The 115,343-nt window shown below is 44.7% G+C and carries 107 protein-coding genes and 1 tRNA gene (2 of these 108 running past the window's edge); 71 read left to right on the top strand and 37 right to left on the bottom strand.

Going from position 1 to position 115,343, the window contains the following annotated elements; all coding sequences use genetic code 11:
- From A3CY_RS0101495 to A3CY_RS23410, 9 genes are all read left to right on the top strand, one after another.
- Positions 1-3,133, top strand: partial view of a SusC/RagA family TonB-linked outer membrane protein gene (locus A3CY_RS0101495; RefSeq protein ID WP_018336114.1) — the 3' portion only. 383 nt of this gene lie to the left of the window's left edge; 3,133 of the gene's 3,516 nt are visible here — the last part of the coding sequence; the start codon falls outside the window, past its left edge; the stop codon is at positions 3,131-3,133.
- Between the two features lie 6 nt (positions 3,134-3,139).
- On the top strand, positions 3,140-4,687 hold the full coding sequence (locus tag A3CY_RS0101500) for a RagB/SusD family nutrient uptake outer membrane protein (RefSeq protein ID WP_018336115.1): 1,548 nt from the start codon (positions 3,140-3,142) through the stop codon (positions 4,685-4,687).
- Between the two features lie 15 nt (positions 4,688-4,702).
- Entirely contained in the window at positions 4,703-5,317 is a 615-nt protein-coding gene (locus tag A3CY_RS0101505) for a hypothetical protein (RefSeq protein WP_018336116.1), read from the top strand.
- A 29-nt stretch (positions 5,318-5,346) separates the two neighbouring features.
- Positions 5,347-5,904, top strand: coding sequence for a hypothetical protein (locus A3CY_RS0101510; RefSeq protein ID WP_018336117.1), 558 nt, complete (start codon positions 5,347-5,349; stop codon positions 5,902-5,904).
- A gap of 193 nt (positions 5,905-6,097) precedes the next feature.
- Positions 6,098-6,352, top strand: coding sequence for a hypothetical protein (locus A3CY_RS0101515; protein ID WP_240388110.1), 255 nt, complete (start codon positions 6,098-6,100; stop codon positions 6,350-6,352).
- Between the two features lie 304 nt (positions 6,353-6,656).
- Complete coding sequence (locus A3CY_RS0101525) at positions 6,657-7,517, top strand: nitroreductase family protein (protein ID WP_018336120.1); 861 nt, start codon at positions 6,657-6,659, stop codon at positions 7,515-7,517.
- 56 nt (positions 7,518-7,573) lie between these two features.
- Positions 7,574-7,876, top strand: a complete 303-nt coding sequence (gene trxA, locus A3CY_RS0101530) for a thioredoxin (RefSeq protein ID WP_018336121.1) — start codon at positions 7,574-7,576, stop codon at positions 7,874-7,876.
- 18 nt (positions 7,877-7,894) lie between these two features.
- Entirely contained in the window at positions 7,895-9,595 is a 1,701-nt protein-coding gene (locus tag A3CY_RS0101535; RefSeq protein ID WP_018336122.1) for an FAD-dependent oxidoreductase, read from the top strand.
- Between the two features lie 67 nt (positions 9,596-9,662).
- Positions 9,663-9,797: a hypothetical protein gene (locus tag A3CY_RS23410; protein WP_018336123.1), complete on the top strand. Its 135-nt coding sequence runs from the start codon at positions 9,663-9,665 to the stop codon at positions 9,795-9,797.
- 84 nt (positions 9,798-9,881) lie between these two features.
- Here the strand turns inward: A3CY_RS23410 and A3CY_RS0101540 are convergent, their stop codons facing one another.
- Positions 9,882-10,397: an NlpC/P60 family protein gene (locus A3CY_RS0101540; protein ID WP_040371234.1), complete on the bottom strand. Its 516-nt coding sequence runs from the start codon at positions 10,395-10,397 to the stop codon at positions 9,882-9,884.
- 65 nt (positions 10,398-10,462) lie between these two features.
- On the opposite strand from A3CY_RS0101540, the gene A3CY_RS0101545 reads away from it, so the two are divergent.
- From A3CY_RS0101545 to A3CY_RS0101555, 3 genes are all read left to right on the top strand, one after another.
- Positions 10,463-11,059 carry an acyl carrier protein phosphodiesterase gene (locus A3CY_RS0101545; protein WP_040371381.1) on the top strand — a complete coding sequence of 199 codons (597 nt, stop codon included), beginning with the start codon at positions 10,463-10,465 and terminating at the stop codon, positions 11,057-11,059.
- A gap of 16 nt (positions 11,060-11,075) precedes the next feature.
- Positions 11,076-11,915 (top strand): mechanosensitive ion channel family protein, encoded by an 840-nt coding sequence (locus A3CY_RS0101550; protein WP_018336126.1) that lies wholly within the window; start codon positions 11,076-11,078, stop codon positions 11,913-11,915.
- Between the two features lie 208 nt (positions 11,916-12,123).
- A complete protein-coding gene (locus A3CY_RS0101555; protein ID WP_018336127.1) occupies positions 12,124-13,761 on the top strand; it encodes a B12-binding domain-containing radical SAM protein in 1,638 nt (545 codons plus the stop codon).
- Here A3CY_RS0101555 and A3CY_RS0101560 read toward each other — a convergent pair whose 3' ends face one another.
- Positions 13,762-14,334, bottom strand: coding sequence for an anthranilate synthase component II (locus A3CY_RS0101560; protein ID WP_026207193.1), 573 nt, complete (start codon positions 14,332-14,334; stop codon positions 13,762-13,764).
- Positions 14,335-14,496: 162 nt separating this feature from the next.
- Here A3CY_RS0101560 and A3CY_RS0101565 point away from each other — a divergent pair, with 162 nt between their 5' ends.
- The 4 genes from A3CY_RS0101565 (at position 14,497) to A3CY_RS0101580 (ending at position 18,151) form a co-directional block, all read left to right on the top strand.
- Positions 14,497-15,744 (top strand): MFS transporter, encoded by a 1,248-nt coding sequence (locus tag A3CY_RS0101565; RefSeq protein ID WP_026207194.1) that lies wholly within the window; start codon positions 14,497-14,499, stop codon positions 15,742-15,744.
- Complete coding sequence (locus A3CY_RS0101570; protein ID WP_018336130.1) at positions 15,728-16,474, top strand: lysophospholipid acyltransferase family protein; 747 nt, start codon at positions 15,728-15,730, stop codon at positions 16,472-16,474. The genes A3CY_RS0101565 and A3CY_RS0101570 overlap by 17 nt, the downstream gene beginning before the upstream one ends.
- Positions 16,475-16,560: 86 nt before the next feature.
- Entirely contained in the window at positions 16,561-17,532 is a 972-nt protein-coding gene (locus A3CY_RS0101575; protein WP_018336131.1) for an aminodeoxychorismate synthase component I, read from the top strand.
- 19 nt (positions 17,533-17,551) lie between these two features.
- A complete protein-coding gene (locus A3CY_RS0101580; RefSeq protein ID WP_018336132.1) occupies positions 17,552-18,151 on the top strand; it encodes an aminotransferase class IV in 600 nt (199 codons plus the stop codon).
- A gap of 4 nt (positions 18,152-18,155) precedes the next feature.
- Here A3CY_RS0101580 and A3CY_RS0101585 read toward each other — a convergent pair whose 3' ends face one another.
- The 7 genes from A3CY_RS0101585 to truA all read right to left on the bottom strand — a co-directional run bounded on the left by A3CY_RS0101585 (position 18,156) and on the right by truA (position 28,153).
- The gene (locus A3CY_RS0101585; RefSeq protein ID WP_018336133.1) at positions 18,156-18,857 is read right to left on the bottom strand and encodes a hypothetical protein; all 702 of its coding nucleotides are present in this window, start codon (positions 18,855-18,857) and stop codon (positions 18,156-18,158) included.
- Positions 18,858-18,913: 56 nt separating this feature from the next.
- Entirely contained in the window at positions 18,914-20,698 is a 1,785-nt protein-coding gene (locus A3CY_RS0101590) for a MutS-related protein (RefSeq protein ID WP_018336134.1), read from the bottom strand.
- A gap of 377 nt (positions 20,699-21,075) precedes the next feature.
- Positions 21,076-22,725 carry a hypothetical protein gene (locus A3CY_RS0101595; RefSeq protein ID WP_026207196.1) on the bottom strand — a complete coding sequence of 550 codons (1,650 nt, stop codon included), beginning with the start codon at positions 22,723-22,725 and terminating at the stop codon, positions 21,076-21,078.
- An 8-nt stretch (positions 22,726-22,733) separates the two neighbouring features.
- Positions 22,734-25,688: a FimB/Mfa2 family fimbrial subunit gene (locus tag A3CY_RS19995; RefSeq protein ID WP_018336136.1), complete on the bottom strand. Its 2,955-nt coding sequence runs from the start codon at positions 25,686-25,688 to the stop codon at positions 22,734-22,736.
- 397 nt (positions 25,689-26,085) lie between these two features.
- Positions 26,086-26,158, bottom strand: a tRNA-Phe gene (locus A3CY_RS0101605).
- An 89-nt stretch (positions 26,159-26,247) separates the two neighbouring features.
- On the bottom strand, positions 26,248-27,390 hold the full coding sequence (locus A3CY_RS0101610) for an Lnb N-terminal periplasmic domain-containing protein (RefSeq protein ID WP_018336137.1): 1,143 nt from the start codon (positions 27,388-27,390) through the stop codon (positions 26,248-26,250).
- A gap of 16 nt (positions 27,391-27,406) precedes the next feature.
- Positions 27,407-28,153 carry a tRNA pseudouridine(38-40) synthase TruA gene (gene truA, locus A3CY_RS0101615; protein WP_018336138.1) on the bottom strand — a complete coding sequence of 249 codons (747 nt, stop codon included), beginning with the start codon at positions 28,151-28,153 and terminating at the stop codon, positions 27,407-27,409.
- A gap of 111 nt (positions 28,154-28,264) precedes the next feature.
- Between truA and A3CY_RS0101620 the strand changes: the two genes are divergently transcribed.
- From A3CY_RS0101620 to A3CY_RS0101630, 3 genes are read left to right on the top strand one after another with little or no spacing between them, the layout of a single operon-like run.
- Entirely contained in the window at positions 28,265-28,966 is a 702-nt protein-coding gene (locus tag A3CY_RS0101620; RefSeq protein WP_018336139.1) for a YggS family pyridoxal phosphate-dependent enzyme, read from the top strand.
- Positions 28,967-28,972: 6 nt separating this feature from the next.
- A complete protein-coding gene (locus A3CY_RS0101625) occupies positions 28,973-29,968 on the top strand; it encodes a dihydroorotate dehydrogenase-like protein (protein WP_018336140.1) in 996 nt (331 codons plus the stop codon).
- A gap of 3 nt (positions 29,969-29,971) precedes the next feature.
- Positions 29,972-31,153 carry a transglutaminase-like domain-containing protein gene (locus A3CY_RS0101630; RefSeq protein WP_018336141.1) on the top strand — a complete coding sequence of 394 codons (1,182 nt, stop codon included), beginning with the start codon at positions 29,972-29,974 and terminating at the stop codon, positions 31,151-31,153.
- A 458-nt stretch (positions 31,154-31,611) separates the two neighbouring features.
- Here the strand turns inward: A3CY_RS0101630 and A3CY_RS0101635 are convergent, their stop codons facing one another.
- The 4 genes from A3CY_RS0101635 to A3CY_RS0101655 form a co-directional block, all read right to left on the bottom strand.
- Positions 31,612-32,457: a PepSY-like domain-containing protein gene (locus A3CY_RS0101635; protein ID WP_018336142.1), complete on the bottom strand. Its 846-nt coding sequence runs from the start codon at positions 32,455-32,457 to the stop codon at positions 31,612-31,614.
- A 43-nt stretch (positions 32,458-32,500) separates the two neighbouring features.
- On the bottom strand, positions 32,501-33,346 hold the full coding sequence (locus A3CY_RS0101640) for a PepSY-like domain-containing protein (RefSeq protein WP_018336143.1): 846 nt from the start codon (positions 33,344-33,346) through the stop codon (positions 32,501-32,503).
- Positions 33,347-33,491: 145 nt separating this feature from the next.
- Complete coding sequence (locus A3CY_RS0101650) at positions 33,492-34,772, bottom strand: sensor histidine kinase (protein ID WP_026207197.1); 1,281 nt, start codon at positions 34,770-34,772, stop codon at positions 33,492-33,494.
- A complete protein-coding gene (locus A3CY_RS0101655) occupies positions 34,769-35,455 on the bottom strand; it encodes a response regulator transcription factor (protein WP_018336146.1) in 687 nt (228 codons plus the stop codon). The genes A3CY_RS0101650 and A3CY_RS0101655 overlap by 4 nt, the downstream gene beginning before the upstream one ends.
- 170 nt (positions 35,456-35,625) lie before the next feature.
- Between A3CY_RS0101655 and A3CY_RS0101660 the strand changes: the two genes are divergently transcribed.
- The 5 genes from A3CY_RS0101660 to A3CY_RS0101680 all read left to right on the top strand — a co-directional run bounded on the left by A3CY_RS0101660 (position 35,626) and on the right by A3CY_RS0101680 (position 40,827).
- Entirely contained in the window at positions 35,626-36,135 is a 510-nt protein-coding gene (locus A3CY_RS0101660) for a hypothetical protein (protein WP_018336147.1), read from the top strand.
- Between the two features lie 284 nt (positions 36,136-36,419).
- Positions 36,420-36,956, top strand: a complete 537-nt coding sequence (locus tag A3CY_RS0101665) for a methylated-DNA--[protein]-cysteine S-methyltransferase (RefSeq protein WP_018336148.1) — start codon at positions 36,420-36,422, stop codon at positions 36,954-36,956.
- Positions 36,953-37,804 carry a methylated-DNA--[protein]-cysteine S-methyltransferase gene (locus A3CY_RS0101670; protein WP_018336149.1) on the top strand — a complete coding sequence of 284 codons (852 nt, stop codon included), beginning with the start codon at positions 36,953-36,955 and terminating at the stop codon, positions 37,802-37,804. The genes A3CY_RS0101665 and A3CY_RS0101670 overlap by 4 nt, the downstream gene beginning before the upstream one ends.
- A gap of 90 nt (positions 37,805-37,894) precedes the next feature.
- Positions 37,895-39,370 (top strand): putative Ig domain-containing protein, encoded by a 1,476-nt coding sequence (locus A3CY_RS0101675; protein WP_018336150.1) that lies wholly within the window; start codon positions 37,895-37,897, stop codon positions 39,368-39,370.
- 92 nt (positions 39,371-39,462) lie between these two features.
- Positions 39,463-40,827: an MATE family efflux transporter gene (locus A3CY_RS0101680; protein ID WP_018336151.1), complete on the top strand. Its 1,365-nt coding sequence runs from the start codon at positions 39,463-39,465 to the stop codon at positions 40,825-40,827.
- 97 nt (positions 40,828-40,924) lie between these two features.
- On the opposite strand, the gene A3CY_RS0101685 is transcribed toward A3CY_RS0101680, so the two are convergent.
- From A3CY_RS0101685 to glyA, 3 genes are all read right to left on the bottom strand, one after another.
- On the bottom strand, positions 40,925-41,233 hold the full coding sequence (locus A3CY_RS0101685) for a hypothetical protein (protein WP_018336152.1): 309 nt from the start codon (positions 41,231-41,233) through the stop codon (positions 40,925-40,927).
- Between the two features lie 127 nt (positions 41,234-41,360).
- Positions 41,361-41,735 (bottom strand): hypothetical protein, encoded by a 375-nt coding sequence (locus A3CY_RS0101690; protein ID WP_018336153.1) that lies wholly within the window; start codon positions 41,733-41,735, stop codon positions 41,361-41,363.
- A 621-nt stretch (positions 41,736-42,356) separates the two neighbouring features.
- A complete protein-coding gene (gene glyA, locus A3CY_RS0101700; protein WP_018336155.1) occupies positions 42,357-43,637 on the bottom strand; it encodes a serine hydroxymethyltransferase in 1,281 nt (426 codons plus the stop codon).
- A 159-nt stretch (positions 43,638-43,796) separates the two neighbouring features.
- Between glyA and A3CY_RS0101705 the strand changes: the two genes are divergently transcribed.
- On the top strand, positions 43,797-44,291 hold the full coding sequence (locus A3CY_RS0101705; RefSeq protein ID WP_018336156.1) for a hypothetical protein: 495 nt from the start codon (positions 43,797-43,799) through the stop codon (positions 44,289-44,291).
- Between the two features lie 108 nt (positions 44,292-44,399).
- Here A3CY_RS0101705 and A3CY_RS0101710 read toward each other — a convergent pair whose 3' ends face one another.
- From A3CY_RS0101710 to A3CY_RS0101760, 11 genes are all read right to left on the bottom strand, one after another.
- Positions 44,400-45,308, bottom strand: a complete 909-nt coding sequence (locus A3CY_RS0101710) for a hypothetical protein (RefSeq protein WP_026207198.1) — start codon at positions 45,306-45,308, stop codon at positions 44,400-44,402.
- 33 nt (positions 45,309-45,341) lie between these two features.
- On the bottom strand, positions 45,342-46,820 hold the full coding sequence (locus A3CY_RS0101715; protein WP_026207199.1) for a RagB/SusD family nutrient uptake outer membrane protein: 1,479 nt from the start codon (positions 46,818-46,820) through the stop codon (positions 45,342-45,344).
- A gap of 18 nt (positions 46,821-46,838) precedes the next feature.
- Positions 46,839-50,423 carry a SusC/RagA family TonB-linked outer membrane protein gene (locus tag A3CY_RS0101720; protein ID WP_240388111.1) on the bottom strand — a complete coding sequence of 1,195 codons (3,585 nt, stop codon included), beginning with the start codon at positions 50,421-50,423 and terminating at the stop codon, positions 46,839-46,841.
- Positions 50,424-50,496: 73 nt separating this feature from the next.
- Positions 50,497-51,645, bottom strand: a complete 1,149-nt coding sequence (locus tag A3CY_RS0101725) for a FecR family protein (protein WP_018336161.1) — start codon at positions 51,643-51,645, stop codon at positions 50,497-50,499.
- 79 nt (positions 51,646-51,724) lie between these two features.
- Positions 51,725-52,276, bottom strand: coding sequence for an RNA polymerase sigma factor (locus A3CY_RS0101730; protein WP_018336162.1), 552 nt, complete (start codon positions 52,274-52,276; stop codon positions 51,725-51,727).
- 320 nt (positions 52,277-52,596) lie between these two features.
- Complete coding sequence (gene nqrF / locus A3CY_RS0101735) at positions 52,597-53,865, bottom strand: NADH:ubiquinone reductase (Na(+)-transporting) subunit F (RefSeq protein WP_018336163.1); 1,269 nt, start codon at positions 53,863-53,865, stop codon at positions 52,597-52,599.
- 93 nt (positions 53,866-53,958) lie between these two features.
- The gene (nqrE, locus tag A3CY_RS0101740; protein ID WP_018336164.1) at positions 53,959-54,579 is read right to left on the bottom strand and encodes an NADH:ubiquinone reductase (Na(+)-transporting) subunit E; all 621 of its coding nucleotides are present in this window, start codon (positions 54,577-54,579) and stop codon (positions 53,959-53,961) included.
- A gap of 24 nt (positions 54,580-54,603) precedes the next feature.
- Entirely contained in the window at positions 54,604-55,248 is a 645-nt protein-coding gene (locus tag A3CY_RS0101745; RefSeq protein ID WP_018336165.1) for an NADH:ubiquinone reductase (Na(+)-transporting) subunit D, read from the bottom strand.
- Positions 55,248-56,024, bottom strand: coding sequence for an NADH:ubiquinone reductase (Na(+)-transporting) subunit C (gene nqrC, locus A3CY_RS0101750; RefSeq protein WP_018336166.1), 777 nt, complete (start codon positions 56,022-56,024; stop codon positions 55,248-55,250). The genes A3CY_RS0101745 and nqrC overlap by 1 nt, the downstream gene beginning before the upstream one ends.
- A gap of 68 nt (positions 56,025-56,092) precedes the next feature.
- The gene (locus tag A3CY_RS0101755; protein ID WP_018336167.1) at positions 56,093-57,247 is read right to left on the bottom strand and encodes an NADH:ubiquinone reductase (Na(+)-transporting) subunit B; all 1,155 of its coding nucleotides are present in this window, start codon (positions 57,245-57,247) and stop codon (positions 56,093-56,095) included.
- Positions 57,248-57,263: 16 nt separating this feature from the next.
- The gene (locus A3CY_RS0101760) at positions 57,264-58,619 is read right to left on the bottom strand and encodes a Na(+)-translocating NADH-quinone reductase subunit A (RefSeq protein WP_018336168.1); all 1,356 of its coding nucleotides are present in this window, start codon (positions 58,617-58,619) and stop codon (positions 57,264-57,266) included.
- Between the two features lie 247 nt (positions 58,620-58,866).
- Between A3CY_RS0101760 and A3CY_RS0101765 the strand changes: the two genes are divergently transcribed.
- On the top strand, positions 58,867-59,295 hold the full coding sequence (locus tag A3CY_RS0101765; RefSeq protein WP_026207200.1) for an META domain-containing protein: 429 nt from the start codon (positions 58,867-58,869) through the stop codon (positions 59,293-59,295).
- A gap of 67 nt (positions 59,296-59,362) precedes the next feature.
- Here the strand turns inward: A3CY_RS0101765 and A3CY_RS0101770 are convergent, their stop codons facing one another.
- Positions 59,363-60,637 (bottom strand): bifunctional folylpolyglutamate synthase/dihydrofolate synthase, encoded by a 1,275-nt coding sequence (locus tag A3CY_RS0101770; RefSeq protein ID WP_026207201.1) that lies wholly within the window; start codon positions 60,635-60,637, stop codon positions 59,363-59,365.
- A 371-nt stretch (positions 60,638-61,008) separates the two neighbouring features.
- Here A3CY_RS0101770 and A3CY_RS20000 point away from each other — a divergent pair, with 371 nt between their 5' ends.
- From A3CY_RS20000 to A3CY_RS0101820, 10 genes are all read left to right on the top strand, one after another.
- Entirely contained in the window at positions 61,009-61,383 is a 375-nt protein-coding gene (locus A3CY_RS20000) for a bactofilin family protein (RefSeq protein WP_018336172.1), read from the top strand.
- Between the two features lie 64 nt (positions 61,384-61,447).
- Complete coding sequence (locus tag A3CY_RS0101780; protein ID WP_018336173.1) at positions 61,448-62,083, top strand: redox-sensing transcriptional repressor Rex; 636 nt, start codon at positions 61,448-61,450, stop codon at positions 62,081-62,083.
- A gap of 503 nt (positions 62,084-62,586) precedes the next feature.
- Positions 62,587-64,545: a threonine--tRNA ligase gene (thrS, locus tag A3CY_RS0101785; RefSeq protein WP_018336174.1), complete on the top strand. Its 1,959-nt coding sequence runs from the start codon at positions 62,587-62,589 to the stop codon at positions 64,543-64,545.
- A 29-nt stretch (positions 64,546-64,574) separates the two neighbouring features.
- Entirely contained in the window at positions 64,575-65,108 is a 534-nt protein-coding gene (gene infC / locus A3CY_RS0101790; protein ID WP_018336175.1) for a translation initiation factor IF-3, read from the top strand.
- Between the two features lie 67 nt (positions 65,109-65,175).
- Complete coding sequence (rpmI, locus tag A3CY_RS0101795) at positions 65,176-65,370, top strand: 50S ribosomal protein L35 (RefSeq protein ID WP_018336176.1); 195 nt, start codon at positions 65,176-65,178, stop codon at positions 65,368-65,370.
- 84 nt (positions 65,371-65,454) lie between these two features.
- Positions 65,455-65,808 carry a 50S ribosomal protein L20 gene (gene rplT, locus A3CY_RS0101800; RefSeq protein ID WP_018336177.1) on the top strand — a complete coding sequence of 118 codons (354 nt, stop codon included), beginning with the start codon at positions 65,455-65,457 and terminating at the stop codon, positions 65,806-65,808.
- Between the two features lie 97 nt (positions 65,809-65,905).
- The gene (dapB, locus tag A3CY_RS0101805; RefSeq protein ID WP_026207202.1) at positions 65,906-66,637 is read left to right on the top strand and encodes a 4-hydroxy-tetrahydrodipicolinate reductase; all 732 of its coding nucleotides are present in this window, start codon (positions 65,906-65,908) and stop codon (positions 66,635-66,637) included.
- A 31-nt stretch (positions 66,638-66,668) separates the two neighbouring features.
- A complete protein-coding gene (lepB, locus tag A3CY_RS0101810; protein ID WP_018336179.1) occupies positions 66,669-68,042 on the top strand; it encodes a signal peptidase I in 1,374 nt (457 codons plus the stop codon).
- A gap of 72 nt (positions 68,043-68,114) precedes the next feature.
- Positions 68,115-69,455, top strand: a complete 1,341-nt coding sequence (locus A3CY_RS0101815) for a PhoH family protein (protein ID WP_018336180.1) — start codon at positions 68,115-68,117, stop codon at positions 69,453-69,455.
- 103 nt (positions 69,456-69,558) lie between these two features.
- A complete protein-coding gene (locus tag A3CY_RS0101820) occupies positions 69,559-70,194 on the top strand; it encodes a LysE family translocator (RefSeq protein ID WP_018336181.1) in 636 nt (211 codons plus the stop codon).
- On the opposite strand, the gene A3CY_RS0101825 is transcribed toward A3CY_RS0101820, so the two are convergent.
- Both A3CY_RS0101825 and A3CY_RS0101830 read right to left on the bottom strand, forming a co-directional pair.
- Positions 70,174-71,127: a GNAT family N-acetyltransferase gene (locus A3CY_RS0101825; protein ID WP_018336182.1), complete on the bottom strand. Its 954-nt coding sequence runs from the start codon at positions 71,125-71,127 to the stop codon at positions 70,174-70,176. The genes A3CY_RS0101820 and A3CY_RS0101825 overlap by 21 nt on opposite strands.
- 45 nt (positions 71,128-71,172) lie before the next feature.
- A complete protein-coding gene (locus A3CY_RS0101830; protein WP_018336183.1) occupies positions 71,173-71,988 on the bottom strand; it encodes a hypothetical protein in 816 nt (271 codons plus the stop codon).
- Positions 71,989-72,134: 146 nt separating this feature from the next.
- On the opposite strand from A3CY_RS0101830, the gene A3CY_RS0101835 reads away from it, so the two are divergent.
- Positions 72,135-73,823 carry a tetratricopeptide repeat protein gene (locus A3CY_RS0101835; RefSeq protein ID WP_026207204.1) on the top strand — a complete coding sequence of 563 codons (1,689 nt, stop codon included), beginning with the start codon at positions 72,135-72,137 and terminating at the stop codon, positions 73,821-73,823.
- A gap of 94 nt (positions 73,824-73,917) precedes the next feature.
- Here A3CY_RS0101835 and ruvC read toward each other — a convergent pair whose 3' ends face one another.
- From ruvC to rplU, 5 genes are all read right to left on the bottom strand, one after another.
- Entirely contained in the window at positions 73,918-74,472 is a 555-nt protein-coding gene (gene ruvC / locus A3CY_RS0101840) for a crossover junction endodeoxyribonuclease RuvC (protein ID WP_018336185.1), read from the bottom strand.
- A gap of 57 nt (positions 74,473-74,529) precedes the next feature.
- The gene (locus A3CY_RS0101845) at positions 74,530-74,832 is read right to left on the bottom strand and encodes a DUF4286 family protein (protein ID WP_018336186.1); all 303 of its coding nucleotides are present in this window, start codon (positions 74,830-74,832) and stop codon (positions 74,530-74,532) included.
- Between the two features lie 130 nt (positions 74,833-74,962).
- Positions 74,963-76,237, bottom strand: coding sequence for a serine--tRNA ligase (serS, locus tag A3CY_RS0101850; protein WP_018336187.1), 1,275 nt, complete (start codon positions 76,235-76,237; stop codon positions 74,963-74,965).
- 147 nt (positions 76,238-76,384) lie between these two features.
- Positions 76,385-76,645, bottom strand: coding sequence for a 50S ribosomal protein L27 (rpmA, locus tag A3CY_RS0101855; RefSeq protein ID WP_018336188.1), 261 nt, complete (start codon positions 76,643-76,645; stop codon positions 76,385-76,387).
- Between the two features lie 33 nt (positions 76,646-76,678).
- On the bottom strand, positions 76,679-76,990 hold the full coding sequence (gene rplU, locus A3CY_RS0101860; RefSeq protein WP_018336189.1) for a 50S ribosomal protein L21: 312 nt from the start codon (positions 76,988-76,990) through the stop codon (positions 76,679-76,681).
- Positions 76,991-77,187: 197 nt separating this feature from the next.
- On the opposite strand from rplU, the gene A3CY_RS0101865 reads away from it, so the two are divergent.
- The 3 genes from A3CY_RS0101865 to A3CY_RS0101875 are packed head-to-tail and all read left to right on the top strand — an operon-like array spanning position 77,188 to position 80,702.
- Positions 77,188-77,736: a 1-acyl-sn-glycerol-3-phosphate acyltransferase gene (locus A3CY_RS0101865; protein WP_018336190.1), complete on the top strand. Its 549-nt coding sequence runs from the start codon at positions 77,188-77,190 to the stop codon at positions 77,734-77,736.
- 47 nt (positions 77,737-77,783) lie between these two features.
- Positions 77,784-78,551, top strand: coding sequence for an amidohydrolase (locus tag A3CY_RS0101870; RefSeq protein ID WP_018336191.1), 768 nt, complete (start codon positions 77,784-77,786; stop codon positions 78,549-78,551).
- Between the two features lie 27 nt (positions 78,552-78,578).
- Positions 78,579-80,702: a S9 family peptidase gene (locus A3CY_RS0101875; protein WP_018336192.1), complete on the top strand. Its 2,124-nt coding sequence runs from the start codon at positions 78,579-78,581 to the stop codon at positions 80,700-80,702.
- A 102-nt stretch (positions 80,703-80,804) separates the two neighbouring features.
- Here A3CY_RS0101875 and A3CY_RS0101880 read toward each other — a convergent pair whose 3' ends face one another.
- Positions 80,805-81,695 carry an Rpn family recombination-promoting nuclease/putative transposase gene (locus tag A3CY_RS0101880; protein ID WP_018336193.1) on the bottom strand — a complete coding sequence of 297 codons (891 nt, stop codon included), beginning with the start codon at positions 81,693-81,695 and terminating at the stop codon, positions 80,805-80,807.
- Positions 81,696-81,831: 136 nt separating this feature from the next.
- On the opposite strand from A3CY_RS0101880, the gene trmD reads away from it, so the two are divergent.
- The 24 genes from trmD to A3CY_RS20010 all read left to right on the top strand — a co-directional run bounded on the left by trmD (position 81,832) and on the right by A3CY_RS20010 (position 103,923).
- Positions 81,832-82,509, top strand: a complete 678-nt coding sequence (gene trmD, locus A3CY_RS0101885; RefSeq protein ID WP_018336194.1) for a tRNA (guanosine(37)-N1)-methyltransferase TrmD — start codon at positions 81,832-81,834, stop codon at positions 82,507-82,509.
- Between the two features lie 531 nt (positions 82,510-83,040).
- Positions 83,041-83,562 (top strand): UpxY family transcription antiterminator, encoded by a 522-nt coding sequence (locus A3CY_RS0101890; protein ID WP_018336195.1) that lies wholly within the window; start codon positions 83,041-83,043, stop codon positions 83,560-83,562.
- A 62-nt stretch (positions 83,563-83,624) separates the two neighbouring features.
- Positions 83,625-84,380: a hypothetical protein gene (locus tag A3CY_RS0101895; protein ID WP_018336196.1), complete on the top strand. Its 756-nt coding sequence runs from the start codon at positions 83,625-83,627 to the stop codon at positions 84,378-84,380.
- 3 nt (positions 84,381-84,383) lie between these two features.
- Positions 84,384-85,619, top strand: a complete 1,236-nt coding sequence (locus tag A3CY_RS0101900; RefSeq protein ID WP_018336197.1) for a nucleotide sugar dehydrogenase — start codon at positions 84,384-84,386, stop codon at positions 85,617-85,619.
- Positions 85,620-85,623: 4 nt separating this feature from the next.
- Complete coding sequence (locus tag A3CY_RS0101905; protein ID WP_018336198.1) at positions 85,624-86,682, top strand: NAD-dependent epimerase/dehydratase family protein; 1,059 nt, start codon at positions 85,624-85,626, stop codon at positions 86,680-86,682.
- 29 nt (positions 86,683-86,711) lie between these two features.
- On the top strand, positions 86,712-87,734 hold the full coding sequence (gene pseB / locus A3CY_RS0101910; RefSeq protein ID WP_018336199.1) for a UDP-N-acetylglucosamine 4,6-dehydratase (inverting): 1,023 nt from the start codon (positions 86,712-86,714) through the stop codon (positions 87,732-87,734).
- The gene (gene pseC, locus A3CY_RS0101915; RefSeq protein ID WP_018336200.1) at positions 87,734-88,891 is read left to right on the top strand and encodes a UDP-4-amino-4,6-dideoxy-N-acetyl-beta-L-altrosamine transaminase; all 1,158 of its coding nucleotides are present in this window, start codon (positions 87,734-87,736) and stop codon (positions 88,889-88,891) included. Before pseB ends, pseC begins: the two co-directional genes overlap by 1 nt.
- 5 nt (positions 88,892-88,896) lie before the next feature.
- Positions 88,897-89,586: a pseudaminic acid cytidylyltransferase gene (gene pseF / locus A3CY_RS0101920; RefSeq protein WP_018336201.1), complete on the top strand. Its 690-nt coding sequence runs from the start codon at positions 88,897-88,899 to the stop codon at positions 89,584-89,586.
- A complete protein-coding gene (locus A3CY_RS0101925) occupies positions 89,583-90,530 on the top strand; it encodes a hypothetical protein (RefSeq protein ID WP_018336202.1) in 948 nt (315 codons plus the stop codon). Before pseF ends, A3CY_RS0101925 begins: the two co-directional genes overlap by 4 nt.
- A gap of 7 nt (positions 90,531-90,537) precedes the next feature.
- Positions 90,538-91,122, top strand: coding sequence for a GNAT family N-acetyltransferase (locus A3CY_RS0101930; RefSeq protein WP_018336203.1), 585 nt, complete (start codon positions 90,538-90,540; stop codon positions 91,120-91,122).
- Positions 91,115-92,125, top strand: a complete 1,011-nt coding sequence (gene pseI, locus A3CY_RS0101935; protein ID WP_018336204.1) for a pseudaminic acid synthase — start codon at positions 91,115-91,117, stop codon at positions 92,123-92,125. Before A3CY_RS0101930 ends, pseI begins: the two co-directional genes overlap by 8 nt.
- A 19-nt stretch (positions 92,126-92,144) precedes the next feature.
- The gene (locus A3CY_RS0101940; protein WP_018336205.1) at positions 92,145-93,404 is read left to right on the top strand and encodes an oligosaccharide flippase family protein; all 1,260 of its coding nucleotides are present in this window, start codon (positions 92,145-92,147) and stop codon (positions 93,402-93,404) included.
- Between the two features lies 1 nt (position 93,405).
- On the top strand, positions 93,406-94,644 hold the full coding sequence (locus A3CY_RS0101945) for a glycosyltransferase family 4 protein (RefSeq protein WP_018336206.1): 1,239 nt from the start codon (positions 93,406-93,408) through the stop codon (positions 94,642-94,644).
- Between the two features lie 6 nt (positions 94,645-94,650).
- Positions 94,651-95,583 carry an ATP-grasp fold amidoligase family protein gene (locus A3CY_RS0101950; protein ID WP_018336207.1) on the top strand — a complete coding sequence of 311 codons (933 nt, stop codon included), beginning with the start codon at positions 94,651-94,653 and terminating at the stop codon, positions 95,581-95,583.
- A gap of 105 nt (positions 95,584-95,688) precedes the next feature.
- Positions 95,689-96,693: an EpsG family protein gene (locus tag A3CY_RS0101955; protein ID WP_018336208.1), complete on the top strand. Its 1,005-nt coding sequence runs from the start codon at positions 95,689-95,691 to the stop codon at positions 96,691-96,693.
- 3 nt (positions 96,694-96,696) lie between these two features.
- A complete protein-coding gene (locus A3CY_RS0101960; protein ID WP_018336209.1) occupies positions 96,697-98,061 on the top strand; it encodes a hypothetical protein in 1,365 nt (454 codons plus the stop codon).
- Between the two features lie 2 nt (positions 98,062-98,063).
- Positions 98,064-98,693 carry an acetyltransferase gene (locus tag A3CY_RS0101965; protein ID WP_018336210.1) on the top strand — a complete coding sequence of 210 codons (630 nt, stop codon included), beginning with the start codon at positions 98,064-98,066 and terminating at the stop codon, positions 98,691-98,693.
- Between the two features lie 6 nt (positions 98,694-98,699).
- Positions 98,700-99,458 carry an SDR family NAD(P)-dependent oxidoreductase gene (locus A3CY_RS0101970; RefSeq protein ID WP_018336211.1) on the top strand — a complete coding sequence of 253 codons (759 nt, stop codon included), beginning with the start codon at positions 98,700-98,702 and terminating at the stop codon, positions 99,456-99,458.
- Positions 99,459-99,471: 13 nt separating this feature from the next.
- A complete protein-coding gene (locus A3CY_RS0101975) occupies positions 99,472-100,863 on the top strand; it encodes an AMP-binding protein (RefSeq protein WP_018336212.1) in 1,392 nt (463 codons plus the stop codon).
- 3 nt (positions 100,864-100,866) lie between these two features.
- The gene (locus A3CY_RS0101980; RefSeq protein ID WP_018336213.1) at positions 100,867-101,106 is read left to right on the top strand and encodes a hypothetical protein; all 240 of its coding nucleotides are present in this window, start codon (positions 100,867-100,869) and stop codon (positions 101,104-101,106) included.
- Between the two features lie 189 nt (positions 101,107-101,295).
- A complete protein-coding gene (locus tag A3CY_RS23215; protein WP_240388137.1) occupies positions 101,296-101,427 on the top strand; it encodes a DapH/DapD/GlmU-related protein in 132 nt (43 codons plus the stop codon).
- 103 nt (positions 101,428-101,530) lie between these two features.
- Positions 101,531-102,139 (top strand): sugar transferase, encoded by a 609-nt coding sequence (locus tag A3CY_RS0101990; protein ID WP_018336214.1) that lies wholly within the window; start codon positions 101,531-101,533, stop codon positions 102,137-102,139.
- Positions 102,140-102,195: 56 nt separating this feature from the next.
- Positions 102,196-103,437, top strand: coding sequence for a DegT/DnrJ/EryC1/StrS family aminotransferase (locus tag A3CY_RS0101995; RefSeq protein WP_051082665.1), 1,242 nt, complete (start codon positions 102,196-102,198; stop codon positions 103,435-103,437).
- Positions 103,438-103,617: 180 nt separating this feature from the next.
- Positions 103,618-103,923 carry a LytR/AlgR family response regulator transcription factor gene (locus tag A3CY_RS20010; protein WP_449374806.1) on the top strand — a complete coding sequence of 102 codons (306 nt, stop codon included), beginning with the start codon at positions 103,618-103,620 and terminating at the stop codon, positions 103,921-103,923.
- 31 nt (positions 103,924-103,954) lie between these two features.
- On the opposite strand, the gene A3CY_RS0102005 is transcribed toward A3CY_RS20010, so the two are convergent.
- Entirely contained in the window at positions 103,955-105,145 is a 1,191-nt protein-coding gene (locus A3CY_RS0102005; protein ID WP_018336217.1) for an ATP-binding protein, read from the bottom strand.
- Positions 105,146-105,481: 336 nt separating this feature from the next.
- Here A3CY_RS0102005 and rpsA point away from each other — a divergent pair, with 336 nt between their 5' ends.
- The 7 genes from rpsA to A3CY_RS0102040 all read left to right on the top strand — a co-directional run.
- The gene (rpsA, locus tag A3CY_RS0102010) at positions 105,482-107,332 is read left to right on the top strand and encodes a 30S ribosomal protein S1 (RefSeq protein ID WP_026207208.1); all 1,851 of its coding nucleotides are present in this window, start codon (positions 105,482-105,484) and stop codon (positions 107,330-107,332) included.
- Positions 107,333-107,338: 6 nt separating this feature from the next.
- Positions 107,339-108,271 carry a ribonuclease Z gene (locus A3CY_RS0102015; protein ID WP_018336220.1) on the top strand — a complete coding sequence of 311 codons (933 nt, stop codon included), beginning with the start codon at positions 107,339-107,341 and terminating at the stop codon, positions 108,269-108,271.
- 220 nt (positions 108,272-108,491) lie between these two features.
- Positions 108,492-109,424, top strand: a complete 933-nt coding sequence (locus tag A3CY_RS0102020; protein WP_018336221.1) for an ABC transporter ATP-binding protein — start codon at positions 108,492-108,494, stop codon at positions 109,422-109,424.
- Positions 109,425-109,436: 12 nt separating this feature from the next.
- Positions 109,437-111,725: a Gldg family protein gene (locus A3CY_RS0102025; RefSeq protein ID WP_018336222.1), complete on the top strand. Its 2,289-nt coding sequence runs from the start codon at positions 109,437-109,439 to the stop codon at positions 111,723-111,725.
- Positions 111,726-111,755: 30 nt separating this feature from the next.
- On the top strand, positions 111,756-114,041 hold the full coding sequence (locus A3CY_RS0102030; RefSeq protein WP_018336223.1) for a Gldg family protein: 2,286 nt from the start codon (positions 111,756-111,758) through the stop codon (positions 114,039-114,041).
- A gap of 5 nt (positions 114,042-114,046) precedes the next feature.
- A complete protein-coding gene (locus tag A3CY_RS0102035; RefSeq protein WP_026207209.1) occupies positions 114,047-114,979 on the top strand; it encodes an ABC transporter ATP-binding protein in 933 nt (310 codons plus the stop codon).
- A 12-nt stretch (positions 114,980-114,991) separates the two neighbouring features.
- Positions 114,992-115,343, top strand: partial view of a Gldg family protein gene (locus tag A3CY_RS0102040; RefSeq protein ID WP_018336225.1) — the start only. It continues 1,937 nt past the right edge of the window; the window shows 352 of its 2,289 coding nt (coding positions 1-352); the start codon lies at positions 114,992-114,994; the stop codon falls past the right edge of the window.

Genomic DNA, 115,343 nt, shown 5'->3' on the forward strand with positions numbered 1-115,343 from the left:
GAAATCCGTACGGCTGAAAGGTTACGTGTATGATACTCAAAAGTTGCCGTTGCCGGGTGTGACCGTGAAAGTTGTCGGATTGGCTGTTGGTACGGCAACGAATGAAAAAGGATGGTTTACTATCGAGTTACCCTTGCAAAAAGGAACGTTGGAATTTTCGTTTGTTGGTTTCAAGAAAAAGATTGTGGCGTTTAGTGAAATAACGGTTAAAGATACGCTTCGTGTTTATTTGGAAGAAGACGTTCAGGCATTGGACGAGACCGTTGTGGTAGCTTATGGAAAGACGACGAAAAGAGAGACTACGGGGTCTATTTCGGTTGTGAAAGCCGAGGAGTTGGAAGGGATCCCTTCCCCGAGTATTGCTAATTTGTTGCAGGGGCGTGTCGCCGGAATGGATATTACAAATATGGCTGGTTCTCCCGGGGGAGGAGGCACGGCTATCGTTATTCGTGGATATAATTCGCTTGATCAAGATTTGTATAGGCGTTTTTCTAATCCGTTATGGGTAGTGGATGGGGTGCCGATGAATTCATTCACATCTCCGGTAACCGGGACGAATATGTTGGCAGATTTAAATCCGGATATGATTGAGTCGGTGCAAGTGTTGAAAGATGCTTCTTCTGCGGCTATTTATGGTTCTCGGGCTGCTAACGGGGTGATTATTGTTACAACCAAGCAGGGAAAGAAGGGACAAGACGCCACATTTTCTGCAAATTTCTCTCAATCTTGGTCTATTTTGCCGGAGTTGCCGACGATAACAATTGGACGAGAAGAACGTTTACATCGGTTATATGCTTATAAATATCGTAATTTGAAAGCATACTTGGACCAAGAAACGAAAACTTACCGCTACCCAACATCACATAAAGAGGTGTGGGACCATATTTATAACTGTACTTTGGATTCTTACTGGATACCGCGACCTGATAATCAAAATAACGGTGGTGGTATTTTACATGATAGTTTAAATGTTTTTTACAACAATGCTACAAATTTCTTTCCCGTTTATTATCACCACGGGAAGGTTACGAATGCTAATATCCAGACTTATGCTGGGTCGGAGCGAATGAATTATAGTATCGGTTTGGGATATTACGATGAAACGGGGATTTTGCGGGGTACGAGTTATTCTCGAATCGACTTGAATTCATCCATGACCGTTCGCCCCGTTAGCAGATTGTCGGTAGATATGCGTTTCAACGCTTCTTTGGCCAATCGGCGGCGGGGAAATAGTTCCGGTGATATTGAAACTGTACCCGGTGATCCATATGAATTGAGTAGTTTGAATCCGGGGGAAGGTTCTGCCGTTTGGGATTACGTGTTGAAAAATTTGAGAGGAACAAAAGAGAAAAATCGTTCCATACGTTTGCGTTCCAATTTTCGTTTGGCTTATGATATTTGGAAAGGACTGAATTTTTCAACTTCGTTGTCTGCCGATTATGCGATTAATCGTCGTAACACGTTTACCCCTTCGTATTTGAATTCTAGTGGTTATTCAAACAGCACGGGGGAACAAGGGATCAATTTAATGGTGTTGAATGAAAATTTGTTAACTTACAAGCAGACGTTCAATGAAGATCATAACGTGAATTGTGTCGCGGGATTCTCGTATCAGTATGATCAAACGGATTATAATATGGGATATGCGCAAAATTCACCCAGTGATAAAATTTATTATGCGCCAGCGTCACTCCCGGCTTTGGGTACGGAGGGATATGGAGATTATATGAAGTATATAGCGTTCAAGCACTACCAGTCGGATATGCAGGAAAAGGTATTAATCTCTTATTTTGCGCGTTTGGAATATAATTATCAAAGAAAGTATTTGTTATCAGCCAGTTTTCGTCGGGATGGCAGTTCTACTTTCGGGAAGAATAACAAGTGGGGAACATTCCCTTCTGTTGCGGCGGGATGGGCATTCTCGGAAGAATCTTTCGTGAAGGATAACTTGGGATGGCTTTCATACGGAAAATTTCGAGCTAGTTGGGGGCGCTCCGGTATGGATTTCGATAATTGTTATTTAGCTTTAGGAACAATGGAGGTAGGGCAACCGACGGAAGGAAATTCCACCTTAACTCCGGATTATGATCAAGGTTTATGGAATGAAGATTTATCATGGGAAGAAACGGATCAGTACGATTTCGGTTTGGATCTTGATTTTTTCAATTACCGTTTGGGGGTCGTGGTGGATTATTATTACCGCTACACGGATAAATTGTTAGGAAGGGTAAGTTTACCCGGTTTGGGGACAGTTTCCGGTTATTATCAGCAATGGAGGAATCGTGCGGCAGTTTCAAATGAGGGGTTGGAGTTGTTGATAAAATATGAAATCTTTCGTAAGCAAGATTTGTATTGGAAATTATCCGTGAACGGGGCAAGAAATTGGAATCGCGTGGAGAAAACCTCAGATGGCAGGGATATGGTCGGAGGGGTGATTGGTAGGAGTTTGAACGAGATTTCGGTGATGAAAACAGATGGTTTTATCGATTACCAAGATGATATTCCGTTTTATTGGGATGCGTTAGGCAATAAATGTTACCAGACTATAGAGGGAAGTAAAAGTACGTATTTGAGACCGGGACAATTTAAATATATTGATGTGAATGGTGACGGAATGATTAGTAGTGCAGATATGGTCAAGATTGGTAGTCCTCTTCCGCTTTTCAGTGGTGGTTTGGTCAGTGAATTTACCTGGAAAAATTTGGATATCAATATTTCAATGAGTTATCAAGTCGGACGTTACACGGTGAACCAAATGACGTTGAATAGCATCGGCAATACGCCGGGACCATTCCTTGCAGATATAAACAAGATTACTTTCTGGTCACAACCAGGAGATAAGCCTGATTATCAATACGGGGGAGAAGATAGTTGGATTACAGACAGAGACGTGGAAAAGGTGAATTGGTTGAAATTGAAAACGATGACCATCGGCTACTCTCTGCCGAAGGCATGGAGTTCTAAGGTCGGTTTAAAACAAATCCGGGTATTTGCTAGCGGTGAAAATTTATTGACCTTCACTAATTATTCGGGATTGGATCCTGAAACTATTGATATTAGAACGGGAATGGACGGGGGAAAGAATTATCCCTTGGCTAGAAAATTCACAATAGGTTTAACGGTTAAATTCTAAAGTAGTATGATACGAAAAATCGGATTAATAATATTATGCGTGATAACCATTCTGTCCTGTGAGGACGAATTGGATATGGTTCCCGAGAATGCGATTACTTTCCGAAACGGATTGGAAACAGAATTAGATGTGGAGAGCGCTTTAAATTCGACGCAGTCTATGGTGCGGGGAGATTTATCGAATCAAACGATTTGTTACACGTGGATAAAAGGTGTGTTTTGTGATACGACGATTTATTATCGTACTCGTAATATAGAATTTACAGAAATGCCAACGTCATCATGGGAATCCTATTATTTGGTGATCGCTAGTGCTAATGTCGTGCTTCATTTTATTGATCGGCTCTCTATCCCGGAACATAGAAAGGATTATTACAAGGGATCGGCTTATTTCTACAAGGCTTTGGCTTATTTGGATTTGGTGCGTTTGTGGGGGGATTGCGTGTTGGTGGAGGAAGATGTTCCCTTGGAAACTAGGGCGAAATCTTATTGGACCGAAATAGCTGATCATGCTATAGATTTGGCAAGAAAAGCCGTGGCGTTATTGCCGGATTTCGACAAGGTCTTGGATTCCAACGGGAACGCAGTCCGGTTTAAATCTGCTCCTTGTAAGGGAGCCGCAAATGCCGTGTTGGCTAATTTGTGCGCATGGAAGGCTGGTGGAAAATATTTCGCTCAACCTTCTCAACGGAATTACGACGAAAATAAATTGTGGGAAGAGGCGGAAAAGGCTTGTACGGCGATCATTGGTTCGGAAACGGGTGTTCCTGGTGGAATTTATCGATTGGCTAATACTCCGGAAGATGTGTGTACGAAAGTGTTAGCTGGAGGTGATGCGGAGAGTATATATGAAAGCGTGTTCGTTAATTTTTGGGATGAGCTGGGAAATTTTACGTCCACCAACGATTTTTGGGCCATAGCTCTTCAAGCTTACCCGATGCCGGAGGCAACTTTTGACGATATTAAAAGTAGGTATATACAAATTTATAATGAAACAGTTCGAAAATTGTATCCGGAGGGAGATTTAAGACGTGACGCTTATTTTTATAAATTCGACGAGATGGAACAGAGGGGGGATTCTGCGACCGGAGGTTTTGCTTATCCTTACAAATACCGGAAGGTTGCAGTAAAGACATCTGGAGACGAGGTCGGGCGATTTGACCATATCGACCAGAACCGGATCTGGTGGCGTTTGGCAGATATTTATTTGTTGAGAGCGGAATGTCGTGTTCATTTACAGAAAAACGATTTGGCTATAGCCGATTTGAATATAATTCGTTTACGTGCAAAAGCGAAACTCTATAATGCAGACGAGTATGACGGTGATTTGCGTATGGCCATTTTTAAGGAACGGGAAAAAGAATTGTTATTCGAGGGAACGCGTTATTTCGATATCATTCGTAATCAATACGTGAAAACGATGTTGGGAACCGGTTACCGTCAAGCCACTGATCAAGACTATGTGGATGGCATATTGTTTTGGGCGATCAATGAAACGGCTTTCCGCCGTAATCCGAAATTACGTCAAAATACGTATTGGCAAAAATATAAATAATTAATACAAAGTGAGATGAAAAGATTTTTTATTGTTTTCAGCATATTGATTGCTTCTATGGGGTGCACGAAGCAAACTATTATTGATACTGGGATTTGTAGTCCTTATCACGATTGTTCGATTATGGATTATTTGCGGAAGGACGATTATTTATGGGGATACACGGTGAAGATGATCGAGTATGCAGGTTTGACTGATTTGTTCGAGGGGAAAGTGGATACATTACCGGAGATTACTTTTTTGGGTATTCCCAGTATGTCTGTTGAACGTTTGGTGTACGAGTATGAGGTGGATAGCGTGAGCGATCTTTCTCGGAATAAATGTCGTAGAATCTTGTTGCAACATGTGGCTAAAGGAAAAATCCTGAAGGATGATGTCAATTTTCGGAATATGGATTATTATATTAATGATTCGCAGCAAGATGGAGGAACAGACGTGACGATGTTGTATGGGAATGTCGTGCGCTTTTACCGGGAGAGATCAGAGTATCAGGGCGTGCCGGATGCTGGTCCCGTGACATTGAATTTTTGGTCATTGGATGAAGATCATCGTATTCCTATTTCTTCTGCGGATATTCAACCATTGAATGGAGTTGTGCATGCGCTCAATTACAATTATATTTTAGAGTAAAAGTCATAAATTAATAATCTGAATTGAAGATGAGAAAGATATTACTTTGTTTAGCGGGTATTTGCTTGTTTTTTGCTTGTCAGGATATTCCGGAAGGATTTCTTTACGTGGGTGATGCCGGGTATGATCCAGATAGTTTAGTCGTGAAAATCAAGTTGGATACGGCTTCCGTGATGGTTCCCAATCCTGAATGGGATCGTTATTATAATGATTGGGTAAATTTCAAAGATTATGGATACCCTACTATTGAATCTTGGGTAGAATTTTTGCACGGTGCCGGTATTTATGAAGAAATTGAGAGCAAGGGACCTGACACGGATAGAGGCCGGTATGATATCCCTTGGGTGAGTACCCAGATTCAAGGAGTGGAGGGGACTAATCCGATATATGTTACCATTACGAGGGTAACGACGGACACGGGAAACGTGGATAAGTTATTGGAATATATTACAGTGAGAAGCGATGGAACGTTTACTGTCCCTTGCCGTCACGATATTCCTATCGGACGCTATAAAATTTCATTGAATTTCAGAGGTCCCGGTCATGAGGTCGATTTTGAAGATATTTTTACAGTAATAGTGAAATAGTCCGCGTGTCTGAATAATTATTTGTAAGAAAAACATTTGAGGGTATTGTTTTAAGAATAAAAGATTACTTATTCCTAATTTTCACCGGGGGGAATCTTTTTAGTGCGTGCAAGAGAGGTTTCCCGTTTTTTCGTGAAATATTTAAAGATTCCTGCTGGGAGGCCTGTTTCTCGGGACATAATATCACAATATTATGGAACAGAAACAAAATGATAAAGAAATGGAAAACAGCCTCCTGACAGGTAATGTCGTCGTGGTAAATGATCGTTACCGTAACGATCGATTTTTCGTTTGGTACAATGATGCGTACCGGATGGTCTTGTGCTCGAGAATCGCCTGGTCGGGAACACGATCTATATGGCAAGCAGGATTTCCTTGTGAATCCCGCTTACAGGGAAGACGTTTACTCCCGTTTTCGTTTTTTAGGAAAGGTGAAAGGTTTGTATAAATATAAGTTTTTGAAAAATAACAGGTAAACATGTATAACCCGTCCCGGGAAACACTTGACGTGCACCTGTACAACACCGGTGACGACGGGTGTTGTACAGGTGATGTACTCGAAAAGGGGAAGTGAGACCTGACCTCTTCTTCTTTATGACGTGTAAATGGCGAAAATTGGAGATTTTTTCTTAAGTTTGTATTGTATTAAATTTCCGAATGAAGAGGTGAAGTATGGGTTATGAGTTTTTTGTTACTTTTTTATAGTTCGGTTCCGGATGAAGATAAAGTTTTTTAATAGGTAAGTAAATTATATGACGTTAAGTATAGATCAAAATAGTTGCGTAAAATGTGGAAAATGCGTGAAGGTTTGCCCGGCGGCGATTTTTACGCAGGTGAAGGTGGGGGAAGTAGTAGGTATCGAGCACGAGGAGATGTGCATCGGGTGCGGGCATTGCGCAGCGGCTTGTCCGACGGGAGCGGTGAGGCATAGTGATTTCCCGGCGGAGAAGGTGCACCCGATTGATTACACGCTGTTGCCAACGCCGGAGCAGATGATGCTTTTGTGCAAGGTACGGCGGTCAAACCGGACGATGACGAAGACTCCCGTGCCGGCAGAGATGCTGGATATGATCGTGGAGGCGGCGCATCGGGCTCCCACGGCGACGAATGCGCAGAGCGTGGCGTTCACGCTGGTAACCGACCCGAAGCGGGTGAGGGAGGTAAGCGAGTACACGCTCGGGATCTTTAACGGGGTATTGAAGAAATTGAAGAACCCGGTGTTAAAATCTTTATTGAAGCCTTTGCTGAAAGGGGTTTACAGGTACGTACCCGTTTTTGAACGGTTGGTTCGGGAAGACCAAGCGGGTAATGATCCGATATTGCGCCATGCCACGGCATTGTTGCTGATTCACTCGCCGAAGTCGAACCGTTTCGGGTGTGAGGATTGCAATCTTGCCTACCAGAATGCCTCGTTAGTGGCGGAGAGCCTGGGGGTGAGCCAAGTGTACATGGGATTCGTGATGTCCGCTATCAAGCAGGATAAAAAAAGGGGACTGGCGAAGTCTTTCGGTATCGACGGGCATATCCATGCGATTATGGCTCTGGGGATGCCGGCTTTCCGCTACCCGAATTATATCGACCGGAAGGATATAAAAGTGGCTCGATTGGAATAACTTGTCTTTACCGGTAGACGTATATCGGTTATAAATTAACGAAAATAATGAAAGCTATGGACAAGTTCAATGAATTGATTAATGGCAACAAGCCGGTGCTGGTAGATTTTTTCGCTACCTGGTGTGGACCTTGCAAGATGATGCACCTGATACTCGAGGAGGTAAAGAAACGGTTGGGAGATAAGGTGATTATTCTGAAAGTGGACGTGGATGTCCCGGCTAATCGCCAGCCGGTGTACTTGTATCAGGTTCAGTCGGTGCCGACGCTGATGTTGTTTAAGGAGGGGCGGATGTTGTGGAATAATAGCGGGGTGGTGCAGGCGGCGCAGTTGCAGCAGATTATAGAACAGTATGTCTGACATTTAAAATCGTTGTGTATGAAATATGTGATAGTCGGTGGTGTGGCGGGAGGAGCCTCTACGGCAGCCCGTTTGCGTAGGCTGGATGAAAATGCTGAAATAATCCTTTTCGAGAGAGGTGAGTATATCTCTTATGCGAATTGTGGATTACCTTACTATATTGGAGATGTGATTTACGAGCGACAAAAGCTGTTCGTGCAGACGCCGGAGAGTTTTGCCGCTCGTTTTAATATCGAAGCCCGGGTATGTTCGGAAGTTGAGGGAATTGAACCGAGAAGAAAAGTGGTTCGGGTGCATGATTTGCGTTCCGGGAAGCGTTATGAAGAAACGTACGATAAGTTGGTACTGTCGCCGGGAGCGGAACCTGTGCGTCCGCCTTTGCCGGGGATTGATACGGAAGGGATATTCACGCTTCGCAACGTGAGCGATACCGACCGGGTGAAAGGGTACGTGGACGAGCGTGACGTGAAGCGGGCAGTCATTGTCGGAGCCGGGTTTATCGGTTTGGAGATGGCGGAAAACTTGTACGAGTACGGTATAGAGGTTACGATCGTGGAGATGGCAGATCAAGTGATGACTCCCGTGGATTTCGAGATTGCGGCAGTGGTACACCAACACCTGAGAGCGAAAGGCGTGGGACTTTATTTGCAGGAGGCGGTGACGGCTTTCCGGCAGACGGAGGACGGTATCGAGGTGGAACTGCGAAGCGGGTTGGTGATGCAGACAGATATGGTGTTGCTCTCTATCGGTGTGCGCCCGGATGCCCGTTTGGCAAAAGCGGCAGGGTTGGAGATCGGGGAAACGGGTGGTATCCGGGTGAACGAGTATTTGCAGACTTCCGATGCGGATATATATGCTGTGGGGGATGCTATCGAGTTCCTGAATCCCGTGAGCGGTCGCCCGGCGTTGGCATTTCTGGCTGGTCCCGCTAATAAGCAGGGGCGGATATGTGCCGATAATATCGTTTACGGTAATCAACGAAAATATAAAGGTTCGATCAATACGGCTATTGCCAAGGTGTTTGATTTGACGGTCGGCTCCGCGGGATTGTCGGCGAAGATGCTCGACCGATTGCGGATGCCTTACCGGGAAGCCATTATTCATGGGGCTTCACATGCGGGGTATTATCCGGGAGCGATTATGATGGATATTAAGATCAACTTTTCCCCGGGGGATGGAAAATTGCTGGGAGCGCAGGCGGTAGCCTCGGATGGGGCGGACAAACGCTTGGAGATGATGTCCGCGGTGATCCGGGAAGGTGGTTCGGTGTATGACTTGATGGAATTGGAACAGGCATATGCGCCTCCTTATTCTTCGGCGAAAGACCCGGTGAATATGGCGGGTTTCGTGGCTGATAATATGTTGAGCGGCAAGGTGAAGATGATCGGCTGGCGGGAATTGCAGGCAATGGATAGCGGGAAAGTCATGCTGGTAGATGTCCGGATGCCGGCAGAATTTGCAGAAGGAACGATACCGGGAGCGGTGAATATTCCGTTGGATGGTTCCCGAGGTGAATACAAGAATCTACCGAAGGATAAGACTATCGTGGTCTTTTGCGCCATTGGTTTGCGGGGATACATTGTTGCACGGGTATTGATGCAACTCGGTTACGAAGTGATGAACCTGAACGGGGGATACCGGACGTATGCCACGGTCACTGCGAGTGCTCCCGTGAATCCTCACGAGGTGCCTTGTTCGGGTCCGGTAGGTAAAAAGTAAAACAGATTGTGAAACAATTAGATGCCTTCATTCGCTATAAAAGAAAACTAAACTAACGAATGAAGGCATGAAGCGATTTGCAATTTTGATTTTGACCGTCATCATGGGAATAGCGTATAGCTGTTGTAGCGATGATGATGATAAGGAAACAGTTATTCCGGCAGGGAATAAAAGTATTGATCTGACCCTTACCAGTCGGTAGGGACGGTAATTAACGATGAGCTTACCGATTACGTGCAATCTTTGAATTTATTGACTTTACCGGGTGTTGGGAATGAAACGGGAATTACCACACTCTTCCGGATTTTCTCCATCCTTTTTTGTAGTAGTTCTCGCTCAAGTGACTGACGATAACGCCTTTGGATGTGCTGGCATGGACGAAGTACCCGTTCTTGAGGAATATGCCCACGTGGGTTAATCCTCTTCTTTTTTTCTTGGAGAAATTGAAAAACACGAGGTCTCCGGATTTTACCCGGCGTTTCCCGATACGTTGGCAGTCTTTACTGTATATGTTCGCTACTGTCCGTTGCAATGATTTGTGATACACGTTCTTGTACACGGAACCCACGAACCCCGAGCAGTCGGCACCCGTGCGGTTGGTTCCCCCGTAACGATAGGGCGCCCCGAGCCAGAGGCTAACTTCTTCGAATAAGGGGAGATTGTCCCGTTTGTTCACTGTGAAGCCTAATTTGCGGGATAATTGTTCGGTTTTACTTTTCTGGACGGCAAGCCGTTGTGTCGAACTACAAGAAGATAATACCAATGCCAGTAAAAGAATGCTCCAGTATAGTATGTTTCTCATGTGATTTATGTGCTTATTTGGCAAAGATAATTAATTTGTTTGAGGTTTTTCTTATTTTTGCACGGATGAATTATTTGGCACATATATTTCTTTCAGGAGATAACCGGAAGGTACAAATAGGAAACTTCGTGGGGGATGCAGTGAAAGGGCGAGCCTACGAGAAGTATCCGATTGATTTCCGGAGAGGGATATTATTGCACCGGGCGATCGACGATTACACGGATCACCATCCGTTGGTGCGTGAGGCGATCGAGTTGTTGCGAGGGGAGTTCGGGCGATATGCGGGAGTGATGACGGATATTTACTTCGACTACTTTTTGGCGATGGGGTTCAAGCGCTACACGGGAAAGTCCTTATGGCGGTTTACCTTGGGATTCTACGTGGCTTTAGTGAGAAACTACCGTTATTTGCCGGAGCGTTTTAAGGGGTTCCTGTGGCATTTTATTCTCACGAACCGTTTGGTGAAGTATGCTTCATTGTCGGGCATCCGGCGTTCGTTGGAAATTATGGTGGAGTATAAACATTTGGGCGTGGAGCCGGATAGGGCGATCGAGTTTCTGGTAGCGAACCGGATGCAGTTGCAGGGTATATTCGAGCGGTTCTTGCCGGATGTGTGGGAGATGTGTCATGCGAAGTTGAATGAAGACTTGATTATTAACTAAATATAAAAAGAGGAGTATGGAAGAATTATTTACTAGTCCGTCCAATGTTTCTATGGACGTATTTTTGAGCAAGATGGTTGATTTGGGGATTGCCGTCGGCTCTAAAATCTTGTTTGCATTACTTGTTTTGATCGTGGGACGTTGGATTGTTCGACGCTTGAACAAGTTGTTGAACCGGATTTTGATAAAACGGGAGGTCGAGGCTTCTTTGACTACTTTTGTGAGGAGTTTGGTGAGCATCACGTTGAACCTGTTGTTGATTATCGTGATTATCGGGATACTGGGGATTGAAACCAGTTCGTTTATCGCTCTCTTTGCATCTGCCGGTGTTGCCGTCGGTATGGCATTGAGCGGTACGCTTCAGAATTTTGCCGGGGGAGTGATGATTTTGTTGTTCAAGCCTTTCCGGGTAGGTGATTTTATTGAGGCGCAGGGACAAAGCGGTACGGTAAGAGAGATTCAGATATTCAATACGATCCTTACAACGGCTGATAATAAGGTGATTATCATCCCTAATGGAGGTTTGTCCACGGGGTTGATGAAGAACTATTCCAAGGAAGCTACCCGCCGGGTGGATTGGGAATTCGGCATCGCTTACGGGGATGATTACACGAAGGCAAAAGAGGTGCTTAGCCGTTTGCTGGATGCGGAAACCCGTGTGCTGAAAGATCCGGCTTATTTTATTGCTTTGACATCTTTGGGTGAGAGTTCCGTCAATATCGTAGTTCGTGCTTGGGTGAACGCTCCCGATTATTGGGGTGTTTATTTTGACATGAACGAGAAGGTGTACAAGACTTTCGCAGAGGAAAAGCTGAATATTCCTTTCCCGCAGCTGGACGTACACTTGCACCAATAAGAATTGAAAATGGAGAATTGAAAATGAACTTTTCATTCCCGAACTACCCCTTCCGGCTCCCCCCTTACACAGGGGGAGTTAGAGGGGGTAGTTCTTTAAGGAAATCCATTTTCAATTTCTTTGATCTGGAACAGATATTGATTACCTTGCGACTCGAAAAGAATTTAGTAAACCTTATAAATTTTATAAACTTTACGAACTCATTGTCATGCAATTAGTCTGGTTAGATTTGAATTCATCGTACGCTCATTCCTCTTTGGCTCTCCCGGCTATCCATGCCCAAGCGGAAGAAGATGAGGGGCGTGTAACATGGGGAAAGGTGTCGGTGACGATTAATTCGAACGTGGGAAGTGTGGTGGCGGAGATCGTGGAGAGAAAGCCGGATGTGTTGGCTGCCACGGCGTGGTTGTTCACTCACGAGGTGTTGTTGAAGATTACTTCCCGTGTAAAAGCGTTATTGCCGGAATGCACGATTATATTCGGGGGACCGGAAATGCTGGGCGATAATGAGGCGTATTTGCGGCGCCATCGTTTTGTGAGTTGCGTTTTCCGTGGAGAAGGGGAGATTGGTTTTCACGAGTGGTTGCGGGTATATGATAGCCCGGAGGCTTGGCATTCTATCACCGGGCTTTGTTGGTTGGACGAACGGGAGGAATATCATGACGGGGGGCTGGCAAGGGTTATGGAGTTCGACCGTTTGCGGATACCGGAAGCGAGTTGTTTTTTCGATTGGTCGAAGCCTTTCGTGCAGTTGGAAACCACACGAGGATGTTTCAATACTTGTGCGTTTTGCGTGAGCGGTGCGGAGAAACCCGTGCGGGTACTTTCCGTGGAGCGGATTCGGGAACGGTTAATTACGATTCGGGAACATGGTATTCGGGATATTCGTTTGCTAGACCGTACTTTTAACGGGAGTTCGGAGCGAGCTATCCGTTTGCTGCAATTGTTCCGGGAGTTTGCTCATGATATGCGTTTCCATTTGGAGATACACCCCGCTTTGCTTTCCGGGGAAGTGAAAGCGTTGTTGCGGGAATTACCTGCCGGATTGTTGCATCTGGAAGCGGGGATTCAGAGTTTGCGGGAGGATGTGTTACAGGCTTGTCGGCGGATAGGCAGCTTGCAGGCGGCATTGGACGGATTGCGTTATTTGGCGGGATTGCCGAACTTGATCGTGCACGCTGATCTGATAGCGGGATTGCCCCTCTACACGTTGGAGCAGATGATCGCCGATGTGCGGGTGCTGGCTTCTTTCGGCACGGGGGAAATTCAGTTGGAATTGTTGAAACTATTGCCCGGAACGGTGATGCGGGAACGGGCAGGACAGTTGGGGATCGTGTATTCTCCGGACGTGCCTTACGAGGTATTGTGTACCCGGGAGATGAGTGTGGAGGATTTGCGGCAGGCTCGCTTGTTGTCCCGCTTGATTGACGGCTTTTATAACGCCAGCGCATGGCAGCAAGTCGTGCGGTGTCTGATCGTGCATGACGAGCGTTTCTTGCCGGATTTCTTGGCATGGTTGGAGGAATTGGAGGTGTTGGAACAGCCTCTGAGTCTGGAAAAGCGGGGGACTTTGCTATATGAGTTTTGCGAGAGCCGCTATTCGGCATATCTGACGGATATTTCCGTGGCGTGGATCGTGGCGGGCATTCCTTTTGCCAAAGAACCCAGTCGGCGGCTGAAACCCTGGAACGACGGCGTTCCGACGGGAATCACCGTGTTGGCGGGTGAGTACACGGATATTATGCGGATGTATTATCTACCGGATGGCGTGAAGGAATACTGGTTCGGTTTTGACCGGGGACGGTCTGCTTCGAAACCTTTGTTCGTTTGTTGCAAAGAAGTTTAGTTATTGAATAATCCAATTATTTATGATTTCCTTGCCATGAGTCGTGATGATCGACTCGGGGTGGTATTGTACCCCGTGGAGGGGGAGGCTTTCGTGATAGAAGGACATGATATTGCCGTCTTCGTCGAGTGCGCTTACTTTCAGGAAGGGAGGTAAGGTATGCGGGGCGATAACCCACGAGTGGTAACGTCCTACCTTTACGGGGGAGGTAATACCTTGATAGAGAATATCCGAGGGGTCGACAATCGTTAGAGAGCTCGGGTGCCCGTGTTTCGGGTAGTTCAATTGTTGCAGGCGTGCACCGATACATTCGGCTATTGCTTGATGCCCGAGGCATACGCCGAGAATAGAGTGTGTGGTCTTGCATCGGTCGATGAGGGCGAGCAGGGCGCCGGCTTCCGACGGGATGCCCGGACCGGGGGAGAGCAGCAACTTTTCGTATTGTCCTAGAACAGAAAAGTCTATGCGGTCATTATAAACAATATCGAATTGACAATGCTCGTTTTCACGCAGAATCTGAACCAGATTGTAGACAAACGAATCGTGATTGTCGATGACTAAAATACGTTTCATTAGGATAATCTTATAAACTTTATGAACTCTTTCCGGGTGCGAAAGTAGGAATTCGGGGTGAAATAAACTACCTTTGGCAGGACAGTTTTTCGGGAGAAGTGCGTAATTCCCGGGGGTACACATGTTTGTAACTTGTAAGCTGTCATTTGTAACTGTGTAATTATGGTAAAAAGAAAAAATTGGTTCTCCTTGTTCTTCACGAACTATTTGGGAGTATTGAATGATAATTTTCTGAAGACCTTAGCGTGTTTTATTTGCATCGCTTGGGTTGGCAAGGAGAATGAGTCTATGGTCGTTACGCTGGCATCGGCAGCATTGGTGATTCCTTATTTGTTATTTTCCCCGTTGGCGGGGCGTTTGGCGAAGGTCTACCCGAAGCGGAAGATCGTGGTCTGGGCGAAGTTCGCCGAGATGTTGATTATGCTCGTGGCGGCGGCTGGTTTCCTGACTCATTCGACGTCGCTCGTGTTGGGCTCAATTCTGCTCATGGGATTGCAGAGCGCATTGTTTTCGCCCTCCAAGTACGGTTTGATACGGGATATCGGGGGAGAGGAAGGTATATCTTTCGGTTCGGGAGCGATGGAAATGTTTGCTTTCGTGGGTATCCTCACGGGTACTTTGATGGCGGCTTTCTTGTCGGAGAGCGTGGATATTCCGGTTCTGTGCGTGATTCTTTTCGGGGTTGCCCTTTTCGGGTGGCTGGCGAGTCTGACGATTCGGGCGAACGAGAGCGAGCCGATGAAAGAGAGTCACGAAACTTTGAATCCCGTGAAGTTCGTGAAGGATATGTTCCTGCGGGCGAAGGCTTTCAAGGGACTGAACCTTATCGTGGTGGGGCTTGCCACGTTTTGGTTTATCGGTGCCATGATACAGATGGTGCTTATCGTGTATTGTCGTTCCGACTTGGGAATGAGCGATTCGGAAACGGGTATCGTGATGTCATTGGCGGCTATCGGCATCGGTTCGGGTTGTTATCTTGCGGGAGTGTTGTCCCGGCATGACGTGGAGTTGGGGTTGGTGCCGTGTGGAGGTATCACCACGGGATTGGTGCTCTTGACAATTTTTATTTTTGATGCCGGCGGGGTATTCTTTGCCATACTGGTATTCCTTGCAGCCTTTTTCAGTGGTATGTTCAAGGTGCCGTTGGATGCGTGGATTCAAGCAAACGTGAAGGGACGGGAGTTGGGAGATATGTTGGCTTACTCGAACTTGATCACGTTCCTGTTTATGCTTTTTGCCTCGGGATGTTTCGGGGTGATCGGGATGTTTTTTGATTCCAGAATTGTATTTATATTTCTTGCGGTGCTCACGTTCGCGATTACTGCTATCCTGTTTACCCGGGTGGCAGAGGTGCGGGAGCGGTTCCGCAATTTAAGGATAGTAAGATTTTTCTATGGTAGCAAGGTATAAAAGAGTATTAGCGGCTTTTTACCGGGGAGTGTTGAGTGTTCGTTATCGGGTTCATCTGAAAGGCGAGGAATTGCTGAAAGAACCGCGGACTACGCTGTTTTTGCCGAACCATCAGGCTTCGGTAGACCCGCAGATCGTGTGTTCCCAATTGTTGCGATACACGGATGTATCCCCGCTGGTGACGGAAGGGTATTTTAAGATTCCTATCGTGGCACAGATACTCCATTTGATGGGTGCCGTGCGGGTTCCTGATCTTGAAAAGAGCCGCCGGGGCGTGGAAGTTGTCGCGGGATTGAGTAAGGTCGTGGTGGATGCCTTAGCGTCGGGGAGGAATGTGTTGATTTACCCGGCAGGACAATTGACTAACGGGGGACTCGAACGTGTCGGCAATAAACAGGGTACTTGGCAAGTGTGCCGCCAGTTGCCGGACGGGGTACGTGTCGTGGGGGTGCGGATTCAAGGTTTGTGGGGTAGTATGTGGTCTAGGGCGAAGACGGGGAAATCACCTGATTTCCTGTGGACTTACCTGAAGGGTATCTTTTACGTGTTAGCGAATTTGATTTTTTTTGTGCCTCGCCGGGACGTAACTATTACTTTTGAAGATATCACGGAAGAGGCTATACGTTACACGGCAGAGGGACGGCAACCTTTTAACCGTTTCTTGGAGAGTTTTTACAATGTCGAGGGTGAAGAAAAAAAGTGTTGCCTTAAGCACTTCTTTTACAATTGAAAGTGGCTCCTCCTGTGTAAGGAGGAGTTAGAGGGGATCGTAGAAGCGTTGACAAGTGGGGAGAAATCATAAATCATAAATTAGGAATGACGGCGAACGAGGTAAGAGAACGAATGAACCAATGGGGAGGTCGACGGGAACCTTTCTTGTTTGGAGTGGATTTTGAGTTGACTGGGGGCTTTTTTATACCTTCTCCTTTGCAACAGCAGGACGTCCTTTTTGAGGTAGGGGGTGTGACGAATGCGCCCCGAATAGATTTTCCGGCAGGAAAGGTGTTTATACCGCATCCCGTTTCCGGTAAAGAGTATGAGGGTAAATTCAATACAGTAAGGCGGGGACTGATGAGGGGCGATTCGTTCTTGCTAAACCTGACTGTGGCTACCGCCCTTGAAACGGATTGGACGCTGGAGGGGATATTCCACCGGGCACGTTCGCTTTATCGTTTACTGTTGCCGGGGAAATTTGTCTGTTTCTCTCCCGAGATATTCGTGCGGATAGACAAAGGGGTGATTTCATCGTACCCGATGAAAGGCACTATCGATGCCCGGGTGCCGGATGCCGAACGGGTGATCTTGGAGGATTACAAGGAACGTGCCGAGCATTACACGATAGTCGATCTGATCCGGAACGATTTGAACCGGGTAGCCGAGAACGTGCGGGTTCCCCGTTTCCGTTATATCGATCGCTTGCATACAAGCAATGGCGAGGTGTTGCAAGTGAGTTCCGAGGTGGCGGGGGACTTGAAGGGGGATTATTTTTCCCGGTTGGGGGATATTGTCTTCGAGTTATTGCCTGCCGGTTCTATTTCCGGTGCGCCGAAACCCTCTACACTGGATATTATAGCCCGTGCGGAAGGGGAAACGAGAGGTTATTACACAGGGGTATTCGGTTATTTTGATGGCGAGAAATTCGATTCGGCAGTGATGATCCGATTTGTCGAACGGCGTGACGGTCAGTTCTATTTTCGTAGTGGCGGGGGGATCACGATTAATAGCGATTGCCGGGCAGAGTACGAGGAAGTATTGAAAAAGGTGTATTTACCGTTTACAGGATGTTAGAATTGAAATACGAGATAAAATGGAGCGTCGTTTTGTAGAAACAATCAAGGTATATGACGGTCAGTTTTGCCATCCGGCTTATCACGAACGGAGGGCACGGGCAACGGCGCTTGCCGTTTTCGGTTGTTCTTTGGATTGGGATTTGTCCGGGTGGGCAATACCGGACGAGTTACTCCGAGGATTGGTCAAATGCCGGGTGGTGTACGATACGATGGTGAGGGAAGTGACTTTCACCCCGTATGTATTCCGACAGATCGCTTCCCTGCGGTTAGTCGAGGGGGAGGGGATAGATTATGCTTTTAAATCCACTGATCGTTCTGGGCTCGAACGTTTGCTTGCGCTGCGGGAGGGATGTGACGACGTGCTTATCGTGCGGCGGGGGATGATTACCGATACTTCCTTCTCGAATGTCGTGCTGGAAGATGCCACGGGTTTGTACACGCCCGACACCTTCTTGCTTGACGGAACTTGTCGCCGCCGCCTGATTGACGAGGGGGACGTGCAGGTGCGCTCTATTCCGGTTACAGAACTTTCCCGCTACGATCGGTTGTATTTGGTCAACGCGATGATCGGACTAGAGGATAACGTGTCGCTCCCGACGGATGCCGTGAGATATTGATCATTTATTCCGGATTTTCCTGGTAATATACTCGTTTACTGTTTTTGAACGTCAATTCCATCTTGTCGTAATTGACGAATACTTCACTGCGGAAATTCGTGAGCGGGTTGCTGGCGAATTGAATATAATCTTCTTTTAGCAGATACCAAGTCCCGTTGGCTTCTCTCGACGTGTTAGCTGCGATGTCAAGAATACTGAACTTGTAGGTATAATCGGGGTAAAGCGTGAACGTGAACCGTTCGGACGGTTTGATATTATTGGGTATGTAAGTGAAGTAACTTCCCGTCAGCAGGCGTGAGGGCAGACACGTGGCTTCCGGGTTGAGGCTGACCATGCGGGTGATTACCAGCTTGGGCGACGGGGTTTGTTCCGCCTCGTCACCGGGCACGAGGTAACCGTAGAACCGGGCGTAAACGGGAGTCCCCTCCGGCAAGTGTAACGCCGTGTATTCTTTCTCTACCTTGTAGGAGGTTTCCCCGAAGGCGATGACGAGCGATTCGCCCGTGGCACAATCTTTTAGTGTGGCTTTTTTGCCCTCGAGCACGTATTCTCCCGCGAAGTAATAGTCGGAGGTGGGGATAGGCATAGCACTCAACACGGTGTCCGCGAACGTCGAGGGTTGGCGTGATTCTTTGGTTTTCGTGTTATTTTTGCATCCGCAGAGGATGAAGATAATAGATACTAATAATAGAGTGTGTACTTTCATGGCATTTCCTTGTTTAAAGAATGAAACGGAAAAAAAGCCTGAAAGGTTTGTTGCGCTTAAACTAATTTCATTTTTTCCAGTAGTATCGAGGCATTCATGTTTTGGCTGATGCCGGGTTTAAGTTTATAGTCATACACGATGTCGTCGTCCGTGTGGGTGATCTCGAAACAACGGTTAAAATAATGATCCGGTTGTACGTCGGCAAGGGCTCCGAGTTCGAGGTCATGGGTGGCAACGAGCCCGGCGATGGGAAGCGTGAGCAATTTTTGAAGGAAGCGGCGGGAACCGTTGAGCTTGTCGCGGGAGTTTGTTCCTTTCAATATCTCGTCGAGGATGATAAATGTCTTTTCTTCCCCTTCAGCCATCGTGACAAGTTGTTGCAGGCGGAGCAATTCGGCGTGGAAATAGGACGTCCCCTTGGCGAGGTTATCCACCGTCCGCATACTCGTGAATATGCCCATGGGTTGGAACTCGAACGTGGCGGCACGCACCACTGCACCGCAACAGGCGAGAACGAGGTTTACCCCGACGGCACGCAGGAAGGTACTCTTGCCCGCCATATTCGCTCCCGTGATGATGTAAAATTCGTGAAGGTGATCGATGCCAAAGTCGTTTGTCACGCAGCCGTCGGCGGGGAGTAGGGGATGCCCGATACCGGTGCCTTGCAGAATCACTTCGGTGTTCAGCTTGGGCGTGACAAAATCGGGGTGGTTGTACTTGTAGTTGGCAAGGCTGACGAGGGCGTCGAGCTCTCCCGTGGCATTTACCCACGCGGGGATAGCCTCGGCATATTCCTGTTTCCATGCCACGAGGCGTTTCAGCAGGTGTAACTCCCGCAGGAATAGCCCGTTTAGCAGTATTGCCACCAGTACATTCGTGCGTTGGTCAAAGCCTTCCTGTATCTTGCGCAGGGAGCGTAGGGCTGTGTCTGCGTTTGACGAGGACGAGAATAATTGCTGCCGGATGGCTTGGAGTTGCTCCGATTGGCTTGGGAATGAGGCGAAATGGTGGATTAACTCGTGCAAGTTACTGAATGAACGGGTAAATTCGTCTAATCGCAAATGTGCCCGGAATGTCCGTTTTGCCGGAATGTAGCAAAACAGAAGCGAGAGACAGGAGAGAGTGAGCGGGATGTTCGAGGGAATGACGGAGAAAATATTCAATAACCACGTGGAAATGGTGATTACCGGAAAGATATAAAGGAAAGGCGTCATCCAGCGAGGCAATGATTCTTGCTCCCGTTGCCACATTTCGATTTGCTCCATGGCAAGACTGGACACGGCTTGACTGTTCCCCGTGGCTCGGAACGCGTGGCACCAGTCCGGGGAGTTGCTTAGTTCGGTCACGGCTTGTTGGCGGGAGGTGATTTCTTCACCGGACTTTAGCGGGTGGAGCAACCAACGGTGTATTTTTTCCCTCCCGTGTGGGGTGATGGTCCGGTTCACTGCTTGAAAGAGCGAGTTGTCGCCGAATAGGTCGAGGTCATGGGCGTAGGGATGTGCTTGGTCTTTATACTCGTTGCCCGGGAAAAGGTGTTGCAATTCTCCCGACAAGTATTCTAGTTCCACCTCCGAACACTTCTTCAATTCGTTCAGAAAGGTTATTTTCTTTAGTAATTTTGTTTCAAATATATTTATTGAGATAAAGATCGCAATGGCGGCGAAAAAAGCACATAGGTAAGCGACTGTACCCGTGGTTGAAAATAGATAGATAAAGAAAGCGGCGGCGAGGAATAGAAGTATTTTTACTAGCGTGATAGCATTGCGTTTCTGTTTGTGATTCTTCAGCAGTGCGGTTACTTCTTCCAGCTTGCCGTAATAATATTGTTCGGGTTGTTGCATGACACTTGTGTTCTGTTTCCCGCGAATATACCTTTAAACGTGGAATTATTAAAATGATGGGAAAATATTTCAATAGAAATCAAGTGATTTCCTGATCTAAATGAGAACCCGGGGTGGTTAGGGTGATGATACATGGTATAGCCGTTGATCATCCAAGTTAATTTCGGTACAACTTCGGAACAACTTCGGTGCAAAGACCTTCGTGAGCGTCTTTGAAACGTCTTTGAATCGAAGGTGAAACGTCTTTGATCCCTATCTTCATCGAAACTACACCGGGATTACTACGTGACTTCCCGCTGTTCAAGAAGATTGAGGTTTAGAATTCAATTCTTTTTCCTTGGAATTAGTTCCGTTTGTGAATGTCGTGGATTCTGACCCTATACTTGTCTTATGGCTTGGGTGATATAAACTTTTATCCTTTTTGTTTCTGTTCCTTCCCTTGCCGAAACGTATACTGTCCCGTTCCTCACGACTCCTATACCTCTTGCGATCTTCAAGGTAATCAATCCGTCGTCCACGTATATGTAATCCGGATCGTTACGAACGATACCATCTCCGGGAGCCAGTTGTAACCAGGTATGATTGCTATAATCCTCCACGCGGGCGGAAATATAATACCCGTTCTCCATAAACGTGGTGATCGTTGCAGTTCCGGAAGCAACCCGGTCTTTTCGGGTAACAGTTACAATCTTTCTCAGATTTCCAAGGTATATTTCAATCTGCCCTGTCGTGAATCCCGCCGCTACTTTTATTTTCACATCATAAGGAGTTGTGGTTCCAACCGGAATCTTACCGTCCGCCGGGGAAACGATTTCCAAACCACTTGTCAGTGAAGTAATCGTCCGTCTCACGGGGAACGTGCGTCCGCAATCCGTTATAAGAGTAAATGCCGTGTACTCATCTGCCGTGCCCCCGGTGGTATATAGTTCAAAATGAGAGTTTGTTACCCCCAAATAGTAATCATTATTGCTCATAATCTCGTAACCCGAATCATTTTGAACCAAAGTGGTAAATTTCAAGTTGGAATTGGATGCCAGCGATACTTTTGCATCTTCTATCGACGTGAAACCTTGTCCCCCGACGGAGGTAATCGTGAACTCGTATTCTGTGTTCCGCAATATATTCAACACGTTTTGATTGTTGTTGATAAATGCCATTTTATAGAAATAACTCGCTCCCTTGTAAATACCCCGGATGATTAGATAAGAATCATTCGTTTGCGTATTCGATTCGTAAAGATAAAGCGGGGATGATTCCGTACTTTGCTCCGTGGCTGTGATGATTTCTGCGTTCACGATATCCGTACTATACGAGGCATGGCCTCTGTACTCCACTAAATTATTTATCAGTAACGTTCCGGTTAGGTTATGAAATTGTCCCTGTTTGGGAATATTTGTCACCGTTGTAATTCCTTGCAGTATAAAGTCGGGAGCCGTATTTTTCACGATTACTTTTCCGACCACGCGTTTCAGGTTTATCTGTGGAATTGTTATACTGGCATCAATCTTGGAAACACTGACCAGATCACTCATCGGCAATTTCTGTCCGACATACGGTACGGTGTACTGCGGGTTCGTTAAGGGTTCCGAGAGTAAGTTCTTGCAAGCGTAATCCAGATTACGACTACCCAAGGTATTCGCGAAATTGTCAGAAGTATAGGAATACCCGGTGCCTCCCACGTAAAACTGACTCGGCGGATTTGCCAATATCAATAACTGGCATGCACTTGTTTGTACATCCAGGTAAACATAGGTCTTGTTATTCAGAATTTCGGCTTGAACTGCTTCGACAAAACTAGCCGTTCCTCCCGTTCCCGAGAAAACGAGTACCCAGGGTTGTCTGTCCAGGGCGTCTTCGTCCGCCCCGACACGAGAAACAGGAAGCCCGTAACTCCCGGCTCTCGTGAAAAGTTCAAACCGTACTTTCGTATCCTCTGTATAGGTAGTTTCATTTACCTTCTCGCTACAAGCCGAGAGCAAAGCCAGTAAGGCAAACAGATATGTAATATGTCTTTTTATGTATCTCATTTCAATGTTTAATTATCTCGAAAACAACGGATTAAATTACCTGTTGAAGCCGAAGTGGACACGCTACCCACGAAACTTCCGCGACTTTCCTGTGCCCATGCGTTACGGAAGGAATTCGGGAATAGTGGTGATGCTGAAGAAGTCCAGTAATAACCAGTTTCTCCCGCGTACATCAATCCTCCTCCAGCGGATTCCTTGCGCCCGCCTGCTGGAAAGAACACGGAGGCTCCTGTCGTTGGGTTATAGAATATGCACCCCCGGTAAGCCACCTGCGACGTATTGATACTCACCCCGTAACGATCGGTGCCGTCCGCGATCCGCTGTTTCTTGATCGGGCGACGATCGAAATAGCCGTCCGCGTAGAAGCCATCTTTGGCTTTTATATTTTTTTCCTGTGATTCATCCTCGTTAAATGCCGGCGACGTGGGGTAACGATAAATCTTCCACCCTTCTCGTTCTCCGTATTGAATATCAAGCGTTGCCTCGAACCCGAACAATAATTCCCCCGCGACGGGATTGAGTGCCAACGACTGTCGCCATTCCGAATTCGAGATCTGCGCCGTGTATGTCAGGTCGTTGCTGCCGTTTGCGGCTGTGCCGGAATGATCGGTACGTTCTATTACCGGTGTCGGCCAGAAACGCTTGAAGTTCGGGTAAGGTCCGTTATATGAAATTTGATTCGTGTACCCGTCATTCGGGCGATGATACCCCGGGGGACAAACTTCGGATATTGCCTTATGATTCCATATATACCCGGTTCCCGTGCCATCGTCCCATATCGGTTGAGCCTCCATAGCGTCATCCCAGTCATCCGTGGAAGAATAACCGTTAACGGGTTTAGTGGGATGATATGCCCTGCGCGGGTGCCCTGTCGATGTCCACTGGAAGAATGCCCCGACTTGGGTCGGGTATTCCACGAATACGGCACTCTTTGTCTGTGCCAGGTCATAATAATTATTCTCGCCCTTGTTCTTGTAGGCAGGAGCGGTCAGATTGAAAGGAGATATTTTACCCGCTTTCGTCCGGGTGTTGCCCGCCAGGGGACCAAGCGCAATAATATCCCCGTTGGTCATTAGATAATCGGCAGCTTCGCCCTGTCGTATATAAATACGCGTGGTCGGTTCCCAATAGGCAGCCCACCTGTGGGATAAATGCAGTATCGCGTATCTTGGCTTTCTTAGCCCGTTGTCAACCACGGGATTGGGATTAGCGTTTTTCCATGCGACCCGGAAATAAATCCGACCTCTTCCCGTGATGTAACTTCCGTTTTCATGTGGTTTGAATTGGTTAGGGCGAACCGGATAATTCTCGGCATCACCGGGCGTATCTGTTCCGACGGACGGATCGAAACTGGGGGTTGTACTCAAAACAATATCTCCGTCTCCTTGCTCTATCCACACCTGCCACTCGCCAAGGTCTGTCGTGTTTTCAACCCTCGGTTTTTGTCCCGTGATAATACGTTCCCCTTTTTCTGTATCCTTGAAAAAAGCTCCGACGTAATACCCTGCCCAATGGATACCATCAAAACGATACCCTTCCTGCCGGGTATTCACTTTAATTTCCCGCTGTAATTTTCCTCCTTCATCAGCTTCACCGGACAAGATAATCCGGAATGTTTTATTATGTATTTCGTTATATTCATCCAGCAGGATATCCATGTACCCCGATCCCGTTTTTAATTCGGTATCATATATATAGCTAAAGCGGGAGGTTTCATATTTCACGAATTTTCCGTCGTACACCGGATTACCATATTGTGCAAACCAGGGATTGTTCATCACGGGCATGAATACCAAGTCATTGAATACCTTTTCGGTAAGCATGATGGTATTGCCGCTCACCCCTACATACAAGTCCGGCAAAACATGAACCTTCGGCATATTGGACGAAAAAGTTATTCTCGCACCATTGAAATCGGTAATGCTTACGTTGACCTCGGAAACGTTCAAGTAGTAATTTTCCATCTGCCAATTATGATCCTCTTCCCCCCAGGGTGTTAATGTTACATTAAGTTCCAGGGGAATCTTGATGATCCCTTTTAGAAGAAGGGCAGAATTGAAAGGTAACGTGTAGTTATCTTTTGTCGCACCATTTACGCCGTTTGTTGCGATCTTCAACTTGCAGGAAGGGCTATACCGGTCTTTCATATCCACGGTTAAGTCAAAGGCTTTATCTACATTGTCTACCGGCGTGAAATTGTTGAAAGGCAGAATAAAACGGGTGATATGTCGTACCCATACAATTCCCCGGGCCTGTTGTTCAACACTCGGTGTCGCACTTGAAAAATGATCGGCATCATCTGCTAAAGTATATTTACGAGTTTTAGTTCTACCGAAAGCCCCATTGTCGTCAGACATTAATTTGATATCGTCAGGAACGTTGCTGATAGTAATTCCGGTGAAGTAATTCGTCAAGTCTTCCTCCGCTTCCAACATGATATCCACCCGTGATGCGAGCCTGTCGAGTTTTAATCGAAGTGGATTTTGTACCAATCCTCCGTTTACCTTTGCTCCCCCTTTGCCGGGAAGAACTTCAACATTCTTTATCTCTTGGAACATGGGGATCGGTGTGTCCGCACGGAAAGCCGACTCGGGATACGTGACTCCTTCAAGGTCTGAATATTGACCTATGGTGTTCAGCACGTTTTGGATATTCAACGATGTCGGCTCGTTAGCCAAGAACACGAAATCATAAATACCTTCATTTATAGGATGTTCTATGATTTCGTTCAACATTGCGTTGTATAATACGTTGCTCACGCATTTCCCGTTTGCGCGAAATGCAAATATTCTAAGTGTTTTGATCTCGTTATCCAGCAGATCGGTCGATCCTAACGAGTTAGCTCTCTGCACAAGTATATATGCCGCCTCCTCGTCGGTTTCTTCCGACGTCAAGCGTTCCTCTATACAAGAAACAAGCAAGCATAACATACCAGTGAAAAGAATATATATGTATTTAATCATTTCCCCAAATAAGCGTTTCTACATCTCAAATAAATCACTTTATAGCCTGATTTTTAATAATGTAAAAATATAATTTGTCCTACAAGTATTGGTGCTCTTTGGGGAGTATTTATAGTTCGGTGTATTTCTAATAGAGTAAATATGAATAAATATGTGTTCGAATTTCGATGTTTTGTAGATAAATTTTTTTTAATATGCGAAATTCGAAACAAATTTGCAACCAGACACTGGTTTTAGAAAACCCGATTATGCTTTTTATAGGGATGATTTTGACGCATAAAATAGTGTATAGCCGGGAATCTGTCGGTTTAATTTTCGGTTTAAACATCTTGTCAAAAAAGCCGGTTCTTGTTTGTAAAAACGAAGAGAGTTACTTTCGTAACTCTCTCATTTCCTGTGGTGCCACCAGGAATCGAACCGGGGACACAAGGATTTTCAGTCCTTTGCTCTACCAACTGAGCTATGGCACCATAGCTGAATTGCGAGTGCAAATATAGAGGTTTTATTTGAACTTGCAAGGCGTCGGGCACAAAAAGTGGAAAAAATATTATTTGTGTTTTTACCTTAGGCGAATACACAGGTACATCATCCACACGAAAATGACCATCGAGGCGTAGGGTACTGCCGGAATGAATAGGAACCAAAGCAGGAAGCCGATGATGAGGATATAGAGGTACACGGAGATGTATTTGTTGATGATCCACGGCAATTCCCTTTTGCCGAGGAAAAAGGCGGCAATAAGGTTAAGAGGGTTCGCCCAAAGGGCGTTGAAGTTGGGGAACATCGTGGGGTGTTTCGTGAAGAAGCAGAGGAAGACGATGAGGCAGCCGATGATACCCGTGGCAATGAAAAACGGGATGGCGACGGCTTTCAGCAATCGTCTGCTCTTGTACTTTTGCAGGAGCAGGATAAATGCTAATGTGCAAACGGCAAAGACGAAGAACGGGGAGAGATACCACGGGGTACTTAAGTCTTGTTCCGGGGCTTGGTAGATGACCTCTATCGGTTCGACCAACCGATTACCGTTATATGCGGCGGAATCCAGGCGGTACATGAGGTAGTCAGGCAGGAACATCTGTTCCCGTGTCGTGGCGGTCGAGGTTGCCGGGGAGCCGAGTATGGTGTGGATACCCCATTGCGTCCACGGGGAACGGCGCAGGTATTCGTCCAGTAGGTTCCAGAAACTTTTGGTGGAAGGTTCAGCCGTCCACGTGATATGGTTATCCGTGCTTTTCTCGATAATATCCCTTACACGGGTAGAGCAATTGTCATACAGGAAATTATAGAGATAGGAACGGTTTTGAGGCTGGTAGTTCTCTACCAGTAAATCCATCAGGTATTGTTTCTGGATAGAATCAAGGTTTAGGGTTTGTGAATAGACACTGCGTTTTTCCCTGTGGTAAGATCTCACGAAATAGTCAAAGTCCGTGCAGGATAGCTGGTAAGGGAGTAGCCCTTGCGCGAACTTGAAGTAGAAACCTTGGGTTTCAAAATCGAACGTACCGTAATTGAACACGATATCCAGACGGTTCGCCTCGTCGGTGATGCGGATTCCCGTGTGCCCGAAGAGGGAGTAAAGTTCGTTACCCGGTGCGCACGTGAGGATACTGATGGTGGCATCCTTCGACAGTTTGATTGCCGATGCGTTGAGGCTGAAAATGCACAATACGAATGCGAATAGTGTAGATATTTTCGTTTTCATGATATCTCGTGTTGAGTTATATTTTACATGGCGGGTACTTGATATCACAGAGGAACAGTGCGTTCCCGGGGACGGAGGTGCCCGCTTTACAACGGTCTTTGCTTTCGATGACCTGTTGGAATTCTTCCAGCGTGATTCGTTTCTGCCCCACGTCGAGCAAAGTTCCCACGATAGCTCGCACCATGTTGCGTAGGAAACGGTCAGCCTTGATCGTGAAGACGAGTTGCTCGTCGGTTTCTTCCCACCCGGCTTCCATGATCCGGCAGATATTGGTCTTTACGTCCGTGTGCAACTTCGAGAAGCTGGTGAAGTCCTCGTAATGCCCCAGCAGTTCGCATGCCCGGTTCATTAGTCGGATGTCGGGTAACGGGTGGGGTGTGTAGGCGAACGGGTAGGTGAATGGGTTCTTGGTCTTGTTGATGTAATACTTGTAGGTACGCGAGAGAGCCGAGAACCGGGCGTGCGCTTCCGGGAGAACGGGATAGATCTCTTTTATGGAGATATGTTTTCCGAGAAAGCGGTTTAGCTTGTCGGTCAGTGCTTGCGTGTCCGTTACGGGGGCGTTGCTGTCGAAGTGGGCGACGAAAAAGGAGGCATTCACGCCCGTGTCGGTACGTCCGGCACCGGTGACGTTGATGTCTTGCTTCAGCAGCAGCGACAAGGCTTTGTTTATATCTTCCTGTACGGAAGGGGCATTGGGCTGGATTTGCCAACCGTTGTATCCGTTCCCGTTGTAAGCTAGTTCTATAAAATACCTGTGCATATCTTTCCTTTTCAAGGTTCAAAATTAACACAAATCGGGGAGAAATTATAGATTTTACGTTATATTTGTGTGTCCATAGTTTTCACGGACGTTGATAAACGTTGAAAAGAGATGAGTAGTATAGCTGAAAATTTGAAACGGATAGCCGATAGCTTGCCGGAAAGGGTTAGGCTGGTGGCTGTATCGAAAACGAAGCCGGTAGAGGCGATCGAGGAGGCGTATAACGCTGGACAACGGGTGTTCGGGGAGAATCGGGCACAGGAAATGGCGGAGAAGTACGAGGTACTCCCGAAAGATATAGAGTGGCACTTGATCGGGCATTTGCAAACCAACAAGGTGAAGTACGTGGCAGGATTTGTGGCGATGATTCACGGTGTGGAAAGTTTGAAATTGCTGGAAACGATAAATAAAGAAGCGAAGAAGCATGACCGGGTGATTCCTTGCCTGCTACAATTCCACGTGGCACAGGAGGAAACGAAATTCGGTCTGAACATGGAGGAAGCGGCAGCATTACTGGAAAGCGAGAGCTACGCGAACATGAAGAACGTGCGGATCGAGGGGGTGATGGGAATGGCGACGAACACGGATAACCTGGCGCAGGTGCGGGAAGAGTTCCGGCATTTGCACAAGATATTCGAGGAATTGAAACAACGCTATTTCGCTGACAAGCCCGGGTTCAAGGAATTGTCAATGGGTATGTCCGGGGATTACGGGATTGCCGTGGAGGAAGGAAGCACGATGGTGAGGGTGGGGAGCTCGATATTTGGGGCGAGACAATATTTATGCAATCTAAAACCTAAAATCATAAATTAATTTATTATGGCAGAATTGAAGACAAAATACATGGGCTTGGAGTTACGGAGTCCGATCATCGCAGCTAGTTGCGGATTGACGTCCGAGGTAAACAAGATGGTAGAGATGGAGAAAGCGGGAGTGGGAGCGGTCGTGTTGAAATCTATTTTCGAGGAACAAATCAATCAGGAAACGAGCGGTGTGTTTAATGCTGGGTACGGGATGAGCGATGCTTACCCGGAGGCTGAGGACTATATCAAGGCGTATATCCGTTCTAACACGATACAGAAGTACGTGGAGCTGGTGCGCGAAGCCAAGAGCCGTTTGTCTATCCCTGTCATTGCCAGCGTAAACTGCTTTAGTGGTGGCGAATGGATCAGCTTTGCCCGCCAATTGCAGGATGCCGGGGCGGATGCCTTGGAACTGAACGTTTTCATTCTGCCCGTGAACGAGTTCACGGAGAGTGTGGAAGTGGAAAACGTGTATTTCGAGATCATGAAGTCGATCAAGGAACAGGTGAAAATTCCCGTGGCGGTGAAGATCAGCCACTATTTTACGAACCTTTCGGCATTCGTGGACAAGATGAAGGCTTACGGGGCGAATGCCACGACGATATTCAACCGTTTTTACGAGCCGGACATCAACATCAACACCTTGACGATGGGGGCTGCCTCCGTATTCAGTACAGCCTCGGAATTGCGCTCTACGTTACGGTGGACGGGCATCCTTGCCGGCAAGGACAAAAAACTGGAGATTTCTGCTTCTACCGGTGTGCATAGTGGCGAGGCGGTCGTGAAGTTGTTGTTGGCGGGGGCTACCACCGTGCAATTGTGTTCTGTGCTTTACGAGAAAGGCATTCCGGTGATTGAAGAAATGAATAGTTTTATCAAAACATGGATGGAGAACAAGGCTTTTGAGCGTATTGAAGATTTTCGGGGGATGTTGTCCTACTCGTCGATCGAGAATCCCGACTTGTACGAACGTGCACAATTTATGAAATACTTTAGTAACAAATCCTTATAATTCATGAAAAAACTATTTGTCTTGTTGTTGTGTTGCGTGTGCGTGTCATGCGCGAAATATCCGGGTGTACCGGAGAAATATCATGTGTTACTGGACACCGCTTTACTGAAAGTTGGTACCAATCAGGCTGAGTTGGAAAAGGCGTTGAAGGATGCCGCTCCCGAGATGAAGGAGGGGGTTGCGTTTCTGATCGCTTATATGCCGGAGCGGGATCTGATTTCCATGAAAGGCGACGATTTATTATCGAATGTCCGGTTAGCTTACGAGGCTCGTAACCGCTTTGCCTGGGCGAAGAGCGTGCCCGATTCTATTTTCTTGAACGACGTGTTGCCCTATGCGTCCATGAACGAAACCCGTGAGAACTGGCGTGCCGATTTTTACAAGCGTTTTGCTCCTTACGTGGAGAATTGCAAAACACTGGAAGAAGCCATTGCTGCCGTGAACCGGAATATCCGTGACGAGGTGAAAGTGGATTACAATACGGCACGCGAGAAACCCGACCAGAGTCCTTTCGAATCTATGCGCCAGCATATGGCTTCTTGCAGCGGTTTGTCCATCCTGCTGACGGATGCCTTCCGTGCTGTCGGTATCCCGTCGCGTATTGCCGGGACAGCCAACTGGCACGACAACCGGGGAAACCATAACTGGTGCGAGGTATGGTTGGACGGAAAATGGTACTTCACCGAGTACTACCCTAACGAGTTAGACCGTTCTTGGTTCCTTGCCGATGCTGGGAAAGCCGACCCGAATGACCGTATGCACGCTATTTGGGCTACTTCCTTCAAACCGACAGGAGAAAGTTTCCCGCTCGTGTGGGACTTTAATATCAAGTACGTGCCCGCTCTGAACGTGACGCAACGTTACCTGGATATTTACAAGCAAGTATATAACGAACAGTTGGAAGGTGGAAACCATGTGAAGATGAAAGTTTCGATGTATAAGAATAAACGCAATATGCGTAAGTCTGATGATCGGGTGGCTGCCAACGTGGATATTTTCTGTGGGAAAGACCAGATCGGTGGCGGACGTACCGCCGGACCCCATCAGGATATGAACGACGTGTTGGAATTTGTTGTGGAGAAGAACAAAGAGTACACGCTGTATTATTTCGATAAAAACGGGAAGTGGGTAGGCGAGAACGTGAAAGTGAAAGAGAAACCGGTAGAGGTAAAATTGCATCTGTAAAGAATCAGATATTCTGAATAGAAAATCCCGGAAGTTAGTGCTTCTGGGATTTATTTTGCGCACGAGGAAAGAAGCTATGGACGTGAATCGATAAAAATTTGCATTCATATTGCCCACGATGGAAGTCTGCAACTCGATCAGGTTATTTTGTGATTGTTTGTCTGTTGCCCTGTTCTTTCTGCGGGTTTCCCAACGATATAGACAGTAAATATTGTGTTATAAAACAATTCTTAAACGATTTATATCGTTTATCAATCGAATAACAATCGAATAACAATCGTTTAGTTTGTAGGGAAGAAGGTGAGGCGAACGGGGGAAAGTGGCGTAATTTTGCGACAAACATCTGACACTTTTTTTGTCTGATAGTAAACAGCTTGTCAGAACAAGTCTTGGCTATTACATGTAAAAAAGGTTGTGTCAGTGTTTTGCACGACACAACCTCTCTTCTAGTTTAGAGTTTAGTTTTTTGGAGCCGAGGATATGATTTCCAGGTTGTTGGCGTTTATCGTGATGTAAACTTCTTTGTTGCCTTGTTCCATCTCGAAAATGTAGACGTTCGTGCCGTCGGCTCTTTCCTCGTAATCGATATCGTCGATACGGTAGTTGGCGTATGCCGAGGTTTTTAGGACGTTCATCACGTTGGCGGGAACTTCATTCTGGCGTACTTCCCAGGTGGTGACTACCCACACATTCTGGTGGTTGAACACCACGTCTTTTTTGATACGACCATCAATGATCTCAATTTTCAGTAATCCTTTCTCCTGGTCGATTTCAATGACGTTAGCTTGCGGGTATTTTTGCTTGATGAATTGTTGGGCGCTCTCGGGCATTGTTTCTGGCAGATAGCCCCTGTTTTCCTTGTCCATCACGGTTTTCACGAGGGTCCCGTTTTCCAGGTAATGCAGGTCTACTTCCTGTTCACCGAGTTCTACTTCAATGATATAGACGGTTTCCATGCCGGCTCTTTCCAGCTTGTCGATGTCCTCCACTTTCCATCTGGCGTATTCCCCGGTCTCGAAACTGTTGCGAATCACGGCGGGGAGTGAGCGGAAGGACACGTCGCTCTCGGTCATCATCCAGTTGCCGTTGTTGTCAAACCATGCCTCGGCTTCCGTGAATCCCAGGCGGAATTCGGCGACTTGGTACGTGTTCTTCACTTCCCATTCCACTTGTTTCGCTTTCGGGTACTTGGCATTAAAAGCGTTCACGATGTTTTTCGCCGGGATGTAACCGTCGCTTTTGCAGCTGCTGAAGGCGAACGTGGCGCTAAGAATGATTATTGCCGTAATAAATGTTGTTTTCATAGTTTAGTGTTTGATGTGTTTTACAATATAGCTTTTCACGGAGTTATACGGTTGGGGGTGTCACGATGTTTCCTTCCGTGTCCACGATCACGAGAGTATCCTTGTCATTCTTTTCCAGCTCGAAGACGTACACGTCGCCGTTAGGTCTTTCCTCGTACTCGATGTCGTCAATCTTGTAGCTGTTGTCATAGTTATCTTTTATCGTTTTCATCACGTTTGCCGGAACTTCCGCTTCTCTCACATCCCAGGAGGTGTACAACCACTCGTTTTGTGAGTTGAAGTGTACTTCTTTCGATTTGTTGTTGTGGCGGATGTCGATTTCGGTGATGCCTTTCTCGATGTCCATGTCGAGGATCACGGCGCCGGGATAACGGGTGTCGATGATGGTTTTCAATACCTCGGGAACGCTTGCCGGGCGGTGTTCGTCATCGTTGTCTGTGTCTTCAACGGCTTTGACCAGTGTGCCGTCCGCCGCGTAGTACAAGTCGAATTCCTGCTTGCCTTGTTCTACCTCGATCACGTACACGGGCTCCATTTCCACTCGTTCCAGCATATCCACGTCGTCGATCTTCCACGCCTTGTACTCGCTTGCTTCGAATGCGGTTTGCACTTCCGCCGGGAGATCGTTGAAGCGGATGTCGCTTTCGGTCATCACCCATTCGCCTTGGGCGTTGATCCATGCTTCCCGCTCGATACCGTCGAGGTAGAAGTCCGCCACGTAATGGTCATACTTCTTTTCCCATTCCACACGTTCGGCGTTCGGGTACTTGGTGATGAATGCTTCCTGAATCTTTCCGTCCGGGGTGTAATCGTCGTCGTCATCGTTGCAGCTCGTGAAAGCCAGTCCTGATATTAAAATTGCGGTTAAAAGTAAATTTCTTGTTTTCATAGCGTTTTATTTTTAATGTTCACTCTTTATTTCAATTTCCGAGAACAAAGTAAAGGGGCAATTTTGGAAAGATTTGGGAAAAAGGAAAAAGAAATTATTAATTTTGGATTTTTCTCCTCTCGAAAGGAGTGGGTTAAATCTAAAATTATAACTTATTGATTTTTAAGCTGAACTTGTGTTTCCCGTTAGCGTGTGTGTATGTGATGCGTAGGCCGTAGAGATTGGCGATGCTTTGGACGATGGCAAGACCTAAACCCGTGGAGTCGGGTTTCTTGTTGTCGGCTTGATAGAAGCGGGTGAAAAGGCGGGTGGAGTCCAAGGGGGTGCCGTCGCCGGAGTTGGTGAAGGTGATTTCATTGGCGAGTACACGGATGGTTATTTCTCCCTCGGGCGGGGTGTGTACCATGGCATTTTTGAGCAGGTTGGTGACGAGAGTGTTCGCTAGCGATTCGTTCATACGGACTTTGCATGCCGCAGATTCTTCCAGCTGGATTTGAAGTTCTTTGTGCTCGTATATTTCCCGGAAATCATCCAAGAGTTCCCGGATGATCGGGTTGAGTTCGACTTCTTTCACTTCGTGGAATTGCCCGTTCTCGATACGGGAGAGAAGCAGGAGAGATTTGTTGAGCTTGACGATGCGCCCCATGGTGCGGTGGATGTCGGCGATCTCTTGCAATTGTTCCCCGGTGCAGTCCGGTCGTTCGGCAAGGAGTTCAAGTTTGTTGCGGCATATCGCCAGCGGGGTTTGTAGTTCGTGAGAGGCGTTCTCGATGAATTGCTTTTGCTGGGAGTACATTTCTTCGCTTCGCCGGGTCATTTGGGCAATCGTTTCGTTTAGTCGTCGGAACTCCTTGATTTTGGTAGGGTTGTCTAACGGGGGATTCTTTTCACCGAGGGTGAAAGTGTTCAGCCAGTTGAGCAGCTTGTAAAAAGGCGCAAGGCTCCGGCGGAAGACGATCTCCGTCACCACGAGGATGCAGACAAGCAGGGTGAGGTAGAGGATGATGATCCATTGTAGGATGGCTTCGATCATGTCGTCCTGCTCGAGGGTGGAGATCATGACCGTCAGTTCGTAGAATTTTTTGTCTTGTCCTCGGAAAGCGGTTTTCAGTACCCGCACGGGATCAAATTCCAGTTCGGTTTCGTAGAAACGAGTGGAATCGAAATAACGCTCCCGGTAGTGGATCGCTTCCCGTTCCGATATTTCCTTTATCATGTACTGGCTCATCAGGTCGTTGTGGTGGTCAATAGCGGATGTGTCCGTGAGTACCTGGCGGATAATGAGGTTCTTGTAGTTCTCGAGGCTGTCGTCGGTTTCGTCGAGTATTTCGTCGAGTATGTTGAAGTAGAAAAGGCAAGCCCACGCCGAGAGGATGGCGATGAGCACGACGGAGAGTTTGCTTATGGTGTAGTGGATGAGTTTCATGCTTCCGGGATAGTTACGAGTTTGTAGCCGAAGCCGTATACTGCTTTGATTTCCGGGATGGCGCCTGCCTGTTTCATTTTCTTGCGCAGGTTTTTGACTTGCGAGTAGATAAAATCGAGACTGTCTGCTTGGTCGATGTTGTCGCCCCAAACGGATTCGGCGAGGGTGGTCTTGTTTATCAAACGGTCGGGGTTGGCGACGAAATAGTACAGGAGGTCGAATTCCTTACGATTGAGTTTCAGTTCGTTGTTGTCGATGAAAACGGTGTGGTTGTCGGGATAGACGGTCAAGTTGCCGATGTCGATGCGGATGTCTCCGTCGTTTTGTTTGCGCCGGATGACGGATTTTACTCGGGCGTGAAGTTCTGCCAAGTGAAAGGGTTTTGCTAAATAGTCGTCGGCACCGAGGTCTAGCCCCGTGACCTTGTCCTCGATGGAGTCTTTGGCGGAAACGATAATCACGCTTTCCCGCTTGCGTAGTTTCTTCAGTTCCTCGAGGATGGAAAGCCCGTTGCCGCCGGGAAGCATGATGTCAAGCAGGACGCAGTCGTAGTCGTAATCATTGATTTTTTGTATCGCCGTTGGGTAGTCCGAGGCGGTTTCCACGACAAAACGCTCTTTCTCGAGTGATTGGGTCATCACTTCTCGTAGTCCTTTTTCGTCTTCAATGATTAGTATTTTCATGGCTTTTCGATTTTATAGTTGCAAAAGTAGGAAAATATTCTGGAAAGAATTTGGAATGATAGAAAGGAACTAATCTTACTATATTAAAATCAGTAAATCTAAAATGGATCAGGGGATTGCTTTGCATGGGTTTTGTTTCTATATTTGTTAAATGTATTAATAGAAATAGTATGAAAAAAAGAAGGGGATTGAGGAAGTATTACAGGAAGTTGGCGGCGCTTGATGAGTTTGCTTCCGGCGAGAATTGGCTCACGTTTATCCACGATGCGGAGGATTGGTTTAATCACGCGCACCTTCATTTCGACTGGGAGGGATACGGTGATTTGCACTGGAAGGAGCGCAAGGCACATCTGGATGCTATGTTCCGGCATTACGAGAGATTGGCGGACGAGGTGGTGAAGGTAGGACGGGCTTTGCAGGTATTCGCTATCATACATGAGTTTGACAGCGGTTCGGATGCGTTGTACTTGCATTCCCCGAACCCGATGGCGGATAATTATCCCTTGCGGTCGGACAATATGGAAACGTGTACTTTCAAGAACTGGAATTTGGCGGACTACCTGGAAGGGCTGAAGGCGAAGGGGTATACCATGCTGTACGCGCCGGAGGGAAGCCGCTTCTCGGATTGTGTGGTGTACAGGGAATCGGTAGGTGATAATAATTTAATAAGAAAGATATGAGTCTGGAAGATTTAAAAAATGGTTTGGGAGAATCGGTGTTGGCATCGATGTATGATTAGCGGGAAGATATTTGTGCTTATATTATTGCTGCCGTGAACGCCGCGGGGCTGAATACGGAGGATGACGTGACGGTGGAATGGCGGGAGTGGTAAGTATAGCATCTTTCGGGTTGTTTTGTTCTTGGGGAATCGGTTACTTTGCATGAATGTCAACCTTTACCCGCGGACGGTGACGGGTGGGGGCTATTGAAGAAATGAAAGATCATGAACCTAAAAAAATGTCCAATGGAAAGCGAGGGAAAAGCTAAAGTAATTCAAATTCAAAGTTATTCATCCCCTTGTGGGGGAATTCTACTCGGCTCGTTCGAGGGCAGGCTTTGTCTGTGTGACTGGCAGATCGAGGAACGGAGGAAGGCGATCGACAAGCGGATACAGAAGGTGTTGCAAGCCCGCTATGAAGTGGGAGAATCGGAGGTGATTGCGCATGCTGTCGCCCAGTTGGACGAGTATTTCGATCGCCGGCGGATGGAGTTTGACGTGCCCCTGCTCTTCGTGGGGACAGATTTCCAGAAGACGGTTTGGGAGGAATTGAGGCGAATCCCTTACGGTGCAACTGAGTCTTACGCGGGGCTCTCGCGGCGGTTGGGGAATCCGAAGGCGATTCGGGCGGTGGCGGCTGCCAACGGGGCAAACCCAATCTCGATATTTGTTCCCTGTCACCGGGTGATCGGCAGCGATCATAAATTGATAGGGTATGGCGGCGGGTTACCTGCCAAAAGGTTGTTACTTGAACTGGAATCTTTGTCAAATTCATTGTTTTGAGCGGGCAAAAAACTCTCGATAGTGCCCGGATCGCACGGGCAATCGAGTACATCAGGACGAATTTCAAACGGCAACCCGATTTGGATGAGGTGGCAAGTGAGGTGGCGTTGAGCCCGGCGCATTTCCAGCGTATGTTCACAGAATGGACGGGGGTGAGCCCGAAGAAGTTTTTGCAATATACCAGTATCGAGTATGCGAAGAGGGTGCTGGACGAAACGCACGCTTCTTTGTTCCATGTGGCGGAGATGACCGGGTTGTCGGGGACGGGGCGGTTGCACGACTTGTTCGTTAATATCGAGGGGATGACGCCCGGTGAGTACAAGAACGGGGGTGAGAGTCTTTCTATAAATTACAGTTTTGCGGGAAGTCCGTTCGGGGAAATTCTGGTGGCTTCTACCGGAAAGGGCATTTGCTGGATGGTGTTTGTTGAAGATCGGGAGGTGTCTTTCGGGGCTTTGGTGAAGAAATTCCCGAACGCGAGATTCGTGCAGACTGCGGACGAGATGCAACAGAATGCTTTATCTATTTTCACGCGGGACTGGAATGACCTGTCCGGGATTAAGCTGCATCTGAAGGGAACGGATTTTCAGTTAAAGGTGTGGAAGGCTTTGCTGGAAGTGCCGATGGGTGGATTGGTGACCTATGGCGATATTGCCTCGAGGGTAGAGAACCCGGGAGCTTGCCGTGCCGTGGGGACTGCCGTGGGGGAAAATCCCGTGGCGTTCCTTATTCCCTGTCACCGGGTGATTCGTGCCACGGGAGAGTTGGGACATTATCACTGGGGTGATATTCGCAAGGCTGTGATGATAGGTTGGGAGGCGGCAAAACGGGAAGATTCGGTAGAGTAAGCGTTTTACCGGGAATTGGAAATAAACAAGAATAATTGATCTCAAAGGGAGATTTGTTATATTTGTACGATTATCGTTAAATAATAGGCTATGAAAAAAGTATTGTGGTTCGTGTTGGCATTTGTCGTGCTAGGTTGTACCGGAAAGAAGGGTAAGTTTGAAGGAGTATTTGAGGGGGTACCCCGTGTGAATCCGCCTTACGTGGTGGGAAGTTATCCGGGAACAGAATTTATTTTTGCTATACCGACTTCGGGGGAACGTCCGATGACTTGGGTGGCGGAAGGCTTACCGGAGGGGTTGGCTTTGGATGCCAAAACTGGAATCATACGGGGAGTCGTGAAGGATGCCGGGGAGTACAAGATAAAGATCATAGCCGAGAATAAGCAGGGAAGCTGGGTGAGCGAGTTGAAAATAAAGGTAGGCAAAGAACTGGCGTTGACCCCGGTGATGGGATGGAACAGTTGGAATACTTTCGGTGAGAACTTGACGGAGGCTTTGATTATCGAAACGGCGGAAGCGATGATCGCGAACGGGATGCGGGATTTGGGTTATAATTATATTAATATCGATGACCTGTGGCAATTGAAAGAGAGAGGGGCGGACGGGCATATCGTGATTGATTCCACTAAGTTCCCGAGAGGGATTAAATACGTTGCTAATTATTTGCATGACCGGGGATTTCGTTTAGGTATATACTCGGATGCGTCACGGTACACTTGCGCCGGAGTATGCGGAAGTTACGGGTTCGAGGAGATCGATGCCCGGGATTTTGCCGAGTGGGGAGTGGATTTGTTGAAGTATGACTATTGTGGGGCTCCGGCATCGAGAGATACTGCGATCGCACGTTACCGGAGAATGGGAGAGGCTTTGCGGATTACCGACCGTTCGATTGTATACAGTATTTGCGAGTGGGGACGCAGGAAACCGTGGGAGTGGGCGAGAGAGGTCGGGGGACATTACTGGCGCACGACGGAGGATATTCGTGATGCGTGGGATTTGAGAGAGTCGGGTACGGGGTTGAAGGGTATTATGGATATTATTGACGTGAACGGGCAACTTGCCGATTACGCTTTTCCCGGGGCATGGAATGACCCGGATATGCTGGTCGTCGGCTTATTCGGGAAAAGTTCGAATATTAATTCGGGAGGGATAAAGTACGGGTGTACTTTGAACGAGTACCGCACGCACATGAGTATGTGGTGTATGATGGCTTCCCCTTTGTTGTGCGGAAATGACGTGCGGAATATGCCGGATTCCGTGTTGAAGGTATTGACGAACCCGGAAATTATTGCCATCAATCAGGATGCGCTGGGTCTGCAAGGAAAAATGATGAGAAAGGAAGGGAATTGCGAGGTTTGGATGAAATTGCTGGACGGGGGACGGATTGCTTTAGCCGTGATGAACCGGGGGGAGGAGCCGGAGGAAGTCGTGATTCCTTTCGATTTACTGGGTTTCCCGATGAAAGCTTTTGTCCGGGACGTGTGGTCGCACCGGAATTTGGGAGAGCTGGAACAACTAAGATTGACATTGAACCCACATGTGACGGCAGTGTTTAAGTTAGAATAGACTTTTTTTGTTACCTTTGTATTCGCCGTGATAGTCCAAGGAGGTCGGGGATACGGACTGGCGGTGATACTTAAAGAAAGGAGGATCATTTTATGTCTGTTGTGAATGCATCACAGCTATTGGAAACGAAACCCGTCGGGAAATTATTGCTTCAATACTCGATACCTGCCATTATTGGAATGACAGTCACGTCGTTGTACAATATCATTGATAGTATTTTTATCGGTCATGGAGTGGGACCGCTTGCCATCTCGGGCTTGGCGATTACCTTCCCGTTGATGAACCTAATTATTGCTTTTTGTACATTGATCGGGGTCGGGGGAGCCACGATTAGTTCCATATACATGGGGCAGAGGGATATGGAGAAGACCTCTTCGGTGCTGGGAAATGTTTTCGTGTTATGCGTGATCTTGGGATTTTGTTTCGGGGGAATTGCCACGTTGTTTTTGGAACCCACGTTACGGTTCTTTGGGGCAAGTGATGTCACAATGCCTTATGCCCGGGATTTCATGCAAGTGATCCTTTTAGGAAATCCTATCGCTTTCACGTTCATCGGGCTGAACAATCTGATGCGGGCGACAGGATACCCGAAGAAAGCCATGTTGTCGTCCTTGTTGACGGTTTTCGTGAATATCATATTAGCGCCGATATTTATTTTCCATTTCGGGTGGGGCATCCGGGGTGCCGCATTTGCCACTGTGATAGCACAAGCAAGCGGGCTGGTATGGATTTTGGCACATTTCCTGAACAAGAATAGTTCGGTACATTTCAAGGCGGGTATATTCCGGTTGAAAGGACGGATTATCAAAAGTATTCTTTCTATCGGGATGTCGCCTTTCCTGATGAACTTGTGTGCCAGTACGGTGGTGATTATCTTGAATAATAGTTTCATGCGTTACGGTGGGGACTTGGCGATCGGGGCTTACGGCATAGTGAACCGGGTGTTGACGTTGTTTATTATGATCGAGATCGGGCTCACGCAGGGAATGCAGCCGGTGGTAGGGTATAATTACGGGGCGTTGTTGTTTGACCGGGTACGGCGTGTGTTGCGCTATGCCATGATCACGGGGATCTCGATTACGACTTTCGGTTTTATCACGAGCCAGTTATTTCCGAACTTTATCGTGGGGATGTTCACGGATAATCACGAGTTGACGGAACTTGCGAAGTATGGATTACGGATCACTTGCTTGTTATTTCCATTGGTGGGTTGTCAGATTATTATAACCAATTTCTTCCAGTCTATCGGGAAAGCAAAAGTTTCTATATTCCTGTCGTTGTCGCGTCAGTTGATTTTCTTGATACCGTTTCTGATTATTTTACCGCATTTCTGGGGAATCACAGGGGTATGGGCTAGTTTGCCTATGGCGGATTTTATTTCTTTCGTGATGGCGGTGGCTACATTATTTTATTTCAATAAAAAGGGAATCCTTTTCAAGATGAACAAACAATTGTGAGGAAAAGTGTGGTAAACGCTTTTTATGCATGTGGAAATATTTCCCATGAAATAAAAACGGGCTCAATTTCTTGAACCCGTTTTTGCTTAAAGAATGTCTAATCTTCCAGCGTGACTGCCCCCGAGAGAGCTACCGCTTCTTTATTGCGGAAAATCATAATAGGCGATACAGCCTCGTAAGCTGTCATTATATACTCGAATAGTTGAGCCGTGGCTAATTTCCCGCGTTCAGCTAGTGAGAGTTTCAATTTCATACCCGTGTTTTCGTTCTCGCTTTTCTGTAACTCAGACAGACTGAGGAACTGTTTGGTTTCTAACAAGTATTGCACCCGATGCAATTCTTCTGGTTCGAAAAATAATTCGTAATTTTTCTCTTCCCGTTTCCGACTAAATAGAGTTGTTTTCATTTTTATGTGTGTTGTGTGTGTATATATATAACGCTAGCGGCGTTGCTCCGTTTTATTATTTGGGGAACACTAGGAATGTATCCTATGTATTCACGATACAAGATACGTGCCAATATGTGCGGATTCTTCAAATGATTAGAAGACAGAGTTCATGGAAGTATCGCTTAGGTTGCGACACGAACACGTCACGTGTTCCCGTGTGGTCTGTCTCCGGGTTGAGAATTGGACTTTCGTGCTTGTCTGAAGGTATTCCGTCCAGCATGACTCGTACCCGACATGGTAATTCCGATTTTCTCATGCTGAGAAGCGTGTTTTGGAGTACCGGGGTGTCATTGGGATTCATAAGATCAAAGGTTTCTGCCTTTTTAATGGAATCATGTATTTCGAAGATTTGACAAGCGATAGCACTACGTTGAGATTCTGTCATAACCAGTCCCATGGCAACATTCGTGAGTTGTGTTACCACCAAGATCAAAAGGCTATGTAATACGAATTTTATCATACTTAGTGTTTTGTTTCAAATTTAATGAATTGATATTAGATATGCAACCTTTTTCGAGCCTTTTCTGCTTGTGTGCCTGAAAATAGGTATATTTACTACCTAAATGTTTGTGTTTTTATTTAAGAGGGAGAATATTTAACGTTTTAGGAATATTTTTTCTGTTGGAATTGGGGGGACCTGTGTGCGGATCATAGGTGAGAGAATATTAAAATGAATATATTATGGAGATACATGATAGAAATGGAAATTTCTTGTTAAGAGAATGGAGGTTGGGGGATGCTGTTTCTCTAGCGAGAAATATCAGTAATTAGTGAGGGCAAATGGTTGGTGACAAAGTTGGACACGAAAGTTCCTTACAATTACAGGGAAAGTTTAAATAAAGAGCTGTTGGAAGGATTGCGGGAATTGGGTGGAGATTCTCAAGGAGTCTACGGATTTTGATTACGTGGTAACCGCCACCGCACGAAAAGTCAGGGATGATGAACAGGTTTGGGACTTTCTATTTGTGAAAGTATCGTGAAAAAGATGGAAGGACAGATAGGAGCGAAGTCCGATTTATAATAAAAACAATCACGCAACTCGTGAGAATTGCGTGATTTGTTTTTATGTATTCACGAATGATTACCAAGCAAACATAGGTCTGTCGCCCATCATTGCGTTTACTTCTTTCTTCACTTGCGTAATAACGGCAGTGTCGTCGATGTTGCTCAACACTCTGTCGATCATATCCACGATAATAGCCATGTGCTCCTCTTTCAAACCACGTGTCGTGATTGCGGGAGTTCCCACGCGTAAACCGGAAGTAGAGAACGGGGTACGGGTATCGAACGGAACCATGTTTTTGTTGATAGTGATGTCAGCTAATACCAAAGTATTTTCTGCTTTCTTACCGGTTAATTCCGGGAATTTGGTTCTCAAGTCAATCAACATGGAGTGGTTGTCCGTTCCTCCGGAAACAACTTTATAGCCTTTATCCATGAAGGCTTTTGCCATAGCTTTAGCATTGGCTTGCATTTGTTTTGCGTATTCAGTATAGCTGTCGGATAAAGCTTCTCCGAAAGCAACTGCTTTTGCGGCGATCACGTGTTCAAGCGGTCCGCCTTGTTGTCCCGGGAATACGGCAAAGTTGATGACTTGTGACATCATCTTGATCTCTCCCTTTGGAGTCTTCAATCCCCAAGGATTTGGGAAATCTTTCGGGAGAAGAATCATACCTCCACGAGGTCCGCGAAGCGTTTTGTGAGTGGTGGTAGTCACGATATGGCAGTAATCCATCGGGTTGTTCAATAATCCTTTGGCGATTAATCCAGCAGGATGTGACATATCACACATTAATAAAGCGCCTACTTTATCGGCGATCTCACGCATACGTTTGTAATCCCAGTCACGAGAATAAGCGGAAGCGCCGGATACAATCATTTTTGGCTTGTGTTCGATGGCTAATTTTTCCATCTCGTCGTAATCCACCATTCCGGTTTCTTCTTTCACGTGATAGGCTACCGGGTGGTAGTTGATACCTGAAAGGTTAACGGGTGATCCGTGTGAAAGGTGTCCGCCATGAGCCAGGTCAAGACCCAAGAAAGTGTCGCCCGGTTTCATGCAAGCGAAGAACACTGCCGCGTTAGCTTGTGCTCCTGAGTGCGGTTGCACGTTAGCGAACTCGGCACCGAATAATTTGCAAGCGCGGTCTATAGCCAATTGTTCCGTTTGGTCAACGATTTGGCAACCACCATAATAACGTGCTCCGGGGTATCCTTCAGCATATTTGTTCGTCAAGCAAGAACCCATGGCTTGCATAACTTGTTCGCTCACGAAGTTTTCTGAAGCGATTAGTTCCAGTCCTTCTTTCTGGCGATGGCTTTCCTGAGCAATCAGGTCGAAAATTTGAGTATCTCTTTCCATTATTTAGGTTTTTAATAATATAGACGTTTATAAAATCTTGCCCAAAATTATACTAATCGTCCGTCTAAACAAAGTATTTCCCGACTTTTTTTCGTTCTCCCTCTTTTTAATTTTCAAATATTTATTTATGTTTGTTGTTGTATTAAAAAATGACTTGCTATGGAAAATCCTTTTGAAACAGAAAAAGCGGTAAGACCGACATTTCTGACAGTACTTTGCATTTTGACGTTTATTGGTAGTGGTTGGGGAACTGTGTCTAATTTATTTAGTTTGATCGCGTTCTCGCCAGAAGCTATAGTGGCACAGATCCAGCAGATAACAACGATGACTGCTACGGAAGGATCTCCATCGTGGCTATCTTCTATTGTAGGATCTTCCATCGAAGTGTTGCAGACATCTATCAAACATGGGACTGCTATCTATTCACTCTTGACTTTGTTCTCGTTGATGAGTTTGGGTGGAGCAATCCTGATGTTTAGATTGAAAAAAATAGGTTTCTACTTGTATGCTGTTGCTCAGATAGCTCAATTGTTCGTGTTGCCCATGTATTCCGGTTGGAATGTGGTAGTTATGGCTTCAATGATCGCATCCGGTATTTTTGCCGTGTTGTTCATTATCCTGTATGGCGTGAATCTCGGTAAGATGAATAATTAATTCGGCTGATACTTGATTGTAAAGATTATATTTTTGATAAAACTCCCATGATATTTATTGCTTGAATATCATGGGAGTTTTTAGTTTTTCAGATCATGTATACCCGAATCACATCACTGCATTCCCGATCTTTTGCAGATCGACGTTATACATTGTTTTGAAGTAATCTATGACCAAGTTGTATTTTCGGTTAATCATGTTGTTTACGTCTTTGGAGGGATGCAGAATTCCCCGGTAGGTATAATCTCCTGCTCCCGTTTCTGTATTCAACACGTCGAAAGGGGTAGTGACAATCGCCTGTATGTAGTATTTAAAGTCGGTAATTGGGGTGGCAATTTGTGCGTTTCCGTTAATGAATCCCAGGGAATACATGGTAGAATTACTTACATAGTCACCATATGCAGACAATTGGGTGAAGGCTTCGTCTATTTGCAATTTCCCCACGTCCATAGCGTGCCATAGCAGTTCCACGTTTAAAGTATCCTTCAATAAACTAGCCGCGTGTTCGTTCATGTTGTCGATTTCCTTGTTCCCGTAATTCATGGCAATCATATCGATGCTCGAAAAGAGAGGAATGTCAACAATGGGAACACTCGCCAGAGGTTGGGAGTATTGTAATTTGCTACAAAGCAAGAATTTTAGTGGCATAAAACGCTGTAATGTAGAATCCGGGTAATACTTGAAGAGATAGTCTTCCAGGAATTCTACCTGTTTCCCGGCGTAATCCTGGTCGGCAGGTTCGCTGATAAAGCCCCACGACCACTCGCCGTCCTTCTCGATGGCTTCTTGCCAGCTAGTCTGTCCCCAGTAAATATCTTTCGGTTCGAACTCGTACAGGATAAAGAAACCGCACCGTTTGTTCCAGTCCACGATGCGGGTATCGTAATCATGATTCCCTTGGGGGAGGGTATAGGTCATTTCCAGCCCTTCCGTGGGGCTTAACCGATCCTCGTCGTTGCAGGCACTCCCGAGAAACATCCCTAGGATTGCGTATATTAATATATTTATCTTCTTCATGCGATCTAAATTTAAAATGTTCAACATTCTCGGCTATTGCGGATTTTGAGTTAAAGCGGGGTTGGCATCCCTTGCCGATTGGGGAATAGGCAGGACATAACGAGGTGACTCCGGTTGTAGTACGAACTCCTGCTTTATACCCGTGAAACTGATAAACTCGTGTTTCAGACCGGGCATTCCGTAACGCCTTAGGTCGAACCAGCGATGATACTCCTCGAAACACAGCTCCCGCCGACGTTCCTCCTTGCAGAAGTTTAACAGATCATCGAACGCGGTATAAGATTTGGGTACGTATGCCGCCAGGCGGGTGTCGTATCGATGTTCCCGTAGGGTATTCAGGTCTACCAGAGCCTTTACCCGTGATTCGTCGTCCTGAGTTTCCCCGAATTTCCGGATGTAGGCTTCCGCCCGGTTCAGGTAAACTTCGGCAGTTCGCAATCCCATTTGATGTTCGTCTTTTGCCCGGTTCATAATCAGAGGACCGGAATAAGTACCGAACAGGTTGCTAAACGTGATGAAGGACTTCTTGCGCAGGTCTTTGGCGTCATTCGTGTCCTCGTACGACTTGATCAAGTCATCCGAAACTGCGTATGGCGGTTTGGTAAGTAAAAAGCTATAATCATTCACGCTACCCAGATTGGGCGCCCCGCGGTATAGCCATATAATCTCTTTGCTCTCTTTCGGGTCGCACACGCCGGAGTACATGGCTCCTTGACTTTTTCCGCCAAGGGATGTAAAATTGATATAGGCACTCAACGCAGGTTTCGCCTGCAACAATTGATTCGAGAACTCGATTGATTTGTCCCATTCCTCCATGTACAGGTACACGCGAGAGAGTAAGACTTTTGTAGCCGGTAGAGAGATCTCGTACACGCTCACGGTGTGCGTGTTTTCTGTCAACAGCTGATTGGCTTCCAGCAAATCCTTCTCTATTTGCTTATACACGGCAGCCACGGAGGCTCGGGTGAAATACTCGTCACGCACGCCGGAATCCAGTTTCAGGGGTACACCCGGGTTTTGTTCCGGGTCGCCGTAATTGTATGGCAAACCGAAATAATTTACCAGCAGAAGATAATAAAAAGACCGTAAGGTGAGGCACTGTCCCCGTAGGAAGGCTTTTCGTTCCGGTGTACCGGAAACTTCAGACAGTTCATCCATGACCACGTTGCAACCCATGATCTTTTTGTAATAATCTTCCCACAGGTTAAAACTTGTCATCATCAAGGGGACCCATGACCAGCAGAATATTTCCCGTTCTTTTTCAAGGATTCCTGCAAACGTGGAGGGGCTACCATACACGACAGACACCCCGTTACACTGGATGTCATCCGTCAGCACATCCGTGAACAGGTATTGTTCCGGATATTTCGGGTACACGTCGCCCAGTAGCAAAGATTCCAGTTCGTCCACGGTAGAAGGGCGTACCTCGTCTTGGCTGGCTTCTTTCAGAAAATCACTACATCCTGTACTACACAGGAGTAATAACAATAAACTTATAACTTGTATTTTCATAATCTCTTGTATTTCCGGTTAAAAACTCACGTTCAAACTAAAAGTATAAGTCTTGCTTAGCGGTTGATTGCCCATGGCAACTTCCGGATCCACTCCCTTGTAGTCTTTGCTGACGATTTGGAAAGGATTGCTTACCACGAACGAGAAACTCACGCTCTGGGCGAATTGCTCGATCCATTTCTGCGGTACGTTGTACGACAGCGATATATTGTTGCAACGCAAGTAAGAGGCGTTCACGACCCGTGCGGATGAATAGTTGTACATCTCGTAAGGGTAAAGCTGGTAATCATATCTGTCATTGCCGAAGGGTTTAATTCCCTCGTTCTTGAACATATCGGGGATAGAGGGAATCTTCGTGGTAGCCTCGTCACCTTTTTTCCTCCAACGCTTCACCATATCTTTCGATAGATTGTTGTACTCGCTCACTGCCAGATTGAAATTTTCTTCATCATACAGGGGTGCTAACAATTTCTTTGCCCCAAGACTCAGGTAGAAGGAAGTTCCCAACGTCAGGCTGCGATAGCGGAAATTCATGTTGATACCCGTGGAAAAATCGGGTTCCAGTTTCCCGGCATATTGCATATATTGCGTTACATCCCGGATAGCCGCTTCATTTTCTACACCGCTCAAATCAATATCCGGGGCTCCGTTCTCGGGGTTCAACCCGTTGAAACCGAAAACCCAGAAACCGGAAACGGGATACCCTTTTCTATTCAAGGAACCGCTCACCGCCGTTTTCCAGTCATCCTTGTCTTCCAGCGTGCTCTTGATCTTGTTGTAGTTCTTGGAGAAATTGGCTCCTACAGACCACACGAAGTCTTTCGTGCGTACGGGAACGAAGGACACTGCCATGTCCCAACCCGAGTTGGTCATGTTACCGCCGTTGATTGCCATGGAAGTTACCCCGTTCTCGTAAGGGACGTTCTTGTAAACGATCATATCCACGGTACGCTTGTAATAGTAATTGAAAGACAGGTTGATCTTGTTGTGCAAGATACTGAAATCTAATCCCGTGTTCACGGTTTTTGTCTTTTCCCAAGTCAATCCCGGGGCGGGTAGTGTCTTCACGTTCAGTACATATTTCCCGGTTTTCTCGTCGATACCCCCGCTGCTCGGGATGGTGGTAATCAGATCCGGACCCACATTCTCTGCCGCATTCCCTTGGTACCCGTAGGAAACTTGGAGGCTGACATCGTTCAATAGGTCTTGCCCGTCCAGCCAATGCTCCCGGCTCATGTTCCATCGCAAACCGACCGACCACACGGGTTGGTAACGGGTACGTTTGTCCTGTCCGAATCGATTGGAAGCATCCGAACGGATACTGGCATTGAAAGCGTACCGGTTGTCGTATATGTAACTTGCTGTAGCATAGAAGGACAGAAAGTTAGAGGTTTGATCCGTGATCTTCGGGGAGGTCACCGCATATTGATTCGCGTATTGCCCCTCGTCATTCTCCGTTGCGGGAACTGCGGCGAAACTTTTACCCCAGTCCGGTAGGTAGCCGTATTGTGTTTGCGTGCTTCCGTCGATCTTGGTACTTCTGCATTCCTGACCGATCATCAGCGTGATCCCGTGCTTTCCCAATACCCGCACGTATTCCAGTGAATTACGCCACGTGTAGTTCATATTCCGGTTCTCCGATTGGGTCAACATTCCCCCGTGGGGCAGACTGCCGTCCTGTCGCATGATTCCCGTGACGGGATCTATTGCGTGGTACTCGTATCTTCGTAAGTTTGTGATATAATTGGTTTGCTCCGAGTAGTAAGATTCCCCGTGGACGGACGTGTAATTGAAACCGAATAAAGTGGAAAATACCAATCCCTCCATGATCGTGAGGCGCAGGTTGAAAGAACTGTTCAGGCTGGAAGTCGAGTTCTCGTTCCCGCTGTGCTGTTTCTCGAATAAATAATTGTACCTGAACGCTTCTGACCCTCCTGTGTTTAAAGGATAAAAAGAAAGTTCTCCCTCCTCGTCATAGCAGGCTATTGCCCGGCTTGTCTTGCTGGCATAGGCGTAAGGATCTGTCCCGAGGAAGCCTTTCGTTTTTATGTACGCACCGGATAGCGAGAAACTGGCAGTCACCCGCTCCCAGAATGAAGACGAGATACTCAGGCTGCCGTTGTATTTTCGTTGGCTATTTCCTTTTGCCGTGTTGTTGGCGTCCGAGAACCCGAACGATGCCCGGTAAGTAGATCGGTTGCTTCCCCCAGAGAGGCTGACGTTATGATTATGGCTGAACGGGTTGCAGAACAGAATATCAAACCAGTCCGTGTTCATCGATTCCAATCTTTTTACTTCCCGGCTAAAGTCTTCCAGGGAAATTTCTCTCAATTTGTATTTTAAAGCCCAATGCAAGTAGCCCACCTGTTGCGTGGTGAACAACCCCCCGTTCTCGTATATCTCTCTGGAAAAATCCACTCGCTGCTTCGAGTTCATCAGGTTCATCTTGTCATACGTGATCTTTGATCCGGTAGAGAAGTTCCCCGAGTAACCGATTGCCAAACGCCCCCGTTCTCCTTTTTTCGTCGTGATAACGATCACCCCGTTTGCCGCCTTCACGCCATAGATAGCTGTGGCGGAAGCATCTTTTAGTACCGTGATATTATCAATGTCATTCGGGTTCAACCAAGAGATGGCTCCTCCCACGAATTCGTTAATCATGTCTTCATTGCCGATATTCGTCAACTCGGTTGCGTTGAAAGGCAGCGGGTCTTCCTGTATGATTCCGTCCACCACCCACACCGGGTCGGCGTTCCCGATCAGGGTGGAAGTCCCCCGCACCCTTACTTTCTGGCGAGTACCCGTCAGCCCGCTTTGATTCATGACCATCACGCCCGGCAGTTTTCCCTGTAATGCCTGTTCCAATGATTGTGAACCGTTAAGGATCAAATCTTTTGCCTTCACGTTGCTTGTGGCACCCACCATGCTGCTTTTTTTCAGTACTTGGTATCCCGTCACCACGACTTCATCCATCTCGGTGACGTCATTTACCATCACGATAAGATAATCCGTTTTATTCTTTTCCAGTCGCACGTGTTGTGTTTTCATACCCATGAATCTGGCTTCCAAGGTATCCACTCCCGTCACCAACTCCATGGTGAATATGCCGTCCCCGTTTGTGATCGTGCCGATCGTCGTGCCTTTCAGTAAGATCGTCACTCCCGGCAGCGGTTCGTTTTCCTCGTCGACCACTTTTCCTTTAATCATGAAAACCTTGGACTTTTCCTTTGGGGTTTCATAACGTTTGATCACCACGATTCCGTCCTGAAAATCATACGTCAACCCTTCCTTTTCCAGAACCCGCTTCAACACGCTTTCCCAGTGTTCGCTTTGGGCAACCACGGAAACCGGTTTCGCGTCTTTCAGCAGCAGCGCGTTGTACAAGAAGTTCAAACCTGTTTTCTGTTTCATCACCTCCACGAATCTCTCCATCTTTACTTCCTTCAAATCCAAGGAAATCGTGTCGGGTACGGCAGAGATCGCCTCAGCCCGAAGTCCCACTTGACTACATATCATCCCCAAAGTGCATAAGGTCAACACTTTAAAGAACCTTTTTTTATTCTTAAAAAAGTTCCTCATGTACCAATCTTCGTTTTTTTTCATAGATTTGTCAATTAATTGTTATTTTGAGGTGGCGGACTACGAACCTGAGAAACTTGTTGCCCGTCATCTCATTTTATTTGAATAGTATCACGCAATTTCCATTTATCTGATACGCCAGATCGCCCGTGCGTGTCAGTGCATCCAAAAAGACATTTATATTATCGTACCGCTTCAGGTTTCCCGTGAAAGGAATGTCCTGCAAAGCGGCTTGTCGGAAAAACACGGATATGCCGTACCAGCGTTCCAATGTTTTCATGATCTCTCCTAATCTTTTCTCCTTGAAAACATACAAACCGTCTTTCCATCCCACGTATTCTTCTACATCGACAGAGCGTTTCTCCACGATTCCCGATTTAGATGTTGTCACTTGCTCCCCGGGAGTGATCACGATAGGGTGACTTTTTTCCGTGGTGAAACTTACTTTTCCTTGTACTAGAGTTGTGTAGCATACCGGGTCGGAACTATATGCGGTCACGCCAAATTCCGTCCCTAACACGCAGACATCTCCAAAAGAAGTATTCACTATAAAAGTCCGATTCTCTTTTGTCACCTCGAAATAAGCTTCCCCTTCCAGGAATACTTCTCGTCGTTCTCCCACGAAAGCAATCGGGTACCGCAATTTTGTCCCGGCATTCAGCCACACCCGGGTTCCGTCTGCTAAGGTGATAAAACATTCCCCGCCCACGGGAACTTTTAATTCATTATATACCAATTCCTGCGTTTGTTCCTTTTGCTCGTATGAAAGACTGCCTTCCCGGTAAGCGATGTTCACGCCATTCTTTTCTTGGATATCCAGTGTATCTTTGTCAATCTCTATCACTTGTCCGTTAGCTAGTATTAGCTCTGCTTTTTTTATTCCGGCAGGGATAATCCGGGAGGCAACCGGGGGAATAACTTCTTTTTTCCTTGTATTTTCTATCCCGATCATAATCCCTAATGCGATCATCAACACGGCTGCTGTGCTTGCCATCCAGCGAGCGAATACAAGCGTCCGACGCCGACACCCGACACTGCGTTGAAATCGCTTGAAACCTCTTTTGCCCGAATAGTTCGAATATTTGTCAAATTGTTCTTTCAGAAAAGCGGGTTTTTCCAATTCCCGGTAAATCTCTTTGAGATGTTTTTCTTCCAGCCACTGTTCCAACTCCTGCCTCTCATCACTATTGTCTTTTAGTAATGAGTCTTTTATAATAGAAGCGTCCTCGTGAATATTCTCTTTCATGACGGTCTGATCGTTTTGATTTTGTATTACTATACACAACTCCCGGATTCAGATGACAAGAAAGCCCGATTTTTTTCAATTAGATCAGAAATAAATAAATAGAGTCTTGCAATTTGGAGCGTAAATTTTTGAATCCCCGGCTTTTATGGGTTTTTACCGTGTTCACGCTGATATTTAATTTTTCGGCAATCTCTTCCCATGAATATCCCTCGATACTCATTAAAATCACTTTTCTCTGTTCCGGGGGCAATGCTTCGATATGGACGTACAATTGCCGGATGACTTCTTCCCGCACCGTTATGGCGTAAACATCGTCCGCCATCGATTCGCTTTCTGCGCCAAGGGCACTTAATATGGAATCGTGAATTTTATTATTCCGGACAAAAATCAGCGTGTTGTTGTAGCAAGCCCGGTATAAATAATTCGTCAACTCCCGCATGGAAGTAAATGTTTTCGTTGACTTCCAAATGGCAATAAATACTTCTTGTACGATGTCTTCTGCATGATCCGATTCTTTCAGGATTCGATTCACGTACACGCACAGTGCGGCATAATAATAATCGTAAAGGTTCGCCCAAGCCTTTTCTTTTTTATCATTGATTCCCGATAAAATTAAATTTTCGTCTATCATTCCGATTATTATAGTGTTGCACGCGAGTACATCGTGAACAACAAACTTATAAAAAAAAATTAAATTATAACATGGCTTTGGTTTCAAATCTGTTATGAATTCGGGTAAGACAAGCATTTTCTTTTGTCGTTATCCGTGTTTTACGGCGGTTAACTATTGATTAACTATTGATCATGTATTGACTATCTATTGGTTAATCAATACATGATTAATACATGAGCAATACTTGACACGAGTAATACTGGGAGAGGATGTGGATAAAAAAACGGACTGAAATAAAGATTCAGTCCGTTTTTCTTTTATATGATGATAACTTCTGCTTATCCTCCGAAGTTATCGTACATTACGTTTTCATCGGGTACTCCCAAATCGTACAGCATTTTGGTTACAGCCGAGATCATCATTGGAGGACCGCAAAGATAGTATTCAATATCTTCGGGGTTTTCATGGTTCTTCAAGTAATTTTCGAAGATTACCTGGTGTACAAATCCCGGTTTATAAGCTACTCCTGCTTCATCTGCAACGGGATCGGGTCTGTCGAGAGCTAACGTCCAGTGGAAGTTGGGGTTCTCTTCTTGTATCTTGTTAAATTCGTCCACGTAAGGGGCTTCTTGCAGGGCACGGGCTCCGTACCAGAAACTTACTTTCCGATCCGTGTGCATCGTGTGGAATAAATTGAAGATATGTGAACGCATCGGAGCCATACCGGCACCACCACCGATAAACATCATCTCGTTGTTCGTATCTCTCAGGAAAAACTCTCCATAAGGACCGGAAATGTTTACCTTATCTCCCGGCTTACGCGAGAAGATAAAAGAAGAGCAGATACCGGGGTTCACGTTGGCAAATCCTCCGATTGCTTTATCGAATGGGGGAGTTGCGATACGAATGTTCAGCATGATAATATTGCCTTCCGCGGGGGAGTTAGCCATGGAGTAAGCACGATAAGTAGGTTCCGGGTTATGCATTTTCAGATCGAACATCTTCATGCGTTCCCAGTCAGCCCTGTATTTTTCATCAATGTCCATATCTTTGAAATCCACGTCAAGGGCAGGTACGTCAATTTGGATATATCCACCTGATTTGAAATTCAAGTTTTCGCCTTCCGGCAATTTTACCACGAATTCTTTCAAGAAGGTAGAAATGTTTCTATTGGAAACCACTTCACATTCCCATTTTTTGATACCGAGAACGGATTCCGGTACTTTCATCTCGATGTTTTCCTTCACCTTCACCTGGCAAGCAAGGCGCCAGTTCTCGTGTTGTTGTTTGTAGGAGAAGAACCCGGTTTCCGTGGGGAGTATAGACCCAGCCCCAGATTCAACTTGGCAACGGCACATACCGCAAGATCCTTTTCCTCCACAAGCGGAGGGGAGGAATATTTTATTATTTCCGAGAGTGGCAAGAAGCGAGGCTCCCGGTTCGGTTACTAATTCTTTTTCGCCCTGGTTGATGCTCACCTTCACCTCTCCTTTGGGGGTCAGTTTAGCTTTCGCGAACAAGAGCATCCCCACGAGAACCAGTGTTACAAGAAGAAACACGATAATTCCCGATAGGATAATTGTTGTATCTATTAATAATAACATCATCTTAATTTTAGATTTAATGATTACATGATTTCGTGATTTTAGATTCTGTGATTATAATCTCCGAATCGGCAATCCGTAAATCACTGAATTCTTTTACAGGTTGATACCCAAGAAACTCATGAATGAAATAGCCATCAATCCGGTCACGATAAAGGTAATACCGATACCTCTAAGCGGTGCGGGAATGTTAGAATATTTCAGTTTCTCACGTATAGCCGCGATACCCACGATAGCGAGTAACCAACCGATACCCGAACCTAAACCGAAAGCGGTAGCTTCCCCAATGTTAGCGTATCCTCTTTCTTGCATGAACAAAGAGGCTCCCATGATAGCACAATTTACGGCGATCAACGGAAGGAAGATTCCTAACTGGTTATAGAGTGCAGGGGCAAATTTCTCAACCACCATTTCAACCAATTGCACGATGGCGGCAATGACTGCGATAAACATGATAAAGCTCAAGAAGCTCAAGTCGATGTTCGCGGCGCTTTCGCCCAGCAACCAGGTTAAGGCTCCAGCTTTTAGCACGAAATTATCCAAAAGATAGTTTACCGGGACAGTAATCAATAGCACGAATACAACGGCTATACCCAATCCGAATGAAGTTTTCACGGTCTTCGATACGGCGAGGTATGAACACATACCCAAGAAGTAAGCGAAGATCATGTTATCGATAAATACAGACCGGACAAATATATTTAATAGATTTTCCATATCCTTATTTCAGTTTTTAGTTCACTATTTCTGTTCTATCAAATCTTTGTTCTTTGCACGGTGAACCCAGATAATCAATCCGACCAGCATCAAAGCCATCGGGGGAAGGATCATCAAACCGTTGTTCTGGTATCCCCAATCATAGAATATTTGAGGTATTACCTTGAATCCGAACAATGTTCCGGAACCTAGTAATTCACGGAAGAATGCCACGATCACGAGAACCAGACCGTATCCCAGACCGTTGCCAATACCGTCGAGTAAAGAAGGCCACGGCTTGTTGGCTAGGGCGAAAGCCTCGATACGTCCCATGATAATACAGTTCGTGATAATCAATCCGACAAACACGGACAACTGCTTGCTCACTTCGTAAGCGTACGCTTTCAGTACTTGGTCTACGATGATTACCAGTGCGGCAACCACTACCAATTGCACGATGATACGGATCCGGGTAGGGATTGTATTTCTCAATAGCGAAAGAATCACGTTAGAGAATGCCGTTACTGCCGTTACCGAGAGTGCCATCACGATAGCAGGCTCTAATTTGGCTGTTACGGCAAGAGCAGAACATATACCCAATATCTGTACCAAAACCGGGTTGTCTTTGCTCAAGGGACCGAGTAATAATCCCCGGTTCTTTGCTGAAAATAATGTTTCTTTATCGCTCATTACTGTATTTGTTTTAAGAATTGTTCGTAACATTTTAAATAATCAGCAATCATCGTTTCTACGCCTTTTGACGTGATCGTTCCTCCTGAGATGGCATCCACTTCATGAGCGCCTGTCGCGTTACCGCCTTTTTTCACGGTAATTGATTTCAAGGTGGAATTATCGAAGATTGTTTTTCCGCTAAACGGTTTTTGGAATTTTGGTGTAGTTATTTCAGCTCCCAAACCGGGGGTTTCTCCCTTGTGGTCGAACAGCACGCCGTAAACGGTATTCTTGTCCTCGTTCAATGAAAGGTATCCCCAAATCGGTCCCCAAAGTCCAACCCCATAAACGGGAAGAATGTATTTGACAGCTCCGTCGACGTCAGCCACGAACACGGGGAATTTGATCTCCGCGAGGGCTTTGGCGTCTTTTATTGATTCTGAAATCATACGTCCGTCTTTCAGTGCTTTTTGAAGTTCAGGACTATTTTTGATAGCTTTCTGAAGTTTCTTGCCTTCCGTCGGAATATCCACGTTGAAAGCGTCCCCTTCGATAGCTTCTCCTTTGTAATTCAGGATGAATTGTTTCTTGATAATTTTCTTGAACAATTCAGCCGATGTCTCGGGAGTGGAACTAATATTCACGGAACTCAGGATATTCTGTCTTTTTTCGTTCTCTATATTCTCATCTTGAAGTGGTTTCAGTGAAAGAGATACCACGGCTAACAGAGCCGCAACCACGACAACCAAAACGATGGAATAAATAAAGGTATATGTATTTCCTTGTTTGTTCATCTCTTTAAAGATTTAGTGATTTACGATTTATGATTTATGAATGTTTTGTAATCTGAAATCATGAAATCTTAAATCTGAAATTGTTTAGCTCTCTTAAGTCTGCGTTTGATATTTCCTTGAACCACGAACCAGTCGATAAGCGGGGCAAAGGTATTCATCAACAGAATAGCAAGCATCATACCTTCCGGGTAACCGGGGTTCAGTGTACGAATCAGGATTGCCATAACACCCAGGATAAATCCGTATATCCATTTTCCTCTTTCCGTTTGGGCTGAGGTTACGGGGTCAGTTGCCATAAATACGGCTCCGAAAGCAAAGCCTCCCATGATCAGATGTGAGATCGGGGTAATGGATGCGTAGGGGTTCGTTTCTGGCAACGTGTAGGCAAGTAATAAAGCCATGCAGTATCCGCCGACGAACGTGGAAAGCATGATTTTCCAGCTACCGATTCCGGTCGCGATCAATAGAATGGCACCCAGTAAAATACAGAATGTTGAAGTTTCTCCGATAGATCCCGGTATCAATCCCCAGAACATGGAAGCCATGTCGTAGGTGGCAGGAATTCCTTGTGAGGCTTCTGCCAGCGGGGTTGCTTGTGAGAATCCGTCAGGCATTCCGGCAATCCAGACCTTATCTCCCGAAATCATGGAAGGGTAGGAGAAGAAAAAGAATGCACGGGCTAATAAAGCCGGATTCCAAATATTCATACCGGTTCCCCCGAAGATTTCTTTACCGATAATCACGGCGAAGGCGGTAGATACTCCTACCATCCAAAGGGGTGCGTTAACCGGCATAACCATCGGGATCAATAATCCCGATACGAGGAACCCCTCGTTGATCTCGTGTCCCCTGATCTGGGCGGCGGCAAACTCTATTGCCAGACCTACCACGTAGGAAACGACGATCATGGGTAACACCCTCCAGAGCCCGTAGAAGAACATCTCGATGTAGCCCGTGTCGGCTAATGTTCCTATAGCTTTGAAATGCTGGAATCCCACGTTAAAGATACCGAACAACAGGGCGGGTACTAATGCCAGCACCACGATAATCATGGTTCTTTTCAGGTCGATAGCATCTCTGATATTACACCCAGAACTCGTCGTGCGATTGGGCACGAAAAGGAAAGACTCGAAACCTGTGAAAACGGAGTGAAGCTTTTGTAGCTTGCCGCCCTTTTCAAATTTGGGTTTCTGTTTGTCTAAATATTTGCGTAAGAAATTCATCTTTATAATTTATGATTTAATTCAGTTCTCTAATCATTAACTCTATACCTTGTTCCACTATCTCCTGCACGGGTGTTTTGGAGGTACAAACGAATTCACACAAAGCCATGTCTTCCGGTGCAATCTCGTACATTCCGAGCTGCTCCATTTTGTCCAGGTCTTCAGCCAATACCGCTTTCAGCAAGTACACGGGCAGAATATCCATGGGAAGCACTTTCTCGTATTGTCCGGTAACCACGAAGGCTCTTTCTTCCCCGTGGTAGTTGGCGTCCAGCGCGTATTTCTTGTTCGGGCACAGGAATGACGGGAAGGTCTTTGAAATCGAGAATTTATTGAAGCCCGGCGTTGCCCAACCTAAAAATTCATAATTATCACCTTCCGGAATGACCGTTACCATATTGTTGTAATACCCGAGGAAATTGTCTTCGCTCACTTTATATCCCGTGAGCACGTTCCCGGATATGATACGCTGGTGTACTTGATTTTTCAAGTTGCCTTTCACGATGCATCCGATTTGGGCACCCATGATGGTCTTGAAATAAGCGGGTTTCTCAACCTCGGAACCGGCAACCGCGATTGTTTTCCGGGCATCGAACTTGCCGCTGGTGAATATTCGTCCGATAATAGCAAGATCCATGGCGTTTACCACCCACACGATGTCTCCTTTGTTGATCGGGTTCAAGTGATGGATTTGGATACCCGCATTCCCTGCCGGATGTGGTCCGGAGAAATAGTTTATCTCCACGTTTTTCAGTTTCGTGAAGATAGAAGTGGAAGGGGTTCCAGCTCTTAAATTAAGGTTGACATTTTTCTCGCACAATTTTTTTAAGCAATCGATTCCGGCTTGAAGTGCGGAAAACTCATCTGCCAGGGTTACATCAAAATCCGGGGCAAGGGGTGCAGAATCAAATCCGGATACGAATATCGCTTTCGGCATATCTTCCGGATTAGCGATGATGTCGTACGGACGTTGCTTGATCATAGGCCAAACACCGCTGTCGAGAAGTTTCTCGATGATTTCTTTTCTTGAAAGTTGGTTCACGTCAGCGCTTCCGAAATCCTTGTATTGGATTTGATCATCCGCTTTGATAACAACTTCCAGTAATTTTCTTCTCTCACCTCTGTTTACAGCTTCAATAGTACCGCTGACAGGTGCCGTGAATTTCACTTCGGGTCTGTATTTATTAATAAATAATACATCGCCCGCTTTCACTTGATCGCCTACCTTTACTGCAAGTCTTGGGGTAAGTAGACGGAAGTCTGTCGGTTTTAATGCATAGAGATTACATTTCTCCACGTTTCGCACCACGTTTTCCGCTTCTCCTTTTAACTTGATATCAAGGCCTTTTTTCAGTTTTATCACCTTGGACATTGTTTTATTATATTTTTGATATGTAGATAATTATTTCTATTTCACCCATAAATATGGTGTTTTAAAAATACGTGCAAATATATAATCAATTATTGAATTTATTCAGTAATTCAAAAGTTAATTCTTGCAATAGAATGCTTTTTTTAGCGCTGGATACCCAAGAAGGGGATACCTGTTTGGCATAGTATTTGTTAGGATAGGGAGAAAAATGATTAATTGATTATATATTCAAAATAGTGATCGAGTTATGAAAGGTATGATAGTATGTTGTTTAATAACAGTTCTGGCAATATCCTGTAAATCCGCCAAGGAGAGCGTATCCTTGACCGGCGTGAAATGGATTGCGGAAAGCCTGAACGGCAAAGAAATTAAGTTCAAGGAAGCGGAGAGTGAAGTTTTCCTTACGTTTGACGGCAAGGAAAAAAGGGTATCCGGGAAAGCCGGATGCAATCGCTTTTTTGGTACCTACGAGCGGAACGAGTCGGAATTAACTTTTAGCGGGATGGGAGCAACGAAAATGGCTTGTCCCGATATGGATGTCGAAACCTCTTTTTTCAAGGTGTTGGAGGATTCAAAGAGTTTTGTGATCAAGAATGACAAGTTAACTTTGAAAGATGCTAATAACGTGATAGCTGTTTTTAAAGCGCAAGAGGAAAAAACAGATAAAAAGAAATAGTTTATAGTTTGATTTTTCGTGATAGAAAAAGGGCTTCCCGGTACCGGGAAGCCCTTTTTAATTGCCTTTATACCACTTCCGCCACCACGAACGTACTGCCACCGATATAGATCATATCATTCTGATTTGCCGCTTCTTTTGCAGCTGCGTATGCTTTCGCTACGGTCGGGTATGTTTTGCCGTGGAGGTCATTGTCTGCCGCCTTTTCTGCCAGTATGTGTTCATCCATAGCCCTGGGGATAGATGCTTTGCAGAAATAATAAATTGCGTCTTTCGGCAGAATATGCAGCACGCTGTCCACGTCTTTGTCATTCACCATACCCATGACGAAATGGAGTCGCTCGTATTTGCACGTCTTCAGTTGAGCCACGATTTCCGTCAGCCCGTCAATGTTATGCCCCGTGTCGCAAACCGTGTAAGGGGTGCGGGATAGCTCTTGCCAGCGCCCGAGCAAGCCTGTATAGCGAATCGTGTTTGCTATACCCTCGTGTACTGCTTGGTCTGTGATTTTTATTCCTTGTTCCCGCAAGTGCAGGATCGTTTCGATCACCGTGGGAATATTTTTACGTTGGTATAAACCTTTCAAATCCGGGTGCAGGTCGTTGAACTTGACTCCTTGCTTGTTTTTTAAATTGTAGGTGTTGTCCGGGGTGCGTTCTTCACTCCAGTTGTCCGAGGCGAAATCGATAGAGGTTCCGCATTCCTGGGCTTTGTGGGTAAAAACGAAATCTGTTGCGGCGTCCCTTGTCCCGATAATGGCAGGTACATCCGGTTTTATGATACCCGCTTTCTCCCCGGCAATCTTTTCCAGCGTGTCACCCAGGAGAGCCATGTGGTCAAACGAGATATTCGTGACCACGGAAGCCAGGGGTGTGATGATATTCGTGGAATCGAGCCGTCCGCCCAACCCGACCTCGATCACGGCTATATCCACTTGTTGGTCGGCGAAATACTTGAAAGCCATGGCTACCGTCATCTCGAAGAATGAAGGCTTGATGTCCGCGAACAATGATTTATTCTGTTCCACGAAGTCGATCACGTACTGTTCGGAGATCATTTCCCCGTTAATTTTAATCCGTTCGCGGAAATCTTTCAGGTGAGGGGAGGTGTACAACCCGGTTTTATATCCAGCCGTTTGCAGGACAGAAGCGAGCATATGCGAGACGGAACCTTTCCCGTTAGTTCCTCCCACGTGTATTGTTTTGAATTGACGGTGTGGTGCGCCGAAATGTTCGTCCAGTTTCAGCGTGTTATCCAAGTTGGCTTTGTACGCGGCTTTCCCTTCCCGCTGGTACATGGGAAGTTGGGCGAACAACCATTCTAAAGTTTCATTGTAGTTCATATCTTCGTGTTTAGCAAATTCTCGTTATTGAGCGAGCAAAAGTAGTAAAAATATGATGTAGCTATCCTCTTGGATGCAATTTGTTGTTCTTGGCGTGATTAGATAATATCGTGTTAATAATTCTAAACGAGGAAAGAAAATATTTTTATGGGAAAGGGGTATCCGAAAATAACGGTTTGCGTCGTTTCCCTTTGGAAGGTGTGTTTCGGGAAGGTGTGTTCCAATATACGAGATTCTCTCGTCATGACTCGTGATTCGTGCGATCGGGAAAATTGAAATATATTGAACTATTTTCATTAACTTTCAGACCTCTAAAATCGTGTTGATAGGTCTGGGACGAGTAAGATTTATTAAAATTTGAAACAAATATTATGGGACAAGAAGGACAAACAATTTTGAATCTTTTGAGCGAGAGTGTCATTGTAGAAGGGGATGTTCAAACCACGAAAGATATACGGATTGACGGTACGCTCGTGGGTACGGTACAGACCGGCGGTCGTTTGATACTCGGTACGGCATCCCGGGTGACCGGGGGCGTAAATTCCCCGAATATAGACATTTACGGGACGGTGGAAGGGGAAATCGTGTCTTCGGGAACGGTCGTGTTGAGAAAAAATTCGATAGTGAAAGGAACGATAACCACGGTGACGATGATCGTCGAAGCGGGGGCAACGTTCAACGGGGAGAGCAGAATGATGTCCGGGAAGAACGAAGTTTTGCCCTCTGGTAGAGGCGAAAAGAAATAATGTAGATTATTTATATCGTTTTCGATGAAAAAATGTAATTTTGCAAGGAAATTATTGACGTTATATGGCTAATGATAGTAAAGTTGTTCCGGTTCCGGTTTTAAGGCGAATGCCAGCATATCTTTCATTCGTGAAGACCTTGCAAAAGCAGGGGGAGAAGTACGTGTCATCGACTAGAATAGCCGAATACATGGAAATAGACGCCACGCAGGTGACGAAAGATTTATCACATACGGGCATATCCGGCAAGACGCGGGTGGGGTACGAGGTGGACAATTTTGTGGAGATTCTGGATGATTTTCTCGGGTTTAATAAAATGAATAACGCTTTTCTCGTGGGTGCCGGCTCGTTGGGAGGTGCCTTGTTGCAGGATAAAGGATTGAGAAATTTCGGGCTGAATATCCAAAAGGCTTTCGATGTGGATAAATCAAAGATCGGTACGAAAATCAATGACGTGGAAATATTTCATATCGACCAATTCCGTGGTATGCCAGCCGAATGCAACGTGGCAATCGGGATCATCACCGTTCCGGCGGATTGTGCGCAAGCGATTGCTGACTTAATGGTAGCGTGGGGCATCAAAGCCATTTGGAATTTTACCCCTGCACGTATTAAAGTTCCTTCGCATATTGCCGTCCAAAATAGTACGATTTACACGAATCTGGCAATCCTGTTCAATAAATTACACGGGCAGGAATAAAAGTAAGTTGTTGTTTTACCAGAGAATAGATGACTTTATAGGGCGTGTTCAGTAACTGCTCCTAGGGTGTTTCTACCGTAGTCAGTAATATGGTTTCTATATTACTGGTAGATACTTGTGTGTATACATATATCAAATTTTATTCAAATCCTAATAAAAGCCTATACTTTTTCTATTATAATAGAGGTTGAATGGGAGTTGAATAGGAGTTGAATGGGAGTTGGTGCCAAGAAAGTTTCAATAAAATCTCGTTGAAATATCTTTTTTAGAACTGATTTGGGTATAATCTCGATAGGACACGGGATGTCCTTTACTGAAAAATTGACCGTTAAAAGTATACTTTTTTATTTGGTTTTCCAATAAGGTCGCTTTTTTTGAACGAATCGGGTTTGTTGCATTTAATTAGCCTTGATTCTGCTGGATTCTTTCTTTGTTATTTCGATGTTTTTTAGTATCTTTGCAGCTTGTAAATTACAAAGAGTAATAAACTAAAAGAAAGCAGAATGGTAAAGATTAAATTTCCCGATGGGAATGTAAAAGAGTTCGAGTCCGGGGTTACCGGCATGGACATAGCTAAGTCGATTAGCCATAAGCTGGCTAAGGAAGTATTGTCAATATCCGTAAATGGTGTCACGTGGGACTTGACACGCGGGATAACGACAGACTCCGAGATTAAGCTGTATACATGGGACGATGAAGAGGGACGCCATGCTTTCTGGCACTCATCTGCACACCTTATGGCAGAAGCTTTGCAGGCTCTTTACCCGAATATCAAGTTCGGTATCGGACCCGCTATCGAGAATGGTTTCTACTATGACGTGGATCCCGGGGAAGGGGTTGCCATCCAAGAGAAAGATTTGGTGGAGATCGAGAAGAAAATGTTGGAGTTGGCAAGGAGAAACGAGGAATATTGCAGGATAGACGTTAGCAAGCAAGAGGCGTTGAATCATTTTTCATCGCTTGACGAAACATATAAAGTAGAGTTAATCAATGATTTGGAAGACGGGACGATCACGTATTACCGTCAGGGTGATTTCACGGACTTGTGCCGCGGTCCTCACTTGCCGGATACGTCTTATATCAAGGCGATCAAGTTGACTTCCGTGGCGGGAGCGTACTGGAGAGGGGACGAGCACAGGAAGATGTTGACTCGTATTTACGGTATCACTTTCCCGAAACAGAAAATGCTGGACGAGTGGATCGTGCTGATGGAAGAGGCTAAGAAACGTGACCATCGTAAGATCGGCAAGGAGATGGAGTTGTTCATGTTCTCGCAAGCCGTGGGATCGGGACTGCCGATGTGGTTGCCGAAAGGAGCCATGTTGCGCGACCGTCTGGAGGCTTTCTTGAGAAAGGTGCAGAAAAAATACGGTTACGAGCAGGTAATCACCCCGCATATCGGTAACGTGAATTTGTACAAGACATCCGGTCACTTCCAGAAATACGGGAAAGATAGTTTTCAGGTAATCACGACCCCGCAAGAGGGCGAGGAGTTTATGCTGAAACCGATGAACTGCCCGCATCATTGCGAGATATACAAGTTCAAGCCGCGGTCGTACAAGGATCTTCCGGTGCGTTTTGCCGAGTTCGGTACGGTCTACCGTTACGAGCAGAGCGGGGAGTTGCACGGGTTGACAAGGGTACGCGGGTTCACGCAGGATGACGCCCACTTGTTCTGTACGCCCGACCAGTTGAAGGACGAGTTCAAGAAAGTAATCGATATTATTTTCACGATATTCAAGGCTTTGGATTTCGAGAATTTCACGGCACAGGTGTCGTTGAGAGACCCGAATAACAAGGAAAAATATATCGGTTCGGACGAGAACTGGGAAAAGGCGGAAACGGCTATTATCGAGGCTGCTGCCGAGAAAGGCTTGGCAACCACTGTCGAGTTGGGCGAGGCGGCGTTCTATGGTCCGAAATTGGATTTCATGGTGAAAGACGCTATCGGTAGGAAGTGGCAGTTGGGAACGATTCAAGTGGATTACAACTTGCCGGAGCGTTTCGATTTGGAATACACTGGGGCTGATAACCAGAAACATCGCCCGGTGATGATACACCGTGCGCCGTTCGGAAGTATGGAGCGTTTCGTGGCAGTTTTGATCGAGCACACGGGTGGTAAATTCCCCTTGTGGTTGACTCCGGATCAGGCTGTAGTGTTGCCGATCAGTGAAAAATACAACGATTATGCTCAAAAAGTTGTAAATTTCTTAAATAATTCCGACATTCGCACCGTTTTAGATGACCGTAACGAGAAGATAGGTCGGAAGATACGTGATAACGAGTTGAAAAAGATACCTTATATGTTGATTGTCGGGGAGCAGGAAATGAACAAAAATAAGGTTTCCGTGCGCCGTCAGGGAGAGGGTGACAAAGGATCTGTTTCAATGGAAGAGTTTGCAGAAATGATTAACAAAGAGGTAGAAGCACAGTTGAATGCTATCTATAATGAAAATAAATAATAAAAGGAGGATTAATTATAGCAAGGACAATGGAAATTAGGGGCAGAGGTCAAAGTGACAAGCCACAGCACAGAATTAATGAGCAGATAAGAGCCGCTTCTGTGAGAGTCGTTGGAGAGAATGTGGAACCGGGGGTTTATCCTTTAAAAGAAGCTTTGGCTTTAGCCGAGGCTGCCGGAGTTGATCTGGTGGAGATATCTCCCAATGCTGATCCACCTGTGTGCAGGGTTATTGATTACAGTAAATTCCTGTACCAGCTGAAGAAAAAGCAAAAAGAGATTAAAGCCAAAAGTGTAAAAGTGGTCGTGAAGGAGATTCGTTTCGGACCCCAGACCGATGACCATGATTTCAATTTCAAGTTGAAGCACGCTATCGAATTCTTGAAAGAAGGTGCGAAGGTAAGAGCCTACGTGTTCTTCAAGGGACGTTCAATCCTGTTCAAGGATCAAGGTGCAGACCTATTGGAACGCTTTGTCGATGCTTTGGAAGATTACGGTAAATTGGAATCCGCTCCCATGTTGGAAGGAAAGAAAATGATCGTGATTATTTCTCCTAAAAAATGATAGGATTCGGTGATTATGGATAGATTTTTATAATTACATATTCTGATAACAATTAAATTTAGAACAAATGCCAAAGATGAAGAGTGTAAGTAGCGCGAAGAAGAGATTCGTTCTGACCGCTACCGGGAAGATTAAAAGAAAACATGCTTTCAAAAGTCATATTTTGACGAAAAAAGCAACGAAGAGAAAAAGAAATTTGACTCATAGCGCTATCGTTGATCCAGCGAACGTGGCTACCGTGAGAAAGATGCTTTGTATCTAAGTAATTAAAGACAGTTATTAACCAGGATGTTATGCCTTACAAGTTTCTGAAAAAGAACGCTAACATTCAAAAAAAAGAAAAATTATGCCAAGAGCTAAAAATGCCGTTGCTTCGAGAGCACGTAGAAAAAAGGTTTTAAAACAGACCAGAGGTAACTTTGGTGCAAGAAAAAATGTTTGGACGGTTGCCAAAAACACGTATGAAAAAGGTTTGACATACGCGTACCGTGACAGAAAGAAGAAAAAATCAGAATTTAGAGCGTTGTGGATTCAGAGAATTAACGCCGCGGTTAGAATGGAAGGTTTGACTTACTCCAAATTTATGAACTTGGTTCATAAAGCAGAAGTAAACATGAACCGTAAAGTTTTAGCTGATTTGGCTATGAATCAACCGGAAGCTTTCAAAGCTGTAGTGGCGAAAGTGAAAGAGTTAGCTTAGTAATTATAAAATATCGGAAAAGGCTGCCCTCGGGTAGCCTTTTTTTTTAATTAAAATATTATCTTTGTGTCTTAGTGGTATATTTTTTATTTGGATAATGAAGATTGCATTACTTGGTTACGGAAGAATGGGAAAAGCGATCGAGCGGGTGGCTCGGGAACGCGGGCACGAGATCGTGCTGGTGGTTGATGAGACGAATCGTGCCTCGTGTACGGACGAGCAATTGAAACAGGCGGACGTGGCGATTGAGTTCACTACTCCTGCGGTTGCCGTGGATAATTATTTCTGGTGTTTCCGTAATGGTGTGCCCGTGATTTCCGGTACGACCGGGTGGTTGGGCAGATGGGGCGAAGTGACAGAGTCGTGCGAGCAGACAGGGGGGGCGTTCTTTTATGCCTCCAATTATAGTATAGGTGTGAATATATTCTTTCATTTGAACCGTTGGTTGGCAAAGACCATGGCAGGTTTTGGTAATTACAAGGTGTTCGTGGAAGAAACACATCACGTGCATAAATTGGATGCCCCGAGTGGTACCGCGATAACGTTGGCAGAGGGAATCTTGGATGAACATCCGAAATATTCTTGTTGGAAATTAGACGAGGGGGAAGTGAAAGATCGCGAGTTGCCAATCAAGGCGAAGCGTGAAGGCGAAGTGCCCGGTATTCATTCCGTGACGTATAAATCGGACGTGGATGAGATTCAGATACATCACTCCGCTTTTTCCCGTGACGGATTCGCCCAGGGAGCCGTGATGGCAGCTGAATTTGTGGCAGGGAAAAAAGGGGTTTATGGAATGGATGACCTTTTAGAGTTGAAAGTTAAAAACTAAAAGATAAAAGTTTAGAATTAAGAACGAAGATATGAGAAATGTATTGACAAATAAATGGTTTAAGTTCGGGATAGTTCTTTTTATATATTTATTGTGGACGTTGTGGATACAGAGTTGGTGGTTATTGATCGGTGTACCCGTTTTGTTCGATATTTATATTTCAAAGAAGGTGCACTGGGCTTTCTGGAAGAAAAAGAACGTGGAAAAACAAACGAAGGTTGTCGAGTGGATCGATGCTTTGATTTTCGCGATTATTGCCGCCACGTTGATTAGGATGTTCTTTTTCGAGGCGTACACGATTCCTACTTCTTCAATGGAGAAGACCATGCTCGTGGGGGATTACTTGTTCGTGAGCAAGGTGGCTTACGGTCCGAAACTGCCGAATACTCCTTTGTCTGTACCTTTCACTCATCATACTTTGCCCTTTACAAGCTCCACGAAGGCGTATTCCGAAGCCATCCAGTGGCCTTACAAGCGTATCGGAGGTTTGGGAAAAGTAAAGCGAAACGATATTGTCGTGTTTAATTTCCCGGCAGGGGACACGGTGATCGTGGGGAATGAAAATCCGGATTATTATTCACGATTGCGAGGTGCGACTCAAAAAGCAATTTATGATACGAAAATGGAGAAGGGGATAGACGTTGCTTATGAATTTGCATTACCTATTGTCCGTAAAGAAATGTGGGCAACGAATAACATTATTGCCCGTCCGGTAGATAAGCGTGAAAACTATATCAAGAGATGCGTTGGGATGCCGGGAGATGTGTTGGAAATGAAGGATGCTGTGTTGTACGTGAATGGGGAAAGAGAAGAGAATTACGCTACCATGCAGCAAAATTATGTCATTACGGTAAATTCTCCGTTTAATCAATTAAAATTGGAGGAAATGGGGATCGCCCGGGATGATATCGGTTATTATGCCAACACTTATAAATTACCTTTGACAACAGGAATGTTGGAAAAGATTAAAGCGATGCCTAATGTGGTTTCTGTTAGCCGTGAAGTCGAGCGTGGTGAAATTTTCCCGTATAGCGAGAATTACCCGTGGACGAGGGATGATTTTGGTCCGCTGCCTATCCCGAAGAAGGGGGAAACCATAGACCTGACAATTGAAAATTTACCAATATACGAGCGTATTATCGGGGCTTACGAGGAAAATAAGCTGGAAGTAAAGGATTCCGTGATATATATTAATGGAAGTCCGGCAGATAAATATACCTTCAAGATGGATTATTACTGGATGATGGGGGATAACCGTCATAATTCGGCAGACTCCCGTTACTGGGGATTCGTGCCCGAGGATCATATCGTGGGTAAGGCTTATTTTATCTGGCTTTCCTTGGATAAGGATAAATCTTTCTTGGGTAAGATACGATGGAACAGGATGTTCCGGTTTATACATTAAAAAAAAGCGGCTTAGCCGCTTTTTTTGTTAATAAATTTACTAACTTGTCAGTGTTTAGAAAATACTACAATTATGGCAAAAAGTAAAAACAAAAAGACGTTTGTATTAGATACGAATGTTATCCTACATGATTATAGATCAATTTACAATTTTGAAGATAATGATATCGTTATCCCGATAACGGTTCTCGAGGAGTTGGATAAATTTAAAAGGGGAAATGACCAGATCAATTACCACGCGCGGGAGTTCGTGCGTGAGTTGGATCAGATTTCGGGAGAAGATTTCTTTGTGAAGGGAGCTTCTTTAGGCAAAGGAAAAGGCAATCTTTTTATCCAGACGGGGGTGCCGTTTAACGAGAAGATAAACGAGTCGTTCAGTGAAGATATTCCGGATCACCGGATATTGGCTATTGCCGCGTTTATTACAGAGAAGAGAAAGGGTGAAAAGGTCGTTTTAGTGTCAAAGGATATGAATTTGAGGATGAAAGCGAGGTCTTTGGATATTCTGGCAGAGGACTACAAGACGGATCAGGTGAAGAATTTGGAGGTGTCGTTGAACAAGTGCGTGATTACAAGGGAGGATTTTTCCCAGGAGTTGATTGCTAAACTTTACGAGAGCGGGGAAGCCGGGGTACCGGTGGAAACGTTCTTCCCGAAGGAAGAGATCAAAGGGAATAATTATTATATATTAAAGAACGGCAGTAATTCTGTGTTGGCTTGTTATGATCCGACCCGGAGGGTGGTGCGGAAAGTGGAGAAATTGAATACTTTCGGTATTTACCCGAAGAATTCGGAGCAAGCGTTCGCGTTGGACGCGTTGATGAACCCGAATATATCTTTGGTGGCATTGAGTGGCAAGGCTGGAACGGGAAAGACTTTGCTGGCGTTGGCAGCAGCGTTGCAACAAAATAAAGCGTTCGAGCAGATTTATCTGGCTCGTCCTATCGTGGCTTTGTCTAACAAAGATTTAGGGTACTTGCCGGGTGACGTGAACGAGAAGGTGAGTCCTTATATGCAACCGTTGTTTGATAATTTGGCGGTGATCAAGCACCGTTACACGATGCACAGTCAGGAGAATCGTTTGATCGACGATATGTTGAAAGACGAGCGTCTGGTGATTTCCGCGCTGGCTTATATCCGCGGGCGGAGTTTATCGAACGTGTTTTTTATCGTGGACGAAGCTCAAAACTTGACACCGCATGAAATAAAGACAATTATTACACGTGCCGGAGAAGGGGTGAAAATGGTGTTCACGGGAGATATTGACCAGATCGACTCTCCTTATTTGGATCGCCAGTCCAATGGATTGTCACATTTGTTCGACCGGATGCAAGGACAAGAAATGTTTGCTCACGTGCACTTGGAAAAAGGGGAACGGAGTTACCTGGCAGAGGTCGCGAGCAATCTGCTTTAACAGTCGAAAGTCTATAAAGTCCGTAAGGTCTATAAGGTCTATATGCAGACACTTTGTAACTTTATGGACTTTATAGACCTTATGGACTTTATAGATTCTTTATATGAATATTTGGGGATTTCTGGGTGCGGCAATAGCGTTGACATTGATGCCGGGACCTGATATTTTATTTGTGATCACACAAAGTATTATCCGGGGGAAAAAAGCGGGAATCATTTTTGCCTGCGGGTTGTGTACCGGATTGATTGCTCACACTGCGGCTGTTAGTTTGGGACTTTCGTTGATATTATACAAGTCCCCGGTGGCTTTTTCCGTGTTGAAGTATCTTGGAGCGGCTTACCTGATTTATTTGGGTGTTAAATCCTTTATGCATCGTAACGAAAATTCCTTGGAATTACCTGCTTCCGGGGGAGCGGAGTACAAGCTATACCGCAAAGGTATTCTGATGAATATATTGAACCCGAAAGTCCTCGTGTTTTTTATCGCGTTCTTTCCCGGGTTCGTTAATCCGGCGACGGAGAATCCTGCGGGAGAGTTACTGTTATTAGGTGTACTTTTTATGGCACAGGCTATTGTTATTTTCTCGCTAGTAGCTTTGTTGGCGGAACGATTGTCCCGCCGTTTGATGCAAAATAGTCATTTTTCGTTGATTATGCATATCATCGAGTCGCTGGTTTACATCATCATCGGGATTAGCCTGATCTTCGTGACCGTGGGGTCAGAACTTCCTCAAGCGTAATATACGGGGAATGTATGTTGAAATATGGCGTGCTTTTTTCGTTTCATAAACATCATCTATTTTGATCAAGATTGCCGTTTCCTCCACACCACCGAATCCCGGATTGATAGCGGTTCCGAATGATTTCATGGAAGGGGACAAACTCATGTAGGCGTTCACGAGGGGAGGTATGTTTTCCCCGTGTTCCCGCACGTAACGGGAGAGTATTTTATAATCCTCCTCGTAGCTATTCCCGCAAAGTATGCTACCGAGTTTTCGATCGTCAATATGTATTTCCAGGGGAACGATGGGTTCTACCAATCGTTCGTTATCCTTGAAATATTTGCGCATGAAGAAAAGTATCATGTCACGGGCTTCTATGTTGAAGCTGGTGTACATGGTGACTTTCCCGAAGAAGTACTCCATCTTGGGGTTCTCCACGGTGAGGGCTCCTAATCCATCCCATAGGTTATCCAGGGCAAAAAGGGATTTTCGTCCCATCTTGGTAGACTGGTACAGGGGTTGGACGAAGGAACGCCCGAGTTCTATCATCTTGGTCAAGTATTCTTTCTTGAATTGCTCGGAGAATCGAAATAGTTCCGTGGTGGCAAGGTTGGGCTCTCCCTCTGCATTCAAGGAGAGGTTGTCACAAAGGATGTAACGGTAACCGCCGAGTATTTCTTGCTCTTTGGGATCCCACACGATCAATTGTTGATAAGGCACTTGTTGATCGATGTCGAAAGGGTCGATGTCAACTTCTTTGCCCGTACCGCCTCCTGCCGTCCTGAATGTCAATTCGCGTAGTCGCCCGACTTCTCTCATCAGGTTGGGGCTATTGAAAGCGTTGAACGAGTATATTTCGTTGTTACCTTTATTCGTTTTCCGGATAAATCTTTCTTCCGTTAACTCTGCTAACAATTTTGCTTTATCCAAAGGATAGATGACAGGCTGCATAAATTTTAGATTTTGAATTTTAGATTGTCAATACGCAATTTAAATCTATAAGCTGTAAACTATTTTCTTCACTTGTTCTGCCCATTCCTTGGGGGTTTTACTTTTGTCGAAGGTTTGCCAGGGAATAGGTTTACCGATACTTAACGTGAAAGTGGAGCCTTTTTTATTGAATGTTTCTTTGGGAAGGCACATCATTTCGAGGTTTACTTTCAATCCTATTTTTGTTCTGAAATTAGCGAGGTTATAGAAGAATTTGGAATTCTGTCCTTTTACCCGTATCGGAACAATGTCACGATGGTATTTCACGGCTTTCACGATAAAACTCTTTTGCCACTCGGGATCGATGATGACCCCTTTGGTTTTCCGGCTGACCATACCTGCCGGAAAGGTGATTACCTGTGCATCGGAAGCAAAGGCGGCTTCAAGATCGGCAGCGGCCTCCTTGGCTAATCCACCGTGTTTGTTGACCGGCAAGAAAATATTGTTCAAATTCTTCAGGTTCATCAACAAGTCGTTTACCGGGAATTTTAAAGGACTATATTTTCTTCCCAGGTAGTGAATCAGAATGATGCCGTCCGGTCCGCCCAAAGCGTGATTTGCCGCGAATATGTATCGTCCGTTGGGATCGGGGAGGTTTTCTTCTCCCTCGATTTTGAAAGATAAATCAAGGTATTCCATCACTCCGTCGGCGAAATCCAATCCTTTGCGGTCGCCGTATTTGGAGATGAAATCATTAATCTGGTCTTGACAAATCAATCTTTTTAAGAATGAATAAATGAATTTGGGAATCCAACGGGCTAACTTGGGATTTTTACTCTTAAAAAGTTCTTCTATATATATCGGTTTAACAGTTTCTTCCATAATAATTGTGAATTGAACTCTTTTGCTCTAAAAGTTTTGACAAAGATAAAAAACCTTATTCAATAAAAATCGTTATAGAAGATATGAATTGAAAAATATGAACATTTTTAATGAATGGAATAAGTTGAACCCAAAAAAAGAGAACAATGAGAAAATTATCTTTATTGACTAGTGGAGTTATTTTGATGCTTTCTTTCTTGATGGTGGGATGTAATACCATGAAGAAGTTGGAGAGAGAAGCCATCGAAACGGCAGTAGTGGGGAAGGTCTCACCTCAGCAGTTGACGGCGGTGGATGGAATGGTGAATTTTAATTATAATGTTGCTTTCGCTCCCAAGCAGTTTTATAAGAAGTTAATTTTGAAAGTGACTCCGAAGATGCAATATCCCGGAGGAGAAGAAGCTATGCAACCGCTTTATTTCCAAGGAGAGAAGGTGAGAGGCACGGATTATCCGGTGGTAGAATACAAGGGTAACACGATGGCAACTTATAACCTTTCATTCCCGTACCGTGACGGTATGCAAAAGGGGATCTTGATAGCTGATATCGAGGCGATCATGGGTAATAAGAGTGTTGATTTTACACCTGCTATCTTGAACACGAATGGTGTGAAAGAATGGAAATCTTACGTTTATTCTTTACCCAGTAATCCTAACGCTATCCCGTTGTTCACGGAAACTTTCGTGAAAGACGTTCCCGCTACCGGAGTGGGTGTTGTTAGTGGGTATGTTTTGTTCCCGTTGGCACAATCTGCGATCACGGATGCTCAAAAGAAATCAACCGTGATGTCCCAAGCGACTAAGGTGATGAAGGAAGTGTTGGCTAATAAGGATGCCAAGATCACGAACATGATTATGTATGTTTCCAGCTCCCCCGAAGGACCGGAAAGATTGAACAAGAATTTGACAACAAACCGTTTCAAGGCCGCAAAGACTTTCTTCGAGAAAGACCTTGGTTTGGCAAATACGCCGATGGCAAAAGATGCCAAGTTTATCGTGTCTAACCTGGTAAACGAGAATTGGGATGGTTTGTATCTGTTGTTGGATGATTCTAACATAAAGAATAAAGCAGCGATCGTGAAAGATTTGAAGGCTGCTTCGAATTTGGCAAAACGTGAAGCCGTGCTCGAGTCTTATATCAAGACTGTACCGGAATTGAAAGATGTTGTTCTTCCTGTTCTCCGCCGGGCTGATTTCTTTATATTCTACACGGTACCCGCTGTGATGCAGGTAGAGGATCAGGCAACCGCTTACTATGTTCCTCAATTGCAGGAAACTTCTGTATTGTCTGCACAGACCGATATAAATTTATTGAATGATTTGGCTGCCTCGGCTATCCAGAATAAGGATTACCGGAAAGCGAAGAAGTTATTGGAATCGGCTGCCGTGATTAAAGATCAACCGGAGGTGTTTAATAACTTGGGTATTGTTTACCAGAACGAGGGCAACAATGCACAAGCTCAAAATATGTACACGAAGGCGTCCATTAAGAAAGAGGCTAAGTATAATTTAGGTATGCTGTTATTGCAACAGAAAGAGTATAGCAAAGCTATTCCTTACTTGAAAGAGATGCCGAATATTAACTTGGCTTACGCGCAGTTGATGGCTAATGATAATCGTGCAGCCTTGTCTACTCTGAAGAGTTTGAATCTGACTTCCGGATACGAATACTACATGATGGCTATAGCTGCAGCTAGATTGAAAGATACGCAGACGATGGCTGTGGCTTTGCAAAAAGCAATCCAGCTTGACTCACAATTGAAGGAAAAAGCTCGGACAGATAAAGAGTTTTATCCTTATGCACAAGAAACGATTTATTTGAATATTGTTGATTAAAATTGTTTGACTTTGCACTGAAAATAGGGTCATGGCGAAAGCGATGACCCTATTTGTTTTAGGTTATGGGGTGTTTGTAAAGCAATTTATTGCTTTACAAAACCTTGTCCGGATTTTGCTTGATGAAATCTCCCCAACCTTTGCATTTGGAGCTGCCTGTTGTCGGGAGTGAACCTTGCAGGTGATGGCAGTAGGCAATGGCGATGGCGTCTGTTTCGTCCAATGTGGAAATCGTGTCGGGCATAACCATAAATTTACCTAGCAGAATGGCGATTTGTTCTTTTGATGCCTCTCCTGTTCCGGTGATGCTCATTTTGATCTTTTTCGGGGCATACTCGAAGATCGGGATATCGCGTTGAAGTGCGGCAGCAATGGCTACGCCTTGTGCCCGTCCCAGTTTGAGCATGGATTGAATATTCTTCCCGTAAAACTGTGATTCGATAGCGAGTTCGTCGGGGTGGTAGGAGTCGATGACTTGCAGGGTACGTTGGAATACACGTTGTAATTTTAGGTAAGGGTCATCGAGTTTTTTCATGTCCACGACTCCCGATACGACAAGTTCCGGTTTACTATTCTTCCCGGTAGTACGGAGAATAGCGTATCCCATAAAGTTCGTTCCGGGGTCAATCCCCATGATTAGTTTTTCCATTGATCGAAGGTGTACACGTTTATTTCATGTACAAAGGTACACAAAATCCTTTGGATTTTATACTTCTTCCAAAGTTGTACTGAAATGAAGTAAATTAGAACCGAACATTTCGGTTAATACTCCCAGTAATTTTTCTTTGTACAATTCCATGAAGACCGCGTAATCATCAGCAACAGAGAAAACAAGTTGTAACGAGAAGGATTTTCCTTCTTCTTCATTTACTAGTATCCTGGTGAATAGGACATCACAGCATACGCTTTTGGCTTTGACGTAAGGAATATAAAATTCACGGATCGCTTTTCTGAATGCTCCCTCTATTTCTTCTTCGACGTGAAATGTGGTGTTGTAGATAAATCGCATAGGTCGGGTTAAAAGTTAAAAACTAAAAGATAAAAGTTTAAAGTGAATCTTACGTGCCTATCCTGAAAAAGGTTTCTTTAAGCGGGAATGACCTTTTATCTCTTATCTTTTAGTTTTTAGTTCTTATCTTTTACTTGATGTAATCCGTTCCCATGAATCCTCGTAGGACGTCGGGTACACGGATTCCTTCAGGAGTTTGATTGTTTTCCAGCAAGGAAGCCACGATTCTTGGCAAGGCAAGTGCGCTGCCGTTAAGGGTATGAGCCATAATGGTTTTCTTTTCACCTTTTTCCCGGAAACGCAGTTTCAAGCGGTTTGCCTGGTATTCCTCGAAGTTGGAGACGGAGCTTACTTCTAACCAGCGATTCTGTGCTTTGGAATATACTTCAAAATCGTAGGTGAGGGCAGAAGTGAAACTCAGGTCGCCACCGCACAAACGAACGATACGATAAGGTAATTCCAGTTTTTGCAGCAATCCTTCCACGTGTTTCACCATACCGTCGAGAGCCTCGTAGGAAACTTCCGGGCGAGTGATCTGCACGATCTCTACTTTGTCGAACTGGTGTAGGCGATTTAAGCCGCGCACGTCTTTGCCGTATGAGCCTGCTTCCCGGCGGAAACAAGCCGAATAGGCTGTATTTTTCACGGGCAACTGGTCTGCGTCGAGAATCACATCCCGGTACAGGTTGGTTACCGGAACTTCTGCCGTGGGGATAAGGTAAAGTTTGTCTTCGTTCACGTAATACATCTGCCCGTCTTTGTCGGGTAATTGTCCGGTTCCGAACCCGGAGTCTTCGTTCACCACGAGAGGCGGTTGCACTTCCTCGAATCCGGCTTTGATATTTTCTTCGAGGAAGAAATAAATCAAGGCTCTTTGCAGGCGTGCTCCCAGTCCCTTGTACACGGGGAAACCGGCTCCGGTGATTTTAACCCCAACCTCGAAGTCGATCAATTGGTATTTTTTTGCCAGATCCCAGTGGGGGAGTTGTCCTTCCTCGTGGGCGGGTATATTGTCGCTAACTTTGACAATCACGTTGTCTGCATCGCTTTTTCCGGGAGGCACGGAGTCGTGGGGTAAATTCGGCAGGCGCACGATAAGTGTGTTCAACTCGTTCAAGGTTTCGTTATGCTTGGCGGTCAGGGCTGCAATTTCTTCTTTCAAACGGGTTGTGTTGGCACGGGCGGCTTCTGCCTCTTCTTTTTTCCCTTCTTTCATCAACGAGCCGATTTGTTTCGAGATGCTGTTCATTTCGGCTTGTTTGTCGTCTGATTCTTTTTGAAGGTTTTTTCTCTCGTTGTCAAGAGAGATGATTTTCTCAACTAATTCTTTGGCATCAAAGTTTTTCACGGCTAATTTACGGATTACCGTTTCTTTGTTTTCCTGAATAAATTTAAGGTTTAGCATCTCGACTAATTTTAGATTTTAAATTTAAGATTTTCATTTACGAAAGCAAGAATCTATTTTTGAGTACTCTTGTTTCGGGCTGTAAAAATAAAAAAAACTCCTGTACTTTGCCAAGGACAGGAGTTTAAATATGTTCATAATTTCTGTTTACTCAGCAATAGCTTCTACAGAAACGTACGATTTGTTGTCTTGTTTCTTTTTGAAAACAACTTTTCCGTCGATCAAAGCGAATAAGGTATGATCTCTACCTAATCCCACGTTTAATCCCGGGTTGTGTACAGTTCCTCTTTGACGAACAATAATGCTACCAGCTTGCACGAATTGTCCACCAAAAACTTTTACTCCTAATCGTTTGCTTTCTGATTCACGACCGTTCTTAGAGCTACCGACTCCTTTCTTGTGTGCCATATCGTCTTATAATTTTAGAAGTTACAAAATAAATTAAGCGTTGATCGTTTCGATCTGAATTTGAGTCATACATTGACGATGACCGTTCTTTTTGCAGTATCCTTTTCTTCTCTTTTTCTTGAAGATGATCACTTTGTCAGCTTTCAAGTGAGATAATACTTTTGCCGTAACTTTGGCTCCTTCTACTACTGGAGTACCGATTTTGATTTCTCCCTCATTGTCCACTAAAAGCACTTTGTCAAATTCTACTTGAGCGCCTTCTTCTGCAGCCAGTCTGTGAACATAGACTTTACGGTCTTTTTCAACCTTGAATTGTTGTCCTGCGATTTCTACAATTGCGTACATTGTTCTAATTCATTTTAAAGTTAATACCATGGGGTGGGTGTTTCTCCGCTTGGTGTACCCCTGAGGCTAAATTTTCGCTCGGCAAAAGTAGTAATTGTTTTTGAAACGGCAAAGAAATCGTTGAATAAATGAGATATGATTTTATATTCGGGGGAAATGTACTAACTTTGGCAGGTTTTCTGTAAAAGAGAAAGATTATGAAATATATCGCACGTCTGATATTAAAGATTTTCGGGTGGAAGCTCAGGGGAAGTTTACCCACGGACAAGAAGGCGGTGGTCATATCCGTGCCACATACCTCCATCATGGATTTTATCTGGGGAAAACTCACGTTCATGAGTTATGGCATCCCTACTTATATATTAATGAAGAAAGAATTTTTCTTTTTTCCTCTCGGTTTGATATTGAAGGCTATGCACGTGATCCCGGTTGACCGGGGAAACAAGGAAAACCATCTTGTCGAGCGTATGGCGGAAGAGTTTAAAAAGAGGGACGAGATGTATTTGACGATCACCCCGGAGGGAAGTCGCAAGAAGCGGAAGAAATGGAAAAAAGGATTTCTGGTGATCGCTAAAGAGGCGGGAGTGCCCGTTTATTTGGGAAGAATAGATTATAAAGATAAATATTGTACCTGGGGACCTCGTTTTATTCCCACGGGTGACCCGGATGCGGACTTGAAGTACATCATGTCAACGTACAAGGATGCCCATCCTCGTCACCCGGAAAATTTCTCGGCGGGTGATTAGTAATGGTATAGAACGGGAATATTGTTGTATCAGAAAATAAAATGATTATGAAGGTAGCAATCGTACAAGCACGCTTGGAGTGGGAAAATGTTCCGTTGAACCTGAAGTTTTTTAACAAACGTTTGAGTGAAGTGAATGGGGCGGATATCATCGTGTTGCCCGAGATGTTTGCTTCCGGTTTCACGATGGCGGGTAAAGGGCAAGTGGCGCCTTTTTATGAAGCCGTGAACCAATGTATGCAGGATTGGGCGGATGAGAAGGATGCTTTAATCATGGGATCGACCATTTGCTATGAAGACGGGCATTATTTCAATCGTCTTTTGGCGGCGTTCCCGGACGGGCGTGTGTTGCATTACGATAAAAGGCACCGTTTCACGATGGGCAAGGAAGATGAGCATTTCACCGCCGGACACGAGTTGTTGGTTTTTGAATACAAGGGAATGAAGATCGCTCCTTTTATTTGCTATGACCTGCGTTTTCCCGTGTGGAGCCGTAATACTTCCGAGTATGATATGGCTGTCTATGTTGCCAATTGGCCGGAATCCCGGAGGGAACCGTGGCAGATTTTGCTAAAGGCGAGGGCTATCGAGAACCAGTGTTACGTGGTGGGTGTGAATTGTGTGGGCGAGGATGGTATCGGGTTGCGTTACTCGGGCGATTCCATGGTGATCTCCCCCAGGGGGGAGATACTGGCGGCGTGTGAACCTTATGCCGATGAAGTGCGTCAAGCCGATATAGACCTGGAGGCGTTGGAAGAGTTTCGCGATAAATTCCCTGTTCTGGAGGATCGAGATGAATTTACAATTGAAGAATAATGTATAAATAACAGCTAAAAGAAAGGAATGAAAAAAAAATTGTTGACGATAATCGGATTGAGTATGATGTTCGGTTTGAACGCACAGGAGAAAGTGTTGACCATGGAAGAGGCTGTGGTAGGGTATCACCTGTACCCCCGGTCGAAATATTTCCAGTGGCAAGGGGATAAGAATCAATACACTTATCTCGATCGGGAGGGGCTCATGGGAGAGTCTGCCGATAAGGGTGAAAAGACTGTTCTGTTGACAGTTGTAGAGTTGAACAAGATTTTGAATGCCGACCTGAAAGGTTTTCCTAACTTTTCTTGGCTAGACGGCAACACGATCGTTATAGCCCGTCAAGGAAATATCTATCATATTGACGTGGAGAAAAAGCAGTTGAAGCATACTTTTTCTTTCCCGAAGGGGGCTGCCAATCAAACTTACACGAAGGCGGGTAATTTGTATGCCTACACGGTGGATAATAACTTGTATTACCTGGATGAACGGGGGAACAGCTATACCGTGACTGCCGACGAGGATAAAAATATCGTGAACGGTCAGGTTGTTAGCCGTAATGAGTTCGGGATCTCGGGAGGTATATTCTGGTCGCCAGACGGTAAGAAACTCGGTTTCTATCGTAAGGACGAGAGCGAGGTGACGAATTTCCCTTTGTTGGATATCAATAGCCGTACCGGGAGTTTGAAAGAAATCAAGTACCCGATGGCTGGAATGAAATCCGAGCTGGTAACGATGGGTGTTTATGACATTGCTTCCGGTCGTACGGTCTTTCTGGATGTGAATGATTTCGGTCGGGAACAGTACCTCACGGGGATCACGTGGGCGCCGGAATCCGATATCGTGTACATTCAGGTATTAAACCGGGGACAGGATCATATGCGTTTGAACAAGTACGATGCCTCTACCGGGAAACAAATCGCCACATTGTTCGAGGAAAAATCCAATACTTACGTGGAGCCGCAAAACGGGTTGGTATTCATGAAGAATAACCCGAAGCAGTTCCTTTACGAGACAAATAACCGGGACGGTTATTTCAATCTTTACCTGTACGACGTGAACGGCAAGTTGATTAAACGTTTGACCGATGTCGATGCGGACGTGGCTTACGTGGATATGGATTGTGCCGGAAAATACGTGTACTATCTTTCTTCAGAAGTATCTCCGGTGGAAAAACAGCTTTTCCGGGTAGACGTGAAGAGTGGTAAGAAAGCTCGCTTGACTCCCGAGGAAGGGTGGCATAATATCAGCATGAGTGGGGATTGCAGTTATTTTATTGATAATTACAGTAGTGTAAAGGTTCCGCGTAACGTTGATTTGGCAACCAATAACGGTAAAGTGGTTCGTCGGATTCAGGAAGTGGAAAACCCGAACAAAAACTACAATTATGGTGAAGTTACTTTGGGTTCCATAAAGGCGGATGATGGTAGTGATTTATACTATCGTTTGATAAAGCCGATGAATTTTGATCCGAACAAGAAATACCCGGTAATTCATTACGTGTACGGGGGACCTCATGCGCAAATGGTAACTAACATCTGGAATGCCAATATCCGGATGTGGGAAATGTACATGGCTCAACACGGTTACGTGGTGTTTATCATTGATAACCATGGTACTCCCAATCGCGGAAAGGCTTTCGAGGAAGTGATTCACCGCCAGTGCGGACAGGTGGAAATGAAAGACCAGGTGAAAGGTATCGAGTGGTTGAAATCCTTCCCGTGGGTGGATGCCGACCGTATCGGTGTTCACGGTTGGAGTTACGGTGGTTTCATGACCATTTCGTTGATTACCAACTATCCCGATATTTATAAAGTGGGAGTCGCCGGGGGACCGGTGATCGACTGGAAATGGTACGAGGTCATGTATGGCGAGCGTTATATGGATTCCCCGCAGGAGAATCCGGAAGGATACGCTAAAACCAGTTTGATAGCTAAAGCTAAAGACCTCAAAGGTAAATTATTGATCTGCCAGGGAGCTGTCGATCCGGTAGTGGTATGGGAACAGAGTTTAAGTTTTATCCGGGAATGTATCAAGAATAACGTGCAAGTGGATTACTTCCCTTACCCGTGCGCGGAGCACAACGTGATGGGACGTGACCGAATCCATCTGATGCAGAAGGTGACGAATTATTTCGAGGATTACTTGAAATAATTGAAAAATGTAGCCGTGAATAGGATTCTGCATTAGATTAAATCAGCCAACTAATTTCTTTGATTTAGTTGGCTGATTTATTTTATTTATCTTGATAGGCATTTATATTTCTTCAATTTCTCCGGAAGATAAACCTGTTGCTTTTATGATGGCATCTGGCGATAATCCCATCGTTTTTAAATTTCGGGCTATTTCCTGTTGCTTTTTCTTTTCTCCTTCTTTGAAGCCTTTCTTTTCTCCTTCTTCATAACCTTTTACATGCCCTTTCTTTTCAGCAGTTTTAACCACGCTGTACCAATCCCGAAAGACTTTTAGGCTATCCTCGTATTCGTACAGTTCCCGTTTACTGAATCCGGCAATTTCAGCGGCTTTGAAAAGGCGTTCGAAAACTCGTTCCTGTAGAGCAGCCGGGCGTTCCATGAGTCCTGAAAGATTCCGTAGCACAAACATCCATTTATCGAACATGGTTTCCAACTCCAATTCACTCTTGTTGAATTTGGGCATTTCGAGGTAAATGAACGTTAGTTTGTCATAAAAAACTTCTTTCGTGCGAGTATCTAGTAATTTTACTTCATGATGGTAATAATTATCCTTGTCGTCAAAAGTGAAATTAAGGATACCGATCGTGTAAATAGCTTTTAGTTCGTAATCCCAACTTTTCCCTTTCACGGCTTGTTCCCGAATGGGAAATGTCGAATAAAACAAACTACGATCTTTAAAAAATTGCTGCTCACCTTTTTGTATCTCCACGAGGAATTTCTCTCCTTGCTCGTTTTCGCAATATACGTCGAATACTGCACGTCTGTCAATCTCTTGCGTACCCAAGTGTTCTGTGTTCAGGTAAGTAATATCTTTTATCGATTGTTCCCCGTGTAGCAAGGCATTCAAGAAGCTGATTAATAAATCCTTGTTCATGTCCGTACCGAATAACTTCTTGAAACCGAAGTCTGTGTAGGGATTAATATAGCGTTCCAGTAAACCTTCGCTTCCCATGATTTTTTGTGTTTTATTATATAACAAAGATAATCAATTTTTTGCCATGTAATAAATTCGATGGGCAAATATAGTAGTTCTTTTTTGTTTTTATTGTTATATCTTTGCCGCTTTCAACTTTCAATTTTCAATTGTTATGCGCATTGATATATTAAGTGTTGTACCGGAATTACTGGAAAGTCCTTTGAATCATTCGATTATCAAGAGAGCAAAGGAGAAGGGTATCGTGGAGATTCATATCCATAATATACGGGATTGGTCGAAGGACAAGCACCGGAAGGTAGACGATTATTCTTTCGGCGGTGATGCCGGTTTGGTGATGGCTGTACAGCCGATTTTTGATTGTATCAATGAGTTGGCTTCCCAACGGCACTACGATGAAATTATTTACACGGCGCCGGACGCCCCGACGTTTAATCAAAAGACGGCAAACGAGTTGTCTTTGAAAGAAAATATCATGATCCTTTGCGGGCATTATAAAGGGATCGACCACCGGATCCGGGAGCATTTGATTACCCGGGAGATTTCCGTGGGCGATTACGTGTTGACGGGAGGGGAGTTGCCCGCTTGTATTATGACGGATGCCGTTGTGCGTTTATTGCCGGGAGCCATGGGTGATGAGACTTCCGCCCTGACGGATTCGTTTCAGGATAACCTGCTTGCCCCGCCCGTGTACACCCGTCCGGCAGAATTCAACGGTTGGCGTGTGCCGGAAGTATTGCTGTCGGGGAATCATGCTTTAATTGACGAGTGGCAGGAACAACAGGCTTTGGAACGTACAAGGCGGTTGCGTCCGGATTTATTGGATGAGTGATCTTTTCGCTATCCTAAGTCTATCCTTTCGCTACCATAAAAACGAATCATGGCCGAATCATGGCCGTAGCATAAACGTGGATTTGCGTTCATGATTCGTTTGTGATGGGTACATGTATGGTTTTTGTGGTAGGGCAAGGTAAAGCAAAGCAGTACTTGGGGGGGATGTAGGGTGTTGTATCTATTTGACAATTAATTGACTCGAGAGATGATCCGGGGGTGAATAAACGATCGTTTATTGACACGGCAAAAAAGAACTCTTGCGAGTAATCGCCAAAAAAACTAAACATCTGGTTGCGAGAAATAAAAATTATTATTCGAAATATTTGCGATAAACAAAAATGCTGTATATTTGCACCTCAATAAACGATGGTTTTTTGATATAAAATATCGTTTGTCGCAACAGATTTCGTGCATCTATAATACATAGTGCTGTTTAAGTGAGGTGCGTGAAACACATGGCAATAAATCAGAACCGGTAATAGGGTTAGTGCGCGAAGCGTATCCGATCGGCTGATAGAATAGAATTTACATGATCGAGGATAAAAAAATACATTGGTATGTCGCTTACACACGGGTAAATCAGGAATTATTGATCAAGAAGAAACTGGACGGGTTGGGAATCGAGAATTTTCTTCCTCTGGAGGAGCAAGTCCGGGATACTTCTCTTGGTCGAAAAACTATTCGTGTCCCTTTGATTCACGGTATGATTTTTATCCGCACGGACAAGATGACAAGTTTCTCCTTGCTTAACGAGTATTCCCTGAACATGGTTTACCTGAAAGATATCGAGGGACGTGGTTCCCTGGTCGTTCCCGACAAGCAGATGGAAGATTTCATGTTCCTGTTGGATTTCTCTCCCGAGGGTATCGAGATATTGAATAAAGACCTCAAGCGGGGTGACCGGGTTAGGGTGATTAAAGGACCATTGGTGGGGCTGGAAGGAGAGTTGGTTCGTTTGCGAGGTCATAAGCGGGTGGTGATCCGCCTGGAGGGGGTGGCGTCGATTGCGACGTCTTACATCCCGGGTTCATTCCTTGAAAAAATAGAGTAGCGAATGGATAGATTTAAGATTTATAAAATCATAAATCTGACGTTGTAAATCAAAAATTACAGATGGAAAAAGGTTTGTTTCACGATTTGTACAGGCAACTGGACAATCTTGATCCCCGGTCGTATTCCCCGGCGAGCTTGTCGGGTTTGCTGCACGGTTACCTGACGGTGTACTCGATGGTGCGGGTGTACCCGTGGCTGGAGCGTGATTTTGGTAGTCCCGGTGATATTCACGAGCGGGCGAAATCGATCGTTCACTTGTATCCCGGGCAGTTACAAGGTGATGATATTCCAGTGGATACCCGGGCGGGTTACGCGGCGGACAAGATGGATGTCTACCAGTTGTACTCTGATTTGGGATACTTGAGAAATGGTTTGGATGCAGCGTACCGGATACTGTCGTCACGTGGGAACGGGAAGATCTCGTTGCCTTGCCGTACGCCTAATATTTGTCGTTTGTTGTGTAACTGTTACTATTTTGCCGGAGACGAGGAGTGCGGAGAACTTGCGGGGCGTTTGGTGACGGAGGCGTTGGGATATATTCGTGGCGGAGACCGTGGCGTGTTGTTATCGTGGTGGGATACCATTTGCTTGTACGGTGACGCCGTGGGAGCAATGATGTTGCCCGGTGAGGATTATAAACGGCTGGAGGAGGAACGGGCTCGTTTGCGGGTGAGCGTGGAGCGGGAGGAGGACAAGAGAATCGAGCGTTTCCGGCAGACGGGACAGGAAGCGGATTTCGGTTTGGTATCGGAGGTTTTTTATATTCTGGCGAAGCGGGAGTTTGCGGAGGGGATTAAAACAAGTAATAATTATTAATACATGGTGAAAATATCAGTTGCTGGAACCGGTTATGTCGGTTTGAGTATCGCAACTTTGTTGGCACAATACAACGAGGTGACAGCCGTGGACATTGTTCCCGGGCGTGTTGAACTGGTGAATAACAAGAAATCACCCATTCAGGATGATTATATAGAGGAGTACCTGGCAACTAAACCCTTAAATCTTCGAGCCACGACGGATTGGGAGATGGGGTATAGGGATGCCGACTTCGTGGTGATTGCTGCGCCGACCAATTATGATAGCCAGAAGAACTTTTTTGACACGTCGGCGGTGGAAGACGTGATCGGGAAGGTGTTACAAGTGAACCCGGGTGCAGTGATGGTGATCAAGAGCACGATACCCGTGGGCTACACGAGAAGTGTGCGGGACAGATTCAACACTCGGAATATTATTTTCGCCCCGGAATTTCTGCGGGAAAGCAAGGCTCTTTACGACAACCTTTACCCGTCGCGGATCATCGTGGGTTACGACCAGTCGGACAAGGAACTGGAGGCGAAGGCACGGCAGTTTGCCGGGTTGATCAAGGGTGGTGCCATCGAGCAGAACGTGCCGGTGCTTTACATGGGCAGCACGGAGGCGGAGGCGGTGAAGTTGTTCGCCAACACTTACCTGGCTTTACGGGTAAGCTATTTCAACGAGCTGGACACCTACGCCGAGTTGAAGGGATTGAACACGCAGCAGATCATCGAGGGCATATGCCTTGACCCGCGGATCGGTGACCATTATAACAACCCGAGTTTCGGTTACGGCGGGTATTGCCTACCGAAGGACACGAAACAGTTGCTGGCGAACTACGCTGACGTGCCGCAGGACATGATGAGTGCGATCGTGGAGAGTAACCGAACACGGAAAGATTTCATTGCAGACCAAGTATTGAGAATGGCAGGGTATTACACTGCTTCCAGCCAATGGGATGTAGAGAAAGAACAACAGCTGGTAGTAGGAGTTTATCGTTTAACAATGAAGTCTAACTCCGACAACTTTCGTCAATCTTCGATTCAAGGTGTGATGAAACGCGTTAAGGCTAAGGGTGCGCAAATTATTATCTATGAACCGGCCCTTGAAGATAATACCAGTTTCTTCGGCAGCATGGTGGTAAATGATTTGGAAAAATTCAAGCAAATAAGCCAGGCTATTATCGCCAATCGCTATGACCATTGCCTAGACGATGTGAGGGATAAAGTGTACACGCGTGATATTTTCAGGAGAGATTAAAAATATGAATGTACTAGTTACCGGAAGTGCCGGTTTTATCGGCTCGAATCTTGTTGAGCGATTGCTCGTTACTGAAGGTCCCATTCATATTGTGGGGCTTGATAGCGTTAATGATTATTATGATGTCAGTCTTAAAAAGTATAGACTCGATAAGCTTAATAAACTTGCAGCCGAGTATCCCGGCAGTAAATATATCTTTATAAGGGGTAGTATTGCGGATAAAAACCTTATTGATAGATTATTTGCGGAGCATGAGTTTGATGTCGTGGTGAATCTGGCGGCGCAGGCGGGTGTGCGTTATAGTATCACTAATCCAGATGCCTATATTGAAGCTAATATGATAGGTTTTTATAACATTTTAGAGGCTTGTCGCCACAGTTATGACGGAGGCAAGCAAGGAGTTCAACATCTCGTGTATGCGTCTTCTTCCAGTGTGTACGGTTCGAACAGGAAAGTACCGTATTCTACTGATGATAACGTGGATAATCCCGTGTCTCTTTATGCAGCCACGAAGAAGAGTAACGAGTTAATGGCACATGCTTATAGCCAACTCTATAATATTCCTTCCACGGGTTTAAGATTTTTCACGGTTTATGGTCCTGCGGGGCGTCCTGATATGGCTTATTTCGATTTCACGAATCAGCTTGTCAAGGGTGAGAAAATCCGAATTTTCAATTACGGTCATTGTGAACGTGATTTCACTTACGTGGATGATATTGTAGAAGGGATTCAGCGAGTTCTTCATTGTGCACCAGAGGTTAAAACCGGGGAGGATGGACTTTCTCTTCCGCCTTACGCCGTGTATAATATAGGTAATAGTCACCCGGAAAATTTACTTGAATTCGTGCGGGTTCTTCAAGAGGAGCTTGTGAGAGCTGGTGTGCTTCCCAAAGATTATGATTTTGAATCCCACAAGGAGCTTGTTCCCATGCAATTGGGGGATGTACCGGTAACTTTTGCCGATACTTCAGCTTTCGAACGAAATTTTGGCTTTAAGCCTCACACGCCACTTCGAGATGGGCTTAGAAAGTTTGCCGAGTGGTATAAAGAGTTTTATGGATAATAGTAAAATAATATAAATTCTAAAAAGTTATGCTTAATAACAAGACTGTGTTGATTACCGGGGGAACGGGTTCCTTCGGCAAGAAATTTGTAGAAACAATTCTAAGGGATTATCCGGGTGTAAAGAAAATTATCATTTATTCCCGTGATGAATTGAAACAGTTTGAGTTGAAGCAAAAATACCCGGAGAGATTATACCCTCAACTTCGTTTTTTTATTGGTGACGTGCGTGACCTGGAGCGTCTGACGCGTGCTTGCGAGGGGGTAAACGTGATTATTCACGCCGCGGCAATCAAGCAAGTGGATACGGCGGAGTATAATCCCGAGGAGTGTATCAAGACTAACGTTCATGGTGCCCAAAACGTTATCAAGGCGGCTTTGGCAACGGGAGTGAATGATGTCGTGGCACTTTCCACGGACAAGGCTTGTGCCCCGATAAACCTTTATGGCGCGACTAAACTTACTTCCGATAAACTATTCACCGCCGCGAATAATATCAAGGGTTCAAAAGATATTCGTTTCTCGGTAGTACGTTACGGTAACGTGATGGGTTCCCGTGGTTCTGTTATCCCGTTCTTTATCAACAAGAGGGATAATGGCGCGACAGAACTTCCTATTACCGATACGCGCATGACTCGTTTCAATATCTCTCTAGAGGCGGGTGTAGCTATGGTTATGTATGCCCTCGGTCATCATCTCGGGGGAGAGATTTTCATACCCAAGATCCCGTCGTATCATATAAAGGACGTGGCAACCGCGATAGCCCCGAATCTTCCACAGGTGGAAGTCGGAATTCGCCCGGGCGAGAAACTCCACGAGGAGATGATAACCGTGACGGACGCCCTTGATACGATTGATCTCGGTCGTTATTACGTGATAATGCCATCAGTAAGCTTCAATCACACCAGGGAGGAATACATGAAACATCATAACGCGACATTGGTACCGGAGGGTTTTCACTATAGCTCGGATATCAACACGGAGTGGGAGACGGTCGAGTCCATGCGCGAGAATATAATCAAGTATGTTGATCCTAATTTTCAAGTGAAATGATGATAGATCACCCTATATCATACGGTCGTCAATTTATAACCGACGAGGATATCGAGGCGGTTGTTGAGACGCTTAAATCGGATTATCTCACGCAGGGACCTAAAATAGCCGAGTTCGAGAACGCTTTCGCTAACTATTGCGGTAGCGAGTACGCTTGTATGGTCAGTAACGGTACGGCGGCTCTTCACCTTTGCGCACTGGCATTGGGAATTAAACCGGGGGATAAAGTGATCACGACGCCCATCACGTTTGTGGCAAGCGCGAACGGTTTTCGCTATTGTGGCGCGGAAATCGTGTTCTGTGACATAGACCCGGACACGTACCTCATGGATTTGGATAAACTGGAGGAAATTCTCAAGGCATCCCCTAGGGGTACTTATAAAGCCGTGATCCCGGTTGATTTCGCGGGTTACCCGGTGGACGTTGAACGCATGCGATCGTTGGCGGACGAGTACGGGTTCGCGATTGTCGAGGATGCTTGTCACGCACCCGGGGGGGCGTTGACAGACAGCCTGGGAAGGGTGAATATGGTTGGTAATGGTCGTTACGCGGACCTTACTGTATTTTCTTTTCACCCGGTAAAACATATCGCCACGGGTGAAGGCGGTGCAATCACTACAAACAACAAGGAGTTACACGATAAGGTTTGCCTTTACCGTACCCATGGAATCACGAGAGACGCCTCGCTTTTTCACGAGAATCACGGAGGTTGGTATTACGAGATGCAGGAGTTGGGCTACAACTATCGAATCACGGAGTTCCAGGCAGCGCTGGGCATTAGCCAGTTGAAAAGATTGGACTGGAGTATCGAGCGTCGAAACGAGATAGCCAAGAAATACGACGCGGCTTTTGCCGGAACTTCTATCCGTGTTCCATTTCGTGCCGGGAATATCACACACGCGTTCCATCTCTACATTATTCAGGTCGAGAATCGTAAGGCTCTTTATGATTTTTTGCGCGAGAACAAGATTTTTTCCCAGGTGCTTTATATTCCGGCTCACACGATGCCTTACTACAAGCAGTTCGGCTGGAAGTCGGGTGATATGCCGGTAGCAGAGGATTATTACTCCAGGTGTTTGGCACTTCCTATGTTCCCCTCGCTTACAGATGAGGAGCAGGATTGGGTTATTGAAAAGGTTTTAGAATTCGTGAAATGAATCTAATGAAAAATTTGTGTGTTATACCCGCCCGTGGTGGGAGTAAACGTATTCCCCGCAAGAACATCAAGCCTTTTATGGGTAAGCCGATCGTTGCATATTCCATCGATGCGGCTTTGCGAAGCGGTCTTTTTGAAGAGGTAATGGTTTCTACAGATGACGAGGAGATCGCGATGATCGCTCGTGAACATGGGGCTCAAGTCCCGTTCATGCGTGATGCCGAAACGGCAAATGATTACGCGAGTACGGCAGACGTGATTCTCGAGGTCTTGGATATGTACGAGAAACGGGGGAGGGTATTTGATACGATTTGTTGCGTTTACTCGACAGCTCCCTTTGTTACTCCCGCTAGATTATCAGAAGCCTACTTGAAATTGACAGGCGGGATTGATTCTGTTTTTACTTGCGTTGCTTATTCTTACCCGGTACAACGCGGTCTTCATATCGTGGATGGAAAAATTAGAATGCTTTATCCCGAATACGCGTCTTCTCGCTCGCAGGATTTGGAAAAGATTTATCATGATGCCGGTCAATTTTATATAGCTAGAACGACATCTTTCATTGCAGAAAAAACTTTTTGGGGTAAAAACACGGTTGGTCTGGTACTACCAGAACTTGAGGTTCAGGATTTGGATACTCTTGCAGACTGGAAGTTGGCAGAGATGAAATACGAATTGCTCCGGGAATCGAGATGAAGCGGAATATTTATTTTCGGGCAGACGCGAGTGATACGATAGGTTACGGTCATTTTACCCGCATGTTATCACTTGCCGGTATGCTGAAGGATGATTTTTGTTGTACATTTTTCACTTGTCACCCGACACCCTATCAAGTTGAGGAGATGAGAAAAGTTTGCCCGAGTGTTAGTTTGCGTGAAGATACACATCACGATGATTTCCTTTCCCGGTTGCGAGGAGATGAAATCGTGGTATTGGATAATTATTTTTTCACAACCGCTTACCAGCGGCGAATCAAAGAGAGAGGTTGCAAACTCGTGTGTGTTGACGACATGCATGACAAGCACTACGTGGCTGACGTGGTGATTAATCATGGCGTGGCTGATGTTTCTTTATTTGATGTAGAAGCGAGTACCCGGTTGTGCCTGGGTTTACGATGGGCGTTGTTGCGAGAACCGTTTTTACAACCTTTAGGCACGAGCCCCAAGGAGCACGGAGATTGGTTTATATCTTTTGGAGGTAGTGATTTTCATAACTTGACGAGTAAATTCATACGATTGATTCATGATAGGGAAGAGGTGAAACGGGTGTTCGTGGTGGTGGGTGATTCTTATCAACATGGGGATCCCTCGCGGGGATATGATAAGGTGATTCTTCACAGGAATCTCCCGGCAATAGAGATGGCCGCTTTGATGCAACGTAGTGAATACGCGATCTTGCCCAGTAGCGGTATCTGTATAGAAGCACTCTCTCGTGGCTGTAAAATTTTTGCGGGCTATTACGTGGATAACCAGGAAAGATTTTACCGTTACTTGAATGATAACCATCACGTGCACGGGTTGGGAAATTTGCTTGATCCTTCTTTGACGATGCCGGAAAAATTTGATTTGATATCCATGTTTGATACATCCTTGATGTATGGCATAAAGGAGCGTTACATTCAATTATTTAAAAATATCTGATAGAACTATGACAAGAATAGCAGGAGAACGTTTGTATATAAAAGAGATAGAAATAGAAGAATTGACAGATCCCGTGATGGCTTGGTTCTCGGATAGCGAGTTGATGAAGTATTACACGAATTCCCGGAGGGTGATAACTAAAGATACCCTTGTTGCTTCCATCGAGCGCGGGAAGAGGGATGGTGATACATTTACTTACGGTATTTATGACATTGAACGGGAATTGTTAATCGGGACCTTGAAATTGGGACCGATTAACAAGATACATAAAACGTCTGATCTGGCAACTTTAATAGGTGATCGCTCTTTTCTAGGAAAGGGTCTGGCACCGGAAGCGATTCGATTGGGAGTTGAATTGGCTTTTTCTGTTTACGATTTAAGAAAATTGTACGGTGGAATGTACGCTTCCAATGTCGCTTCAATAAAAGCTTATTGTCGAGCGGGATGGCTGATAGAAGGACGCTTGAAAGGCTTTTACCAGGTAGAAGGGCGTAATGAAGACCGTGTGCTGGTGGGATGTTTTAACCCGAAATATTTTAGCGAGCCCGAGATTGAAGATGTAAGACGAAAACAAGGGGAGTATTATGAATAAGGTATTTATTGTCGCGGAATTGTCTGCGAATCATAACGGGAGCAAGGAAACGGCAATAGCCACGATAAAGGCTGCCAAAAGAGCCGGAGCGGATGCCGTTAAATTGCAAACGTACACGGCGGACACGATAACGCTGGATTGTCAGGCTGATGATTTCAAGATCAAGCAAGGGACGTTGTGGGATGGAAAATACTTGTATGACTTGTACAAGGAGGCTTACACACCCTGGGAATGGCACGAGGAGTTGTTCCGGGTAGCGAGGGAGGAGGGGCTGACGTGTTTTTCCTCGCCGTTCGATAAGACGGCGGTGGATTTCTTGGAAGAGCTGGGCAACCCGATTTACAAGATTGCCAGTTTCGAGATCACTGATATCCCGTTGATAGAACATGCCGCCAGCAAGATGAAACCGATAGTTATTTCTACCGGGATTGCCACAGGGGAGGATATTCGATTAGCTGTTGATACTTGTCGTGGTACGGGGAATAATGATATCACTTTGTTGAAATGCACGTCCTCTTACCCGGCCCCAGTGGAGGAGGCGAACTTGTGCATGATCAAGGATTTGTCAGAACGTTTTCACGTGAAGTCAGGTTTGTCCGATCATACATTGGGAAACATGGCTTCTATCGCGGCAGTAGCCATGGGAGCCACGATGATAGAGAAGCATTTTATAATAGATAGAAAAATAGGTGGTCCTGATGCTTCTTTTTCAATGGACGAGAGAGAGTTTGCCCAACTGGTGAAGGATGTGCGCGTGGTGGAAAGTGCCATCGGGGAGGTATCTTACGAGTTGACGGACAAGATGAAGGCTAGCCGTGAGTTTTGTCGTTCTCTTTACGTGGCGGAAGATATGAAAGCCGGGGAGGTGATCACGGAAAAGAATGTTCGTTCGGTCAGACCGGGGTTTGGGCTGCATCCGAAATACTTGAAAGAGGTATTAGGAAAGCGAATAAATAAGAGCGTAAGAAAAGGAACAAGATTCAGTTGGGAGTTGTTGGATTAGTTTTTTCAAGTTGAAATCTATGAACTTTACGGTGCTAAAGAAGACATTAAAGAATAATTCAGTAATATTTCAGAATTTTACTTATATAACAATCCTACAAGTGTTTGTTATGCTTGCTCCTCTAATTACTTATCCTTATTTGACGAGAGTTTTAGGGTTGGAATTGTACGGGTGGGTTATCACGGCACAGATTGTGGCAAGTTATTGTTCTATTCTTGTTGATTTCGGTTTTAAAAGTGTAAGTGCAAAGCATGTTTCAATACATCGTAATGATAAGAGCAAATTGTCAGAAATAGTTTCATCTATCTTATCCATTAGATTACTTCTTTGGATTTTAGCTTTGACTGTTTATGCTACGATTATATATTTAATTCCTTCTTATCGTTCTCATTATTTACTATTTATTTTTTCCTTTGGATTGACTTTTAATGAATTGCTATTTCCGCAATTTTATTTTCAAGGGGTGGAAAGAATGAAATATATCGCAATCTTGAATATCGTGATTCGTTCTATTTTTGTTGTATTGACTTTCGTGTTTATTCGTTCATTATCAGACTATATTTATGTCCCGCTTTTGATGTCGATAGGATATTTTATTGGTGGAATTCTTTCGTTGTACGTGATTTTTTATAAAGATGGAATTGAATTTATACTTCCGTCATGGGGAAATATGAAGTTTTATCTAAAGGATGCTTCAAGTATATTTTTTACAGATGTGATTTGTACAATAAAAGATAAATGCAATTATCTTTTATTAGGTGCATTTATTGGTATGAAGGATGTTGTTATATATGATTTGGGGTCTAAGTTTACCAATATTATTTTAAAGCCTTTTAGTATTGTAGGTACTGTTTTGTTTCCCAAAATGGCAAAAGAAAGAAATATTAGATTTTTTAGAAAAATAGTAAAGTATGTGGCTTGTGGTATCGTAATATCCGTTTTGATAGTCAATATATTTTTACCTTACCTTGTCGAATTTTTTACTGCTCGAGAGCTTGATCTTTTACCTATCAGGTTGTATTTGTTATCACCTATTTTCGTGGGGGTTAGCGGGTATATAGCTTCAAATTTGATCATAGCCCTCGGCTATAATAAATATATATTCTATAGCATTATTGTCACCACAATAGTATATCTTTCATTACTAGGGTTAATGTATGCAGGGGAATATTTGAATTCAATTCATTCATTTGTATTAATAACTGTATTATCTTATCTGGGCGAATTGGTTTATAGATTGTTTGTTGCTAAGAAAATTGTGAATATAGAAGAGAAGTAAAATGTTGTATAAAGTTGATGTGATAAGACCTGGTTCGTTGAATCAGATCATAGGACCCGTGGGTACTTTAAAAAGAATTATTAAAGATAAAGAGTATTTTGAGGGGAGAGGATATGATTTTACGATATTTACCCATGATATATTTTCCAAGGTAGAGAGTGGAGTGTCTGTTGCGAGAACTACTCATCACAAGAAGGGGATAATCAAGAAAATAAAATCTAAGACGAGGTTATATGCCAGGCATAGTTTTGTGTTGAGTTATTTATTCGATTTAAGATCGCAGCTTCACACAAAGAAATTAGTGAAGTATTATCTTTCATTGAATAGAGATCCTGATTTTATTGTTTTCCATTCATCTGTTGAATGTTATCAATATTTGAAATATTCAAAGAATAAGCGAGCTAAAGTGATTATGTTTCAACATACAGATGGTATTCCTTTTAGAATGCAATTAGAGTATTATCCAAAGTTTAAAGGGACCTCGTATTTGAAGAAAAAAATGGAAAAGTTGTCGTGGACGGCAAGAAATACGGATCATTTGGTTTTTATTGCTAAGATAGGACAAATAAATTTTCTTAAGGCTTTTGCGTTTTTGGATATAAAAAAAACATCTGTTATTCTCAATGGTATAGATGATTTTACTTTATCGCAGAAAAATGAAATAAATGAGATCAAGTCAAAGACGTTTAAATTTAAATACAGGTTATGTTGTTCCGGTACAATTAATCAAAGGAAGGGGCATCGTATTATAATAGAAGCGTTACGTGGTTTGGATGAAAATTTATTACATGATATACATGTTTCTTTTTTGGGAGAGGGGGCAGAACGTATTGAATTAGAAAATCTTGTTCATAAATATGGTTTACAAGATCATGTTACATTCGAGGGATTTGTTCCCAATGAACAGGTATATAAATATTTAGCTGCCTCGAATATTTATATTTTAATGAGTAAAAACGAAGGACTTCCGATTTCAATAATCGAAGCAATGAGAGCGGGGTTACCCGTTATTTCAACGAAAATATCGGGAATCCCGGAATTAGTAGATAAAACAAACGGAATACTTGTAAATCCGGATACAGAAGAACTGAAAATAGTTTTCAATAATATATTTCGCTACAATTGGAGTGAAATGGGACATTGTTCTCGTGTACGTTTCGAGAATGAATTTACGTTTGAAAGGATGGAAAAGGAGTATTGCGATATGTTAGATTCAATGGTTCTACCTAGTAACAAATAATGAGTTATGAGTTTAGAAAAATACGAAAAACACAGAAAGAAAACTACCTTCCAATTTATTGTTTGGAAGGTTATGGTTACTGTATACAGAACATTTAAATTTTATCTTGTACCTGATAAAATTGCCATTCGGAAAAAATTCAGAATTGCTTTAGGATATTCTCCGGATTTTGAAAATCCGATTTCTTTTCAAGAGAAATTGCAATGGCTTAAATTATATGATCGAAAGGAATGGTATTCTCAATGTGTGGATAAGTATCGGGTAAGAGAATTTGTGAAAGAGATTCTGGGGACGGATAAATATTTAATTCCACTTTATTTTCATTCAGATGATTTTAGACAATTAACACCGGAGAATTTGCCAGATACTCCTTTTGTTTTAAAATGCAATCACGATAACAATTCATGGGTGTATGTTAATGATAAATCAAAGTTCGATTGGGAAAAAATGAGGTCTTTTTACCGAGAAAGGATGAGTTTGAATTTTTTTTGGACGAATAGAGAATGGCCATATAAAAATGTTAAACCTATGGTTATTGCAGAAAAATATTTGAAAGATAAGAACGATTTATTGATAGAATACAAATATTATTGTTTTAATAAAGAGGTTAGAATAATACAATATAGTGAAGCTAATAAAGGGCACAAAAGTTTCAGGTATTTAATGGAAGATTATACACCATTGGATAAAGAGTATAAAATTGATGAGTGTGTTACCATAGACAAAGACACTTTTAAACCTGTTTGTTTTGAAGAAATGGATTCAATTGTTCGAAAAATAGCTGAAAGGTTTGAATATTATATCCGAATTGATTTATTTAATGTTGATGATAATATATATATCGGAGAATTAACATTTTTTGATGGCGCTGGGTATGATGGAATTTATCCGGAATCTTGGCAGGACGAGATTAGTTCTTATCTTAAATTATCGAAATAACTATAAGGAATGTCGTACATAACAACATTGCTTTTATATAATGTTTTTGTCTTTGTATGTATGCTTGTTTGCTATAAAACTGGTATACAATCAAAAAAGCCAGTATTGGCTTTTATATTTATAGCCTTATTATCCGGATTACGATATGATATAGGCAATGATTATCAAATACAAGCGCAACAATGGGATAATATAGCTTATTTATTTCATGCCGGTTTTGGCTTGAAGGAACTTGTATTACAAAATATAACAGAACCGATGTCATTGGTTCTGTGTTTCCTTTTCAGTTGGTCGAAGCATCCAAGTGCGGTTATCTTCTTTATATATTCTATTTTAGAAGTATATTTCATATATAAAGTTGTTAGACATAATGACTGTTTTATTTCTGCCATATTTATTCTTTTTACATCATGCATACTATTTCAGATGTGGGACTGGACAAGGCAAGCGGTTGCTATGTCGATTTTTTTGTATTCGTTCCAATATATTGAAAACGCTAAGTTGGGGAAATATCTTATTTGTATCTTATTTGCTTTTTTGTTCCATGTTTCCGCAATTGTTTTGATACCTGTCTATTTTGTAAATAAATATGACATTGGCAAATATGTAACTGTGTGTGTAATTCTTGTACTTACTGCTTTAGCTTATGCGGGAATTTTAGAAAAAATGGCTTCGTTAATTATTGATACTGCTGGTGGACTATTATACGAGGGGTACGTTGGTAGTTCTCATAGTGTTCAAAGTAAAAATGTTTCTGGAAGCTTATTGCTATTCTTTAATGTTGCTATTGTGATTGTCCAACTTTTAAATATTCCTAAAGATAGAAAGATATTAAGAACCATGTTGACTTTAGGGGCGATTCTGTACACATTATCAACCGGTAATCTATTGGTCGATAGGATTGCTGCATATTTTTTATTATTTCAACTTATATCTTTTCAATATGTCTTTAAAGTAAAGAGTATGGCCTTGGTAACTTCTGTGCTTATGTTGTTTTATTATAATTATTCAATAATTAATATCGGAGGTACACGGGGAGCTGTTCCTTATGACAGTGTTTTTTCTGAAAATTTCGAGAAAGGAATCTTCAGATATAGGAAATTTTTGTAAACAATGAATTTTGATTCTTATTTGAAAAGGGAAAAAGAACTTGCTATCAAGTTGGAAAGATTGACTATTCTTTCCGGTATTCCTTTATGGCGCATTATCAGGTTAGAATTTAGACATCGTTTTTTAAACACTAGTTTTAAAACCATACCTTGTAGGGTGTCTATTGGACATCAATTGTTGAATGTCTTGTTTTCGTTGGTTTCGATACTCTCTCTGCTGGTAAAAAGGAAAAAATTTGATAATATAATTTTCCCACATCCACGGCTTTTTTATGTTAATGGTAAATATCTTGAACGATTTTCAGACTTTCTTGTAGAACAATCTAAAATAAAAGAAAGTTATATCATACTAGAAAGGCATCAAAATGGAATTCACAAAAAGCCGAGATTGCACGCAAATAAAGTGGTATATCTTGACATGATTGATGTTTTGTCGATGTTATTGAAATATTTTGTTTACCCGTATGTCTATATAAAATACAAGAGAGAGATCAATAAAATATATGAATTATTAAACGAAGAATTTCATTTATCGGATGAGTCTTATAAAAAAATGTTTGGAATGATAATTTCAAACTTTATTGTTTCGTATCATTTGTTTTCTCCGGTCATTTCCGTAATTTCCCCGAAGAGAGTTTTTTTAGCCCCTAGATCTACGTTTAAAAGCGTGATCGCTTATTGTGCAAGGAGAGGTATAGTAACTTACGAGTTACAACATGGAGTTGTTGTTGGAGATACTGTTTTATATGCTGGTCAATATTCACCAGAAATAGATCCGAACTTTTTTCTTGTTCATGGTAAAGATAATATTGGTACCCAATACGGGATGCCCTTAGAGCGAGTGATAAATGTTGGTTATCCTTACAAGAACTATGTTATTAGTGAAGCTTTAAAGAGTGATAAACTCCATGATTCAAAAAAAATACTAGTGGTTTCAGATCCTCACGTGAGTTCTAAAATTATTGATACGATCATTTTATTAACGGAATATTTTCCTGATTATGTTTTTCATATTAGGTGTCATCCTCAAGAAAAAGTAGCAGAATCGGATCTATTAAAAGTGGTCAATAACAAAGGGATTGAAATCGTGGATAATTCCACGGAATCTTTTTTCACACTTGCTTTATATGACACGATTATAGGAGAAAATTCCACAGTATTATACGAGGCAATGAGTCTTCACAAAAGAGTGGGACGGCTTAATTTTAATGGTTTGCATGTTGTTGAAAATCATGATATACACGGTGGTTTTGTTATAAACTCCGTGAATGACTTTCAATTGTTTATGAATACGGAATATGACGGGAGCAGAGATAATAACGATATATACTCTGATTATAATGAGATTATTGTCAATAATTTGATGTGAATATGAAGAATTTAATAATTATTGGTGCTGGCGGTATGGGACGAGTCATGAATGATATGGCTAGAGAAAGTCTGGGATACGGGAAAGAGTTCTGTATAAAAGGTTTTATCGATGATGATCAAAATGCATTAAAGGATTTTAGTGGATACCCAGAGTTATTATCTACCATTTCCAATTATGCGGTAGAAAAAGAAGATATTTTTATTTGTTCCATTGGTGGATTAGGTCGTAAAAACTGTATGATGAGAATAATCGAAAAAGGCGGAGAGTTTATCAATTTGATACATAAGGATGCGAGGATTGGTACGGGTGTCAAAATGGGTAAAGGAAATATCGTGGGAGCATTCACGACTATTGCAGCTAACGCAGAAATAGGAAATTACAATTTTATTCAATCATATACCATTGTTGGTCATGATGTTGTCATAGGAGATTGGAATCGTATTGATTCACGGGTAATGTGTGTCGGAGGGATTAGAATAGGAAATGAAAATATGATTCATACTTCAGCTGTTTTAAATCATAATGTAACGGTGGGTGATAACACTCATGTCGGTGCGTGTAGTTTTGTTATCAATAATGTACCTAACGGTGTGTCTGTCTTTGGCAATCCTGCCAGGAGGTTAAAATGAACGCATATGGATAGATTATTAGAAAAAAAAGTATGTCTTATTACCGGTGCAGGGAGAGGTATCGGGCGGGTTATTGCAGATAGGTTCGCTCGTGATGGGGCTATCGTTTATATAAATGACATTAAACTCGAAGATATGGATAGCTGGGCAGAAAGCTGTTCTCAACTTTATCGTACGAAAGTAGTTCCTTTATGTTTTGATGTTACAGATAGTGTGGCTCTCAAGGCAGGGCTTATGGATATATATAAAACGGAAGGCAAGATAGATTGTATTGTTAATAATGCTGCTATTATCGCAAATCAAAAGTTGGGGATGGTGACTAAATCATTACTGGAAAGGATGTTTAATGTCAATGTTTTTGCTGTTATCGATATGCTTCAAATAGCTTCACGATTGATGTCAAGAAATGGCGGCGGTTGTTTTGTGAATATTGCTTCCATTACGGGTATCGTGGGAAGTCCCGGTCAAGTGGCATATTCATCCACTAAAGGAGCTATCATTTCAATGACAAAATCGGCTGCCAAGGAATTAGCTCCTTTACATATTCGAGTGAATGCAGTTGCACCCGGGATAGTGAAAACCGAGAGATTCGATGAACTTTATGCTGATCATGGAGAAACAATTGATAGTAGAATCGAGAAAATAGCATTAGGTCGTTTAGGGACACCGGAAGATATAGCTAATGCTTGCTCTTTTTTGGCATCAGACAGAGCATCTTATATATCCGGTCAGGTATTGGGTGTCGACGGGTGTGCAACAATTTAAAGAGTAGGTTTGCATGTTTTTGAATTTAGATAAAAAGGAAATACAGAAAACAGCAGCAATCGACGGAGGAAGGGAAGAGTTGACGTATGGGGATTTGGTCGTACTCTCTGGTGAATTTTTTAAAGTTCTTCCTCACAGGACGCTAATATTTATCATGTCGAGAAATTCTCTTGGAGCATTAGTCGGATATGTTGCTGCACTTTCGAATAAAATTGTACCTCTGATTCTTAGTGTAAATACGGAAGTTGATTTATATGAGCACTTAAGAGATCTATACCAGCCGGAGTATTTATGGATACCGACCGAGTTGGTGGATAAATATGGGTACAAAAAGGTGTTTTCACTTTTAGATTATTCGTTGGTCAAAACTGATTTAGTAGCACCAGTTCTTCATGACGATCTAGCGTTGTTGTTACCGACATCCGGTTCAACAGGTAGTCCAAAACTTGTGCGGCATAGCTATAGAAATATTGAAGCAAATGCAGAGAATGTTTCTCAAATGTTCCAAATAACCCCGCTAGAACGGGCAATGGCTACTCTTCCCATGCATTACACGATGGGATTATCTGTCATTACAAGTCATTTATATTCTGGAGCGACTCTTCTTTTTAGTGACAAATCTTTGTTGGATAAAGAGTTCTGGACAATGTTGAAAGAAGAGAAAGCAACTAGTTTTACGGGAGTTCCATATAGTTACGAGGTGTTAAGAAAAATGCGATTCTTTAGAATGGATCTTCCTTTTCTGAAAGTAATCACTCAAGGTGGAGGAAAATTAAGAGAAGATTTATTTCGAGAATGCGTGGAATACGCGGAGAAAAACGGTAAAAAATTTATAGCGACTTACGGACAAACGGAGGGGACCGCAAGGATGGCGTTTTTAGAGCCGGAAATGGCTAAATATAAAATAGGTAGTATCGGAAAAGCGGAACCCAATGGACGATTGGCTATTATTGATTCAGAGGGAAACAAGACTTTCGAGGGAGAAGCAGAGGGAGAGATGATCTATTATGGCGAAAATGTTACTCTCGGGTATGCAATGAATTCGGGTGATTTAATGAAAGGCGATGAAAATAGAGGGGTTTTGTATACCGGGGATATTGTTCATCGGGATGTTGACGGATTTTATTACGTTATCGGAAGGATGAAGCGATTTCTAAAAATATTTGGACTTCGTATTGGTCTGGATGAAATTGAATATTTGGTGAAATCTAATTTTGATACGGATTGTTTGTGTAGCGGATCCGATGAATTATTGAAAATTTGTATAACTAATTTTTCGTTATCCGAGTCGATTAAAAATTTTGTTGTAGAGAAAACTCATCTTTTTCACAAAAACATAGAAATAATTTATTCAAGTAAAATAGAACGTAATGAAGCCGGTAAGGCTTGTTTAAAAAATTATTAGGTTATGACAAATTTGGAGAAATATAATCGTATTTTTTGTGATACATTTCAGGTAGAAGAAAATGTATTGAATGAAAAGTTTGATAATACCTCTGTTGAGGGATGGGATTCGATCAAACAATTATGTCTTATCACTTCTATTGAAGAAACATTTGACATCATGTTGGATACGGAAGATATTATAGGCTTGGTATCGTATTTTGCGGGAAAGGACATATTAGGCAAATATGGAGTAATATTGTAATAATACATTATGGGATTGCGTAAAAGGCTATGGTCGAAGATTGTTTCGATTTATCCTGATTATCTTCGTTTAAGATATGGAATGAACATAGGCAGGAATTGTCGGATATCGTGGAAAGCTCATTTAGATAAATCTGTTAATCCTAAAGGCATTCATGTTGGGAATAATACATGGATTCTCAATGGAGCGATGATTCTTGCTCATGATCATTGCAGGAATATTAAAACAAATACGTATATAGGGGATGATTGTGTGATTGGTGTAAGAGCGATTGTAATGCCTGGTTTAAGTATTGGTAATCAGTGTGTTATAGGGGGGTAGTGTTGTAACGAAAGATGTTCCAGCCAATTGCATCGTGGCAGGTAATCCTGCTAAAGTGATACGCACAGGGATAAAAGTAAATAATGGGAGAATTATTTAAAGTATGTATCGTAATTTTTTTAAACGGGTAATAGATTGTATTTCGGTTTTTTGTGCTATAGTGATATTGTCTCCATTTTTTTTAATAATAATGGTCGTCTTGCATTTTGTAAACAAAGGAGCGGGAGTCTTTTTTACGCAAAATAGACCTGGGAAGAATGCAAAGATTTATAAATGTATTAAATTTAAAACAATGACCGATGAGAGAGATGATAATGGTAATTTACTTCCGGATATACAAAGGATAACACGTGTGGGAAAGATTCTCCGTAGCCTTTCAATAGATGAATTGCCACAACTTTTTAATGTTTTGAAAGGAGATATGGCTTTGATTGGCCCTAGACCATTGTTACCTAAATATTTACCTTTATATTCTTTAGAACAGTATCGTCGCCATGAAGTGCGTCCCGGAATAACTGGTTGGGCACAAGTTAATGGTCGGAATAATATTTCATGGACAAAAAAATTTGAATTAGATGTATGGTATGTTGATCACTTGTCATTAATACTTGATTTAAAAATATTTTTTGTTACAATAAAAAAGGTATTTATACGGGAGAATATTTCTTTCGAAGGAGAAGCCACGACACATCCTTTTGATGGTACGAATTGAAGCTAAAGAGGAATTTTTATAGATTAAGGTATCTTATTAGAATTACCAGAATAGAGATGGAAAGAAAACGGATTTATCTTTGTTTGGCACACATGTCAGGTGAAGAACAAAAATTTATACAAGAGGCATTTGACACGAATTGGGTGGTACCGTTAGGACCGAACGTGAACGGTTTCGAGGGGGATATCAAGCAGTTTATCGGGGAGGATAAAGAGGTCGTGGCGTTGTCGGCGGGTACGGCGGCGGTGCATTTGGCGTTGTTGGCTTGTGGTGTGGGGAGGGGTGACGAGGTGATCGTGCAGTCGTTCACGTTTTGCGCTTCGGCTCACCCGGTGACTTACCTGGGGGCGACGCCGGTGTTCGTGGACTCGGAGGCGGATAGCTGGAACATGGACCCGGGGTTGCTGGAGGAGGCGATCCGGGACCGGGTAGCCAAGACGGGGCGCAAGCCGAAGGCGATTATCCCGGTGGCACTTTACGGGATGCCGTACGATTGCGAGCGAATCCTGGAGATTGCCGCCCGTTACGAGATCCCTGTGATAGAGGATGCCGCGGAGGGGTTCGGCTCGAGGTATGACGGTCGGGTGTTGGGGACGTTCGGTCGCTACGGGGTGTTGTCGTTCAACGGGAACAAGATGATCACGACGAGTGGCGGCGGTGCGTTGATTTGCCCGGACGAGGGGGCGAAGCGGGAGGTGATGTTTTACGCGACGCAGGGACGGGAGGCTTACCCTTATTACCAGCACGAGAAGATCGGTTACAATTACCGGATGTCGAATATCTGTGCCGGTATTGGGCGGGGTCAGATGACGGTGGTGGAGGATCACGTGGCGCATCACAAGCACGTTCAAGCGCTGTACCGGGAGTTGCTGAAAGAGGTGGATGGGGTGACGCTTCACGAGAACCCGTCGTCACGTTATGACAGCAATTTTTGGCTTTGCACGGTGACGCTGGATCCTGGTTTACGGGTCAAGGGAGAGGAGCACGCTTACGAGGAAGCGGTGCAAGGTGCTGTTGGCGGGGCGGCGGGAGTGACCCGTGCGGCCTTGGGGTTACACACGGCTCACGAGCCGAACCGGAACGTGGAGGCGACGCGGTTGGCGTTGGACCGGGCGGGGGTAGAGAGTCGCCCGTTGTGGAAACCAATGCATTTACAACCGGTGTACCGGGACAACCCGTGTTTCGTGAACGGGGTGAGCGAGGGGTTGTTCAAGACGGGACTTTGTTTGCCCAGTGGTCCGTGCGTGACGGACGAGGACGTGTGGTATATCGTTGAACAAATCAAGAGAAACTTGTAAAGTTATGATTCACGATTGAGGTGTGTTTCGACACACCTCTTTTTTGTTTTTGAGGATATTGTTCTCTTGTACACGAAAAGGTCATTTCGCGAGATATAAAATTGGAAAGTTATGAAAGAATTGAATGATCAATCGCAACGTCTCGTGAGAGATTGTTTTTTTGTACGCCAGGGAGAACGTATGGAGAGGTGTTTCTACTCGGAAGTGTTGTACGTGGAGGCATCGGGTTGTTATTGTTATATTTACCGTCGGGATAAGCCCCGGATATCAATTCCCTATTCTCTTTTAACGGTGGAACTTCGCTTACCGAAAAGTATGTTCCGGCGGGTTCATCGAAGTTATATCGTGAANCTTCGGGCGGTGGATGGTTTCATCGGGAAGACGATTTGCATCGGAGAAAAAATAATCCCTATCAGCAAGCCTTACCGGGAAGAGGTGTTCGGGTGCTTTGTTATTTGGGATTTGAAAACGAGGGAAGAGGAATAGTTAATTATTAATCGTTCTTGTGAGGTGGCCTTTATTTGAAAAGCAGGTCAATATCCATGGAAAGAAATTCTTCAAACGATAGTCCTCCGGAACCGATAACTAAAGCTTTGTACGGTTTATACATTTTCGTGAAGACGGATATTCCTTGATTTGTAGTTCTTCTTCCGCTTTTAACTTCTATGGCTATTTTTTTCTTTCGCCGGACGAGGATAAAGTCGACTTCGTCTTTATGATCTCTCCAATAATATACTTTATAATCATTCATTTGTGCTTGACTGACAAGGTATGCGCCTATGGCAGATTCAATATATCTACCCCATAATTTAGGATCTTCAATCACTTCGGAAAAGTCGTCATCTACATAGACGTTACGGAGTGCATTATTGTGTACCTGAAATTTAGGAACGGAATTATATTTTCTGGCATCGTCCTCCGCGAATTTCTGTAAACCACATAGAAGACCACATTCATCAAGTAAATGAAGATACCCCGCAAGGGTGGTGACATTTCCGGTATCCTGTAATTGAGCCGCAATTTTAGTCAAAGATAAAAGTTCGCCACTATAGCTACTTCCCAGTTCGAATAGTTGCCGCAAAAGTTGTGGCTTCATGATTTTCGTGTCCATCAGAATGTCTTTGGATATGGAAGGTTCAATTAAAGAATTTTTCACGTAGTTTCTCCAGCGGTTTTCGTTATTGATGAATTGTGCGGCACCGGGATAACCACCAAAATAGACATATTGTTGTAATGACCAACCGAAACAGTCTTTCATTTCGGCATAGGTCCAATGAGCAAGGCGTATGAGTTCGAATCTCCCGGCAAGAGATTCGGTCAACCCTTTTTCTATGAGCATTCTAGAGGAACCAAGCAATACGATAACCAGTTCCCGTTTCTCCCTCGTGTCACGATCCCATTCCGCTTTAACGGTTTCACTCCAGTTTTTGATTTTCTGTATCTCGTCTATGACCATGAGCCTTTTCGATTCTCCCCGTGCGAACATTTTCATTCTTTGTGATTCCCACGCTTGGGCAAGCCAATCGGCGGATACTCCGGTGACATCATCGGCTGAATAACTGTCAAAGGGGATGGTACATTCTTCTAGAATTTGACCAATTAGCGTGGATTTCCCAACTTGACGGGGACCAACGATAACTTGCATTTTGCCGCGCGGTTCATTAATACGGTGAAGTATTTCCGTGAATGGTGCTCTTTTATATTCCATTTTTCCAAATGTTCAATCTGTTCGTATAAAATGTTCAATGGAGTGAACAAAAATGTTCAGTCCGACTCAAAGGTATGTGATTTGTTTTAATTGAACAAGTTTCATTCAGATAATTTTTCCGGACATTCAGATAATAAACCGGGGTATTCAGATGATTTAGTTGGCAAAGGGGTGTTGCGGGATGTATTTTTGGTTTATGGCTGGGAAATTCAGATATTGGGATATTGTGTTATTTTTCAATGCGTTTTGTTTGCCGAGTTAATATTTATTTGTATTTTTGCGCCCGTATTTAAAAAATATAATGTCTAATTTATTAGAGGATAAGCATTTATTATTATGACAGAAGAACAAAAAGAAATGCAAGTGGAACTTGCACAAGAAGAAACCAAGAAAGCTGCTCCGGTAGCAACCACAAGCGCTGAGGCTGATGACAATTTCGATTGGGAAGCCTATGCAAATGATGATGTAATCCCCGCATCTGAAAAAGAAGAATTAGTGAACAGGTATGCCGAAACTCTTTCATCTGTGGTAGAGAAAGAAGTTGTTGAAGGTACTGTTATCTCAATGAACAAGAGAGAAGTCGTTGTAAACATCGGTTACAAGTCAGACGGTATTATTTCATTGAACGAATTCCGTTACGATCCGGAATTGAAAGTGGGAGATAAAGTAGAAGTTTACGTTGAGACTCAAGAAGACAAAAAAGGTCAGTTGACCCTTTCTCACAAGAAAGCAAGAGCTTTGCGTAGCTGGGATCGTGTTAATGCTGCGTTGGAAAACGACGAGATTATCAAAGGATTTGTTAAATGTCGCACGAAGGGCGGTATGATCGTTGACGTATTCGGTATCGAAGCATTCTTGCCGGGTTCTCAGATCGATGTTAAGCCGATTCGTGATTATGATATTTATGTTGGGAAGACGATGGAATTCAAGGTGGTTAAAATCAACCAAGAGTTCAAAAACGTTGTTGTATCTCACAAGGCTCTTATCGAGGCTGAGTTGGAACAACAGAAGAAAGACATCATCTCCAAACTTGAAAAAGGACAGGTACTTGAAGGTACTGTTAAGAATATCACTTCTTACGGAGTGTTCATCGACTTGGGCGGCGTAGACGGATTGATCCATATTACCGACCTTTCTTGGGGTCGCGTAAATCACCCGAACGAGATTGTAGAGTTAGACCAGAAGTTGAACGTTGTTATTCTTGACTTCGATGACGAGAAGAAACGTATCGCTCTTGGTTTGAAACAATTGACTCCGCACCCGTGGGATGCTTTGAGCGCAGACTTGAAAGTGGGTGACCGCGTGAAAGGTAAAGTGGTTGTTATGGCTGATTACGGTGCTTTCGTTGAGATCGCTCCGGGCGTAGAAGGATTGATTCACGTTTCAGAGATGTCATGGTCACAACACTTGCGTTCCGCTCAAGACTTCATGAAGGTGGGTGACGAGGTTGAGGCTGTTGTACTTACCTTGGATCGTGACGAAAGAAAGATGTCTTTGGGTATCAAACAATTGAAGAACGACCCGTGGCAAAATATCGAGGAGAAATACGCTGTTGGCACGAAACATAAAGCTATCGTGCGTAACTTCACGAACTTCGGAGTATTCGTAGAGATCGAGGAAGGTGTTGACGGTTTGATCCACATCTCTGACTTGTCTTGGACGAAGAAAGTGAAACACCCGGCAGAATTTACCCAAATCGGTGCCGATATTGATGTAGTTGTTCTTGAAATAGACAAGGATAACAGAAGATTGAGTTTAGGTCACAAGCAATTGGAAGAGAATCCTTGGGATGTATTCGAAACGATTTTCACGGTTGATTCAATCCATGAAGGTACGATTACCGAAATCTTCGACAAGGGTGCCGTTATCGCATTGCCTTACGGTGTAGAAGGATTTGCTACTCCTCGCCACTTGGTAAAAGAAGACGGTTCACAAGCTAAGGTTGACGAGAAATTACCGTTCAAGGTGATCGAATTCAACAAGGGAGCCAAGAGAATCATTCTTTCTCACTCTCGTATTTTCGAAGACGAGCAAAAAGCTACCGATAATGCGAAGAAGAAAGATGAGGCTAACGCAACTAAAAAAGCAGTGAAGAAAGTGAAAGAAAAACTAGAGAAAACTACTCTGGGTGACATCACCGAGTTGGCTGCTTTGAAAGACCAAATGGAAGCTAAAGAAAAAGAATAATAATTAGTGAAGTTTGAGCTAACCATATTAGGGTGCGGTTCCGCCGTGCCCACTCTTCAAAGAAATGCTGCCGCTCAGGTACTTAATGTACTTGAGCGGTACTTTCTTATCGACTGCGGGGAAGGTTCCCAGCAGCAATTGCGGCGTTTCAAGGTGCCGTATAATAAAATCAATCATATTTTTATTTCCCACCTGCACGGGGATCATTTTTTTGGTCTGATCGGTTTGTTGTCCAGTTTCTCGATGCAAGACCGGAAAAACGAGTTACACGTTTATTCCGACAAGCGTTTGCAGGAGATTATCGAATTTCAGTTAAAGGTGATGAATACCCGCTTGAATTATCCTTTGATTTTTCATCACTTGGAACGGGAACCGGCTTTAATTTATGAAGATCATGCTTTGACCGTGCGTGCTTTCCCTTTGAAACATCGTTACGAGGCTCCCGTGACGGGATTTTTATTCGCCGAGAAAGAACGGGAAAGAAATATCAAGCGGGAGATGACGGATGCTTTTCGGGTGCCCGTGGCTTTTATGCATCGGTTGAAAAAAGGAGAAGATTATATTACTCCTGATGGGGAGGTGATTGAAAATTGCCGCTTAACCACGGCTCCAGCTGCCCCTCGTTCATATGCTTATATGACGGACACGCTTTTCAGGGAGTCTTTTGCCGAATACGTGGAGGGTGTGGATTTGCTTTATCATGAGTCTACATATGGTAACGAGTTCGAGAAGCTCGCGAAAGAAACTTTTCATAGTACCGCGGGACAAGCGGCGCGAATGGCTGTACTTGCCGGGGTAAAGCACCTCCTGCTGGGACATTTTTCCTCCCGATACCCGGATCCGACACCTTTGTTGGAACAAGCCCGTGAGATTTTTCCCAATACCGATTTGTGTTATGACGGGGCAGTGTTCGAGTTGCCGCTTGTGAAACGAGGATAAAATTTAATGGAACTATGAAAAGAAAACGACTTCTTGCCTCGATCAGTTGGCGAAGGCTTTGGAAATAAATTAAGATGAGGGATAAATAAAAAACACCCGGTTATCTGAAAGGATAGCCGGGTGTTTTTTTAGGGGGCGGGAATAGTACCATTTTTGTTTTCGGGTATTCTATAAACGTGGAAAAGAAAATGTAATAAATATTTATTCAAAACAATACTTTATGGAAAAATCAATCGTAAGAGTGGAACATTTGTCACATCGTTACAGTGTTCAATGGGCTATTCGGGATATAAATTTCGAGATCACGGAGAATGGGATATACGGTTTATTGGGTTCAAACGGGGCGGGCAAGTCGACCACGATGAATATCATGTGCGGCGTGTTGAAACAGACGGAGGGAGAAGTTTATATCAAGGGAGTGAGTATGCGTGCCGATCCGGTGGAAGCGAAGCGTCATATCGGTTTTTTGCCGCAAAAGCCGCCGTTGTACGGTGATTTGACGGTGGAGGAGTTTTTGACGTTCACGGCGAATATCCGCCGTATCCCGGAGGGAGATGTAGGGCGTGCGGTGAAGGAGGTGATGGAACGTTGCGGGGTAAGCCATTTCCGCCGGCGTTTGATTCGCAACCTGTCGGGAGGTTACCAGCAGCGGGTGGGGATTGCGCAGGCGATCATCCATAACCCTGCTTTCGTGGTCTTGGACGAGCCGACGAATGGCTTGGACCCGAACCAGATCATCGAGATCCGTCATTTGATCAAGGAGATCGGGGAAGACCGTACGGTGATTCTCTCGACACATATCCTGTCGGAGGTGCAGGCGACGTGTGATTACATCCGCATGATCGAGGAGGGGCAGGTGGTATTCTCGGGTACGGTGGAGGAATTTGACAATTATATTGTCCCGAGCACGATTTTCGTGACGTTGGCTTCGATGCCGTCAGTGGAAGAGTTGAAGGTACTTCCGGGCGTGGTTGATGCGGAGAACACGGGTGGGATGAATTACCGGGTGAGTTTCTCGGATTCTCGCGAGGCGATCCTGAAGATCGTGGAGACGAGCGTGTCGCGTAACTGGCAGTTGCTTGAGATCCGGGCGGAGAAGAACTCGATGGATAGCGTGTTCGCGGAGTTGTCCGCCAAGAGTAAGAAACATTAAAATCGTGAGTTTATGAAGATGGTGTTCAAAATAGCAAAGATGGAGTTGCAGTCTTTGTTTTTCTCGCCGGTGGCGTGGTTGTTGCTGGTGATATTCGCTTACCAGGTGGGGATGATGATATCCGATTTGCTGGAAGGGATCGTGGTGAACCAAGCGATGGGCTACGGGGCTTGGAGGGTGACGAGTGTGTTTGGCGAGTTGGCGAGTGGTATTCAAGGGTCTCTTTATTTGTATATCCCGTTGTTGACGATGAATTTGATCAGTCGGGATTTGAGCGGGGGGACTATAAAGTTGTTGCAATCGGCACCGTTGCGAAGCGTGCAGGTGGTGATGGGGAAGTATGTTTCCCTGATGGTGTTCGGTTTGGCGATGATGGGTGTGATATTATTTTATGTGGTGTTCGGTTTGTTCACGATCGAGAATATGGATGTGCCTTACGTGTTGACGGGGATACTGGGACTTTACCTGCTGTTGTGTGCGTATGCGGCTATCGGATTGTTTGTTTCCAGCCTGACGTCCTATCAGGTGGTGTCGGTTTTTGGCACGTTGTTTATTCTGGTGGCGTTTAATTACGTGGGCGAGGTGGGACAGAATTACGAGTTCGTGCGGGATGTGACGTATTGGCTTTCTATCCGGGGAAGGGTTTTTGAGTTTATCTCCGGTTTGATTTGCAGCGAGGATGTGCTTTATTTCTTGATAGTGGTGGCTATATTCCTGACGTGGACGACGCTTCGGTTGATTAACCGGGTACAGCGGCGGGGCTGGATGACACGTTGGGGGACTTATCTAGGCGTGTTCGTGCTGGCGATGGGATTGGGGTACATGAGTTCCCGCCCGGTATTGATGACGTATTACGATGCCACGAGAACGCAAGGAAATACCTTGAGCCAAGCGAGTCAGGATATCGTGAAGTTGTTGGATGGAAAGGTGAAGATCACGACTTACACGAATGTGTTGGATAAGGGGTTTTGGAGCACCTTACCCGAGCATATCAGTCATGATCGAGGGAATTTTCGGGATTACGTGCGTTTTAAACCGGACATGAAGTTACGTTATGTGTACTTTTACGATAATGCGAATAACGAGGAGCTGGATGAGCGGTACCCCGATTTGAATGACCGGGAGCGGGCTGAGCGTATTTGTGATAATTACGGGATACCTTTTTCTATTTTCCATTCGCCGGAAGAGATGAAGGAGATCGAGGATTTGAGTGGGGAGGGAAACAAGACTATCCGCGTGATCGAGCGGGAGAACGGGCAGAAGGCGTATTTACGTTTCTATTACCACGGGGGATGGAAGGATTCCCCGGGGGAAGCGGAGATCTCGGCCGCTTTCAAGCGTTTGGTGATGCAAGTACCGACGATCGGGTTTCTTACCGGGCATGGCGAGCGGGATATAAACCGGGAGGCAGACCGGGAATACAAGCGTTTTTCGAGTGACAAGAATATCCGAAGTTCGATGGTGAATCAAGGGTTTAATATCGAGGAGGTGCGTGCCGACAGGGCGATTCCGGATAGTGTGGATATTTTGGTAATCTCGGAATTGCGATCGCCTTTACGCGAGGAAGAACGGGTGAATTTGGATGCTTTTATTGAGCGGGGTGGCAATCTTTTTATCTTGGGAGGACCGGGAAGGCAGGAGTTGATGAACCCGCTTGTCGAGCGATTCGGCGCAAAGTTTATACCGGGACAGCTGGTGCAGCCGACGGAACTTTTCCAGGCGGATTTGATACAGTCGTTGCCGACAGACGAGGGGGTGAGGTTTTGGACGGGATTAAAGACGATCAGGGAGTACGAGGGATGTGTTGCCATGCCGGGATGTGTGGGGTTGGAGTATCGCCCCGTTGAGGGTGTGACGGTTACGCCGTTGTTATCGACGGATACGGTGGGGTGTTGGAATGAGACGGGAGTGACGGATTTCACGCGGGACACTGTGGTGTATGATCCCGGGGCGGGTGATTGTGTCGGAGTGTTTGCCACGGTTTTAGCTTTGAGCCGCACGGTGAATGGCAAAGAACAACGGATCGTGATATCGGGGAACACGGATTGTCTGAGTAACGGGGAGTTTGCCACTGGCAGGCGGGAAATCCGCAATTTCAATTACACGTTTGCTCATTCGAGTTTCTATTGGTTGTCGCACGAGGAATTGCCCGTGAATACTTCCCGGGCGGACCCGACGGACCGGAAGTTGAATATTAGTGAAGCTGCGATGGAGGGGTGGAAAATTGTGTTCATGGTTGTCGTTCCCGTTTTGCTGGCTCTTGCGGGTGTTCTGATATGGCTCCGGCGGAGGGGGCGTTGAGTATTGGCGTTAATTTTAAAAATTTAGATTATGAGAATGATTTATAAAATAGCGAAGACCGAGTTACAGATGTTGTTTTATTCGCCCGTGGCTTGGTTAGTGTTGATCATATTTACTTTTCAATGTGGTCTTATTTTCACGGGTACAGTTACTATGATCGAGAAACAACAGGCGATGGGGTATGATCCCTCGTATATCAGTTCTAATCTTTTCAGCAGGTTGTTCGGAGAAGTGTATAGGTATTTTTTCCTTTATATTCCTTTGCTGACGATGGGATTGGTGAGTAAAGATCTTGCCGGGGGAACGATGAAGCTGTTGTATTCATCGCCCATGACGAATGCGCAGATTGTTCTCGGGAAGTATTTGTCGATGGTGCTTTTTGCCCTTGTGCTGGTGTCCATTTTGGTCGCGTATATGATTTTTAGTTTATTCACGGTGGAGCATTTTGACGTGTTGCAGATTTTTACTGGGATTTTGGGGTTCTTTTTATTGATATGTACTTATGCGGCTGTGGGGTTGTTTTTCTCGACATTGTCTTCTTACCAGATCATCTCGGCTGTGGCAACATTGGTATTTTTGACGTTCTTGAATTACGTGGATCGGATTTGGCAAGATGTTGATTTCGTGCGGGATGTTACTTTTTGGTTGTCACTTCCCAGACATGCCTGGACGTTCATTAGTGGTATGATTTGTAGCGAGGAGATCGCTTATTTCATCACGTTTCCGGCGATGTTCGTGTGGTTTTCTATTGTGCGTCTGTCTTCGAGAGTACAAAGAAGCTCGTGGGTGCAAGGTTTGATGAAGTATGCGGGTGTTTTCCTGTTAATGGGGCTTATCGCGTACGTGAGTTCCCGTCCGGCATTGATGGGATATCTTGATATGACGCGGGAGAAGAGCCTGACATTGACGCCTCATAGTCAGGAGATCGTGAAGAAGCTGAATGGCGGGTTGACGATCACAACTTATAGTAACTTGCTGGATGATGATTTTATGAAAGCTCTTCCGCAGTATCAAAATAGTGACATGTATCAGTTCCGCGAGTATCTTCGTTTTAAGCCGGAGATCAAGATGAAATACGTGTATTATTACGATTCGGTGATGAATACTAAAGAGAAAGGGTTCTTGTCGGATTTGCCGATGGAGAAGCGGGCAAGGCAGATTGCCGCCTCGTTCAAGATTAAGTTTTCGAGGTATTTGAATCCGGAACAGATCAAACAGATTATAGATCTAACACCAGAAGATAATCGTTTCGTGCGGCAGGTGGAACGGGAGAGCGGTGAGAAAATGTTTTTACGGCAGTTTGATGACATGATGCGTGATCCGGGCGAGGCGGAGATTTCCGCCGCGTTTAAGCGGATGGTGATGGAGTTGCCTACCGTGGGATTCCTGACGGGACACGGTGAGCGGAATATAAATCGTTACCGGGATCGTGATTACGCGAGTTTCGCTCAAAATAAACGTTTCCGTTACGCTTTGTTGAATCAGGGATTCGACGTGAAAGAAGTGATGTTGAACGAGGATGTTCCCGCATTGATAAATATTCTGGTGATTGCCGATATGCAGCAACCGTTGACCGGAGAGGAGATGGAACGTTTACAGCGATATATAGACCGGGGGGGCAATTTGTTTATTGTGGGTGAGTCTGGTAGGCAAGCCCTGATGAATCCATTGGTGGAACAGTTCGGGGTCGAGTTTGTCGAGGGGGTGCTGGTGAAACCTACGGAAGATTTCCAACCCGACTTAGTACTATCGCAACCTACGGAAGAGGCGAGGGAGTTGTCTTATTTCTTCGGGACGATGAAGGATTGGAGAATGAGTGCCACTATGCCGGGGGCTACGGGATTGACGTATTCTACGGATAAAGGATTTAAAGTGATGCCGATATTGCTGACAGATTCCACGGGAGTATGGAACGAGTTGGAAACGACGAATTTTATTGACTCGACGGTTTGCTATAACCCGGCGAGAGGAGAGGTGGAACAACAATACACGACACTCTTGGGATTATCGCGCCCGATGGGGAAACGTGAGCAGAAGATCGTAATCCTGGGGGATGCGGATTGTATTAGTAACGTGGAGTTGTTTAAGCCCCGCGAAGGAATAGAAGGTGGAAATTTCTATATTATTCTCGGGTCTTTCCAATGGTTGTCTGACGGGGAGGCTCCGGTAGACGTGCGCCGTCCGAAATCGATCGATAATAAGTTGTTCTTGGGTAAAACCGGCGTGGCTGTAACCGGGATCGTGTTTAAGTGGATGGTGCCGATTGGCTTGTTGCTGGCAGCTATTTTTGTATGGTTTAGAAGAAGAGGAAGATGAAAGAATTGGAAGAATCAATTGTAAGAGTGGAACACTTGTCTCATCGATACAGTGTCCAATGGGCTATTCGGGATATAAATTTCGAGATCACGGAGAATGGGATATATGGTTTGTTGGGTTCAAACGGGGCTGGTAAGTCGACCACGATGAATATCATGTGCGGTGTGTTGAAGCAGACGGAGGGGGAGGTTTATGTCAAGGGCGTGAGTATGCGTGATGATCCGGTGTCAGCGAAGCGCCATATTGGTTTTTTGCCCCAGAAGCCACCGTTGTACGGGGATCTGACGGTGGAGGAGTTTTTGACATTCACGGCGAATATCCGCCGTATTCCGGGGGGGGATGTAGATCGTGCGGTGAATGAAGTGATGGAGCGTTGCGGGGTGAGTCATTTCCGACGGCGTTTGATTCGCAACCTGTCGGGAGGTTACCAGCAGCGGGTGGGGATCGCGCAGGCGATCATCCATAACCCGGCTTTCGTTGTGCTGGACGAGCCGACGAATGGCTTGGACCCGAACCAGATCATCGAGATCCGTCATTTGATCAAGGAGATCGGGGAGGACCGTACGGTGATTCTCTCGACACATATCCTGTCGGAAGTGCAGGCGACGTGTGATTATATCCGCATGATCGAGGAGGGGCAGGTGGTATTCTCGGGCACGGTGGAGGAATTTGACAATTATATCGTGCCGAGCACGATCTTCGTGACGCTGGCATCGATGCCGTCAGTGGAAGAGTTAAAGGTGCTTCCCGGCGTTGTGGGGGCGGAGAACACGGGTGGGATGAATTACCGGGTGAGTTTCTCGGATTCTCGCGAGGCGATCCTGAAGATCGTGGAGACGAGCGTGGCCCGAAACTGGCAGTTGCTTGAGATCCGGGCGGAGAAGAGCTCTATGGATAGCGTGTTCGCGGAGTTGTCAGCCAAGAGTAAGAAACATTAAAATGGTGAGTTTATGAAGATGGTTTTCAAAATAGCGAAGATGGAGTTGCAGTCTTTGTTTTTCTCGCCGGTGGCGTGGTTGTTGCTAGTGATATTCGCTTACCAGGTGGGGATGATGATGTCCGATTTGCTGGAAGGGATCGTGGTGAACCAGGCGATGGGATACGGGGGTGGAAGGGTAACAAGTATATTCGGCAGGTTGTTTGCGGGGATGCAAGGGTATCTTTTTTATTATGTTCCCTTGTTGACAATGAACGTGATCAGTCGGGATTTGAGCGGGGGAACGATAAAGTTGTTGCAGTCGGCACCTTTGCGAAGTGTTCAAGTCGTTGTAGGGAAATATCTGGCTTTGATAGCATTCGGCT

Origin of the sequence: Butyricimonas synergistica DSM 23225 (assembly GCF_000379665.1) — a bacterium.
Lineage (GTDB): Bacteria > Bacteroidota > Bacteroidia > Bacteroidales > Marinifilaceae > Butyricimonas > Butyricimonas synergistica.

Excerpts from the sequence above, each read along its gene's own strand:
- A3CY_RS0102025 (WP_018336222.1), top strand. The coding sequence starts at position 109,437 with ATGAAGATGGTGTTCAAAATAGCAAAGATGGAGTTGCAGTCTTTGTTT.
- A3CY_RS0101650 (WP_026207197.1), bottom strand. The coding sequence starts at position 34,772 with ATGAAACTCATCCACTACACCATAAGCAAACTCTCCGTCGTGCTCATC.
- A3CY_RS19995 (WP_018336136.1), bottom strand. The coding sequence starts at position 25,688 with ATGATTAAATACATATATATTCTTTTCACTGGTATGTTATGCTTGCTT.
- A3CY_RS0101580 (WP_018336132.1), top strand. The coding sequence starts at position 17,552 with ATGGAGCGTCGTTTTGTAGAAACAATCAAGGTATATGACGGTCAGTTT.
- pseI (WP_018336204.1), top strand. The coding sequence starts at position 91,115 with ATGAATAAGGTATTTATTGTCGCGGAATTGTCTGCGAATCATAACGGG.
- A3CY_RS0101945 (WP_018336206.1), top strand. The coding sequence starts at position 93,406 with ATGTTGTATAAAGTTGATGTGATAAGACCTGGTTCGTTGAATCAGATC.
- nqrC (WP_018336166.1), bottom strand. The coding sequence starts at position 56,024 with ATGAACAAACAAGGAAATACATATACCTTTATTTATTCCATCGTTTTG.
- A3CY_RS0101705 (WP_018336156.1), top strand. The coding sequence starts at position 43,797 with ATGGAAAATCCTTTTGAAACAGAAAAAGCGGTAAGACCGACATTTCTG.
- A3CY_RS0101995 (WP_051082665.1), top strand. The coding sequence starts at position 102,196 with ATGGAAAGAAAACGGATTTATCTTTGTTTGGCACACATGTCAGGTGAA.
- A3CY_RS0101710 (WP_026207198.1), bottom strand. The coding sequence starts at position 45,308 with ATGAAGAAGATAAATATATTAATATACGCAATCCTAGGGATGTTTCTC.
- A3CY_RS0101845 (WP_018336186.1), bottom strand. The coding sequence starts at position 74,832 with ATGCGATTTATCTACAACACCACATTTCACGTCGAAGAAGAAATAGAG.
- A3CY_RS0101895 (WP_018336196.1), top strand. The coding sequence starts at position 83,625 with ATGGAAAAAGGTTTGTTTCACGATTTGTACAGGCAACTGGACAATCTT.
- A3CY_RS0101540 (WP_040371234.1), bottom strand. The coding sequence starts at position 10,397 with ATGAGAAACATACTATACTGGAGCATTCTTTTACTGGCATTGGTATTA.
- A3CY_RS0101950 (WP_018336207.1), top strand. The coding sequence starts at position 94,651 with ATGAGTTTAGAAAAATACGAAAAACACAGAAAGAAAACTACCTTCCAA.
- A3CY_RS0101835 (WP_026207204.1), top strand. The coding sequence starts at position 72,135 with ATGAGAAAATTATCTTTATTGACTAGTGGAGTTATTTTGATGCTTTCT.
- A3CY_RS0101560 (WP_026207193.1), bottom strand. The coding sequence starts at position 14,334 with ATGAAACGTATTTTAGTCATCGACAATCACGATTCGTTTGTCTACAAT.
- A3CY_RS0101720 (WP_240388111.1), bottom strand. The coding sequence starts at position 50,423 with ATGAAAAAAAACGAAGATTGGTACATGAGGAACTTTTTTAAGAATAAA.
- A3CY_RS0101505 (WP_018336116.1), top strand. The coding sequence starts at position 4,703 with ATGAAAAGATTTTTTATTGTTTTCAGCATATTGATTGCTTCTATGGGG.
- A3CY_RS0101890 (WP_018336195.1), top strand. The coding sequence starts at position 83,041 with ATGATCGAGGATAAAAAAATACATTGGTATGTCGCTTACACACGGGTA.
- A3CY_RS0101990 (WP_018336214.1), top strand. The coding sequence starts at position 101,531 with ATGTATCGTAATTTTTTTAAACGGGTAATAGATTGTATTTCGGTTTTT.
- lepB (WP_018336179.1), top strand. The coding sequence starts at position 66,669 with ATGAGAAATGTATTGACAAATAAATGGTTTAAGTTCGGGATAGTTCTT.
- rplT (WP_018336177.1), top strand. The coding sequence starts at position 65,455 with ATGCCAAGAGCTAAAAATGCCGTTGCTTCGAGAGCACGTAGAAAAAAG.
- A3CY_RS20000 (WP_018336172.1), top strand. The coding sequence starts at position 61,009 with ATGGGACAAGAAGGACAAACAATTTTGAATCTTTTGAGCGAGAGTGTC.
- A3CY_RS0101980 (WP_018336213.1), top strand. The coding sequence starts at position 100,867 with ATGACAAATTTGGAGAAATATAATCGTATTTTTTGTGATACATTTCAG.
- A3CY_RS0101930 (WP_018336203.1), top strand. The coding sequence starts at position 90,538 with ATGACAAGAATAGCAGGAGAACGTTTGTATATAAAAGAGATAGAAATA.
- A3CY_RS23215 (WP_240388137.1), top strand. The coding sequence starts at position 101,296 with ATGATTCTTGCTCATGATCATTGCAGGAATATTAAAACAAATACGTAT.
- rplU (WP_018336189.1), bottom strand. The coding sequence starts at position 76,990 with ATGTACGCAATTGTAGAAATCGCAGGACAACAATTCAAGGTTGAAAAA.
- A3CY_RS0101940 (WP_018336205.1), top strand. The coding sequence starts at position 92,145 with ATGAACTTTACGGTGCTAAAGAAGACATTAAAGAATAATTCAGTAATA.
- A3CY_RS0101510 (WP_018336117.1), top strand. The coding sequence starts at position 5,347 with ATGAGAAAGATATTACTTTGTTTAGCGGGTATTTGCTTGTTTTTTGCT.
- A3CY_RS0101595 (WP_026207196.1), bottom strand. The coding sequence starts at position 22,725 with ATGAGATACATAAAAAGACATATTACATATCTGTTTGCCTTACTGGCT.
- A3CY_RS0101765 (WP_026207200.1), top strand. The coding sequence starts at position 58,867 with ATGAAAGGTATGATAGTATGTTGTTTAATAACAGTTCTGGCAATATCC.
- A3CY_RS0101730 (WP_018336162.1), bottom strand. The coding sequence starts at position 52,276 with ATGATAGACGAAAATTTAATTTTATCGGGAATCAATGATAAAAAAGAA.
- A3CY_RS0101665 (WP_018336148.1), top strand. The coding sequence starts at position 36,420 with ATGGAAAGCGAGGGAAAAGCTAAAGTAATTCAAATTCAAAGTTATTCA.
- A3CY_RS0101970 (WP_018336211.1), top strand. The coding sequence starts at position 98,700 with ATGGATAGATTATTAGAAAAAAAAGTATGTCTTATTACCGGTGCAGGG.
- A3CY_RS0101760 (WP_018336168.1), bottom strand. The coding sequence starts at position 58,619 with ATGTCCAAGGTGATAAAACTGAAAAAAGGCCTTGATATCAAGTTAAAA.
- A3CY_RS0101865 (WP_018336190.1), top strand. The coding sequence starts at position 77,188 with ATGAAATATATCGCACGTCTGATATTAAAGATTTTCGGGTGGAAGCTC.
- A3CY_RS0101525 (WP_018336120.1), top strand. The coding sequence starts at position 6,657 with ATGACGTTAAGTATAGATCAAAATAGTTGCGTAAAATGTGGAAAATGC.
- A3CY_RS0102005 (WP_018336217.1), bottom strand. The coding sequence starts at position 105,145 with ATGGAATATAAAAGAGCACCATTCACGGAAATACTTCACCGTATTAAT.
- A3CY_RS0101820 (WP_018336181.1), top strand. The coding sequence starts at position 69,559 with ATGAATATTTGGGGATTTCTGGGTGCGGCAATAGCGTTGACATTGATG.
- A3CY_RS23410 (WP_018336123.1), top strand. The coding sequence starts at position 9,663 with ATGAAGCGATTTGCAATTTTGATTTTGACCGTCATCATGGGAATAGCG.
- A3CY_RS0101675 (WP_018336150.1), top strand. The coding sequence starts at position 37,895 with ATGAAAAAAGTATTGTGGTTCGTGTTGGCATTTGTCGTGCTAGGTTGT.
- rpmA (WP_018336188.1), bottom strand. The coding sequence starts at position 76,645 with ATGGCACACAAGAAAGGAGTCGGTAGCTCTAAGAACGGTCGTGAATCA.
- A3CY_RS0101965 (WP_018336210.1), top strand. The coding sequence starts at position 98,064 with ATGAAGAATTTAATAATTATTGGTGCTGGCGGTATGGGACGAGTCATG.
- A3CY_RS0101725 (WP_018336161.1), bottom strand. The coding sequence starts at position 51,645 with ATGAAAGAGAATATTCACGAGGACGCTTCTATTATAAAAGACTCATTA.
- A3CY_RS0101905 (WP_018336198.1), top strand. The coding sequence starts at position 85,624 with ATGAATGTACTAGTTACCGGAAGTGCCGGTTTTATCGGCTCGAATCTT.
- dapB (WP_026207202.1), top strand. The coding sequence starts at position 65,906 with ATGAAGATTGCATTACTTGGTTACGGAAGAATGGGAAAAGCGATCGAG.
- A3CY_RS0101635 (WP_018336142.1), bottom strand. The coding sequence starts at position 32,457 with ATGAAAACAACATTTATTACGGCAATAATCATTCTTAGCGCCACGTTC.
- A3CY_RS0101880 (WP_018336193.1), bottom strand. The coding sequence starts at position 81,695 with ATGGGAAGCGAAGGTTTACTGGAACGCTATATTAATCCCTACACAGAC.
- pseC (WP_018336200.1), top strand. The coding sequence starts at position 87,734 with ATGATAGATCACCCTATATCATACGGTCGTCAATTTATAACCGACGAG.
- A3CY_RS0102030 (WP_018336223.1), top strand. The coding sequence starts at position 111,756 with ATGAGAATGATTTATAAAATAGCGAAGACCGAGTTACAGATGTTGTTT.
- A3CY_RS0101515 (WP_240388110.1), top strand. The coding sequence starts at position 6,098 with ATGGAACAGAAACAAAATGATAAAGAAATGGAAAACAGCCTCCTGACA.
- ruvC (WP_018336185.1), bottom strand. The coding sequence starts at position 74,472 with ATGGAAAAACTAATCATGGGGATTGACCCCGGAACGAACTTTATGGGA.
- trmD (WP_018336194.1), top strand. The coding sequence starts at position 81,832 with ATGCGCATTGATATATTAAGTGTTGTACCGGAATTACTGGAAAGTCCT.
- A3CY_RS0101870 (WP_018336191.1), top strand. The coding sequence starts at position 77,784 with ATGAAGGTAGCAATCGTACAAGCACGCTTGGAGTGGGAAAATGTTCCG.
- A3CY_RS0101565 (WP_026207194.1), top strand. The coding sequence starts at position 14,497 with ATGGTAAAAAGAAAAAATTGGTTCTCCTTGTTCTTCACGAACTATTTG.
- A3CY_RS0101755 (WP_018336167.1), bottom strand. The coding sequence starts at position 57,247 with ATGAATTTCTTACGCAAATATTTAGACAAACAGAAACCCAAATTTGAA.
- A3CY_RS0101545 (WP_040371381.1), top strand. The coding sequence starts at position 10,463 with ATGAATTATTTGGCACATATATTTCTTTCAGGAGATAACCGGAAGGTA.
- A3CY_RS0101655 (WP_018336146.1), bottom strand. The coding sequence starts at position 35,455 with ATGAAAATACTAATCATTGAAGACGAAAAAGGACTACGAGAAGTGATG.
- A3CY_RS0101900 (WP_018336197.1), top strand. The coding sequence starts at position 84,384 with ATGGTGAAAATATCAGTTGCTGGAACCGGTTATGTCGGTTTGAGTATC.
- A3CY_RS0101780 (WP_018336173.1), top strand. The coding sequence starts at position 61,448 with ATGGCTAATGATAGTAAAGTTGTTCCGGTTCCGGTTTTAAGGCGAATG.
- A3CY_RS0101770 (WP_026207201.1), bottom strand. The coding sequence starts at position 60,637 with ATGAACTACAATGAAACTTTAGAATGGTTGTTCGCCCAACTTCCCATG.
- A3CY_RS0101745 (WP_018336165.1), bottom strand. The coding sequence starts at position 55,248 with ATGAGCGATAAAGAAACATTATTTTCAGCAAAGAACCGGGGATTATTA.
- A3CY_RS0101875 (WP_018336192.1), top strand. The coding sequence starts at position 78,579 with ATGAAAAAAAAATTGTTGACGATAATCGGATTGAGTATGATGTTCGGT.
- pseF (WP_018336201.1), top strand. The coding sequence starts at position 88,897 with ATGAAAAATTTGTGTGTTATACCCGCCCGTGGTGGGAGTAAACGTATT.
- A3CY_RS0101630 (WP_018336141.1), top strand. The coding sequence starts at position 29,972 with ATGAAAAAACTATTTGTCTTGTTGTTGTGTTGCGTGTGCGTGTCATGC.
- A3CY_RS0101685 (WP_018336152.1), bottom strand. The coding sequence starts at position 41,233 with ATGAAAACAACTCTATTTAGTCGGAAACGGGAAGAGAAAAATTACGAA.
- A3CY_RS0101625 (WP_018336140.1), top strand. The coding sequence starts at position 28,973 with ATGGCAGAATTGAAGACAAAATACATGGGCTTGGAGTTACGGAGTCCG.
- A3CY_RS0102020 (WP_018336221.1), top strand. The coding sequence starts at position 108,492 with ATGGAAAAATCAATCGTAAGAGTGGAACATTTGTCACATCGTTACAGT.
- A3CY_RS0101620 (WP_018336139.1), top strand. The coding sequence starts at position 28,265 with ATGAGTAGTATAGCTGAAAATTTGAAACGGATAGCCGATAGCTTGCCG.
- A3CY_RS0101575 (WP_018336131.1), top strand. The coding sequence starts at position 16,561 with ATGACGGCGAACGAGGTAAGAGAACGAATGAACCAATGGGGAGGTCGA.
- rpsA (WP_026207208.1), top strand. The coding sequence starts at position 105,482 with ATGACAGAAGAACAAAAAGAAATGCAAGTGGAACTTGCACAAGAAGAA.
- A3CY_RS0101585 (WP_018336133.1), bottom strand. The coding sequence starts at position 18,857 with ATGAAAGTACACACTCTATTATTAGTATCTATTATCTTCATCCTCTGC.
- truA (WP_018336138.1), bottom strand. The coding sequence starts at position 28,153 with ATGCACAGGTATTTTATAGAACTAGCTTACAACGGGAACGGATACAAC.
- A3CY_RS0101660 (WP_018336147.1), top strand. The coding sequence starts at position 35,626 with ATGAAAAAAAGAAGGGGATTGAGGAAGTATTACAGGAAGTTGGCGGCG.
- A3CY_RS0101500 (WP_018336115.1), top strand. The coding sequence starts at position 3,140 with ATGATACGAAAAATCGGATTAATAATATTATGCGTGATAACCATTCTG.
- A3CY_RS0101570 (WP_018336130.1), top strand. The coding sequence starts at position 15,728 with ATGGTAGCAAGGTATAAAAGAGTATTAGCGGCTTTTTACCGGGGAGTG.
- nqrE (WP_018336164.1), bottom strand. The coding sequence starts at position 54,579 with ATGGAAAATCTATTAAATATATTTGTCCGGTCTGTATTTATCGATAAC.
- A3CY_RS0101715 (WP_026207199.1), bottom strand. The coding sequence starts at position 46,820 with ATGAAAATACAAGTTATAAGTTTATTGTTATTACTCCTGTGTAGTACA.
- A3CY_RS0101815 (WP_018336180.1), top strand. The coding sequence starts at position 68,115 with ATGGCAAAAAGTAAAAACAAAAAGACGTTTGTATTAGATACGAATGTT.
- A3CY_RS0101830 (WP_018336183.1), bottom strand. The coding sequence starts at position 71,988 with ATGGAAGAAACTGTTAAACCGATATATATAGAAGAACTTTTTAAGAGT.
- A3CY_RS0101590 (WP_018336134.1), bottom strand. The coding sequence starts at position 20,698 with ATGCAACAACCCGAACAATATTATTACGGCAAGCTGGAAGAAGTAACC.
- A3CY_RS0101535 (WP_018336122.1), top strand. The coding sequence starts at position 7,895 with ATGAAATATGTGATAGTCGGTGGTGTGGCGGGAGGAGCCTCTACGGCA.
- A3CY_RS0101555 (WP_018336127.1), top strand. The coding sequence starts at position 12,124 with ATGCAATTAGTCTGGTTAGATTTGAATTCATCGTACGCTCATTCCTCT.
- trxA (WP_018336121.1), top strand. The coding sequence starts at position 7,574 with ATGGACAAGTTCAATGAATTGATTAATGGCAACAAGCCGGTGCTGGTA.
- A3CY_RS0101610 (WP_018336137.1), bottom strand. The coding sequence starts at position 27,390 with ATGAAAACGAAAATATCTACACTATTCGCATTCGTATTGTGCATTTTC.
- infC (WP_018336175.1), top strand. The coding sequence starts at position 64,575 with ATGGAAATTAGGGGCAGAGGTCAAAGTGACAAGCCACAGCACAGAATT.
- pseB (WP_018336199.1), top strand. The coding sequence starts at position 86,712 with ATGCTTAATAACAAGACTGTGTTGATTACCGGGGGAACGGGTTCCTTC.
- A3CY_RS0101925 (WP_018336202.1), top strand. The coding sequence starts at position 89,583 with ATGAAGCGGAATATTTATTTTCGGGCAGACGCGAGTGATACGATAGGT.
- A3CY_RS0101975 (WP_018336212.1), top strand. The coding sequence starts at position 99,472 with ATGTTTTTGAATTTAGATAAAAAGGAAATACAGAAAACAGCAGCAATC.
- serS (WP_018336187.1), bottom strand. The coding sequence starts at position 76,237 with ATGCTAAACCTTAAATTTATTCAGGAAAACAAAGAAACGGTAATCCGT.
- A3CY_RS0101690 (WP_018336153.1), bottom strand. The coding sequence starts at position 41,735 with ATGATAAAATTCGTATTACATAGCCTTTTGATCTTGGTGGTAACACAA.
- A3CY_RS0101960 (WP_018336209.1), top strand. The coding sequence starts at position 96,697 with ATGAATTTTGATTCTTATTTGAAAAGGGAAAAAGAACTTGCTATCAAG.
- thrS (WP_018336174.1), top strand. The coding sequence starts at position 62,587 with ATGGTAAAGATTAAATTTCCCGATGGGAATGTAAAAGAGTTCGAGTCC.
- A3CY_RS0101825 (WP_018336182.1), bottom strand. The coding sequence starts at position 71,127 with ATGCAGCCTGTCATCTATCCTTTGGATAAAGCAAAATTGTTAGCAGAG.
- rpmI (WP_018336176.1), top strand. The coding sequence starts at position 65,176 with ATGCCAAAGATGAAGAGTGTAAGTAGCGCGAAGAAGAGATTCGTTCTG.
- nqrF (WP_018336163.1), bottom strand. The coding sequence starts at position 53,865 with ATGATGTTATTATTAATAGATACAACAATTATCCTATCGGGAATTATC.
- A3CY_RS0101640 (WP_018336143.1), bottom strand. The coding sequence starts at position 33,346 with ATGAAAACAAGAAATTTACTTTTAACCGCAATTTTAATATCAGGACTG.
- A3CY_RS0101680 (WP_018336151.1), top strand. The coding sequence starts at position 39,463 with ATGTCTGTTGTGAATGCATCACAGCTATTGGAAACGAAACCCGTCGGG.
- A3CY_RS0101550 (WP_018336126.1), top strand. The coding sequence starts at position 11,076 with ATGGAAGAATTATTTACTAGTCCGTCCAATGTTTCTATGGACGTATTT.
- glyA (WP_018336155.1), bottom strand. The coding sequence starts at position 43,637 with ATGGAAAGAGATACTCAAATTTTCGACCTGATTGCTCAGGAAAGCCAT.